This is a genomic window from Mediterranea massiliensis, assembly GCF_900128475.1.
Taxonomy (GTDB): domain Bacteria; phylum Bacteroidota; class Bacteroidia; order Bacteroidales; family Bacteroidaceae; genus Bacteroides; species Bacteroides massiliensis_E.
Map to the genome: position 1 here is coordinate 173,015 of NZ_LT635838.1, position 115,343 is coordinate 288,357.

Genomic DNA, 115,343 nt, shown 5'->3' on the forward strand with positions numbered 1-115,343 from the left:
TCTTCCAGGTTCATAATAAGAGGTATTTAAAGGTTGGACATTGTTTTCAGTTTCTCTTTGATGCGGTGCAGCCGGATGGCTACCTGATTGCGGTTGGTTCCGACTATTTCGGCTATTTCGTCATAGGTCTTTTCGTCCAGCCAGAGGACGATGTACATGCGGTCCAGCTTGTTCAGGCGGCGGATGAGGCTGTACAGGGTGTTCAGCATTTCGGCCTTCGGGTCGTTGTCGGGCAGGACGGTGTCTGCCAGTTGTAGAGGTACGTACTCGTGGTGTTTTCGGCGGCGCAGGTCGCTGATGCAGGTATTCAGGGCGACACGGTAGAGCCAGGTGCTGAAGCTGCTTCGGTTTTCGAATGTGGCGTAGCTTTTCCACAGGTTATACACCGTTTCCTGATAGAGATCGGCAATATCTTCCTTGTCCTGTGCATACATCAGGCACACTTTGTAGATGATGTGCTGGTGTTGCAGCAGCAGTTCGGTGAATTCTTTTTCCTTGTTAGTATCCGTCATATCCTTGTTTTTTGTTTCGTTAGTCGTGCAAGGCTTCGGCTTAGTTACAGGGAGGGTGTTATTTTTTTGTTTAGAAACAATTTTCCGCACATTTGGGAAATATCTGCAGTCTGACAAAAGATTTATCGGAGACCGCCGGACAAGAAAGGTGGGTGAAACATAAGGGCATAAAAAAAGGGCTCCGCTGAGCCCAACCTTTTATTAACCTTAAATCTAATACTATGAAAAACACGCTGCAAAGGTACGGACTTTGCGGAAATCTGCAAATAATCCAAGTTTTAAAATATGTTTTATAACATGTTTTATGGCTTCTATGTGCTTTGTTAACACATTTGCGGCCTTGTGACGCAGGAAGTGTTTATCTCTCCTTGGCCAGCGTGAACACGAATTCCAGCCCTCCGCCGGGATTGTTCTTGGCGGAAATGGTTCCTCCGTGAATCAGGACGGCATTCTTTACGATGGCCAGTCCCAGGCCGGTACCGCCCAGCTTGCGCGAGCGGCCCTTGTCTACGCGGTAGAAGCGTTCGAAGAGGCGGCTCAGGTGTTCGGGCGAGACGCCTACGCCGGTATCGGCAAAGCTGAAGTAGTAGAAGTTCTCGTCTTCGCGGAAACAGCTGATGTGTACGTGGATGTGGGTGCCTGCATAGGCAATGGCGTTGTCCATCAGGTTGCGGAAGATGGAGTAGAGCAGCGAGAAGTTGCCGCGCAGCTGGATGTGGGGCTTCAGGGAGTTGACTACAGTGATGTCTTTCTCCTCCAGCTCCAGCGCTACTTCGTTGACGATGGTACCCACCAGTACGCTGATGTCCACTTTTTCCATGTCGATGAGGTTGGCGGCTTCGTCCATGCGGGTCAGTACCGATATGTCGCGCAGGAGGCGTGTCAGGCGGTTGCTTTGTGCGTAACACCGTTCCAGGAAAGTCTGCATTTTCTCCTGTGGCAGGTCAGGGGTGCTGAGGATGGTCTCCAGATAGCCTTGGATGCTGCTGACAGGCGTCTTCAGTTCGTGAGCGATGTTTTGGGTCAGTTGGCGCTTCAGGCGGTTCTGTTCCTCTTCTTGCGAGATGTCGTTGATGGAAATCTCGAAGCTCAGGTCCTGGAAGATGATGCACTCCACGATGAAGATGCGTCCGTTCTTGTTAATGGTGAGTGACATCCGCTTCTCTTCTTTCCCCAGCGGACCCTTTTGGGCCTTGCCGATGAAGTCGGTGATTTTCTGGAATTCGCAGACGGAGAATATTTCTTCGGTGGTTTCCAGGTTGGAGTCTGATATCAGGTTGCTGTATTGGATGAACAGATTGTTGACCAGGATTTCCTTCTTTTCCTTGGTGAACACGCCCAGTCCTTCGCGCGAAGTCTGGAGGTGGGTGATCAGTTTTTCGCGTTCGATGTAGAGGGCTTCCTTTGTTTCGCGCAGGCGGCGGTATATCTGGATGATGTGTTGCGAGATTTCACCCAGTTCGTTGTGGGGGAAGGCCGACTGGAGGTCGGTCTCGATGGGTTCGTTCTTGTCGGCGCGTTTGGCAAACTGGCGCAGTTTGGCGATGGCGGTCCCCAGGCGTGACGTGAACTGGTAATAGATGAATATCATGGCGAGGGTCACCAGCAGGGTGAACCACAGGTAGTGGCGGTCGGTGGACAGGTGGTTGATGAGGTCAACGCTGTAGGGCACGGCCGAGCGGATGAGGTAGGGGCCGAAGTCGGTGGCCGAGTAAAAATAGGGTATGCCGGTGGTTTCCGACGTGCGGCGCACGTCGTGTCCCTTGCCATGCCGCAGGGCTTGCAGCACTTCGGGACGATTGTGGTGGTTGTCTACCTTCTCGCTGCCTTTCGAGCTGTCGTACAGGACGATGCCTTTGGGGCTGATGACGGTGACGCGCAGGTCCTTGATGCTGGTGTGCGAGATGTAGCCGCCGAGCATGGAAGACCACAGGCTGTCGGGCGTTTCCTGCAAGCGGTAGTGCAGGTCTTCGTTATAGTCCTGCAGCTGCAGGTCGAGTAGCTCTATCTTGTATTCCTTTTCCCGCTGGTATTGGTACGTGATGACGCTGCCCGCAAAGAGGAGGAACAGCAGGATGACCGAAAGGAAAAGTTTCCGGCTGAACGACAGGAAATGCCGGCTTTCATTCGGCTTCGAAGCAGTATCCATATCCCAGACGCGTTACGATACACTTTCCATACTCTCCGATTTTCTTGCGCAGGCGGGTGATGTTCACGTCGATGGTGCGGTCGAGGACATACACTTCGTCGCTCCAAACCTTGTTCAGGATGTCTTCGCGTGAGAAGACCCGGCCTTTGTTCTGGAGGAGCAGGAGCAGGATTTCAAATTCCTTTTTGGTCAGCGGAGCTTCTTCGCCGTTGATGCAGACCTTCTTCTTGACGATGTCCAGCACGAGCGACTTGTAGACCAGCTGTTCGGGCATCCGCTCGGATTCGGGTGTCGCGCTCCGGCGCAGGACAGCCTTGACGCGTGCCGCCACTTCGCGCAGGGAGAAGGGCTTGGAGATGTAGTCGTCGGCGCCCAGATTGAAGCCTGTGACCGTATCGTTTTCCGTATCTTTGGCGGTGATGAAGATGATGGGGATTTGGGCCGTCTTCTTGTCCTGCTTCAGCATGCGGGCCATCTTGAAGCCGGATATCTCGCCCATCATCACGTCCAGCAGGAGCAGGTCGTATCGGCTGATGTCCATCTGCAGGGCTTCTTCGGCCGAGTTGGCTGTATCCACTTCGTAACCTTCGTTTTCGAGGTTGAACTTTAGAATCTCACACAAGTCTTCTTCGTCGTCGACGACCAATATCCGGTAGTTGTTCATTTCTTCTGTCTATTTAGGTAAGGAATGGTTTTACAAAAGTATGCTTTTATTCTTTTGGTGCGGCAAAATTGGAGCATTTTTGTTACGGGAGCATGAAACAAGTGTTACAATGATGTTACACCTCCCGTTTCGTGCGGGTACGTTTGCCGAAGCCGTTGCCGGCAAATCGGACGGACGGGAAAAGGTTTGTCGGAATAATTTGTCGGAAAGAGTGTGCCGATTGCGGGGAAAACCGTATCTTTGTGTGACTGAAGTTTGATTGTTATGAAGAAAAATGTTCGTTTGAATTGGCGGAAGCTGGCTGTTGGCCGGTGGCGGTTGGCGATTCCCTTGGGACTGGTGGTTGTGGCAGTAGTGATGGCTTTGTGGTTCAACGGCCTGCCTTTCCGGCAGACATTCGAGATAACCGATGACCTGGGCGGCAACATTTTTCCTTCGAGCATCTTGTCGGTTGCCACTACGGACGCACAGGTCATTGTTCCTTCCGATTCTGTGTACGTGGGCAATCCAAAGTCGTGCATTGCGGTTCGTCTGCGTTCGGGCCGCAGCTATACGCGTGTCCGGGTCGAGGTGGCCGAGACGCCTTTCTTCTCCCGTTCCGTGTCCGAATTCGTACTGCCCCGGCCGCGGACCGATTACATCATCTATCCCGACATCATCTGGAACTACGAGGCCTTGAAGGCCAACGGCCAGGCCGAGCCTATCAGTGTGGCCGTCACGGTGGAGGTGAACGGCAAGGAGTGGGGGCAGAAGGTGCGGACCTTCTCCGTGCGCAGCATCAATGAGTGTCTGCTGGGCTATGTCACCAACGGGACCAAGTTTCATGATACCAGCCTCTTTTTTGCCGCATACGTCAACGAGGAGAATCCGATGATAGACCGCCTGTTGCACGAGGCGCTCAATACCCGCATCGTCAACCGCTTTCTGGGGTATCAGGGCGGTACGGCCGAGTCGGTGGACAAGCAGGTCTATGCCCTGTGGAACGTGTTGCAGAAGCGCAACTTCCGCTACAGCTCGGTGTCCAACACGAGCCTTTCGAGCAACATCGTCTTCTCCCAGCGGGTACGTACGTTCGACGACGCGCTGGAGTCGTCGCAGATCAATTGTGTGGACGGCAGTGTGCTGTTTGCCTCCCTGATGCGGGCCGTCAACATCGAACCGATTCTGGTGCGCATACCCGGCCACATGTTTGTGGGCTACTATACCGACAGCCAGCACAAGAACATGGACTTTCTGGAGACGACGATGATCGGCGATGTCGATTTGGCCGACTTCTTCCCCGACGAGCAGCTGGACTCTACGATGGTGGGCAAGTCGCAGAACCAGATGTCGCGCATCACTTTCGACAAGTCCAAGGAGTATGCGGGAAAAAAATACCGCCAGCACGAGGAAGGCATCCACTCCGGCAAGCTGAACTACATGTTTCTGGAGATATCGAAAGAGGTGCGCAGGAAGATACAGCCCATCGGCAAATAAGGATGGTTTTTGCGCTCGCCGCTTGCATATCAGCGTCGGGAGTGCTACCTTTGCGAAGTCAAGTCAGAATCAACGATATGGAATCATTCAAGAAATATATCTCTCCGGGGGCATGGTTCTCCATGGAATACCCGGCTGCGTGGAGCGAATTCGAGGACAGCGAAGGTTCGTTTCTGTTCTACAATCCCGACGAGTGGACGGGCAATTTCCGCATTTCGGCCTACCGTGGCAACGCCGGTTACGGACGCGCGTCCGTGCGGCAGGAGTTGAAGGAAAATCCTTCGGCAACGGCTGTGCGGGTAGGGACGCTGGATTGTGCCTACAGTCAGGACGCCTTCGAGGAGAACGGCGAAAGCTATGTTTCGCACATCTGGATTGCGGGCGTGGACGACGTGGCTTTCGAGTGCTCGTTCACCGTGCGCCAGGGAGAGCCTGTGGCCGAAGCCCAGCGGGTGATTGCTTCCCTACAGGTGCGCAAGCCGGGGGTGAAGTATCCCGCCGAGCTCATTCCCGTCCGCCTGTCCGAAATCTATCAGATAGACGAAGCTTATGCATGGGTGGAGAAGATGGTGAAAGACCTGCTGAAGAAAGATTTCCAGGGAGCGGAAGAAGACGTGGAGAGCATGCAGCAGGTGGTGGACCGCGGCGTGATAGGTCCCAAGAAGAAAGACCAGTGGTTGGCGTTGGGCATCACGCTCTGCGTCATCATGGCCAACGAAATGGACGGGCTGGAGTGGCGTACGCTGATCGACGGCAACCGCGAAGCCCTCGTTTTGCTCAATACCGCTACCGGCCAATGGACTGATCCCATGAAGCTGGCATGGAGCAAGGTGAAGGCCGGCGAGAAAGTCAACCTGGCGGAAGCCTATTGCAATGCTTGATTAATTCTTCATTATTAATTCTTCATTCTTCATTTAAATTAATGTCTCCCATCCTGCAAGTAGAAAACCTCACCAAGTCGTTCGGCGACCTGGTTTTGTTTGAAAATATATCCTTCGGCTTGGCCGAAGGCCAACGTGTCGGACTGATTGCCAAGAACGGCAGCGGCAAGTCCACCCTGCTCAACATCCTCTCGGGGAAGGAGGGCTACGACGAGGGAAAGATATCCTTTCGTCGGGACCTTCGTGTGGGCTATCTGGAACAGAGCCCCTCGTACCCCGAAGAGCTGACCGTGCTCGAAGCCTGCTTCCATCACGGCAACACGACCGTAGACCTCATCAAAGAGTATGAACACTGCATGGAGACCGAAGGCCATCCCGGTCTGGACGAGCTGCTCGTGCGCATGGACCACGAAAAGGCGTGGGATTACGAGCAGAAAGCCAAGCAGATACTTTCCCAACTGAAGATACGTGACTTCAACCAGCAGGTGAAGCACCTTTCCGGCGGGCAGCTGAAGCGCGTGGCACTGGCCAACACCCTTATCACCGAGCCCGACCTCCTCATCCTCGACGAGCCTACCAACCACCTGGACCTCGACATGACCGAGTGGCTGGAAGAATACCTGCGCCGCACCAACCTGACGCTGCTCATGGTGACGCATGACCGCTACTTCCTGGACCGTGTCTGCTCCGAAATCATCGAGATAGACAACCGTACGCTCTATTCCTATAAAGGAAACTACAGCTATTACCTGGAGAAGCGGCAGGAGCGCATCGACGCCAAGACGGTGGAGGTGGAGCGGGCCAACAACCTGTACCGCACCGAGCTGGAGTGGATGCGTCGCATGCCCCAGGCCCGCGGTCACAAGGCCCGTTATCGCGAGGATGCCTTCTACGAACTGGAGAAGGTGGCCAAGCAGCGCTTCCACGACACCAACGTGAAGCTCGATGTCAAGGCTTCCTACATCGGCAACAAGATTTTCGAGGCCGACCACCTGTGCAAATCCTTCGGCGACCTGAAGATACTGGACGACTTCTCCTACATCTTCGCCCGCTATGAGAAGATGGGCATCGTGGGTAACAACGGGACGGGCAAGTCGACCTTCATCAAGATACTGATGGGACTGGTGAAGCCCGACAGCGGTACGCTGGACATCGGCGAGACCGTCCGCTTCGGTTACTACTCGCAGGACGGACTTCAGTTCAATGAGCAGATGAAGGTCATCGATGTGGTGCAGGACATTGCCGAGGTCATCGAACTGGGCAACGGCCGTCGGCTCACCGCCTCGCAGTTCCTCCAGCACTTCCTCTTCACGCCCGAGACGCAGCACAGCTATGTCTACAAGCTGAGCGGAGGTGAACGCCGCCGCCTCTACCTCTGTACGGTGCTGATGCGCAATCCCAACTTCCTGGTGCTGGATGAGCCCACCAACGATCTCGACATCGTTACCCTGCAGGTGCTCGAGGAATATCTGCAAGGCTTCAAGGGATGCGTCATCGTCGTCAGCCACGACCGTTACTTCATGGACAAGGTGGTGGACCATCTGCTGGTGTTCAACGGTGGGGGCGACATCCGCGACTTCCCCGGCAACTACACGCAGTACCGTGAATGGAAGGAGGCCAAGGCACGCCACGACAAGGAGCAGCAGGCTGCCGCCAAACCGCAAGCTGCCGCGAAGCCCGCCCGCACCCGGCAGGACGAGAAGCGCCGCATGAGCTTCAAGGAACGCCGCGAGTTCGAGCAGCTGGAGAAGGAGATTGCCGACCTCGAAGCCGAGAAGAAAGCCATCGAGGAAGCCTTGTGCAGCGGCACGCTTTCGGTGGACGAGCTGACGGAGAAGTCCAAACGCCTGCCGCAGCTGACGGACCTGATTGACGAGAAGACGATGCGCTGGCTGGAGTTGAGCGAGATAGAAGGATAGGGAGGGACTTGTAGAGATGAATGCATCTATGACACCGATAAACGATATTTGTAAGGCGGCGGTTTCCAACTACCACAGCCATTCCCTCTATTGCGACGGCCGGGCGGGCATGGAAGACTTCGTCCGCTTTGCCCTGAGCCGGGGCTTTACGTCCTACGGCTTCTCGTCGCACGCCCCGCTGCCTTTCCCCACGGCGTGGACCATGGAGTGGGACCGCATGGACGACTATCTGGCCGAGTTCCGCCGCCTCAAGGAGAAGTATGCCGGACGCATCGAGCTGTACATCGGGCTGGAGATTGACTACCTGAACGAAGAGAGCCATCCCGCCGCCGAGTGTTTCCGCCGCCTGCCGCTGGACTACCGCATCGGTTCCGTCCACCTGCTCTATGATGCCGAGGGACGCGTGGTGGATGCCGACCTTTCCGCCGACAAGTTCCGGCGGATGGTGGACGAGCACTTTCAGGGGGATGTGGAGCGCGTGGTGCGACAGTATTACGAGCGTTCGTGGCGGATGGTGGAGCTGGGTGGTTTCGACATCGTGGGCCATGCCGACAAGGTGCACTACAATGCCAACTGTTACCAACCCGGGCTGGTGGACGAGCCGTGGTACGACCGCCTCGTGCGCGACTATTTCACTGAGATTGCCCGCCGCGGCTATCAGATGGAAATCAATACGAAAGCCTATGGGGAGTTGGGCGTCTTCTATCCCGACGAACGCTACTTCCCGCTGCTGCGCGAGCTGGGCATCCGTGTGCAGGTGAACAGCGACGCCCACTATCCCGAGCGCATCATCAACGGCATGACCGAGGCTTACCGGGCCCTGCGCCGTGCAGGCTTCACGTCCGTTATGCGGCTTCGGGGCGGACAATGGACGGAATCTCCTCTATAAACCTGTTCTTCGGACAGTATCTATACAGAAAACTCCAGTACTTCCGTGCAAGTACTGGAGTATTTCTATGCAAGTACTCGAGTACTTGACTGGAAGTACTGGAGTATTCGTCCGTAAGTACCGGAGCTTTTATTTCAGCAGGAATTCGTCGATGGCCTTCTTGTACGTGGCCTTGTCGGCGGCTCCGTTGATAAGCTGGGGTTGCTCCTTCATGGGGATGAGCACGAAGAGGGGGATGCTGGTGGCGTTGAACAGTGCGGCCAGTTCCTGCTCCTTGTCTACGTTCACCTTGTAGATGGTGATTTTACCGGCATATTCCTTGGCCAGTTCCTTCATGATGGGAGCCACCTTGCGGCAGGGACCGCACCAGTCGGCATAGAGGTCGATGATGGCGGGCTTGTCGCCCTTGTATTTCCATTCCTTGGCATTCCGATAGTCGAACACCTTGTCGATGAACATGGCTTTGTCCATCACAATCACCTCCTGGGCATGCCCGATGAGGGCCGCTGCCGCGAGGGCCAGGGTAAGCAATAACTTCTTCATAACAATGGAGAATTGATAATGGATAATGGATCATTAGTGTCCAATAAAAATGGACGAGTTAAAAAATTAATCAAATAGTCCTTCAAAAAGGGGATAATCGAGTTCTTTGATATCGTTGAAATCAGTCTTATCGAACAGGTCACGTAAGTTCGTTTTGTCCGTTAGAGAGATGCTTAGAATCTGCAAAACTTCATAAGTTGAGCGTTTCAATTGCATATCGTGTTGGACAATAGCTACAAGACAGTATGTGATAATAGCTACACTGATTTGAATGCGGACAGCGTTTTCCGTTGTGCCCCAGAATCTTTTTATTTTAAGGTGCTGCTTTAGCCATTTGAAGAATAGCTCGATCAACCATCTTTTCTTATAGAGATTAGCAACGTCCAATGCAGAAATATGTGTTGCGTTTGTCAGGAAAGTGAACTCACGGTCACCCTCTTCATCGTAGTAACGAATGAATCGGAATGACTCGGTATATTTCTTCTCTGAGAGATATCCGGTCAGTTTCACTTCAGCATCTGTAAGTACATACTTAGGCATCCTACGCTTCCATTTAACCATTGTGTATTTCAAGTTCGTTTTAGCTCTGACAACGAAAAAGGAACCTGTCAGGTGTATCCTATATAGTTCCTTAAAAAAAGTCATAAGCCCTATCGAACATATAATAAGCATTTGGTTCATAATGGATTGAACACATCTCTGTAGAGTCGTGCTTCGATGCTGTGGTTACAGTATAGAAGGCAGGAACTTGTGCTTCAATGTCATATAAGACATGAGCTTTCACTCCTCCTTTCTTTCTTCGGAACTTCGCCCATGGAAATGTGGCTAGACACAACGGAATGGTTGTTGAATCAAAAGCGTACTTATTTCCTGGGATTTCCAAGATATTGGTCCCTCGCTTTTCGCAAGCTTCCTTCATTATATAGAATGCGAAGTCTTCAAAGATTCTGTAGTCACGATTCTGATTAGCATAAGCGAGAGTGGCTTTGGCTATTGGATGGCGTCCCAAACCAAGATGATACTGCTTAGCTCGGTGTGCTTCAAAAGCCACAATTAGGTCGCGAAGACTCTCACGATTGCTCAGTTGTCCGAACATCATAGCAAGCAGCTGATTCCAGCAGGTGAATTGCTTCACGTAGCGATTGCCATCATACTTGCGAACGAAGTTGTTGAACTGGGTTCTGTTCAGAAAAGCGGTAAGTTGAGCGAATACGTATTTATCTTGGTTCATAAGCGGCCTTCAATTTGACCGCTAAGCTACGAATTCAAATCCGTTTCATTCTAAAGGACTGCTTAAAAGACTGTATTTCAATAATTTCAAAGACCGATTAGCTAACTTTTATTGGACAGTAGTGAGGACCCATAAAAAAGTGTGTGCCAAAGATAGGGAAAATATCCCTTTGCTTTGGCACACTTTTACCTATTGAAAACACTTAACAGAGAATTTTCAACACATATAGTGATTTATTCTCCTTCAGGGAGTGTACCATCATTCATGCTCCAGCCCGGATTTTGGTAAATCGTCGATGTGCTATAATCATTCGAGCCGGAAACAGCTGTGGTCATACGGAACTCATAATTGCTGATCGGATACAGATATTTGGCTTCCGTCCAGTTCAAGCCATTGAATCCGATATTGCTTGTGCTCTTGCGGTAAGGCAGGTAATACTTGCCTTCGGCATACTGGTCGTCTTGAGCGGAAATATTGGGTTCATTAGTTGTTCCATAGGGTGCCAAAGTAATCTTAGCGAGCTCGGCTACGGCATCTTCAGCCACAGGATCTGTATACATCTGATACATGCTGTCCCAGAAATTGAAGCCTTGGATATGTACATTCTGTACTTGGTCTAACGCACGCCAGCGCTTCAGGTCGGCAAAGCGGAAGCCTTCGGATGCCAGTTCGATGCGGCGTTCACGACGGATGTTGTACAAGGTTGCGTCTACCTGTACGCCGCGTGAATAACTACCCCAATCCTGTTTCTCGTTCTCCATCACCGTGTTGCTGATAGTCAGCTGGTAATCGGTGGACATGCCGACGCGTTGGCGAAGCTGCCTCCAGTAGCTGTCGCAGTTGCCGCCCAGGTTGCCGTTCAGTTCATAGTAAGCTTCGATATAGTTCAGATAAGCCTCAGCCGCACGGAACGTAGGACATCCGGTGTAGGAAGCCATGGTAGGCTGCATATCTGCCGAAGTGTTCAACCCCTTGCGCAAGCTGTAGCCGGTAGGATTGCCGTTCTCCAACTGTCCCTCAAAAATAGGGGCACGGTAGAAATAGCCGTAACCGTCGCTCTTGACATAATCGACCTGATTGGGTCCATAAGACAGCAAATCGCCGGTCTTCAGGATACACATGTCCATACGCGGGTCGCGGCCGCTAAACAAGTGTTCGTACGTGTCATCTCCCTCATAGCCGGAACCGGTGGCATAAATGGGAAGGCCGTTGGCCATCAGGTAAGAATCGACCATCGAGCGGGTATACCCCGTATTACCGCTACCGTTGCGTTGCAAGTAGTCCACCACATGATGATACACCGTAGCTTCGGAACTTGTGCTGTACCGGCGCCACAACAATACTTCATCCATACCACTCAAATCCACGGAATTGAACATGGCGGCATAATCATCGTACAACTGATGTCCCTGTGCCACAATATCGGCAGCCTCGATAGCCTGCTCCAAGAAATAACGGACTTCTGTCTCATTATTATAACTGTAGTCGCTGAGGTAATCCATGGAAGCGCCCGGCCAGCCCGGTCCGTTGGGCACAAAAGCCGTACCGGCATGATATTTTTCCCACGTACCTTCAAACAGGGCTACACGGCTCTTCAACAAGGCGGCGCAATCGCGTGTCAACCGGTTGCTCATGGGAGGCGTGGCAGACATGTAATTATAGGCCGTATCCAAGTTGGCGATAATGAAACGGGCTACTTCGTTACGCGGACGGCGCTTGGAAGCTTCACGTACCAAATCGTAATCTTCCGTCAAGGTATTGGTCAGGATGGGGAAATCGCCCAAGTTCTGCAACGCGCGGAAGTAAAACCAGGCACGGAAGAAGTATACTTCACCCATGTAATGCTTTATATTGGTGTCATTTCCAGTGATTTCACCGTTCTCATAGCGCTGGGGCACCCGCTCCAGAAAATAATTCGCGGAGCGTATCGCCATGAGATAATCATTCCATAAATTATAATCGCCGACATACGTCATTCCGGTCACAAAAAGTTCGCTCGGGCTATCCGCTGTCTGATTATCCGTTCCATTGTCATTGGCAAACAATCCCAGGTTATAACCAGTCCCGTGGGAAGGAAGAGCCACGTTGCTTTTCCCATTGAAACCGCTAGTAGGCAAATCAAAAACATACAAATTGGCCGCATACGCACCAAGGTCATTTTCCGCATAAAGGTACTCGGTAGTAGCCACATCAGTAATGGGTTCCAAGTCCAAGTAATTGTTGCACGAAATGGTCATCAACCCCGTAGCAACGAACATTGAATATATTATCTTTTTCATAATGATTATAAGCTATCAATTATTGATTTAGAAAGTAACGTTCACACCAAAGGATACCGTGGCCTGCAAGGGGTAAGACTTACCGGAGCTGCTGCCCGTGTATGCCGAATAAGCGGTTTCCGGGTCAAATCCGTTAGGCAAGCTCGAAATAGTCAACACGTTCTCAGCGCTGACATAGAAACGGAGATGCTGCATGCCAATTTTGTCCAATATATGCTTGGGCAACGTATAACCCACCTGGATGTTCTTCAGGCGCATGTAGGCACCGTTCTGCATGTAGCGGCTCTGTGTCCGCTGGTTCTTATTATCACTCATGTAGATGCGTGGGAAGTAAGCATCCGTGTTCGGTCCGAATACCGATGTGGTATTTTCAGGACGGTAGTAATCCAAGTGCGGGGTCAAGCCCGTGGACTGCCATTCACCGCCGTTCAAGCCCCAGAATACCGGACCGTCCAGCCACAGGTCGCGCTTGGCGACGCCCTGCCAGAACATGCTGAAGTCGATGCCTTTCCAGTCGAGTCCCAGGTTCAGACCGAAGCGGAAACGGGGCGTGCTATTACCCAGCTTGACGCGGTCGCCCGGGTCGTCCAACGTTTTGGCACCCTCGTTGACAATGCCGTCATCGTTTTGGTCTACATACATAATGTCGCCTTCTGTCCATCCGGAGCCCCAAGAAGGACGGTTGTCTGCCAACCATGCGTCCATTTCCTCCTGGCTCTTGGCGATGCCGTGGGTCTCATAACCCCAGATATCGTTCAGTTCCTGGCCTTCATAATAAGTATCCAAGGACTTGGATTCATTCGGATAACGTTCTACAAACGAGCGCGAGTCGGAGATATTGAAGCCGACGTTGTAGTTCACGTTGCCCACGCGGTCACGCCAGTTCAGAGCCAATTCCCAACCCTTGGTCTTCAAGTCGGTATTATTGGTAGAAGGCATGCTCGTACCGTAAATGTGGGCGATCTCGGCCGCCGGACCTACCATGTCGAGGGTCTTGCGGATGAAGTAGTCGAAGTTGGCCGTCAGTCGGCTTCTGAACATGGACAAGTCGAAACCCACGTTCAGCGACTGCACTGTCTCCCACGTCAGCGTGGAAGCGATGGTGCCGGGCACAAGTGCAATCGAAGGAAATTCGCCATCCATCAGCCAGGAGCCTCCACTGGTTGCAACTGTCTGCAACAGATACATGGGATAATAGGAAGTAGTATTCTGGTTACCCAGCGTACCCCAAGACAAACGGGGCTTGAACTGGCTCATCAAATCCTCATCCAAGGGGAAGAATTCTTCACGGGCCACATTCCAACCCAGAGAGAAGGAGCCGAACGTTCCCCAACGGTCTTTGCGCAGGAAGCGGGACGAGCCGTCGTAACGCACGTTGGCGGCAATGAAATAACGGTCTTTGTAGTCATAGTTGATACGGCCGAAGAAACCCGCGGTAGCCCATGAATAGGCCGAAGCCTCGTTGATGACGTCTTTGCCGGTAGCGGAGCCTATTTCAGGCACGTTTTCCGTAATCAGGTCCATACGTTCCACATTCAGCACACGGTTGTTGTACTTCTCGGTATTCATACCGACCATCACCTTGAACATGTGGTCGTCGTTGATGGCAAACTCATAATCCGTGTACAAGCTCGTGGTCAGGTGATTGGCACGAGTCCAGCGCTGGAACGCTCCGGTCTGCCCTGCCGTATAATTACCACCGTAAGCCAGCGTCAAAGGTTCGTTATTGACATTGTATTCGTATACTCTATTCAAGTTCTGCTTGCGAAACTCATTGATGGTGCGCAAGCCGACGTTGGCATAAATGTTCCAGCCCTTCATCGGATGGAATACCAACTGGCCTTGCATGTACACGTTGTCATTTTCGGTAATGGAACGGCTTCCATTGGTCAGCTGTGCCAGCTTACCGTTACGCATGTAGTGTCCGTTGGGATCCTGGAAAGGCATCGTAGGCCACATACGCACGATGTCGTGATAGAGCAGACCACCCAGGTCGGAATAGAGCGGGTTGTCCAGGTTGGTATGCACGTACTTCACGTTCACTTCCACATCCAGCCACTTGAAGGGCTGTGCGTTCAGTTTGGCGTTCGTGCTGATGCGTTCGTAAGAATCGTCGCCGAAGCGCAGGTTACCGTCCTGACCCAGGTAATTGGCCGACACGTAGTACTGCATCTTCTCCGAACCTCCGTTGATGTTCAGGTTGTGCTCATGCGCCCAAGACCATTTGTATTGCTTGTCATACCAGTCCACGTTGTCATTGGCTTTCTCGTGGAACTGCCAGTTGCCGTTCGTATTGGCCACGGTAGTCGTTGTAATCTCCCCGTTCATGTACTGCTGGATGCGGTTCATCGTATCGTCGTCGAAGATGACGTTACCGCCACCGTTGACACTACCCTCGTTGAAGTAGTTGGCAAACTGGTAGGAGTTCATCAGGTCGGGCAGTGACATCGGACCGTAGTAACGGGCGTTGCCTGAATAGCTCACACTGGCCTTTCCCGCCTTACCTTTCTTGGTCGTAATCAAGATAACACCGAACGCCGCGCGCGAACCATATATAGAACTTGCAGCCGCGTCTTTCAACACAGAGATGGATTCTATGTCATCAGGGTTCAGGTTATTCATATTACCCTCGATACCGTCAATCAAAACCAGCGTGGAAGCGGTAGAACCGGTGGAGATGGTTCCTGTACCACGGATGTTGACGTCCATGGTCTGTCCCAGCTGACCACCATATCCGCCTACCGAAAGGTTCAGGCCCGGCACGGTACCCTGTAAAGACTGGCCGAGGTTGGTTACAGGACGGGATTCCAGCGACTTCGTATCGACCGTAGCCACGGCTTCCGTCAGGTTGGCCCTGCGCTGCGTACCGAAACCGACTACAACCACCTCGTCAAGCACTTGATTATCCTCTTCCAACGTAACCGAATAAGATGTCTGCGAAGAATTGATTTGAACCTCCTCTGCTTTATATCCTATATAGGAAATTTCCAGAGTTCCATCAGCCGGTACATCTTTCAGATTGAAGTTACCGTCTATGTCGGTAATCACTCCGTTGGACGTACCTTTGACAAGCACGCTGGCACCAATGATGGGCTCACCCTGCTTGTCTGAAACTTTACCTGTAATACTGAGATGCTGGGCGTACGCGAAGAAACAGCTCCAAAGCATCAGAAAAAAAATAAGGCTTTTTTTCATGTTTTTCCTTAATTTTAAAGTTAAACAACGGTTTATTACTCTGCTGCAAATATAGACAATCGGCCACTGAAAGACCCTGCACGAACGTTTCATTCAACATACACGTTTAATACATCCTTAACTTTTCTTGCACTTTTGCAGCATTTTACAAGGTTTCATGTAGTCTTTGTGGCTACAGTCAAGAAAAAAAGAGGCCGAAAGGGAAAGATGCGACACGGTGCTTTCTGAGCTTCTGACACAGTGCTTCGTCAAGGTGTCATGAAGTGCTTTCTGAGGGTGTAACGAAGCACTGTGTGAGGAGGTGACACGGTGCTTCGTCAGAGGGTCAGGAAGCACTGCATGAGAGAGGGACGGAAACAGGCATCAAAGGCCTCCGAAGCTGCCGGGGTGTTCCATGTAAAATAATATAACCTCGGCACGGCAAGAGCGGCACATTTTCTATCAGACAGGCTTCACACAGAGGAAGCGAATGTTTCAAACATAAAGGCCTTGGGTTTCAAACATAAGCTCCCTATGTTTGAAACCTACAGGCGTCGGGGTTCAAACCTCCTTTTCCTTCCACTTCCGACAGGAGAAGAAAGCAAAGCCAATTTGTATAATATCATAACCATGTTTCCCTATAAGAAAATGTAAACGACAGTAAAGGGCCTGAGAAAGACACAGCCTCTTTTTTTGCATTTCATTTCGATAAATAAGTTTTTTTTTATTTCTTTGTATAGCCTAATCAGAAATGAAGCATGAACCTTAAGTATCTATATATACTACTGACCACCTGCCTGTGCCTCTGCGTGCAGCTGCCCTGCCACGCTTTCTTTGAAAAGGACCTCCACCTGCTGACCATGAAAAACGGCCTGTCGGACAACACCATCCAAGCCATCTGCAAAGATCGCAACGGGTTCATCTGGCTCAGCACACGCGATGCCCTGAACCGCTACGACGGCAAGCAAGTGAAAGTCTTCCTCTTCGACAACACCGGTGCCAACCTTTCCGACCTGAAGGAAATATCGGACGGCCTCCTGTGCTTTGAAAGCCGGGGCTACCTCCATGCCTTCGACCTGCGCGGCGAACGCTTCGTGCCCATACGGACGGAAGATGGAAAAGAAATCCAAGCGATTGCCACCGCACCCGTGAACGACTCCATCCTCTGGATGATGAACAACCACGAGCTGATGCTGGCTCAAAAAACAAACCGTCCACAGAATGATACCATCACTTTCCGCATCCTGAAACGCTTTGAGCCCGGCAAGCAGGAGGGCAGCCTGCTGGCCAAGTTGTCACTCTCTCCCGACAAACGCTACCTCTGCATAGCCGATACGTATGGCCGCATCATTAGGGCCGACACGGAACGGATGGACGGCTTCCAGCCCGTAAACGGCACCGGCTTCGGAAGGCCAATCCAAATCAACCATCTCCTCTACGACGAGGATGGGAACATTTGGATGACCACCCTCACCCACGGCCTTGTACGCCACAACACACGGACAGGACGTACCACCCGAATGACCTACCACAACAAGTATACGGCCAACCAGCTGTCGCACACCGATGCGTTCGAAGTGGTACGCCTTGAAAAAAACCGGTACCTGGCCGCCACGTGGAATGGCTATACCCTCATCAGCCTGAACAAGAACAATCCGGACGAAATGACGGGACAGGTATTCAACAACACCACCTCTTACGTGTTCCGCGACATCGAGACACGCATGGTTGCCGCCTACTACGACCCGCAAGGCATCCTGTGGATAGGGACGGACGGAGGAGGAGCCATCTGGTCGGACCTGCGGGAACAGTTCTACAACCGCTATTACCAGGACCGGCACAACGAAATCTGCTCCATGCTGGGCGACGACGAAGGCTACCTGTGGCTCACGACCTTCCATCGGGGCATTCTGCGCAGCCGCACTCCCTTCCATTCGGACGAGCCGTTGGATTTTGCCCCGGCCGGCACTTCCGAAGTACAGCAACGGCACACGGTGCTGAGCAGTACCCGGGACCGGGAAGGAAACCTGTGGTTCGGGAATGCGGACGGCACCCTGACCCGATATGACGCACGAAGAAAGAAATTCCAGATTATAAAACTGACCGACGGCTCCACTCCGGTCGAAGGCGCATCGGTATGGAGCCTGCTGGCCGACAGCCGGGGAACCATCTGGGCAGGGACACAGGCCGGACTTTTCGGCGTCGATCCCGCCACGACAACATCCCGACAAATACACTTTACAGACCCGGAAGGGAAGACGCTTCCCGCTCCCTATATCCGCGCACTGGCCGAAACAGCCGACCACCACCTCTGGCTAGGCACCACTACGGGGCTCTACCGATACGACTGTCAGGAAGAACGGCTGGAAACAGGATATGAAAAAGCAGCCGGCATTTCCGACCCTTCCATCCGCTCCCTCCACGCTGCCGGCAACGGACTGCTGTATGTGGGCTATATGAACAGGCTGGCCGTCCTCTCGCCCGCGGAAAACCGCATCGTGCAAACCTACGGCACCCAGGACGGGCTGTGCAACGACTTCGTGGGCTGCATCACCGAAGACGAAAAGGGAAACATCTGGATCGGATCCAACTCGGGCATCTCGCGTTACGACAGCCGCCAGCACCTGTTCTACAACTACTACGTGTCGGGCAGCAACCGTTCGGCCCTCTACTGGAAGCACACCCTGTTCTGGGGGAACAACAAGAACCTGACTTACTTCAAGCCCGACAAGACAGACCGGTTCGAAGTACCGAAGAAGGTCCTGATAACCGGACTCGAGGTCAACAACAGCCCCGTAGACATCGGCCGGCCGGTCAACGGACAAACCATCCTGCCCTATGGCATCTCCTACCTGTCGGACATCCGGCTGAGCTACAAGAACCGCGACTTTTCCCTCAACTTCAGCGACCTTTCCTACTCGGACGAACAGCAGATGTATGCCTACCGCCTGTACCCCTACCAGCAGGAATGGATCTACACGCAAGGAGAGGAAAAGGTGTCCTACACCAACCTGAAGCACGGCGACTACATTTTCGAAATCAAGAACATCCACCCCAACAAGACCTCGGACCAGATTACCCGCCTGCACATCGCCATCGACCCTCATTGGAGCAACAGTGCCTGGTTCCGCCTGTGCATCTTCCTCGCCGCAGCCCTGGTCCTGTGGTATGTCTGGAGGCGCATCCGCATGAGGGCCAAACGGCTGGAACACGAAATGCAGCTGGAGCATGAAGTGTTCACCGCCAAAGTGGAACGCGACAAGGAAAAGCAACTGCGCCTGGAACGCGAACGCTTCTTCACCGAAATAGCCCACGAACTGCGCACGCCACTGACCCTGATTCTGGCCCCGCTCCAGGAATTGCTCCACACCGACGGCCTGTCACCCCAGGCCCGGCGCCAGCTGCAGACGGCCTTCGACAACAGCCGGTCGCTGCATGCCCAGATGGACCAACTGCTGTTCTTGCAGAAGATAGAGGCCAACATGGTCCGGCTCAAAGTGGCGGAAACAGACATCAACCGGCTGGCCTCAGACGTATGCGAATCTTTCAAGGCCATGGCCGAGAAAGGCCATTACCAGTTCAGCATCCACCTCCTGCCCGAACCGCTCCTGCTGTGGGTCGATGCGGAGAAGATGGCCACTGCCATACGTAACCTGCTGTCAAACGCCTTCAAGTACACCCAGCCACAGGGCACTGTGGAACTGATTTTGGGAAGAACCGTCATCGACGGACATCCCTTCTGCAACATTACCGTCAGCGACACAGGTGCAGGCATCCCGCAGGAAGTGAAGGAGCACCTGTTCGAACCTTTCACCACGGGAGTAAATACTCCCGTCCACTCCACCCAGACGGGCATCGGCATGCGCATCGTGAAAAACATCGCCGACCTGCACCACGGCTACATCCGGACGGCCGACCATCCCGGACACGGCACCATCATCAGCCTCTACATACCCGAAGGAAACGGCCACTTCGACACCGCCAGCGAGAAGGTGACCTTCGTAGGCGTCTCCAAGCCCGCAGCTCCCCACCCCGCCGTGCAACCGCCATCCGAAACGGCCGACGATGCAACCCGCCACCGCCTGCTCATCGTGGAAGACAACGCCGACATCCGGCAATACATAGCCAACCTGTTCGAAGGAGAATGCACGACCTACGAAGCGGCCAACGGCGAGGAAGGCATCAACCGGGCGGAGGAAATACAGCCCGACCTCATCATCTGCGACGTCATGATGCCCGTCAAGGACGGTCTGGAATGCTGCCGCGAACTGAAAGAATCGCCCCGGACGGCTTCCATCCCCATCCTGATGCTCACCGCCAAGTCCGAAGACTCGGACGTCATCCAGGCCCTGGGCATCGGTGCCGACGACTACATGATGAAACCCTTCAACCCCGAAATGCTCCAGACGAGAGTGCGGAGCCTGATACGCCAGCGCGAACGGCTGAAGCGGCTGTATGCCGGCACGTTGCGGCTGAAAACCGAAGAAACCGAAGAGGGGAAGAAGGAAACGGAAGACTACTTCATCCGCCAGGTGATACAGGTAATCGAAGCCAACCTGGCCGACGAGAACTTCAACGTCAAGATGCTGGCCGACCAGCTCCACATGAGCCAGCCGACCCTCTACCGCAAAATCAAACAGCGGAGCGAACTGGCAGCCATCGACATGATCCGCAGCGTACGCATGAGCAAAGCCGCCTCGCTGATTCTGGAAAACCGGTACAGCATGCAGGAGATTGCCGAGATGGTGGGTTACAACGACACACGCACCCTGCGGAAACACTTCGTGGCACAATTCGGCGTGTCGCCCTCCAAGTACAGCGAGCAGAACGCGGAAGAGTGAACGGGGTCAGTTCGCCGCCCCGATGTAGCGGCTGTAGCGGCCGAAGAAACGACGGAAAGCCCCCCAGCGCATCAGCCCCTGTTCGAACAGCAGAATGCCCAGCAAGGCACAGCAGATGCCCAGCGACACGTCGATGAGATAGTGATGGCCGGAATAGACGGCCGTCCACCAGATGCCCACCATGATAAAGGCAAAGACAGCGATGATCCAGCGGCGGCAACGGCCCATGACGGCATAGGCCAAGGCCACGACCATGTAGGCGGCATGCAGGGACGGAACGGCGGCAAAGACATTGGCGTTGCGCCCGTAGATGCCTTCGAAGACCGTAATGCCCAGCAACTCGTCGAAACGTCCCAGGCCGGCCACATTGCCCGGCGTGGAGAGATCCGGCTCAAAGCCATAGTTCATGGCGTACCAGGGCGGAGCGGCCGGATGGATGTAATAGCCGGCAAAGCCTATCAGATTGACCAGCAGGAATACCATCGCAAAACGCAGGTAGAGGCTGCGGCGCCCCTTGAAGTAAAGCCAAAGGCCGAAAGCGATGGGCACCGGCACCCAGCAGAGGTAGAAGATACCGGCCATGAAATCGGCCGCACTGCAATGGTGGAGGGCGAAATATTCGCAGGGTATCAGTGTCTGTCCGCCTGCCTGGATGCCGAACAGCGACTTCTCGGCTTCGTAAAGGCCACGGACGTCAATGGGGTTGACTTCATAATTGGGCCACACGCGCATCCAGTCGTAGGACACGCCGAATATGATAAAGGGCAGCAGGGCCACAGCCAGCTTGCGGGTGGTTCTTCCCGCAAAAAACAGCAGCAGAAACAGCCCCACCAGCAAGAAATGCTCGGGACGGATGCCCACAAACACGCCCGTCAGCACCAGGAACAGGGCTGACACTACAAGAACCGGCAGGGACTCACCTGCCGGCGGCAAAACGTTCTGTTTCATCCGATTATTGCTTCTTCAACAGTTTATGACAATGGTTGATACGGACAAAGGCAGTCCAGTTGGCCAACACGGCTATCACAGCCAACGGAGCAATCAGGATGTACACGCTGTCGAAAGCCGTGCAGTCCTGGAAGACACCGCAGAAGATGGCACCCAGAGCCGTCAGCACGACACGCTCGGGACGCTGCATCAGGCCCACCTTGCAATCCAGGTCCAGACCCTCGGCACGGGCACGCACATAGCTCACCATCAACGAGCCGACCAGAGCGACAGCCGTAATGATGCTCCCCCAGAAATATCCCTGAAAGAGCAGGAAATAGAGAATGCCGAAAAGGGTGAAAAGTTCGCTGTAGCGGTCGAGCACGGAGTCGTAGAGGGCACCGAAAGTGGACGACATGCCTCCCACCCGGGCCACACGCCCGTCCATCATGTCGAACAGGCCGGCAAACAGCACAATGCCGCCCGCCCATCCGGCAAGCGTCAGCGCCAGTTCCTCGCCGGCCCAACCGGCATATACAAACACAACGGCCGCCACGATGTTCAGCACCAGGCCGGTGGTCGTAACGAAGTTCGGGGTAATCCCCACCCGGATCATGCCCTGCACGACGGGATTGATAATCTTGTAAATCAGTTGTTGTAAGTAGTCTCTGTAAGTCATATCTATTCTCTTTTTTTGTTTTTCAACACATATCTCCAGATTTTCCTTATATTATGATTCCGATAAACGAACACACGCTGCATGTGGTAGTTCCAGAACAGAGCCACAACCACCGCAACAATAATTTTTGCCAGGATGAACACGTTGTCCACATAATAGCCCAGCAGGCTGTTGACCCACGTCATGCCTGTCAGCCACTCGGTCAGGGCAAACGTGCCCCACGTGTTCAGCAAGATACTCCCTCCCCAAACGACAATGTATTTCAGCGCCACATGCACCTTCTTGCAATCTTCGGAATGGAATACCCACCGGTAATTGATGGCACAGTTCACCACCCCTCCCATTACCGAGCCCAGAAACGTGGCATACAGATAAAAGACATCGAACAGCTTGAACAACAGGATGGTCACCAGAAAGTCGACGAAACTGGCAAACTGGGCGGAAAGCTGGGCCTTGAAAAACACCCACACCACACGACGCCAGCCGACAAACCAGTCTTTCCCTCTCAATTGGCCAACCATCTTACTGCAATCAAAAGAATGAAACCATAGATGCCGGACAGGATATCGTCCATCATCACTCCGATACCTCCCGGAAGGCTCTCCATCCGGCGAATGCCCAAAGGCTTGAAGATATCGAACAGGCGGAACAGGACAAAGGCCGCCAATCCGTATCCGATGTGTCCGGCCGGAGCGGCCAGCAACGTAATCCAGACACCCACCATCTCGTCGACCACCACCCGAGACGGGTCTTCACCCCATACCGGTTCCAGACGGTCGGCAGCCCACACACCGGCCACCGTAAAGACCAAAATCAACGCGACCGTGACCCACAACAGCGTGAGCCCCGTCAGGAAGAACGACAGGAAAAACCATATCAAGGCTGCCAGCAACGCACCTGCCGTGCCGGGAGCCACCGGTGAAAAGCCCGAACCGAAGCCCGTGCCTATCAACATGGGAAGAAAAGGCGGTCTACTATTCATCATTATTTTTATGTCACACAAAAGAGGGTGTACACTCTTCATCATCGTGTACATCCTCTTTTTTCATGCATTTTTTCTCTTCTCAATCGAGATAACTCGGTTCCTTCTCGCCGATCATCGCCCGGAGCGTCTGCTTCACCATGCGCCATTGCTGGAACAGGTCGTGAACAGGCTCATGCTCGAAGTCGTGCATCGGACTCTTGCAGAAGAACGACAGCCAAGTCTGGATGCCGCACATCCCGGCACGCAGAGCCAGGTCGCTGAACAACACCAGGTCGAGCGCAATGGGCGCGGCCAGGATAGAGTCACGACACAGGAAGTTGACCTTAATCTCCATGGGATAACCCATCCATCCGAAGATGTCGATGTTGTCCCACGCTTCCTTGTTGTCCTTTCGGGGCGGATAGTAGTTGATGCGCACCTTGTGGTAAACATTGCCATACAAGTCGGGGAATTTCTCCGGCTCGAAGATGTTGTCGATAACCGACAGCTTGCTGACCTCCTTCGTCTTGAAGTTCTCGGGCTGGTCGAGCACCTCGCCGTCGCGGTTGCCCAGGATGTTGGTCGAGAACCAGCCGCTCACGCCCAGCATACGTGTCTTGAACATCGGCGCAAGCACGGTCTTCATCAACGTCTGTCCGCTCTTGAAGTCCTTTCCGGCAATGGGCACATTCATCTTTTTGGAGAATTCCCACATGGCCGGCGTATCCACACACAGATTGGGCGCGCCCATCACGAAGGGAGCCCCTTCGGCAATGGCTGCATAGGCATAGCACATACTCGGCGAAACAACTTCCGTATTGTTCTCCTTCATGGCCTTCTCCAGCGCCTCCAATGACATGTGCTCATCGGACAACGGAACAAAAATCTCCGTACTGGCTGCCCACAGGACAACCACACGGTCACAATGGTTAGCCGCCTTGAACTGGCGGATGTCCTCACGCAACTGCTCTACCATGTCCCAGCGGGTAGCCGCATTCTTGACGTGCGTACCATTCAGACGTTTGGCGAAATTGTGGTCGAAGGCGGCAGTCATCGGCTGGATGGCCTGCAACTCGTCCTTCACCAGATTCAGGTCTTTCTCCTTCAACACCTCCGCATACAACGCGGCTTCGTAAGCATTGTCGGGGAAAATGTCCCAACCGCCAAACACTACATCACTCAAATCGGCCAACGGAACAATGTCTTTAATCAAATGCTCCTTACCGTCTTGTGTCTTCATGGTAGCCATTTGCGTAATCGAACCGATGGGCTTAGCCAGTCCCTTGCGGGCAGCCAATACACCGGTTATCATCGTGGTAGCCACCGCACCACCTACTCCTACGACCAGAACTCCCAGATGTCCGGTAGCAGGATTTACGTTTTCTTTCATCTCTATTCTCTTTTTTATATTAAAAAATTGCTCAAAATTAGGGCATTTAATTGATTTATCACTACTTTTTTTATCGCTTTTATTGTTCCATTAGTAAGATTTAAGTTAAAACCGCAGACATGGAATGGTTTAGAGCCCCTGATAATCTGCTTCACATTGTTTCTGATTCCTGCAATCACCCAATCAACAAACAAGATCCGATTATCGGCAAACGTTCAATCTGACCCAGCGACAGACTTCTCCCCACAATTAAACAAAACTGATGCGGAAACGGGTCAGGCCATCGTTATAAGTGCGCAGTGAAAAAGTACATTTATGCCGGCTCAAAACCTCACGAATAAAAATGAGACCGATGCCCTGTCCGTTGGGCTTGGTCGAGAAGAAGGGGCTGAAGAGCTTGGACTCCGTTTCCTTGCTGATGCCCGGCCCGTTGTCTTCCACTTCCAGAGTAGCCGGTGCCAAAGTACGGACTACGACAAGTCCCTGGCCGGCTGGTAATGTCTCGGAAGACGCTATACTCTCAACGGCATTCTTGATGATGTTCACCACAACCTGCTCAAACAAAGCCGGGTCCAAGTTGACCATCCCCACTTCGGGACTGCACTCCACGCGCAAGGTCACCTGATGGTCGTTGCACATCCCTTCCATAAACCGCGCACAGCCTTCGGCCACTTCATTCAGGTTGGCTGGAACTAAAGTCGGCTCAGGAATCTTCACCACGTCGGCAAAACGCGTAATGAAATTGCTCATGGAGTAACAACGCTCGATGCAGACGCGCATCACTTCACAAAAGTCTTCCATGCCCTGTTCTTCGGCCAACGCCTGTTCCACCGTATCGAGGGTCGAGGTAATGCCCGCCGTCGTATTGTTCACCTCATGGGCTATCATACGGATCACCTTCTCGTAGGCCTTCTTCTCGGCCTTCATCACTTCATCGGTCATGCGTTCTATCAAGAAAAAGGGATGGGGGAAACCACTGTCAATGAAATAAGAATGGGTGCATTTGTACACATTCGCGTCGTTCAAACGCACTACCGATGTGTGTTCCAGTTCAATGCCGGCCAGTTCTTGCGCCAATGGGCAGTCCACCTGTTCCAATTTCTTTCCTTCTATTTCAGAAACTTCAATGCCTAACATCCTGACTGCCATCGGATTCAGCTGGGTCACCTTCTCGTCGAAACTGGTAATGACCACTCCCATGGGCGAAGCCTGAATCAGCAAGTCCAGAAAATGGTTCTGTTCGCGCAGACGCAGACGTTCGCTCTTCAGCTGGTCCATCATGCGATTGAAGATCTTGACAATGCGGTCGGAATCATATTGCCCCACCGGGCTAAGGCGGCTGCTGAAATCCTGCTCACGCAACAGCTCCATGCCATTGCCAATGGTATTCATGGGTTTCACCAGTTTGCCATAGAAAAAGACGAGGTATACCAGAATCAATACGATCCCCCCTTCGAGCACATACAGATGGAGCACCCGCATATCGCCCAGCAAGCACGGGATACCAATCCCCAAGCCTACCAGCAACAACACCAATATGATAAAATAGGTCTGTATGCGCACCGATGTCTCTCCAGTTTAAAGGGTTCAGTCGTTTACCGTAATATTATATTTTTCCAGACGCCGATACAAGGCCGCGCGGCTGATGCCCAGCATGGAAGCCACCTGACTGAGATTGCCCTTGCACTGCTCCAAGGTCTGGAGGATGGTGCGGCGCTCTATCTCGTCCAGCGTCATGCCGGCCAGCGAAGCGACCCCTGCCGTCTGCGACGAATCGCCCGTATGCTGATACTGTACCTCGAAATCGGCCGCTTCCAATGTCTTCTTTCCACTGACCAATATGGTTCGCTCCACCAAGTTCTTCAATTCACGGATATTGCCCGGATAAGGCAGACGGGACAGGAAGCTCAAGGCGTCGGATGAAAATTCAACGTGAGGCAGACCGTTGGTTTCTGCCTGACGGTCGGCAAAGTAACGCACCAGCAAGGGAATGTCTTCCCGCCTTTCACGAAGCGGAGGCAATTTCACCGTTATCAGATTGATGCGATAGAACAAGTCCTCACGGAACGTATGTTCGGCTACCATCTTGCGCAAGTCGGCATTCGTAGCCGACACCACCCGTACATCCACCTTGCGGGGACGGCTGTCGCCCAGCACCTCAAACGTCTGGTCCTGCAACACTCGCAACAGCTTCACCTGGCACGAAAGGTCCAAATCGCCAATCTCGTCCAGAAAGATGGTACCGTTGTTTGCCAGTTCGAAGCGCCCCACCCGGTCGGAAGAAGCATCGGTAAAGGCTCCTTTCTTATGACCGAACATTTCGCTTTCGAACAAACTCTGGGAAATGCCGCCCAAGTTAACCTTGACAAAAGGCTGATGTTCGCGACGACTGTTCATGTGAATGGCTTCCGCTATCAGCTCCTTGCCGGTACCGCTTTCACCGGTTATCAGTACGGATGCATTTGTCTTGGCTATGCGCCCTACCGTATCGAGCACATCCATCAAGCCTTTGGATTTGCCGATAATATGACTGCGCTTCAGTTCACCGTTCTGGGCTATATTTTGCGACTCATCCGGATGGGACAGCTGCAAAGCCGTTTCGATGCGCTGGAGCAAAGCCGCATTGTTCCAAGGCTTGGTAATGAAATCAAAAGCCCCGGCCTGCATGCCTTGCACCGCCAACTGAATGCTTCCCCACGCCGTCATCAGAATGACAGGTACATGAGGACGGAATATTTTGACCTGCTTCAACAAGGTCAGCCCCTCTTCCCCCGTGGTGGACAACGTGAAATTCATGTCCATCAATATCAGCGAGGGTTCCTCGGACCGTACAATATCCATGGCTTCCTTCGGACCGGCGGCCGTCTTTACTTCATACTTGGCCCGCTTCAACATAAAGCTGAGCGACGAACGGACGGCACTGTCATCATCTACTATCAGTATCATATTCTTCTGTCTTTGTTCTTTGTATTCATACCACGCAAAGATAGCATAAACCCCATGAAGTACAAAATCAACCACCCGGTTTTCGGTCTTTGCCCTCAAAGCGGCAGCTATCCAAGCCGCAGGAAAACCTTTCAGTCTTTCACCACAGCCTCAAAATCGACTTCCAACGCTTCGTTCCGTTCAAAATCCCACAACGTCAGACTACGCAACTGATAGAAATAATACCAATAAGAATAGAGTTCAGAAATATGTTTCTGACGTGCTTCGTCCTTGGAGTTCTGCGCATCGTTCAAGTCCAGCGTACTGATTTTGCCAATCATGAAAGTCTCTACACTGGTCCGGTAACGTTTCTCCGCAATGCGGTCCGCTTCTTCGGCTATGCCCAATTGCTGGGCCTGGTTATTGAAATTCTCCACCAGCAGGAAAATGTCCTGATTGAAGTCCATCTGCTCCTGACGGATTTTGGAAAGTACCACGTCGCGGTTGCTCTTGGCCACCTTCACCTGTCCGCGCCGCTTGCCCCAATCCAGAATAGGTATCTTCACGCCTACCTGAACAATCTGATTATCGAGCAAATTTTCATAAGAAGCCTTGAAGTCACGGTTCTGACCCGTATAGCCGATGCTGGCGAAAAGGTCGATGCTTCGCAGGTTGCCCTTGGCCGTAGCCACTTCATAATCGGCTTCCAGCTGCCGCCGACGGATGTTCTGGGCGAAAGAGTTACGTTCCAATGCCTTATCCAGCACCTGACGGTAATCCATGTGCAGGTCGGGCACCGACTCCGGCAGTACAGGATTGAGCACATCCTGTTCGGACACGCCGAGGAAAGAACGAAGCTGAAACATTTTCGCATTCAGGTCACTTTCAGCAGCCGTCACATCGGCCTTCCCCTGCAAGGCATTGAGTTTCAACTGGAGCAGGTCGTTTTCAGAGATCTGCCCCATCTTCCGTTTGGCAATCGCCACCTCATACAGGCGGTCGGCATTCTCCTTGTTCTGCCGGGCCGTGGCCAGTGTCTCCTTGGACAACAACAAATTAAAGAAATAAGTAATGGCTGTAATGGTCACATTTTCAGTAGCCGAGATAAATGCGGCTTTCGCTTCCGCATAGCGGACCGGCTCAATGCGGCGGTCCCACTTCAACGTATTCACGCCAAAGATGGGTTGGGTCAACTCCAACCCGACCGGCACCGACATGAACTGATGATATCCACCGGATCCAAGCTGTTTCACATAGTTGAGTGACGAAGTCAGCGACAGCTTGCCGCCCGTCAACCAGATATTCTGGTCAATGGATATTTCTCCCGCCAGGTTCAATGTATTGTTGCGAACAAACGTATACGAGCCATCGGAATTCTGATACGTACTATACGATTTGTTGTAACTGGGCAACGTACCGGTCAGATTAACCTCAGGAAGCAAATTGGCTCTGAAAGTACGATACTCCCAATAAGCCGTCTTCAACTCGTTCAAGGCGACAGCTGCATCCACCGACTGTACACGTGCCAGGGCTATAGCTTCCGCCAAAGTTATGTCGCGATTGCTGACCAACGTATCCGTTTGTGCAAATCCAACATAAGGCAGGCAACAACAAACTGCTATCAAAATATTCTTTTTCATCATTTCACATGTTCTTGGTTACACCCACACTACAGACAAAGACCGTGCCAATGTGCCAGAACATGTTCTCACAGGGGGTAGTGTTCATTTTCGGACACTTCACATGTCCGAAAGCGGACAGTGTCTCCCCTACTTCCCAACTTCTTTCAACCCCATCTTTTCCGCCCGTTGGAGCATAAACCGACGGGCGGCTTCGTATTCATTGGGAATGACGCCGTCCAGAATGGCGTCCTTGATGGCGCTCTTCAAGGCTCCCACCTGCTGGCAGGGGGGAAGGCCGAACGTCTGCATGATTTCTTCCCCGCTGACAGGCGGCTGGAAATTACGGATGCGGTCGCGCTCTTCCAGGTCCTTCAGCTTCTGGCGTACCAACTGGAAATTCTCCAGAAAGCGTTTTTTGCGTTCGGAGTTTTTCGACGTAATGTCCGCTTCACACAGGGTCATCAGGTCATCGATGTCGTCACCGGCTTCGAAAAGGAGACGGCGGACGGCCGAATCGGTCACTTCCTCGTCGGCTATCACAATGGGACGCATGTGGAGGCTCACGAGCTTCTGCACGTATTTCATCTTCTCGTTCATGGGCAGCTTCATCTTGCGGAAGAGGTTGGGTATCATCTTCTCACCGATGAAATTGTGATTGTGGAAAGTCCACCCGGCCTTGGGGTCCCAACGCTTTGTGACGGGTTTGGCAATGTCGTGCAGCAAGGCTGCCCAGCGCAACCACAGGTTGTCGGTCTTTCGGCTGATGTTGTCGAGCACTTCGAGTGTATGGTAAAAGTTGTCCTTGTGTGCCCGTCCGTTGCGGGTTTCCACTCCCTGAAGGGCCACCAGCTCGGGGAAAATCAGTTCGAGCAGCCCGCACCGGTCCAGGTCAATGAAGCCTTTCGAAGGGATGGGCGCCAGCATGATTTTGTTCAGCTCGTCGGCAATGCGTTCTTTCGAGATGATGCCGATGCGTTCCTTGTTGCGGCAGAGCGAATCGAACGTCTCGTCATCGATATAGAAGTTGAGCTGGGTGGCGAAACGGATGCAACGCATCATGCGCAAGGGGTCGTCACTGAAGGTGATATCGGGGTCGAGCGGCGTACGGATGGTGCGTTCCTTCAGGTCGTCCATTCCTCCGAAGGGGTCGACCAGCTCGCCGTAGCGGGCACTGTTGAGGCAGACGGCCAGGGCATTGATGGTGAAATCGCGCCGGTTCTGGTCGTCTTCCAGCGTACCGTCTTCCACGATGGGCTTGCGCGAATCGTGCGTGTACGACTCCTTGCGAGCACCCACAAACTCCACCTCCGTACCCCGATACTTCAGCTGGGCCGTACCGAAGTTCTTGAACACAGACACGTGCGCGCCCTTGCCCAACCGGCGTCCCAACGCCTCGGCCATGGCAATGCCACTGCCCACCACCACGACATCAATATCCTTCGACGGGCGTTGCAGGAAGATGTCGCGCACATAGCCGCCCACGACGTAGCATTCCAGCCCCAGGTCGTCAGCCGTTTCAGAAATCTGTTTGAATATCTTATCGCTGAAGCGTTGCTTCAGTTCGTCAGGAGTCAACTCTATCATCTTCGGTTCGTTTGCATTTTAATGGTTTGCGGAGGCAAAGATAGGAATATTATTTTTATTTTTGCCACCGCAAAGCGGGTCATCACGGCCATGCGGCAAAATTTAGGACAATTACGCTATCAAACTGAATATATGAAGAAAGCAATCATTCTGGCATGCCTCTGCGGCGCATTGGCTGCCTGCGAGAACGTGGAAAAGAAAGCGGCCCTGAAGCTGGACGAAGCCCGTGCCGCCTTCGAAGCCGGCAACTACAACGAAGCCAAAATGCAGATAGACAGCATCAAGCTACTCTACCCCAAGGCCTTCGACACCCGCCGGCAGGGCATCTACCTCATGCAGGAAGTGGAGCTGAAGGAGCAGGAAAAGACCGTGGCCTATCTGGACAGCATGCTGGCCGTCAAGCAGCAGGAGTTCGAAGCCATGAAAGGCAAGTTTGTGCTTGAAAAAGATACCGCCTACCAGCGCATCGGCCACTACCTGGCGCCCTCGCAAGTCATCGAACGGAACCTTCACCGCTCTTTCCTGCGCTTCCAGACGGACGAGACAGGCCTCATGAGCCTCACGTCCATCTATTGCGGTGCCGGCAACATCCACCACACCGCCGTCAAGGTAACGGCCCCCGACGGAAGTTTTGCCGAGACACCCGCCTCACGCGACAGCTATGAGACGACCGACCTGGGCGAGCACATCGAGAAAGCCGACTACAAGATGGGACAGGACGGAGGCCTCATCGGTTTTGTAGCCGCCAACAAGGACCGCAACCTGCGTGTGGTCTATCAGGGAGAACGCTCTTACACCACCCAGATGACGCCTGCCGACCGCCAGGCTGCCGCCAGCGTCTACGAGTTGTCCAAGGTGCTTTCCGCCATCACCGAAATCAAGAAGAACCTGGAAGAAGCCCATCTGAAGATACAGTTCGTACAGAAAAAGATGTCCGAACGGAAGACGGAGGCCGAATAAGCCCCGCCTCCACGAGACCTGCATGCATACCCGCTTGTAGGAAACCAGTCGTTTGCCCTGGGTAAAGCATCCTTTTGTCCAGCTTAAACGGATGGTTTGCCCAGCTTAAACGAACGCTTTGCCCAGCTTAAACTTTTTCGCAAGACAAGCGGTACCCTCATTCCATAAACCCCAATAGATACAATATATAATATGATAAGCATAGACGGACTGGCCGTAGAATTTGGCGGCACCACCCTGTTCAGTGACATATCCTTCGTCATCAACGAGAAAGACCGCATCGCCCTCATGGGCAAGAACGGAGCGGGCAAAAGCACCCTGCTGAAGATTCTGGCCGGCGTGCGCCAGCCTACCCGCGGCAAGGTTTCGGCGCCCAAGGACTGCGTCATTGCCTACCTGCCCCAGCACCTGATGACCGAAGACGGACGTACCGTGTTCGAAGAAGCCGCCCAGGCCTTCGCCCACCTGCACGAAATGGAGGCCGAGATAGACCGCCTGAACAAGGAACTGGAGACACGCACCGACTACGAGAGCGACAGCTACATGGAGCTCATCGAACGGGTGTCGGCCCTGAGCGAGAAGTTCTACGCCATCGATGCCACCAACTACGAGGAAGATGTGGAGAAGACCTTGCTGGGCCTCGGCTTCGAGCGGACGGACTTCAACCGACCGACGAGCGACTTCAGCGGCGGATGGCGCATGCGCATCGAGCTGGCCAAGCTGCTCCTGCAGAAGCCCGACGTGCTACTCCTCGACGAGCCCACCAACCACCTCGACATCGAGTCCATCCAGTGGCTCGAAGACTTCCTCATCAGCAACGGCAAGGCAGTGGTAGTCATCAGCCATGACCGCAAGTTCGTGGACAACATCACCACCCGCACCATCGAGGTAACGATGGGCCGCATCTACGACTACAAGGTGAACTACTCCAAATACCTCGAACTGCGCAAGGAACGCCGCGAACAGCAGCAGAAGGCCTACGACGAACAGCAGAAGTTCATTGCCGAGACGAAGGAGTTCATCGAACGCTTCAAGGGAACCTACTCCAAGACCCTGCAGGTGCAGAGCCGCGTAAAGATGCTGGAGAAGCTGGAGCTGCTCGAAGTGGACGAAGAAGACACCTCGGCCCTGCGCCTCAAATTTCCCCCGTCGCCCCGCTCGGGCACCTACCCCGTCATCATGGAAGGCGTAGGCAAGACGTATGGCGACCACGTGGTATTCAAGAACGCGACGCTCACCATCGAGCGTGGCGACAAGGTGGCCTTCGTGGGCCGCAACGGCGAGGGAAAGTCCACACTGGTGAAGTGCATCATGGGCGAGATTGAGCACGAAGGCACCCTGACGCTGGGGCACAAAGTGCAGATAGGCTACTTCGCCCAGAACCAGGCCTCCCTGCTCGACGAGAACCTGACCGTCTTCCAGACCATCGACGACGTGGCCAAGGGCGAGATACGCAACAAGATACGCGACCTGCTGGGCGCCTTCATGTTCGGCAGCCCCGAAGCCTCGATGAAGAAGGTCAAGGTACTCTCCGGCGGCGAACGCACCCGCCTGGCCATGATCAGGCTGCTGCTCGAACCCGTGAACCTGCTCATTCTGGACGAGCCCACCAACCACCTCGACCTCAAGACCAAGGACATCCTGAAGCAGGCGCTGATGGACTTCGACGGCACGCTGATTGTCGTCAGCCACGACCGCGACTTCCTCGACGGCCTGGTGAGCAAAGTCTATGAGTTCGGCCACCAGCGCGTCCGCGAACACCTCTGTGGTGTCTACGAATTCCTGGAGAAGAAAAAAATGGAGTCGCTCAGCGAACTGGAAAAGAAATAATTCCTATCTTTGCGCAACTACACGCCGAACGCTATGATGATACGGAAACCCTATACGACCGCACTGCTGCTCCTGCTCAGCATTCTGATGCTGGCCGTGCCCGTCGTGCCCCATCATCATCATGGCAGCGAGGCCATCTGCCTGAAGAACGACCTGCACACCGGCTGTAGTGAGGCCACCCACTCTCATCACCATCCGGCAGGCCACCCCAACTGCTGCCACGACAAGGGCTGCCTCACCCATCAGTTCGTCCAGCGTACACCGCGGGTGGAGCGTCAGACTCCCCAGCCGCGCCCTGTCCTGCTGCCGGCCGACTTCAGCACCTTCCTCAAGGCACTGAGTCCTTACAGCGAACAACCATCCGTCACTTTATACTCACCCTACGTCGAGTCCCTGCACAGCATCCGCGTTGTCTGTGCCTCAGGGCTGCGGGCTCCCCCTTCTGTTCTTGCCTGACGTTCGCAGTGTGCTTCTGCACATTGCAACCCGGTTGCACCCCGATGTCACTACCTTTGCAGCCGGAAAGCATATTCTTTCAATACAGCAAGAACTTAATCCACATCTATCAATGAAAAAACTGATATTATTGGGAGTCCTCGTCGCATGGTCATTGGGCTCCTGCAACAGTCGGTCCGACCACGGACACGATGAACACGACCATGTCACCGAAGCCCATAACCACGAACAGCATGCGCTGGAAGAAGAAGGCCACAGTCACGACCACGAAGGCGATGCACACGCCGAAGCCACCCACGCCGAAGGCACCTCGGACGAAATTGTCATGCCGCCCGCCAAGGCACAGGCCGCAGGCGTAGAAACCGGTGTGGTGGAAGCCGGGAGCTTCACCCAAGTCATCAAGACCAGCGGGCAGGTACTGGCTGCCCAAGGCGACGAGCGGGTAGCCGTAGCCCCGGTAGCGGGTGTCGTATCGTTCAAGGGAAAGGTGACCGAAGGCATGAGCGTCCGCGAAGGCATGGCCCTCGTCCTGCTCTCGTCGGGCAACATCGCCGAAGGCGACCCCGTCCAGAAAGCCCGCGTGGCCTACGAGGTGTCGAAGAAGGAATACGAACGTATGCAGGCACTTGTGGAAAGCCGCATCGTTTCCGAGAAAGAGTTTGCACAGGCCAAGCAGGCGTATGAGAATGCCCGCATCAGCTATGAAGCCGTGGCCAAAAATCACTCCGACCGCGGACAGGCCGTCACCGCTCCCATCAGCGGCTACGTGAAAAGCCTGCTGGTCAAGGAAGGCGACTACGTCACCGTGGGCCAGCCGCTGGTGAGCATCACGCAGAACCGCCGCCTCTTCCTCCGTGCCGACGTGTCGGAGAAGTATTATTCCGCCCTGCCAAGCATCACTTCGGCCAACTTCTGCACCCCCTACAACGACAAGGTATATACATTAAAGGACCTCAACGGCCGCCTGCTGTCCTATGGAAAAGCCTCGGGTGAAGGCAGCTATTACCTCCCCGTGACTTTTGAATTCGACAACCGCGGCGACATCGTACCCGGTTCCTTCGTCGAAATCTACCTGCTGTCCCAGCCCATGGAGGGCGTCATCAGCGTACCCCGCTCGGCACTGACCGAGGAACAGGGCAGCTTCTACGTCTACCTGCAGCTGGACGAGGAGTGCTACCGCAGGCAGCTCGTTACGCTGGGCGTCGACAACGGTGAACGTGTACAGATACTCAGCGGCCTGAAGCCCGGCGACCGCCTCGTCGTCCGTGGAGCCTACCAGGTGAAACTGGCCGGAGCGACAAACGCGATACCGGCACACAGCCATGAACACTAAAATTAAACGAAGAATGAAGAATGGAAGCTATGCTTCCCAATGAAGAATTTTCCATATACAAGATTCTTCGTTCTTCATTCTTAATTCTTCATTCAACAAGTTATGCTCAACAAAATCATACATTTCTCCCTGCAGAACCGCATCCTGGTGCTGGTCGCCTCGGTGCTGTTGCTCATCGGCGGTACCTATACCGCCCTGCATACGGAAGTGGACGTGTTCCCCGACCTGACGGCTCCTACCGTGGTCGTCATGACCGAAGCCAACGGCATGGCTGCCGAAGAGGTGGAACAGCTTGTCACCTTCCCCATCGAAACTGCCGTCAACGGTGCCACACACGTGCGCCGCGTACGTTCCTCGTCCACTCACAGTTTTTCCGTAGTCTGGGTCGAATTCGACTGGGACACGGACATCTACCTGGCCCGTCAGATTGTCAGTGAGAAGCTCTCGCTCGTGGCCGAAGAATTGCCGCCCAGTGTGGGCAAGCCGACGCTGGGCCCCCAGTCGTCCATCCTCGGCGAGATGCTGATTGTAGGTCTTACGGCCGATTCCACCTCCATGCTCGACCTGCGCACGCTGGCCGACTGGACCATCCGTCCGCGCCTCTTGTCGACCGGAGGCGTCGCACAAGTAGCCGTATTGGGCGGTGACATCAAGGAATACCAAATACAGCTCGATCCCGAACGGATGCGTCACTACGGCGTAACGCTCGGCCAGGTGCTCGACGCTACCCGCGGCATGAACCTGAACGCCAACGGAGGCGTCATCTACGAATATGGCAACGAATACATCGTGCGCGGACTGACCGCCACAACGAATACGGAGTTGCTGGGCAAGACCGTAGTCAAATCAGCGACGAGTGATGAGCTACAAGCTACAAGCGGTAGCGATAACAACTCGTCATTCGTAGCCCGTAGCTCGTCACTTCCAGTCCTACTGGAAGACGTGGCCGACGTACGCATCGGTGCGCAGACACCCAAGCTGGGCCTGGCCTCGGAGCGCGGCAAACCGGCCGTACTGCTCACCGTGACCAAGCAACCCGCCACCAGCACCCTGGACCTGACGGCCAAGCTGGAAGCCTCGCTGAAAGACTTGCAGAAGAACCTGCCGCCCGACGTACATGTCTCCACCGACATCTTCCGCCAGAGCCGCTTCATCGAAAGCTCCATCGGCAACGTGAAAAAGTCGCTCGTCGAAGGAGGTATCTTCGTGGTCATCGTGCTGATCCTCTTCCTGGCCAACGTCCGCACCACCGTCATTTCGCTCGTCACCCTGCCCCTGTCACTGGTTGTCTCGCTGCTCGTGCTCCACTACATGGGCCTCACCATCAACACCATGAGCTTGGGCGGTATGGCCATCGCCATCGGTTCGCTGGTCGATGATGCCATCGTCGACGTGGAGAACGTCTACCGCCGTCTGCACGAGAACCGCCTTCTGCCACCCGGACAGCAGCAATCCGTGCTGCAGGTTGTGTTCAACGCCTCGCGCGAGGTGCGCATGCCCATCCTCAACTCCACGCTCATCATCGTCGTCAGCTTCGTGCCCCTGTTCTTCCTGAGCGGCATGGAGGGACGCATGCTTGTTCCGCTGGGTGTCGCCTTCATCACCGCCCTGGCCGCCTCTACGGTGGTGGCGCTGACGCTGACACCCGTGCTCTGCTCGTACCTGCTGGGCCACAACCTTTCTTCCGATAAGAAAAACGGCAATGGAGACTCCGCCGTGGCCCGTACGCTAAAGAACGCCTACGGCGCAGTGCTCGAAAAAGCCTTGCAGCACAAGCGTGCCGTATTGGGTTGTACCATCGCCCTCTTCGCCGTCGCACTGGGTCTGTTCTTCACCCTGGGCCGCTCGTTCCTGCCCCCGTTCAACGAAGGGTCGTTCACCATCAACGTCTCCTCGCTGCCGGGCATCTCGCTGGAAGAGAGCGACGCCATCGGCCGCCGTGCCGAGGAGCTGCTGCTCACCGTGCCCGAAATCCAGACTGTAGCGCGCAAGACCGGCCGCGCCGAACTGGACGAACACGCGCTGGGCGTCAACACTTCGGAAATCGAGGCTCCCTTTGAACTGAAAGACCGGCCGCGCAGTGAAGTTGTGGCCGAAGTCCGCCAGAAACTCAGTACCCTTGTGGGAGCCAATGTCGAGATAGGCCAGCCCATCAGCCACCGCATCGACGCCATGCTCAGCGGCACGAAGGCCAACATTGCCATCAAGCTCTTCGGTGACGACCTGAACCGCATGTTTGCCCTGGGCAACGAGATAAAGTCCAACATACAGGACGTACCGGGCATCGCAGACCTCACCGTGGAGCAGCAGATCGAACGGCCGCAGCTCACCATCACGCCCCGCCGCGAGATGCTGGCCCGCTACGGCATCACCCTGCCCCAGTTTGCCGAGTATGTCAACGCTTGCCTGGCAGGCGAAGCCGTATCGCAAGTCTACGAGCAGGGCAAGTCGTTCAACCTCACGGTCCGCATGCGCGACGACCTGCGCGACCAGGCCTCCAAAATAGGCGACCTGATGATTGACACGGGCGACGGCCGTCAGATACCGCTCAACTACGTAGCCGACATCCGCTCCACCCAGGGCCCCAACAGCATCAGCCGCGAGAACGTGAAGCGCAAGATTGTCATCTCGGCCAATGTGGCCGACCGCGACCTGCGTTCCGTAGTCAACGACATCCAGGCCCGCATCGATACGCAGATCAAGCTGCCCGAAGGCTACCACGTGGAGTACGGCGGTCAGTTCGAAAGCGAGCAGGCAGCCAGCCGCACGCTGCTGCTGACGTCACTGATGTCCATCGTCGTCATCTTCCTGCTGCTCTTCCACGAGTTCCGCAGCGTCAAGGAAAGTGCCGTCATCCTCATCAACCTGCCGCTGGCCCTCATCGGAGGCGTCTTTGCCCTGCTGCTGACCACCGGCGAAGTGAGCATCCCGGCCATCATCGGCTTCATTTCGCTGTTCGGCATCGCCACCCGCAACGGCATGCTGCTCATCAGCCACTACAACCACCTGCAAAGCGAAGAAGGATATACGGTTCACGACAGCGTTATCCGAGGTTCGCTGGACCGCCTCAACCCCATTCTGATGACGGCCCTCAGCAGTGCCCTGGCCCTCATTCCGCTGGCACTGGGCGGTGACCTGCCCGGCAACGAGATACAGAGCCCCATGGCAAAAGTGATTCTCGGCGGCCTGCTGACTTCGACTTTCCTCAACGGATTCATCATCCCCATTGTTTATCTGCTCATACACACCAAGAAAAAATGAAAAGAATAGGTATACTCTGTGCATGCCTTGCCCTGGCGGCAGGGATGCACGCCCAGAACAGCATCGACGCCATCCTCCGGCAGGTTGAAGCCAACAACAGGCAGTTGCAGGCCAACGCCCAGACCGTCCGGGCCCAGAAGCTGGAGAACCGCGCCTCGAACAACCTGGCCGACCCCACCCTGTCCTATGCCCACCTGTGGGACTCGGACGACAAGAACATCACCGTGGGCGAACTGGTCATTGCCCAGAGCTTCGACTTTCCCTCCCTCTACGTCAGCCGCGCCCGCCTGAACCGCCTGAAGGGACAATCACTCGATGCCCAATCCGATGCCCTGCGCCAACAGATTCTGCTGCAGGCACAGGAAGCCTGCCTCGACATCATCCACCTCAGCCGCCGGCAGCAGCTGCTGGACGAGCGGCTGAAGAATGCCGAAGAGCTGGCCGCCTTCTATCAGCGCCGCCTGGAGACAGGCGACGCCAGTTCGCTGGAAACCAACAAAATCAACCTGGAACTGCTGAACGTCCGCACCGAAGCCCGCCTGAACCGCACGGCTCTGGACAGCAAGCTGAAGGAGCTGACCGCCCTGAACGGCAACCAGTCACTCGTCCCCGGCCGCCCCATGCCCGACGGCCCTGCTGCCGCCACGGCCCAGAACCTAGGATTGACGGACTATCCGTCCGTACCGCTGCCTGCCGACTTCGGTCCCTTGTGCGAAGAGCTGCTGGCCTCCGACCCTACCCTGCTTTCGCTCCAGAGCGAAAGTCTGGCCGCGCAAAAGCAACTCTCCGTCAGCCGTCAGGGCTGGTTGCCCGGACTGGAAGTGGGCTACCGCCGCAACACCGAAAGCCGCCATCCGCTGAACGGCATCGTGGTAGGTTTCTCGTTCCCCATCTTCCAGAACCAGGGCAAGGTGAAGGCCGCCCGTTCGCAGGCCCTCAGCATCGACTATCAGAAGGAGAACGCCCGCCTCAGTGCCAGCACGGCCCTGTGGCAGCTCTACGACGAGGCCTGCAACCTCCATGCTTCCATGCAGGAGTATGCCGAGACCTTCGGCCGCCAACAGGACCTCAAACTACTGCGTCAGGCACTCGAAGGCGGTCAGATCAGCATGATTGAGTATTTCGTGGAAGTCTCCGCCCTCTACCAGAGCCAGGCCAACCTGCTCCAGCTGGAGAACCAGTACCAGAAGGTGATGGCAAGAATATATAAGAACAAACTATAAAATTCTTATTTCTTCCGGCAGGTACCCGCTACGGATGCGCCACTCCTGCGGATAGAGGTTGTTGGCCCGGTTGCCCACGTTCTTCACAAAGCCCAGTGAAAAGTCCCGATAAGTAAGCAATACAAAACCGCGAGAGGCCGCTCCTGAAAGGGTGACGGCCTCTTTACGTAGATAAGCAATGGCCGTAGGATAATCCACTTCCTCGCAGGCGAAAGCCTCCCGCCGGAGCAGACTGCTCATGGCCAGCGCATGGGCGGGGATACAGTCTTTCCCCTTGGCCTCGGCCAGCGTCACACCCGCCTGCACGACACGGACATGCTGCTTCAGCGACGACAGCACAGGGAGCCATGCCGTGGGGAAAGCCGCCAGCGTTTGCCCGTCAGGCACCATGGTATATCGCTCGGCCCCGCGCAGCCAGCCCTGCACCGTGGCCTGCTGTTCCTTGCCAAAAGACGAGGGAGAGGCAGCTTTACCGCCATTCCCTTTCTTCCCTTTCAACTTGTCCGCGTTCATCCGCCCCATCTGCGTCATCCGCGTGCCATCGTTCTCGTCTTCTTCCCCCGCCTTCCGTAGCACGGCCAGGAAGAAACCCTCGCCCTGCGTCTTGTGGGGCAGGAAGCGATAGACGGGAAAGTCCTCGCCTGCCAGCAGATTGCCGGTAATGCCCCATTCGGCCGGCACGTCGAGCGGCAGCACTTCCGCCCCCAGCCCGTCGCGAATCCAGCGCACGTTCTCCTCGTTCTCCTTCGTATTGTATGTACAGGTGCTGTACACCAGCAGCCCGCCCGGCTTCAGGCAGGGCCAGATGTCCTGCAGGATGCGGCGCTGGCGCTGCCAGCAGAGGTCCACATTCTCCGGACTCCACTCCCCGATGGCCGTCTCGTCCTTGCGGAACATGCCTTCGCCCGAACAGGGCACGTCGGTCAGGATGCAGTCGAACAGATGTTCCAGCGGGGTAAACTCCGCAGGGTCGCTGTTGGTCACCACCACGTCGGGATGTCCCCACTTGGTGAGGTTCTCCGCCAATATCTGCACCCGGTTGCGCATCACCTCGTTGGCCACCAGCAGGCTGCCCTCGGGCAACAGGCTGCGCAGGTGGGTGGACTTGCCTCCCGGAGCGGCGCAGAGGTCGAGCACCGCCAGCGGCCTGTCGGGGAAACAGGCCTTCACCGCCTGCTCCACAAACATGGACGAAGCCTCCTGCACGTAGTAGCACCCGGCATGGAACAGCGGGTCGAAGGTGAACGTCAGCCGCCGGTCCAGGTAGCAGGCATCCGTTGCCCAGGGAACTTCCTTCAATGGAGAACGGACAATGGACAGGGGAGAACGACCGCACTTTTGCGGGTTCAGGCGGATGCTGACGGGCTGCCCGCCTTCCAGCAGGGCAGCAGACAGGCGTTTGTATTCTTCTTCGCCCAGCAGGGCGCGGGTATAGTCGACAAATGAATCGGGTAGCTGCATGATGTCTTTTTCTTGTTCGCCACAAAAGTAAAGATTTTGCAGGAAAGAAGCAAACAGAAAACAAGCCATGCAGCCCGAAGGCTGCATGGCTTTACAAACAAAACAAACAATCGCTTATTGCTATAATAAGCGGTCACCTTTTACGGGCTTCGCCAAGCCCAGTCAGGCATGTATTCGCCTCCCGGCGAATTTCCTTCAGGCTCCGTCCGTGGTCGTCGGAGCCCCGGCAGCCTCAGATGCCCAAGGCCGCACGTATTTTTTCGTAGGCCGCGTCTTTCAGCAGCACCGTTTTCTTTCCGTCCAGCAGGTAGAGCGACGGCATCGCTTTCAGGTCGTATAGTGCTCCGGTCTTCACCGCCTCGCGGTCGGTACCCACCGTCCAACCTTCGGGCATGTCGGGCAAGGCTTTTCGCCATGCGGCATCATTGCCTTCGGTATAGACGGCCAGGACACTCAACTTGCCGGCCCGTACGGCTTCGGCCAGTGCCGTATCGGCAGCCATTTGTAGCAATACCTCATGACACGACTCGCACTCCGGGTCGTAGAACATCAGCAGCAGACGATCGTTCTTCACCGGTGTGGTGGCCAGTGTGCGGCGTGTACCGTCGGGCTGGTAATAGGTAAAGTCCGTAGCCTTATCCCCTACGTTATTGCGCCTTACCAGCTCCAGCTTGAAGCGGTAAGCGGAACGCATCGCATCCGTCTGTGGCAACTTGCCGAGTAACGCCTCCAGATACATTCCGTAGAGCCCTTCGTTGTAGAAAGGCGAGTTGGGATTAAAGAGATAATCGTCCGCCGTTTGGGTCAAAACCTGCCGTGCATGTTCTTTCCCGACAAACCCTGCGCACCAGTTTTTCAGACTCTCGCGTGCCAGTTCCTCCGAAGTCGTTCCGTCCTGCAGCAGGGCGATGAAGTTCACAAAACCCTGCTCCGTTACGTCGCGGTTGTCCACCAAAGTGGTGTCGGCAAAGTCGAAACGCTCCCAATAGTGGGTGAGGAGGTAGGACTTGCGGGCTTCGGGTTCCGTCAGGGCAGTGGGGATGGTGGGGAAGGGGAACTGTGCCTGTTGCTGTACGACGGTAGAGTCCGTATGGGTACGTTCTTTTGCTTCTGCCGTATCCGGCTTGGTATGACAAGAAGTAAGGAGTAATATGAGTCCAATATATATATAATATCTAATCATAATCGTAAAAACTAATTTTTCGGGAATGCATATCCGTCGGGTACGTCGCGAACACAACGAATACGGAAGGTTTTTGATGTCAAATTACTATAATTAGGATTTTCAGAACCATATTCGCCACCCCCAGGACAATAAATCAATGAAGAACGGGCAAAACCAAATCGCACATTCAAATTACTGAATTGCGTACAACATGCCGCAATAAAAGATCCCGAATCATTAGAATAACATTCATCCAATAATCCGGCTGCGTTCATTGCAGAAAGTTCCACCAGGTTAGGAACACGCCAATCGCTATATCCACCCTCTGAATACTTCTCATCCTTACATGGATTTAGCATTGTTCCATCAAAAGTATATACTTTTTGTTGTCCATTTTCATTTACTGTAACTGTACCCTCATAACCTATTATATCACCTAATCGATAAGTTCCTCCTAAATATTTATTTGCAACAAAAATACCTTGAGAAAATGAATTTGCAGGATTATCTTCATTATGTACGCCTAAAGATCCATCTACACGTTGACGATATAGATTAGCTACTAGGCGATCCTTAAATTCAATAGATTGTAGAGAGGTATTTTCATGATAAATAAATGATGGATCCGACTCTACAAATGGAGTACTGATATCGTAATCATTACTTGTAGAAGGAAGAGAACGGATACATCGTATGGGTTTGGCAGCCCAATTTCCTGTATAATTATATCCATCAACACCATATGAACCTCTTTCTACAGCCCAATATACCCGCTTGTCAACTTGATTACTACTTGTGAAATAAAGTGAACCATCCCAAATATAACTTGTTGCATATCCTTTATGTACCATTGTAGATTTATCGCCCATATATAATTGGGCAGCATTAGAAAGGGCATTAGAACCAATGCCAATGCGAATATACTCATTTATTGATGGCAAATACCAACGAACTTCGTTTTCGTCAATAACTCCATTACCATTTAAATCTCTGTTACGTGATAAACAGGCAAAGTAAGCACCACCTATACCAGTATCTCCATCTGATTCCTCACGAGTACCATTATAAACACTAACCGGAAGTTTATGATTTATGCGATCAGAACCTATTGATCCAAGCCATCCATTATACTTTGGAACAATAAATGTTTCCCAGTTTTGTGGCAGACCACCTAGTAATTGTATTTGATTACTTCGACCATTTGTGTCACTTAGTCCTGTCGTTACTGAACCGCCAAAACGAATATGAGGTGTTTCATTATACGTTTCTATACCAAAACCATTCATTTGCAATGTTCTAGAATTATAAAATGTCTGCATAGAAAGTTGCGAGATATACGAATAAATTGTACTGAAAGAACTATTACCATCTTTAGACACATTCGAACTCATAGCGATAATCATCTCCCTAGGCATTTTATTGGTAAATACTGACCAATTAGTAACACGTTCCCCTGTAAGTGGATGACGTAAATAATAATACTCATTTACAAATGCAGTAAAACGTGCTACATATTCATTTTCAGTGTTTGTAGTGACAGTTATACCTTGACCCGAATTAAATATATCATTTGGCTGACTGTCACTGGGATAACCTTCACCTCTGTCTGCTGTGGATACAGATTCCTTTTTATAAATCTTCTTAACAACATTTCCCATAGCCACAATCACATCATACACATCCATAAGATATCTTGCTTTATCTGCGACTACTTCTCCACCATAAAAATACTTATTAGTCAAATTATCCAAATTCTCTCTACTCCATTTAGAAACTCCTGGATATTTTGCTATTTCAGTATTCGATTGCGGCCAAAATTCAATCCACTTGTAGTCAAAGCCCTTTAAGTTATCAGTTGTATTGCCAGGACCATTCAAAACCGCATTCTTTTTACTTAGTACATCAACACTAGCCTTCATCGCATCAGCGTAAATCTGATACGGTTTCAGAGTTCCACGTTTATTCTGAACTGTATACGGTTTATCTGACGTTTCAGTTGTATTAGTATAATCCATTGCCTCAGATTGGATAACCAAAATCAAATTATTTGCAATAGCTTTATTGATATCATCATCTAATTGAGTATTATTATATTCACCAAGACTATTTCCATTAACCTGAAATGACTGTATAGCCTTAGCAATTTGTGAAAGATTATACTCTAAATATATTTGTTCGTAATGAGCATCCAACTCATACGAATAAGTTGATGCATCATAAGTAAATATCTGTCCTTCTGCTCCTTGCTGATATTCGTCTGTTTCTTTTTTTGCTTCTGCAATAATTTTATCCACACCTTTTACTGTAATAGTATAAGTATAGCTACTATTACGCTCAACAGAGAAGTTTCCCATGGATCCATCAGGTCCATTGCTAAAATCACCTAGATGTATGGTATAACTTACATTCCCCGTATAAGTATTTCCGTCACTGCCAATTCCACTATAAGTACCACTGATTACCACGAAAGTACTGTTCTGTGGTGCATTAATCCAAGTTTTTTCCTCTGCTGTAGAACCTGGAGAACCCGTCCATTTATCACGATCAGCATATTTCATATTACTCTTATCGGTATTCAAAACTTTCGTTTCCTGAATGTTTTCCGGCATATAAAACGAAAATGAATAAAAACCTTCACTCACAGACGGTACATTGGATGAAGCATAATGAATATACTTAATACCTGATTCATCTTCAGAAAAAATATTTTCAGTAAGTTGTTTCTCCTTATGTGTCAGATAACTTTTTATTGGAATGTTATATACACGATAGGAAGACGGTATAAAAGTAGCATCAATATCATTACCATACTCATCCTTAGGTTTTTCAACTATTTTAAACCTAATCTTTGCCATAGCACGATCCATCTTAACAATCACATTATTCTCAGTGCCATTAGAAGTTACAGAACCATCAGCTCTAAATTCTATATTCTCATTATACCCTGACATTAACATTAATGAAGACGAAACAATCTGAATGGGCTGCATATCGCTATTTTCATAAAGAGCACTCCGCAGATTAATGATTTGATCTTTGATCTCTTCAAACGATAAACTACCTCCTACTACATCTTCCTGTTTAGCTGTCAGTTCCCAAAAGCCGCCATCCCCGGCCGCTGCACTGGTATTGGCAACAGCTATCAGTTTCTTTTTACCAGTCGTGGTTTTAAAACTAACATTGTATAAAACCCCGCCATCAACAGTTTTATCTTTTACAAAAGTAACTTTATAACTTTCATCCGTTGCACGTGAAGAAACGTAGTGTTCATACGTTCCGTCCTCATGGAAAACAAAGATTGCCAAATTGGTTATATCAGACAAAGAATTATCAGCCCTTGTGTCTATCGTCACATCCGCAGCCGGCGTTCCCGACAAAGTTAGGGTTACAGTGACCGGCAGCCCTTCCACCACTTCACCGTTGTTCTTCACCAGTTCATCGTCTTTACATCCGGACAAGGCAAAACCGACAAAGCCCATCCACAACAGACAAGTATATATCGTATGTAATATTTTCTTCATATTCGTTATAGTTTTATTCAAAAGCGGGAACTTCCATCTCATGTTCAGTCCATGAGTTAATTTGGCAATATGTATCCAACTCTATTTCTTTCATTCGCATATAAAGTTTATACCATGTATTCCTCTCTATCTTAGGCAAGTAAATGGTCTGTTCGTAATCAGAACCATTAAAATTATATTTCACTGTAAGATTATATCTCATTCCTGGATTCACTATTTCGGTCACAAACTGTTCATCTCCATACGTGTTTTCCAACAAATAAGGATTATCAAAATCTATTTTTGTAAACGAAGACTTTACACTTTCTATGTCCGTTGGCAATTCTGTCGTATAAGAAGTTGCAATCGTAACGCCCCCACTATTACCACTCAACAAATCACGATTTTTTGTATAGTCAATAATATCATTATCTACAGGAGTAAACAAGTACCCTTTATCAGGAACATTATTCAAAGTAAAACTCTTGATAATCAGTTTACTGGAAGAGGTTCGCTTAGTACAGTAGAGTTCCAACTTTGCTACACACCTTGTAGCATTAATCGAAGCGTCAAATATAATTTTGTTGCCTTCAACAGACGGAAATGTAGTTGTACCCTCACCTGTCATCGGCACTTTGTTATCACCCTTATATTCAGTCAGGACGAACATTTTTCCTTTAAGCTCATCTAACGTTTTTACATCAGAAAAATCTACTGGAGTAGTACTACCTTTACCATCATCCGTATAAGGCTGGTTTAAGAGTAGATAAATCTTAAACGATTGATTAACATCTATATTCTCTGCTTCTATTTCAGTCTGCAAAGTAGTCTTAATATCTATTCCATCAGTTCCTACAGGAGTCCATACATTCTGACTGCTTACAACGTATGTGATTAAATTCTCATTATTATCAAAAATCCATAGCTGTATGATATCAGGCTCAGAGTTATCAGGTAGCAATTCATCCGCTCTCGTCGTAATATCCAGATTCAGCGTGATGGTCCGCTCCTGTGCAGAAGGTTCTTCCGCATAGGGAGACGCATCGCTGCATCCTGCCAGGATGAGCAGCAGAAGCCAGCAGCCGAAGGATATTACTTGTTTCAACATATTCAGTCTGTCAGTTTACAAATCCACATTCTGTACCCGTTTGCTCCATCCCAACACACCGATGGACACGTTGGCATAAGCCCAGGTGCCACCGGAGAGAAAGAAGGAGAGGTCGTAATCGTAGCCGCGGTCCAGAAACTCCTGACGGGAGTAGCGGTGCAGCTCGTCGTAATTGCTGAGCCGGCCGAGCAGGTCGGGAAGGTTGACCTCGATGACGCGCTTGCCGGTTTCCTTGTGTTCCACAACCAGCACTTCGTCGTCGGCCAGATTGTCGTGCGCGAAGATGCGCGAGGTCATGAAGTCGGCATGTCCCATGTTTCCTATGGCCGAAGCACGGCTGCTGACATCAGGGTCTTGGGTATTCCACGTAACATAGGGTGTACACAGGGCCTTGATGCCGGGGTCTTCGGAGTTGTCATGGTTCAGCCGGATGCTGCCGCCGGTAATATACAGGTTGTAGTCTTCGATGTCCATCGCTTCGGGACGGTCGATGTCGCGCAGGGTGACACTGATGTTTTTGGTGTTTCTCACCAGCGAGAGGATGTGGTAAACGTACTGCCCCTGCTTCACCTCGACCGCTTGGTCGGAAATGGAGTGCCAGAGGGTGTCCAGCGGCTGGCCTTGATGGTTGACAAGCCCCACACCGTCGTACAGCCGGGTATGGTCCAGCGTAATCTTGAGGTCCTCCATGCGGCTGTCCGCATCCAGCTCGGTACGCTGGAAGCTGCCCCGCAGCTGTTCGTCGCTTTTACGCTGATGTGCCAGTGCCACGAAGCGGTACTTGCCGTCGGGTAGGTCCAGATACATGTTGTAGCCATGCTCCTTCAGGGGCTGTATTTCGTTGTCGTTGGCCTCGGTGCGGCTGTCGATGTAGTTGCCCTCTTCGTCGAAGATGTAGAGGGTGACTTCGCCCACATGGTCGGCAAACATGTCGGAACGGTGGAGGTTGTAGTCGTAGACGAAGTTGACATACACGCCCCGTTCGCATCCGTCACGGTCGTCGAAAATGAAGTCGGTACACGACGTGGCGAACAAGCCCAGCAGACAGCTTGCCAGCCAGCCTGCCTTCAGCATATATTTGGCACAATGGTTCATAAATGGTTCTTTTAATTATATCGATTGATTGAGAGACGGCGGGGTGTGTCCATTCACCACAGATTTCCCGGATTGACACAGATTTCTCGTGAACTTCGGATGGTCCGATAGCATCCGTCCGCGACAATCCGCGCAATCTGTGGTGAACGTTTGGCTTTACACAGCCCCACACACTCTGATTACAGATCTACGCCCTGTGAACGCTTGGCCCAGGAGAGGACGTTGATTTCGGCACGAATATAGCCCTCGGCCTTATCATCGGGACCACCAGGTTTTACGATTTCGGGTTCACCCGGACCGCTGATGCTGTTAATGTTCACTTCATACCAGTTGTTACGCACTACGCCATAACGGCCCAAATGCTGTATTCCGTAGGCTTCGCCAGAAGTCCAAGGAGTTTCATCATCGTTGAAATGACGGATAGCGGTAGCGTAATAATAGCTTGTACCTTCTTTGTAGTAACGGATAGTACCTACCTGACTCTTAATCGCATTCCATATGTCAACCAAATGACTGGTATAATCAGAACCCCTGTATTCAAGCAATTCAGAATAGTGCTTATTAGTCTCATCATAAATACCGGCCGAAGCATCCGATTTTATAACCAAATCTGTAGGAACAAGATCTGTTTCAAGAACCAAATTTGCCTTTTCTATAACAAACGAAATGAAATCCTTAACTGTTCCCATCCCATCAGCACTCGGGATATTAGACTCCTCAGGATATTTTACCGGACTTGCGCCACATATAAAGAAATTCCGTTTTTTAAGCTCTGTTTGGTTACCAAATTTAGTCAGATAATCAGTCTTCAAAAGTACAGAAGTCGTCTGGTCTTGTTCCTGATCGCTTGCCTCCATTGTATTCTCCAAGCAATAAAGAGCATAATCAGTAGTTGTAGTCTTGTTATCTGCCGTCTGTTCATTCCAACCTGCAGGAGGGATAGATGCAGAATAAGTGGTAAAATCATTAGAAGTGGCTTCAGTATAGTTATCATCTTCCGCCCAATAAATACGATAATAATTCGTAGAACCATTTCCCGGAATCACAGTATTTCCGGCAAAACGGCTGACTTTGGCTTTATTTTCTTCGGAAAGTCCCTCCAGATTCAACCAGCCTTCCTTATTAAAACCTGATACATTACGAACCAATGCTGTCGATTTATTGGTAACATTCAGTAACCACCCCTTCAATTGTACAACATCACCATAATAAACACTGCCAGAAGTTCCTTTTACATTCTTCTTATATTCAGTATATTTTCCATCAGAACCTTTGCTGCCATTCGTAAATCCACTAAGAGTAACTTTAGCCACTACACGTTCTACATAGATACGTGCAGCTTCATTATTGAGAGCGTCATTCTGTGTGGGATAAACTTCTACCGGAACCAAAGTCTTGGCCACAACCTCAGTAACCTTATCCTTCAAATTAGAGCCGGGTTTATTGGACAACGGAGCATTGCACATTGTAAAATCATTATTATCGCCCGTATAAGTGGTGAGATTCTGATCTGTTAAAGCCGTGGTAAAAGCAGACAACGTGGATTCCGCAGTAAGTGGTGTATCATTTAATTTCAAACTATGATCAGTTTCATTCACCTCTACCACAGAAGGTGTATTCAGTATGACCAAAGCATACAGCTGCTCTTCTTTATCCACTTTCGGTGCCTTAGAAACCGTAACGACCTTTTCGGTAACCTGCTGTCCGTTGCCGCCCTGGACTGTCAATCCATTCAAAGAATAAGCACTGACGAATGTGGCGTTCACATCCGGACTTGTGTTCACTTTGTCAGCCTTGAAAAAGGCAATCACACCGTCATTAATTATATATTCATTGGCGGTACCATCTTCGAGGTCTGCACTGCCGTCTTCAGCCCTCGTCATACTTCCGGTAGTAGTAGGCGTATGAATCGCTACCCTTACATACCCCTCCGTTGCATCCGGAGCGTTTCCTCCCATGTCACCTGCGTCTCCCAGGTCGTCGCTACACGCGGCAAACATGCCTGCCGCCAATAGCATTGCAAAAAACTTCACTTTCTTCATAACTGTAATATATAAAAAATTAATAATAATGTCCTGATTGTACGACGTCACAGCCGGTCTAACTCAATGCCGGACAAGTTGCTCACGGCTTCCTCCAGCCCGGCATCGGCGGCCCGGCGCAGGCATTCCACCGCTTCGTCGTAACGTCCCTGCATACGCAAGCACACTCCCCGGGCATTGTCGGCCTGCGGACTGCTGCCTGCCTTGTCCAGATAGGGGCGGGCCTGCTCCGTCAGTCCCTGTTCCAGCAGGGCACAGGCAGCGTTGAGGTTGGCCACCTCGCTGTCGGGGTACATGCGCACCGCCACATCGAACACCTGCTTGAAGTCATCGCTACCCGGCTCGTAGGTCTGCGCCACGGCAAACATCTCGTCGAGGCTGAGGTTTTGCGGACGGGTGCGAATCACCTTTTTCGCTTCGTCCACACTGAAGCTGCGCACGGTGTAGTCGATGCGGTAATCGGTGCGGCGCAGGCCGGGATAGCATTCGGCCAGCAGGGTGGCATAGTCCTCCGGATAGCGGCTGCGGATGACGCGCTCCTTGGCATCGGGCTCGCGGTCGCTGTCTATCAGGGCCAGGATGCTGTCGCGGCCGGAGAGCGTGCTGCCTGCCACGTAGCGGCGAAGACCTTCCCAGTTTTCGGGAACAAAGCGGGTGACGAACATCGTGTCCACAAAGCCGTAGCGCGTCTGTACGTATGCCTTCAACGCCTCGGTGCGGCCTTCGGCCAGGCGGGTGTTGTTGCGGTAGGTACCTTCGGGCGAAGCATACCCACGGAGGGCGATGCGCGTGATGTGGAAATCGCGGTCGTGCAGGACGGTATCGATGGAGGCATGTATGCGTGCCAGTTCGTCGGGGTTGCGTCGGTAGGCGGGGTTGATGTCCGTGCGGTTCACCACGAAGTCCAGATAGGCTTCGCCGCTCAGCGCGCGCCGCTTCTCCACTTCCACCTCCGGGGCTATATAGGCCAGCTGCGGACGGAAAGCCACGTCGGCCCGGTGCACGGCTACCTGGCTGCCCGGCTGCACTTCGCCACACCCGCAGAGGTCTTCGGTGATGCCCAGCAGGGCGTGGTCCATCCAGTCCTCGTAGAGCAGGGCGGTGCGATAGTCCACCGTCTGTGTACGTTCGCGGTCGCGACGGACGACGTGCCACGGGGTAACGGCGTAGGTCTGCCGCCCGTTGCGTTCATAGTAGAGCTGACGCCTGCGGCCCATCACTTCCACAGCAGGCAGTTCCAGTCGCCTGTCGCCGGACTCGAGCTGCGGAATCAGCACGACGGAACGGTTGGAAGCCACCTCCATGTCCGTGAGGTCGAGCTGCATCCGGACAATGACGCTGTCGCGCTGGCGGTTCACATCCGCCGAACGTACAGCCGCCCCGCTCTGAAGCGTCTGCTGGGCACCGAGCGGCAGTGCGGCGAAAAGGCTTCCCATACAAAAGCTATATGTCAAGACAATCCGTTTCATAGTTGTGATACCTATTTTAGAATACATAAATCAGGTTGAGGGCAGCCTTGGTAGGGCCCAGGTAATGGTGCGGCTCGTCGTCCTCCAGTTGCTCGCCGCAACGCGGACAGAGGTATTTGTCGGCACGGGAGTAAACGTATCCCAGGCCGATGACACCTTCGAGGCTCCAGCGGCGCGACAGCATCCAGTGGTAACCGTAAGCCAGACCCGCACCTACCATCCAGCCTTCGAAGCGGTGGCCGTCCAGCTGTCCGAAGTCGGTACCGAAGAGTTTGAAGTCCATGTCGATATTGCTCAGATTGTATACGCCACCCAGCAGATGTGCGCCGAAGAAGTGGCCGTTGAAGCGTTCGCACAGCCAGTAGCGGAGTTCGGGCTGCACCAGCCAGTGCTTCCACTTCTTGTTGTCGTGGAAGGTCCATCCGTTGAAACTTCCGGACACATCGACAGTCCACCGGGGCGACAAGCCCGCTTCCACCCCGAGGCTGACAGAAGCTGTGGCATCGGAAAGCAGGTTGGTCTTGACCGCCCAATTCTGCGCGGACAAGGAAAGGCTGGCAAACAGCATCAGCAGGATTAAACATCGTTTCATAGTTTCCATATATGAGAGTGCCTATTTTTCGTTACAAATCAAAGGTTTGGTATTCCCGTTACTTTGCAGGTAACGGAAGATGCAAATTTTTGTCAGGCAAAGGACGGGATTTTTTCTATAAAAAACAAATAGATGTAATAAATTAACACTGATTTTGTAAGATATATTATACTTCCTTTTCAACCTGTGGAAAGAGGGAGGGATGACATAAGGAATGTAGACGGATTTGTGTTTCCCAAAGCAGGCCGCAAATAGGGCTGGAGAGCCCTTCGGACGCTACGATTTTACGTAAAGCTTTGCATTGCCGCACGCAAAGCTTTGCATCGGCCATCGTAAAGCTTTGCATCGGCCATCGCAAAGCTTTGCATCTTCGTGTGCAAAACGATACGGTGAAAAAGCCTGCCGGGCAAGAGGACAACCTCTTCCCGTTACCTGCAAAGTAACGGAAAATTCACCGCTTACCTTAAAAAAACGTGTGACAGGATTTCACGGTTCATACGCCCGATGCGTTCGTCGGTATGGGGCTTGAAATAGGTTTCGGTAACTTTGACAGACGAATGTCCCATTGCATTACAGATAAGCTCCGGCTGATAGTTACAATAATTGGCAATGGTGGCCCAACTGTGGCGGGCACAATAGCTGCTGAGCGAAACCCCTACCCCGGCCCAGGCGCCCAACCGCTTCAGGCTGGCATTGAAACCGCGCAGCGCATTCTGATACTGCCGGTAGGCGGCAACACCCACCTTATTTATATAGGGGAACAGGTAAGGGGAACGGTCGTCGGTATTCTTCAGGCAATCGATGAGATGCATGGCACGAGGCTCGACCGTAACCGTGAGCCACGCACCCGTCTTGCGACGACGGTACACCAGGACATTCCCCTGAAGGTCGCACTTCCGCAAATAGGCAATGTCCACAAAGGGGATGCCGCGCAGCATGAACAACAGCAGGAACAGCTGGCGGGCCTTCTCCACACCCGATGCTGCCGGCCGGGGGGAGACATCCAACCGACGCCATACCTGCTCGTCGACCGCACGCTTCACCGTGACCCGGGTACCTGTATATACCCCCTTGAACAAACGGGGACGATAAGGGACATAACCCTGATCGACCGCCCGCCAATACACCGCACGCAACATGCGCATGTAGGTGGAGATGCTGTTCCACTGTAACTGGCGCCCCAGCAGATAGTTCTGGAACTCCTTCAACCAACGGGCGTCCATACCGGAAAAGGACAACGGACGGCCTTCCGTAAAATGGAGAACCCGGTTCAAGGTGCTGCGATAGACATGCGCCGTGCCCATACGCCCTTCGTTCTCCATCTGGAGGACAAGCGAAGCCATATAGGCTGTCAAACTTTCTCTTTCATTTTTCATAAATCATCGTTTTTTGGAAAATCAACGGACAAAATAAGAAAAAGAACCAAGAAAATCTTCTATTTTTGCAAATAAGTATCAAAATGACACCGCTTATGAAATACCCCATCGGAATCCAGAGCTTCGACCGTATCATCGAGGACGGATATGTCTATGTCGACAAGACGGAACTGATTTACAACCTGACGCACGAGAGCAGCATCTATTTCCTGAGCCGCCCCCGCCGCTTCGGCAAGAGTCTGCTCGTGTCCACGCTGAAGAACTATTACCTGGGCCGCAGGGAGCTGTTCCGCGGGCTGGCCATGGAACGGCTGGAGACGGAATGGGCCGTGCATCCCGTGTTTCATGTGGATTTCAATGGGGCTGTGTTCAGCAATGCCGGGCAGCTGGAAGCAATGCTGCGCGACTATGTGGAAGGGTGGGAAAGGATGTACGGCCTGGTACCTGACAAAGAGTTGGGATTGGGGCTCCGTTTCCGCCATGTGCTCCGTGCCGCCCACGAACAGACGGGACGCCGGGCCGTGGTGCTCATCGACGAATACGACAAGCCGATACTGGACGTGCTCGACGTGGACGCCTCGCTCGAAGACCGGCACCGCAACGTGCTCAAGGCCTTCTACTCCGTGTTCAAGGCGGCGGACGAACACCTGCAGTTCGTGCTGCTGACGGGCGTGACGAAGTTCTCGCAGGTGAGCGTGTTCAGCGGCTTCAACCAGCCGAAGGATATCAGCATGGACGGACGCTACGAGGCGCTGTGCGGCATCACGCAGGACGAGATAGACCGCTACTTCCCGCAACCCATTGCCGACATGGCCGCGGACTACCGCTGCACGCCCGGGGAGATGAAGCAGCGGCTGAAGCAGCAGTATGACGGCTACCACTTCAGCAAACGGCTGACGGATGTGTACAACCCCTTCAGCCTGCTCAACGCGCTGGACAGTCGCAGTGTGGACGACTACTGGTTCCGCTCGGGCACACCCACATACCTCATCCGCCTGCTCGCCCACTTCAACGAGAACATCAACGAGCTGACGGGCAAGTATTACCGCCCCGAGGAGTTCGTGGACTACAAGGCCGACGTGGAACGTCCGCTGCCTATGATTTTCCAGAGCGGATACCTGACCATCAAGAACTATGATTTTCAATTCAACACCTTCCTGCTGGACTTCCCCAACAACGAAGTGAAGAACGGCTTCCTGACGATGCTGGCCACGTCGTATCTGAAACCTCAGGAGGAAATGGGCACGTGGATACGCAGCGTGGTCATGACCCTCCAGGAGGGCAACACCGACCGACTCCGCACCCTGTTCACCTCGTTCCTGGCCAGTATCCCCTACACCATGCGACGCAAGGAGGGCGAGGCCGAGCGCGAACGCTACTTCCAGTACACGTTCTACCTCATCATGCGCCTGGTGAGCGTCTACACCGTCTACGTGGAGAAGGCGCAGAGCCAGGGCCGCGTGGACTGCGTGGTGGAAACGCCGCAGTACGTCTACATCTTCGAGTTCAAGCTGGACGGTACGGCTGCCGAGGCCCTGCAACAGATCGAAGACCGCGGCTATGCCCGCGAGTATGCCGCCGACACCCGGCAGCTCTACCGCGTGGGCGTGGGCTTCTCGTCGGAGACCGGCACCGTCAGCGACTGGGAATGCCGGTAACATTCATTTTTCCCCCAAATACATGTCATCCCGGACCAAGCGGAGATTCCGAAAATGCGCCATGCACACAGACTCCGCTTATTGTCCAGGATGACCGACCACTCATTCCATATCATCAGGATGTCGCAGCCTCTACCCGCATGAAACGACAGGCTGCCAACCGGATCAATAGCTGATCTTCACCCCCGCAAAGTAGGAACGGGGCAGACCGGGACCGTAAATGTAGCCCGAATCGCGCAGCATGCCCTGGTCGAAGTCTTTCTGGTAGGCATTGAAGAGGTTCTGCACACCGGCGTTCACCTGGAGAGTGATGTTTCTGTAAAGGGCGAAGTCGTAGGCGGCCTTGAGGTTCATCTCCCAGAAGCGGGGCGTGGTCTCGGCACGGTCCTTCTCAATATACCCCTTGCGGTGTTCCACCAGCATGCTGCCCGTATAGGTGCCCGAGAGGGCGATGCTCAGAGGCTTCACGGGGCTGTAGGTGAGCGTCATGTAGCCGTAGGTGTCGGGCGTGCGGAAGACGCGCTTCTCCAGAGGTACCGACTCGTCGTCGCTCCACTGACGGGCCTCCTTGTACTCGGCCTTCTGCAGGGTGACGCCTGCCTGAAGCTGGAGGCTGCTGAGCCAGGCCAGCTTGCCTTCGAGCGTCACGCCATAGACGCGGGCACCCTTCTCGTTGTAGCGTTCGTTCTTCAGGATGCCGTTCTCGGTACCAATCTGGCGCAGGGCAAAGGCATCGGACAGGTTGGTGTAGAAGCCTTCGACCAGCAGATTGCCCTGCAGGGCTCCCCAGCGGTGGTACAGGTCGGCCGAGAGGCTGAAGCTGCGCGACTTCTCCTCACGCAGGTCCTTGGCCAGCTGGATCATGGACACATTGCCGCCCACGTTCTCCACATGCAGGTCTTCGTCGAAAGCCTGGGGCGCACGGAAGCCCACGGAGTAGGCGGCACGCAGGTTGATGTCCTTCGTGGGATTGTAGCGCAGGTTGACGCGCGGACTGAAGATGACGTGATTGATCAGGTTGTGCTTGTCCAGACGGCCGCCCACGAGGAAGCTCCAATGCTCGTTCTTCCACTCGTTCTGCAAGAAGGCGCCGGCGATTCGCACCGTCTGGTCGAGGTAGCGGTTGTAGCCCCACATTTGGTCGTGCATGGCGTCCTGGTTGTACTCCACGCCGCCCGTCAGGTCGGCAGGCAGGAAGAGGCAACGGTCGAAGTGGTAGACATACTGCGTGCCCACCACCCACGTCAGGTCCTTGGTGGAGCCATAGGCGTCGAGCGAGTGGTCGCCGCCGTAATAGCTGTCGCGGTCGATGTTCTGCACGGAGGCGTAGACATTGACCTTATGCTTCTCGTTGGGCGAGAAATAGTCGAACTTCACGCTTCCGCTGTTGATGCTGTGCTGGGTCTGCTCGGTGATGTCGGTCTCGTGGGGCGGACGGTCGAGCAGGTTGCCCCCGCGGCGGAACTCCTGCAGGTGGTGGTATTCAAAGGTCAACTTCGAGTAGGTGCTTGTCTTGAGGAAGGAGCGGAAGCCCACAGTCTGGTTGCGTAGCTTGGGCAGCTCGGTGAAGCCGTCGCCGTCGTAGTCGAAGCCGCTGCGCTCGCGGTTCTGCCCGAAGACGTAGATGCCCGCCTTGTGGTTGTCGGTCACGAGGGAGGCGTTCATCGTGGTATTGTTGTCGAAGGTCGAGAGGCCGCCCACGCCCATGAGGGTGTGTCCCAGCTGGGCGGAGTTGCGCAAGGGTTCCTTGGTGATGATGTTGATGGTACCCGCAATGGCCGACGCGCCGAAGAGGGCCGAGCCGCCTCCGCGCATCACCTCCACGCGTTCGATCATGTTGGCCGGAATCTGCTCCAGCCCGTACACACCCGCCAGGGCGCTGAACACGGGGCGCGAGTCAATCAGGATCTGGGTATAGGGACCGTCGAGGCCGTTGATGCGCACCTGCTGGAAGCCGCAGTTCTGACAGTTGTTCTCCACCCGCACGCCCGGCTGGAAGTTCAGTCCCTGGGCCAGCGTGGTGGAGTTGGTCTGCTCGAAGAGTTTGAAATCCATGACGTTGACCAGCGTGGGAGCCATGCGGCGGGTGGTCTCACTGCGGTTGGCGGTAACCACCACGCCGTCCAGCGCCACGAGGTCCTCCTCCAGTTCGAAGTTCTCTTCCAGCGTGACACCCTTCTTCAGGACCACTTCGCGCGTCACGGTCTTGTAGCCCACGGCGCTGACCTGCAGCGTGAAGCGGCCCTCGGGCAGGTTCTTCAGGAAATAATGGCCCGTGGCGTCGGTCAGGGTACCGATGGTGGTACCTTTCAGCGAAACGGTCATATAGGAAAGGTGTTCCTGGGAATGTTTCTCCAGAACATGTCCCACAATGTTGGCATCCGATTTTTTCAGCTCTTCGGCAAAGAGGGTGGCGGGCAGCAGTGCGTACAGCACGGCCACCACAAGAAACAGATATTTTTTCATGCGTCTTCTTTTTAAATTATTGAATAAAGGAAAGGGAAGAGGTGCCTGAACGGGGACTCACCACAGATTACACAAATTGGCACAAATCTTTCATCGGACAATCTGTATGATAGAAATCAGTGCCTATCTGTGTAATCTGTGGTAAACGATGATACACCTTACGTCAGGCGAAGAAGACACAGGCGGGAGGAGCGCGCAGACGGATGCCGTCCTCCAGCCGCGGCAGGCAGAGGCGCGTGCAGCGCACCACCGCCAGCAAGCCCAGCAGGGCACAGAAACAGGGGACGGCAGCAAGCAGCACAGGCACGGAAGAGGCCTCGTAATGGTCAAGGAAAAGAATGGTCTCGGCCTGGCCCGACGTGTGCTGGTGACCGGCTTTGAAAGGATGCGAGTGCACCATGATGACACCGTTCACCACATGCGAGTGGGTGAACAGCGTCACTCCTCCCCAATACGACAGAAACAGCAGGGGAAGGAAATACTTCAGGATGTGGCGCAACTTCTCCAAAGAACGTCTGTTTATGGTTGGTTTGAGGGCGCAAAGATAAGGGTATTCAGACGAATACACAAACTTTCAAAGTACCTATTTATAGGCATAAGAGGCATTACAGATAATTTAATGCCCTATATGTTCTTCGAACTTCATCAACAAATTTTTTGTATGAATCCAAACGCATCAAGGATTCAATACTGATTTTATCCCCCATTATTTCATATAAGTCAGCTATCGAAAGCTTATGTCTACGATTAGGCAAATCTGAAGTTGCAATTCTAATAGCCTCTTCAATGCATGCCTTCGGATCTGCAATTATTTCTGGATTTCTATCAATTTTTAATTCATGATCCGATTTCCTTGTCCCAATCTCATTTTTTAACAATTCCTTATCGGCTAGCATCCAAGCCTCAATCATCCTGACCGGTATAACGGGGGTCAGCAACTTACAATAATCTTCATCTGCCTGTTGATTCAAAAGCTGTCTGGCAGGTTCTATTTTATCTTGAATTCGTTCTTCATACGTTTCTCTATCAGCATCCGTATGTATAGCCAACGTCATTATTCCACGTTTCAGTCCCTCTCCAGAACATTTAACTACATATTCAGGGAATGATAAACCACTCTTACCAACACTTATTGACTGAACAAATATATCAATATCCACAACACATTCTGTCAATGCTATTTCTTCAAAGGTCCTAACTATCAGACTTTTTAAAAAACGCTCATCAGTAGTTCCTTCAGTTGCCAAACCAATAAATATTTGTTTAGTCATGCCTTTTCTCCCACCATAATAGATTCATTATCATTCATTCGCATATATTCCATCAAAGAATGTAAAGTCAATTTCCTCTCCTGTCCCGAAAACTGGATTGACGTCTGAAGCGCATCTTCTTGTTCCAACGGTGTAATCTTAGTGACCAAAATTTTCTTACGAACCCCTTCTATCGTTATAACTCTATTCACCATTTCAGCATATGCAATTGTAATACATTTATCAGGCATCATATTATAAATTTCTTTTACAAAAACTGTAGAATGTGTATTTACTATAACCTGTCTTAAAGGTGAATCCGGAAAAGCAAAATCAACGGCCAAGTCACGCAACAAAAGGGTTGTTGCCTTTATCCGAAAAGGGTTGATTCCATTCTCAGGCTCCTCAAAACAAAGCAAACCTTTATGATGATTATCATATAACAATACACATAATGCCAAAATGCGTAACGTTCCCTCAGACAAAACTCTAGATGTATATTTTTTCCCATCAACATCCTGAAGTATAATAATGAACTGTTTATTCTCCACATCATCCAATACATCAACTTCCACAAAGTTAGGCAAAAACATATGCAATTTTCTTGAAATTTCTTTCAAGCTATAAGAGTTTTGCTGTTTAATACGAAATAAAGCTGCAGCCATATTTCTTCCTTCGCTATCAATAATATCTTCACCTGTAATTTTACTAGTAGGCAAACGTAACACTTCAGGATTCAGTTGCAGAAAACGCCAACTCCGCATTTCTTCCTTTGCGGCCAATATATGCTTAAAATCAACCGAATCAAAACCACTTATAATAGTTCTTGTCACATTATTCAACGGATAAAATCGCTTTTTTCCCTGAGATCCATCTTGTGGCACAATAACGGTAGGGATTCCATTGTGTTCTTCTGTAGACATATAGGGAACTTGACGTCTACCGGCCTTCACTTGAGGACGCCAAACAGCCGCAGTATCAGGCGGTAATATTTTAACCCATTTATCCGTATCATGCTTAATCGTATCAAGCTTCTCATAAACGACCTTGATATCTTCCATATCCGCATTATTTTTAAAACGCTGAAGTTTTAATTCATAATGCAAACGTGTATATTTCAATTTTTCCGTAGCACCCCATGTATCCGTTATACTAGGATTGACCAGCATTTCTACAACAAAAGACATCTCAGAAGCTATTGAATGGTCGTCATACCTTGTAAATAATTCCAAGAGATCTCCCCGTTGTTCTCTAAAGCTTTTTTGTATCTTATCTGAATCAGCCAACGACGACAGCAATCTTAAAGCATCAAAAAGATTACTTTTACCTGCCGCATTAGAACCCGCTATCACTGTCAAAGGAGTAAAATCCATTTCAAAATTCTGAAAAGACTTGAAGCCATCAATCTTTATATACGTAATCATATCTTATGTTTTTTATTTTTTCAATCCCAACCCACTATCTATATGACAAATCAAGTTTTTCAGCGAAGATAAGGATAAATCTCATATAAAAGAAATATTACTAACCTTTTTGCAAGTACAATAAAGGCCGCAAACGTTAAAAGATACTTGCAGCCTCCAAATATATTGGATAGCCAGACTATTGCAAAGCTATCGCATATTCACCGCCGACCTCGGTGGGAAAGTCCACTTCGTAGTAGCTGAATATGGCATTGGACTGCTTCCCGGCGCTGCGGGCCACCTCGCGACCGTCCTTGCTGACCACAATCGGCCAAGCGGTACGCAGCTTGCAATCCTTTCCGGAAAGCGAACGAATGACGGCACCGGTCAGAATACCGGCCTTCCACTGCATGCCCACTTCAAAGTTGCCGCGTGCCTTCAGTCCCGACACGCTGCCTTCGGGCCAGGCATCGGGTAAGGCAGGCAGCAGGTGGAGAAAGCCTGCATGACTCTGGAGCAGCATCTCGGCCACACCGGCCGTAAAGCCGAAATTGCCGTCGATCTGGAAAGGCGGATGCGCATCGAGCATGCTCTTGAAAAGTCCGCCTCCCTTGCGCCCGCTGCCGAAGCCGATGGGATTGAACAGGTTGGAGATGATCTTATAGGCATGGTTACCGTCGAGTATACGGGCCCACATGTTGATTTTCCAACCCATGGACCAGCCGGTAGCCTCGTCGCCGCGGTTCAGCAGGGTCTGCCGCACGGCATTGAACAGTTCGGGCGTGTCGGTCGTAATCTGGTTGCCAGGGTGGAAGCCGTACAGATGGGACAGGTGGCGATGATGGGGATCGTCCTCCTTGAAGTCGTACATCCACTCCTGCAGCTTGCCCCCCTCGCCTATCTGATAGGGAAGGAGCTTGTCCAGCTTCGTCTGCAATTCCTTTTGCAGGTCGGGGTCGACACCCAGCAGACGGGCAGCTGCCAGCGTGCGGGTGAAGTTCTCGCGGATGATGGCCATGTCCATCGTGGGCCCCATGCTGAGGGCTACCCGTTCACCCTTGGGCGAGATGAACCAGTTCTCGGGTGAGAGTCCGGCGGGAGTCACCAGATGACCCTGACCGTCGTCCGTCAGCCAGTCGGCAAAGAACTCGGCGGCACCCTTCATCAGCGGATAGGCTTTGTCCCTCAGGAAGGCTTCGTCCTGCGTGAACTGGTAGTGCTCCCACAGGTGGCTCGTGAGCCAGCCCTGCACCATCGGCCAGAAGGAGGCACTGGGCACGTTGTCGTTGGGTACGGATTCGCGCCACAGGGACGTGTTATGGTGGGCCACCCATCCGCGGGCGCCATACATGTGCTCTGCCGTCTCGCGGCCCGAAACAGCCAGTTCCTCAATCATACGGAACAGCGGTTCGTGACACTCGGACAGGTTGGTCGGCTCGGCCGGCCAATAGTTCATTTCGGTATTGATGTTGACGGTATAGCCGCTGTTCCAGGCCGGGATGGTGTCCTGGTTCCAGATGCCCTGCAGGTTGAGGGGCTGGCCGCCGGGACGCGAACCGGAAATCATGAGGTAGCGCCCGTACTGGAAAAGGGTGGCTGCCAGGTCGGGGTCGCTCCGGTCGGCAAAGCGGTCGATGCGCTGGTCCGTCGGCAAAGCCAGCTGTTCGGGCGAGGACGGCAGCTTCAGACTGACGCGGCTGAAAAGGGCGTTGAAGTCGGCTGTATGCCGTTCCTTCAGCTGGTCGTAAGTGTAGGCTGAAGCCTTCGCCAAAATGGAAGCGGCCTTTGCCGAAGGGTCTATACCCTCGCGGCTGGGGCTCTTGTCGGATCCGTTGTAGCTGGTGGCCATGCTCAGGAGGAAGCAGGCTTCGTCCGTACCGCTCACACGGATACCCTTGTCGGTGACTTCGACCTTGCCACCCGGACATACGGGCAGCAGCTGGGCCTCGAAGAACATGCCCTTGCCCTCTATCTCATCACCGTAGAGCACGCGCTTGTTGAACTTGCGGCGGCCCTGCCCGTCATACAGCTCGGGGTGTTTGTACTGGTCTCCCCAGCTCTCCAGCTGCTCGAAGGTGCGCCGCTCCACATAGCCCGGCGCCTGACCCTTCATCACCAGCTTACCGTCGTGCACCGAACACCGTGCTGTGGGATGAACGGACGAGAGGCCGAGCGTGACGTCGAGTCCGTCCTTGCCATCGGTCTTCAGGTGGATGACAAGGACGTCGTCGGGATGAGAAGCAAAGACTTCGCGCTCCACGGTCGTGCCGTCCGAAGTATAGTGCGTGCGGTTCACGGCTTCCGCGAGGTTCAGCTCACGGGAGTAGGCCGATACCTGCCCGGCACGGTTGTCCGTAATATAAAGGTCGCCGAAAGGCTGGTAACACTGGTGCAGACGTCCCAGCCAGTGCTTGCAGATGAGGTCTGAAGCCTGACCGTACTCACCGGCCTTCATCAAGGCCATGACACGTTCCTTCATTTCGGGTGTCACCCGTATATCCTTGAAGGTCGTAGAGGGTTCGCCGCTGTAAAGTGTGTTCTCATTGAGCTGCAGATGCTCCCCGGCTGTCCCGCCGAAGACCATGGCCCCCAACCTGCCGTTGCCGACGGGCAGGGCCTCGTTCCAGTTGTCTGCCGGTGCATCGTACCACAACTTGACGGTTTCCCTCTCCTTCTCTACGCTGCCCGCGCAGGCCGCCAGGCAGAGCAGGAACAGTAAATACCAGTGTTTCATAAGTTTTTGGACTTTAAGAATTTATACATGTAGGTATGGCAAAGTTATAAAAACAGTCCGACAATCCAACACCTCTCCCGGACGGGAACATGATTTTGAAACAAAAACGCAAGAAAATGGTACGGCTTTATAATCCGACACTCGCAGGGAAGCGACCCGAAGCATCATTCAGCGCGATATACCAAGAGCTGAAAGCCAAACAAAATGAAAGCAAAAGCGCCGTCCGGCTGACAACGCCGTTCCATCGGGAAGCCACAACCAACGGAAAAGCACGAACCATTATCGATAATTATGCAGAAAAAAGGCAGAAATAGAACTACATATACACTTTTCCACACCAATCCGGGCGTTTGCCGACAGAAAACAAACGACTTGCCGACAGAAAACAATGCTTCCAACCACACAAAACATACGATTTGCCGAGGGAAAACATACGACTTGCCGGGGGAAAAGCGACGCTTTCCCCTCGATAAAGCACGGAAAGGGCCCCGTAAGGGAATGCCTACGTTCTCTTTCTACTGTAAACATTTCGATACGCCACTGGCTGTCAGCCGAATACAGAAAATCGTTCGCACGGATGGAAACGGACCGCCCTCCGGCCGGAAAGAAGCGATTCTCAGCCAACAGAAAATACAAAGTGTCAAAACGTCAAACCGGGGAAAAGGGCGGACCGTAGGCAAGAAAACGGAAGCAAAGCAGAAATATCTGAAAAAAAAGTCGTCTCTTTGCAACTTTGTAGGACGGATGTCCCGTCTAACACACAAAGAAACCAAGAAACTAAAAACCGGAACCATATGAAACGTATCCTTATCCTACTCGGCCTGATGGCCGCCACCAGCCTGGGCATGCAGGCCGAAAACAGAACCGTGACCGACACCGTGGACGGCAAGAAGCGCGTCATCGAACTGCAAGACACCGTAATAAACGGACAACAGACCACCGACACCCTCAGCATCACCACCTACGAAGGTACCGATGCCGACGAGGCCGGCCATGACGATACCTACGGCCACCGCCACAACGGCGGCGGCCTGCAATGGGTGGGCTTCAACTTCGGCGACGACGCGCCGGAAACCGTCATCGCTCTGACAGCCATCATCTTCACACTGGGCCTGCCCGCACTGCTCATCTTCATCATCTTCTACTTCCGCTACAAGAACCGCAAGGCCAAGTATCGCCTGGCCGAACAGGCACTGGCTGCCGGACAGCAGCTGCCGCCCGAGTTCTTCAAGGAAGGCGAAGGAAAAGACCTGCGCAGCCGGGGCATCAAGAACATTTTCCTGGGCATCGGACTCTTCATCTTCCTGTGGGCCATCACGGGCGTGTTCGGCCTGGGCTGCATCGGCCTGCTTATCATGTTCACAGGCTTCGGGCAGGTAGCCATCTACTACACCCAGCCGGGACAGGGCGACGGCAAGCCCTTCATCCGCATGGAGCGTGACGAAAAGAAGGGCTACCGCTACATGAAGGTGGGCGGCATCGAGCTCCGCGACCAGACCGAGAAGACCGAGAAAAAAGACACCCCCGCCGCCGAAGACACAAACGAACCGAAAGAATGAGCCAACTCAACGACATATCGCTGATTGCGCAGGTCGTGGTGTTTCACAACACCCGCGCCTTCGACCAGCTGGTCAGGAAATACCAGTCGCCCGTGAGGCGCTTCTTCCTGAACCTGACCTGCGGCGACAGCGAGCTGAGCGACGATCTGGCGCAGGACACCTTCATCCGTGCCTACACCAGCCTGGCCTCCTTCAAGAACCTGTCCAGCTTCTCCACCTGGCTCTACCGCATTGCGTATAATCAATATTATGACTATCTTCGCAGCCGCAAGGAGACGGACGACCTGGACACGGCACGGGTGGACGCCCAATGCAGCGTGCGCCAGCCGGACACGGGCCTGCAGTCGGACCTGCACCGCGCACTGGCCACGCTGAGAGACATCGAGCGCACCTGCATCACCCTCTTCTACCTGGAGGACCAGAGCATCGACAAGATAGCAAGCATTACCGGATGCCCCACGGGAACCGTAAAAAGCCACCTTTCGAGGGCCAAGGAAAAGATGGCAACATACTTAAAACAGAATGGTTATGACGGAAAATGATGACAAGTTACTGGAGAGCTTCTTCGCCGGAAAGCGGCAGGAAGTGGCCGACAACGGCTTCACACACAGCGTAATGCGCAGCCTGCCCCGCCGGAGCAACCGCCTGGCGCGCCTGTGGACGGCCGGAGGATTTGCGCTGGCCGCCGTGCTGTTTGTGGCGCTGGACGGACTGGAGCTGTTGTGGAACAGCCTGCGCGAGGCCTTCACCTCGACCCTGGCCGACGGCATGACGCAAGTGGACCCGCGCTCGATGGCCATAGCCGTAGTGGTGCTGCTCTACCTGATGTACCGGAAAATAGCCTCTTTGGCCTGAAAAGATTATTTTTCACGGCCGGAGAACCATTTTGTCGACGATATGTTATATCTTTGCCGTTTGTAAAAACTGAAATGGTGAAGAGAGTTTTGAAACATATCGTCCCCGTCCTGACCGTGCTCCTCCTGCTCCTTGCCGGCCGGGCCTCTGCCCAGACCACCCGCAGCGACAGCACCGTCATGCAGCGCCTGAAGGGCATGGGAATCCCCGTGACCTACAACAACCGGGTGGAACTGCTGATGAACGGACACGACAAGTTCGTCGACCTGTTCGAAGCCATCCGCGGCGCACGCCACCACATCCACCTGGAATACTTCAACTTCCGCAACGACTCCATCGCCAACGCCCTGTTCGACCTGCTGGCCCAAAAGGCTGCCGAAGGGGTGAAGGTGCGGGCCCTGTTCGATGCGTTCGGCAACTGGTCGAACAACCGGCCGCTCAAGAAGAAACACCTGGAGGACATCCGCCGGCGCGGCATCGAAATCGTGAAGTTCGACCCCATCACCTTCCCCTGGTTCAACCACGCCGCCCACCGCGACCACCGCAAGATCGTGGTCATCGACGGGAAAATAGGCTACACGGGCGGCATGAACATCGCCGACTACTACATCAAGGGCCTGCCCAAGATAGGCGAATGGCACGACATACACGTACGCATCGACGGCGACGCCGTCCGCTACCTGCAAGGCATCTTCCTGACCATGTGGAACCGCGAGACAGGACAGCACGTCGGCGGGCCGGAATACTTCCCCGACACACCCCAGCTGCCGGACAGCATCGCCGAAGAAATCATGATTGTGGACCGCACGCCGCGCGAGACGCCGCGCTCCATCAGCCGTGCCTATGCCGCTTCCATCCGCTCGGCCGACAGCCTGATACGCATCGTAAACCCCTACTTCGTACCGACCAAGTCCATCCAGGAAGCCCTCAAACACGCGCTGAAGAAGGGTACGGAGGTGGAAATCATGGTGCCGTCGGTGTCCGACGTGCCCTTCACGCCCGAAGCGGCCTTCTACATCCTGCACAAGCTGATGAAACGGGGGGCCAAGGTGTACCTGTTCAACGGCGGCTTCCACCACTCCAAGGTGATGATGGTAGACGGCAGCTTCTGCACCGTGGGCACGGCCAACCTGAACAGCCGCAGCCTGCGCTACGACTACGAGACCAACGCCTTTATCTTCGACCCCGAAACGACGGCCGAACTGACCGGCATGTTCGAGCACGACAAGGGGCGCAGCACGCTGCTGACACCCGAAGTATGGAAGGAACGCTCGGCGTGGAAGAAGTTCGTCGGCTGGTTTGCCCACCTGCTCACGCCGTTCCTCTGAAAATTACTTCCGGCCGTTTCGCCATTCTTTGCCTAAAAAGGTTACCTTTGCATTCAAAATACGAATCTCTGCAATGAAACAATACTTAGACCTGCTCAACCGCATCCTGACCGAAGGCGTCGAGAAAAGCGACCGCACCGGTACGGGCACCATCAGCGTGTTCGGCCACCAGATGCGCTTCAACCTGGACGACGGCTTCCCCTGCCTCACCACCAAGAAGCTGCACCTGAAGTCCATCATCTACGAACTGCTCTGGTTCCTCAAGGGCGACACCAACGTGAAGTACCTGCAGGAACACGGTGTACGCATCTGGAACGAATGGGCCGACCCTGACGGCAACCTGGGACACATCTACGGCTACCAGTGGCGCTCGTGGCCCGACTACCAGGGAGGCTTCATCGACCAAATCAGCGAGGCGGTGGAGACCATCAGGCACAATCCCGACTCGCGCCGCATCATCGTGAGCGCCTGGAACGTGGGCGACCTGAACAACATGAACCTGCCGCCCTGCCACGCCTTCTTCCAGTTCTACGTGGCCAACGGACGGCTGAGCCTGCAACTGTACCAGCGCAGTGCGGACACCTTCCTGGGCGTGCCGTTCAACATCGCCTCGTATGCCCTGCTGCTGCAGATGATGGCGCAGGTGACGGGCCTGAAGGCAGGCGACTTCATCCACACGCTGGGCGACGCCCACATCTACCTGAACCACCTGGAGCAGGTGAAACTGCAACTGACGCGCGAACCGCGCCAACTGCCGCAGATGAAAATCAACCCGGACGTGAAGAGTATCTTCGACTTCCGGTACGAGGACTTCGAGCTGGTGAACTACAATCCGCATCCGCACATCGCAGGAAAAGTATCCGTCTAACCCCGAAAACAAGAAAAAAGACATGATCAGCATCATCGCCGCCGTAGACCGCCGCATGGCCATCGGCTACCGGGACAAACTGCTCTTCTGGCTGCCCAACGACCTGAAACGCTTCAAGGCACTGACCACAGGCCACACCATCGTCATGGGCCGGAAGACCTTCGAGTCGCTGCCCAAAGGTGCGCTGCCCAACCGCCGGAACATCGTGCTCTCGTCCAACGCCAACGCTGCCTGCCCCGGCGCGGAGGTGTTCACCAGCCTGGAGGAGGCCCTCCGGCATTGCAGCAGAGACGAAGAGGTCTACATCATCGGCGGCGAGAGTGTCTACCGCCAGGCCCTGCCGCTGGCCGACCGCCTCTGCCTGACGGAGATAGACGCCGAGGCTCCGCAGGCCGACGCCTACTTCCCGCAGGTGCTGCCCGAAGTATGGCACGAAAAAAACAGGGACGTTCATCCTGCCGATGAAAAACATCCCTGTTCCTATGCCTTTGTAGACTACGTCCGCCGCTAAAGGCGGACGGAAGCATTGTCCTTACTCCTTATCCTCTTCCGGTTCCTCTTCTTCAATCAGGATAGGCATCTGGCGATTGATAACCTCGTGGAAGGAAATCAACGTCTCCGTCCGGGCCATGCCCAGCGGCTGGAGCTTCTCCTGGATGATGGTCTGCAGATGCCGGTTGTTGCGTGCATACAGCTTGATGAACATGTCGTACTTGCCGGTCGTGATGTGGCATTCCACGATCTCCGGTATGTTCTCCAGCGCCTTGATGACGGTGTCCGACGACGAAGGATCCTTCAAGTAGATACCGATGTACGCACACGTCTCATAGCCTATCTTTTCAGGGTCGATGATGTATTCCGACCCCTTCAGTATGCCCAGATTGGTCAGTTTCTGAATGCGTTGGTGGATGGCCGCTCCCGACACGTTGCAGGCACGGGCCACTTCCAGGAAAGGTATGCGAGCATTGTCGGCTATCAGCTTCAATATCTGCTCGTCTAAAGTATCCAATTGATGATGTCCCATTTTTAACTTCTCAAATAATATTGACTATAATTCTCAGGCTGCAAAGTTAGCATTTTTTTCAGCATAAAAAATACAGATTGTTACTTTTCTTGTATATATATGATAAAAGACGTACCTTTGTGTGACACATAAAAAAAGAAAACGATGAAAAAATATGCATGCATTCTCCTCCAGCTGCTGATGACGGTCACACTGGCAGCCCAAGACTTTTCCCAGTATTTCACGGACCGGACGCTCCGTGTGGACTACTTTTTCACCGGTAATGCCGACCGCCAGGAGATCTGGGTGGACGAGTTGTCGGTATTGCCCGGCTGGAGCGGACGCAAGCACAACCTGGACCGGCTTCCCCTCGGCGGTTACGGACAAATCACGATGCGCGATGCCGAAAGCGGAACGGTCATATACCGTACGTCCTTCTCCACGCTCTTTCAGGAGTGGCTGGAAACCGACGAAGCCCGAAACGTGCAGAAAGGTTTCGAAAACACCTTCCTGCTGCCCTATCCCAAGCGGCCCGTCGAAGTGGAAGTGACCCTCCTCGACAAACGCCTGCAGCCGGAAGCCAGCCTGAAGCATACCGTCGACCCCGCTGACATCCTGATTCATCCGAAAGGATTCGAGGGCGTGACGCCCCACAAATACCTGCTGCAAAGCGGAAGCACCGAACGCTGCATCGACGTAGCCATCCTGGCGGAAGGATATACGGAGGCCGAAATGGATACGTTCTACCGCGACGCGGCCATTGCCTGTGAGAGTCTGTTTGCCCACGAACCGTTCCGGTCGCTGAAGGACCGCTTCAACATCGTGGCCGTTGCCAGCCCCTCAAAGGACAGCGGCGTCAGCATTCCCCGCCTGCACCGATGGAAACGGACGGCCTTCAGTTCGCACTTCAGCACTTTCTACTCCGACCGCTACCTCACCACCTCGCGCGTGAAATCCATCCACGACGCGCTGGCCGGCATCCCATACGAGCACATCATCATCCTGGCCAACACCGACGAATATGGAGGCGGAGGCATCTACAACGCCTATACGCTGACCACGGCCCACCATCCGATGTTCCGCCCCGTAGTGGTACATGAGTTCGGGCACAGCTTTGCCGGACTGGCCGACGAATATTTCTACGACAACGACGTGATGACCGACACCTATCCGCTGGACGTGGAACCGTGGGAGCCCAACATCACGACTCGCGTGGACTTCGCCTCGAAATGGGAAGACATGCTGCCGCAAGGCGCCCCCGTCCCCACCCCAACGACCGAAAGTGAACGCTATCCGGTCGGTGTCTACGAGGGAGGCGGATATTCATCCAAAGGCATCTACCGCCCTGCCGACAACTGCCGCATGCGAACCAACGAATACCCGACGTTCTGCCCCGTGTGCCAACGGGCCATCCGGCAGCTGATCGAATTCTACACGGAATAAATCCTCCATGTAAAACCCATAAACAAACGGATATCATGATTACCCTGCAACGCATCACCACGGCCGACGGGGAGCTTTATGCTTTTCTGGAAGGGCTGATGACCCGTTCATTCCCGTCCGACGAGTACAGAGACCTTGATGAACTGAGGGACTTCACGGACCACCGTCCGCATTTCTACAACAATGTCGTGCTGAACGACGGCACGCCCATCGGACTGCTCAGCTACTGGGATTTCGACGATTTCTACTACGCCGAGCACTTTGCCATAGATCCGACCCAAAGAAACGGGGGATACGGCAAGGCCGTCTTGCAACACCTCTGCCAGCTATTGGACAAGCCCATCGTGCTGGAGGTGGAAGAACCGGACGAAGAAATGGCCCGACGACGCATCGGATTCTACCAGCGGAACGGCTTCGTGCTTTGGGACAACGAATACCGCCAACCGCCCTACAAACCCGGAGATCCCTGCCTGCCCATGCGGCTGATGGTCTACGGACCGCTGGACAGCCGGAAGGACTACAACCGCGTAGTGCGGAGAATCTACCGCGACGTCTACAAGACCGAATGATAACGCTGGAATTCCAATGCCGGCCTTCTTGTCTCCTGACACGGTGCTTCATGAGGGTCTGACACAGTGCTTCATGAAGGTGTAAGAAAGCACTTCGTGAGCCCCTCAGAAAGCACTTCGTCAGAGGGTCAGGAAGCGCTTCGTCAGAACCCCATCATCCAATCGTGAAAGCGACACAAAAAAAAGGCGCATCCCGCAAAGGATGCGCCTTTCTCATTTGTATGTCTCAACCATTACTGACGCGGCTGCGCAGAATAGTTAATTTTCAATGCATAAGCTTGACGGAGAGCTTCCTTGAGTTCAGTAACGATACCCATCTTGGTGTCTTGGTCAATCTTCAAAGAAACAGTCATATTCGGCTGATCCTCTTCTTTCATACTGGCACGTTCACCGTTGATGTAGTCATATACCTCAGAAACTTCAGCAAAGTTGTCATTCAATTGGATACGGCTTTCTTCACCCAGCTTCGCACGAAACTCTTTCGTCGGTTTTCCTACATAAATAAACGTTACCAACGATTTCTTCTCAAGTTTCTCCAATTCAGTAGCTTGCGGAGCTCTAAACTCAACCTTCAAAGTAACCTCACGCATGGTTGTTACAATCATGAAGAAGAACAACAATGTGAAAATAAGGTCAGGCAGTGAAGAAGTGTTCAAGGCGGGCATGCCGCGCTTACCTGTTTTATTAAATTTTCCCATTACTTCTTTTCTCCATACTTTTTAGGTTCCGCCTCAGAAATCACCTGAGGATAAATCTCACGTATCGCTTCCTGCTGCTCCTCGTTCAAGTCAGCGAAATTCTTCTGCCACTTGGATTGTGCCAGTTCGTTACGCAGCTCATTGTAAGCAGCAACCAACTCATTTTGCACAGCAATGTATGCCTTGTAGGACGTACCACGGTCGCAACGCAAAGAAATAACATGGAACTTCGTTACCATCTGAGTTCCAAAGAACGGAACATCGACAGCCACTTTTTCCGGCAACTTTTCGTCGTTGTACGGATTGGCAATGAATTCCTTTGCCTTGTCGCGCAGCTGTTCTACGCTGACATAGTCGCTTCCACACATCAACTGGTCGTTGAAGTTCACGGAGACCTGCAGGATGTTGCGCTCCTTGATATCCTTGTCTTCCTTTTTCTGGTCTGGCCGTGGAGGTTCCGGCAAACGTCTTGCCAAACCTTGGTCGGTATCCATAGAAGTGGTAAGCAAGAAGAACAGCAACAAGATGAAAGCCATATCCGCCGTAGAACTTGAGTTGACTTCGGGAACGGTTCTTTTCTTTCTAGCCATATTAATTCCTCTTACTTGATTTATTTAAACTTTTTGGCAGCGCCAAATCCTATCATTAATAGAATCATCACACCTACTTCTATGTAAAGTGTATATATAAACATATCGGTCAATTTCAACCAGAAAGGAACGTTCTCTGTACCTTCATATCCCGGTATGGCCAAAGGTGTTGCATCACCCGCAGCCCATGTTACAACCAATACAACAACGAGCAAGGCAATACCAACCAATGATTTAAGAGCAGTCTTAGGAGAATCTGCGAACATGGAGCCAAATTGATAAACGACACCAACAACAATAGCTATAACTCCCAACACAAACAAAATATAATTCCAATACAGGATAGCGTCCGTGTAAAGCGGCTCTGACAGCGAAGGGTCAGCCACCACACGCTGATCCATTGGGGTTTCTCCACCGAAGAAGAACAAGCCCAGGATGATCAGTGTAATGAGGAGCATTACAGACAGGATAAATCCTGAAACCCTTTGTATTTTAAATTTCTTCATCTTGCAATAAGATTATTATTTTTTGTACTTCAGTTCATATTTCACAACCATATCCAACAGCGTTACAGAAGAATCTTCCATATCACTGGTCAGAGCTTCAATCTTAGACAGGATGTAGTTGTAGAATACCTGCAGAATCAAGGCTGCGATCAAACCGAAGATAGTCGTAATCAAGGCCACTTTCATACCACCTGCAACGACCGTCGGAGAGATATCACCTACCTGCTGGATCTTATCGAATGCCTGCACCATACCGATCACAGTACCCAAGAATCCCAAAGACGGGCTCATTGCGATGAACAGCGTAATCCAAGAGCAACCTTTTTCCAAGTAGCCAGCCTGTACACCACCGTAAGAAACTACTGATTTCTCAACAACGTCCAAGCCTTGATCCAATCTCATCAGACCCTGGTAGTAGATAGAAGCGATAGGACCGCGGGTGTTACGTGCAATATCCTTAGCACCTTCTACATCACCTTTTTCCATAGCTGCTTCAATAGCGGCCATGAACTTCTTCGTGTTGATTTCGGCCAAGCTCAGATAAATGATACGCTCGATGCAGAAAGCCAAACCGATAACCAATGCAATAGAAATAAAACTCATGAAGAATGCAGAACCTTCGATATATTTGATCTTCAGTTCCTTGTGAATACCACCTTCTTCTACTACTACAGGAGCAGCAGCCTCGTCAGCAGCAGCTTCTACTGCGGGAGCAGCCTGTTCTGTTTGTTCCGCTGCAGGAGCATCCTGAGCTTTAGCAAGTTGAGTTGAGCCAAATGTTAAGACTCCCATCACAGCAACAATTGCAAATAACTTTTTCATTGTGTGTCTAATTTTTAAGATTAATTAATTAAATTACTTGTTATTATGTTTATTTATTATTCGCTTTTTATCGTCTGTTGCGGAGAGAGGGGGATTCGAACCCCCGATACCCTTTAGGGGTATACACGCTTTCCAGGCGTGCCTCTTCAACCACTCGAGCATCTCTCCTTTTCCTATGCTTTTCTTAAAAACGGCTGCAAATTACAAAAAAATTGCGAACCTCCAGCGTTTTCAGCTACAAATGTATTCTTTTTTTTGTTCTCGCATCGCATTCTGTCCCTATAATCTTTAAGAAAAACCCAAAATTAATAAACTTTAAAGTCTTTACGACCTTATTTGAGCATTCCAAACACTTTTAAAGCGTTCTCGGACGTCCGTTTGGCAACGTCTTCGGGAGTGCGTCCGCACACCTCTGCCAGCTTGGCCAGGACATATTGGACATAGGCACTCTCGTTGCGCCGCCCCCGATAAGGGACAGGGGTCAGATAAGGGGAGTCGGTTTCCAGCAGAATCCTGTCCAGCGGCACGGCCGAAAAGACTTCGGGCAGACGGGACTTCTTGAAGGTCAACACTCCATTCACCCCCAAATAAAAGCCGGGGAATTCCAGTACCTTCGCCGCCTCGTCCGCACTGCCGGTAAAGCTATGGAACACCCCTCTCAGAGTGGTGGAACGATAATCTTCCATAATCCGATAAATAGGTTCGAAAGCCTCCCGGCAATGAATGACAACCGGCAAATCATACTCCAGCGCCCAGTCGAACTGACGGCGAAGCACCGTTTCCTGTTCGGCACGGAAGGTGGTGTCCCAATACAAGTCCATACCGATTTCACCGATGGCCAAATAGCGGCGGCCAGAAGCCAGTTCGGCTGCCACGACATCCAGTTCCCTTTCATAATCCTCGTGCACGGAGGTGGGATGCAATCCGATCATCGGGAAACAATAGCCTTCATAGCGTTCGCACACGTCGAGCATCGGACGGATGGTCATACTGTCGATGTTCGGCATCAGGATATGGGTTACCCCCGCCTCGCGGGCACGTTCGATAACCTGGGGCAAATCATCAGCAAACTCTTCCAGAAAGAGATGGGAATGTGTATCGATCATATTCATGGTTCAACTCCTGACTTTATCTTTTCACTGGTACGATAGTAATAGACCAGTCCATAGGCCCGACAAAGCTCCAGCCGCTTGTCAACGGGTTCCACCTGACTGAACTTCTCTTCCACCTGGTTCCACAGGTCCAGAATCAACGCATCGGCTTCGCGACGCATGGAGGCAACTGCCGCCTGGCTACGGGCTGTGGCCGTTTGAAGGCTGCGCTGCTTCTCATAGCTTTCGGCGAAGATATCATAATGCACCTTCACCTTGGCAATGGTCGGATTATAAATGGGAATGCCGCCCTGCGAGGTACGCCGGTTCTCACCGGCAATAACTTTCCGCCCCCACTCCAGCAAAGCCTGCTCGCTCGAAAGGTCGGGCAAAGACGGACAGGCATCCAAACCATAGTAAGCCTTGTGAGCCGCCCGGATTTCCGAACGGATGACGGCCAGATTGAACACCTGGATGAAATGGGACAGGTACAGACGGGCCATCTTGACATTCGCCTGATGTATACGGCCGGCCTTGGCCTGACGATTGTAACATTCCATATAAAAGATGTGTGCTGCTTCGAAACGCGGCAGAAAGTTACGAGCCATCCCCACCGTCCGAAAGCTGAACGGAAGGCCATAGGGATTGTCGTAACCATCGGCCTTCTCGATCGCTGTTTTCAGCGCCCGGATGCGTGCCTGATCGGTATTGGGTAATCTTCTATATGGCATAATTCCAATCTACTATTATTATAGAGTTTTAGGATTCGCGATGCATCAAGGATTCCATCAGTGCCTGCAATTCTTGCTTGCGGTTTGTCGGGACACTGACCTGCGCCAGGCTCTCCTCAGCCCGACGGGTATACTCCTCAATCTTCCGTTCGCACAGGGCTTTCACCCCGATGGCATCGTACAGAGCCGTGACCGCAGCGATCTTTTCGGCAGGGTCAAACTGTCCGGCCTTCACCCACCGCTCCAACTCGGCGCGTTGGGCGTCCGAAGCCTGGCGGTAGGCCTGAATCAGCAGATAGGTTTTCTTGTTGCACAAGATGTCGCCTCCAATGTTTTTGCCGAAGACTTTCACGTCGCCATACACGTCCAGCAAGTCGTCCTTCAGCTGGAAAGCCACTCCCAGATTCATGCCGAAGTCGTACAGGCGGGCGGCGTCTTCTTCGGAAGCTCCGCCCAGCATAGCGCCCAGCTTCAATGCGGCGGCCAGCAGCACGGAGGTCTTCAGCCGGATCATTTCCAGATACTCTTCCTCGGTCACGTCGTCGCGCGTCTCGAACTCCATGTCGAACTGCTGCCCTTCGCAGATTTCCAAAGCCGTCAGGCTGAACAGATCCATGACCGGCTTCAACAAGCCGGCGGGACATCCTTCGGCCATGAACTGATAGGCCAGCACCAGCATGGCGTCGCCCGAGAGAATGGCCGTATTCTCATTCCACACCTTGTGGACGGTCGGCTTACCCCGGCGACGGTCAGCCTGGTCCATCAGGTCGTCATGCAACAACGTATAGTTGTGATAGACTTCGATGCCGGTAGCCTGGTTGAAGATGCTCTCCACATCTTCCTTATAGAGGTTATAGGCCATCATCATCAGGACGGGGCGGATGCGCTTGCCTCCCAACGAAAGCACATAGGATACAGGTTCGTACAATCCGGCCGGACGGCGGGTGAACTGAAGTTCGGCAATATGCCTGTTGATCTTTTCAAGAAGTTCGGAAGACTTGAACATAACGGACGAAAAAAGGAATGTGTAGGAACGAAAAGAGGCTGCACACAGGCAACCTCTTTCCTTTCTTTATCTATTTGACAATAAATTACTGCAAACGGAACATTACAGGCACGGTGTATTTTACACGTACGGCCTTACCACGCTGCATACCCGGTTTCCACTTCGGCATGGAGTTGATCACGCGAAGGGCTTCCTTGTCCAGGTAGGGGTCTACACCACGGATAACCTTGGCATCTACGATACTACCGTCGGCATTGACAACGAATTGTACAGTCACACGACCCTGCGTACCGTTCTCCTGTGCGATGGTAGGATACTTGATGTTCTTGCTCAGGTATTGCATCAGACCTGCCATACCACCGTTGGGGAATTCAGGCATCTGCTCTACAACCTCGAAGATTTCCTGCTCTACCACTTCTTCCTCTTCTACCGTAGGAGGCACGTAGGCGATTTCTACAGCCTGACCGGTTTCCTCGGACGAAGCGATTTCGGTAGATTCAACCTCCATATCATCATCCACAATTGTCAAAGACTCAACAACCGCAGGTGCTTCGGGAGGAGGCGGAGGAGTAGCTTGCTCCGGTTGTTCCGTAATAGGAATTTCGATTTCCTCTTCAAATACAAGGTCGGCTACACCCTGGCTCGTATCAATCTTCACATCACGTTTCGTCCATTCGAAGGCGATGAACATGAAAGCGAGCACAATTACATAACCGACGAGCAGCCAAGTAGATCTCTTGTTCTCCAAGTCTGCTTTAGGCGATTTTTTAACTTCCATAATCTATAATAAATTTTAGTGTTTCTCATTTGGGGCAAATATAGCACTTTTCCCACGATTGTGCGCGGGTGCGTGTCTTTTTTTACACAATCGCCCCTGCATTTTCGTTTTTTTAATTGTTCAAAAGGCTACTTTCGCTTTTGTGCTACAAATGTAACGAGATATTTTAAAAATAGCCTTATCTTTGGCATGTTTTTTTGAACAAAAAATGAAATGTTCCGTTTCTCCAGCAGAGATGTTGCATTTCGATAAAGGAACCACCTTATTAATATATAGAAAACGATGAGAAAGATAATCATTGCCATCGACGGATTCTCTTCGTGCGGCAAGAGCACTATGGCCAAAGACCTGGCACGCGAAATCGGGTACATCTACATCGACAGCGGAGCCATGTACCGGGCCGTCACCCTGTATTGCATCGAGAACGGACTGCTGCACGACGGCCGCATCGACGCGGACAAGCTCAGCCATGAGATAGACAACATCCATATCTCCTTCCGACCCAACGCCGCTACCGGCCGGCCGGACACCTACCTGAACGGCGTGAACGTGGAAGAACGGATACGCACCATGGAAGTATCCTCCCTGGTGAGCCCCGTAGCCGCCCTCGACTTCGTGCGCGAAGCCATGGTGGAGCAGCAGCAGGAGATGGGGCAGGCCAAGGGCATCGTCATGGACGGACGCGACATCGGCACCACCGTCTTCCCCCATGCCGAACTGAAGATATTCGTCACTGCCTCGCCCGAAATACGCGCCCAACGCCGCTACGACGAACTCAAGGCCAAGGGACAGGCCGTGGACTTCGACGAGATTCTGGCGAACGTGAAGCAGCGCGACTACATCGACCAGCACCGCGACGTGAGCCCCCTGCGCAAGGCCGACGACGCCCTGCTGCTGGACAACAGCCACCTGACCATCGAGCAGCAGAAAGCCTGGCTGACCGAACAGTTCGAACGCGTGGCCGGCAAATGAACCTCCCCCCTCCCCGACTGGCAAAGCATTGCTTTCCAGTCGGGAAAGCAATGTTTTCCAACCCATAAAACACCGTTTTATCACATGGCTAAAGTAGAAATAGACGAAGGATCGGGCTTCTGCTTCGGAGTGGTCAACGCCATCAGCAAAGCCGAAGAGGAACTGGCCAAAGGCGGCACACTGTACTGCCTGGGCGACATTGTGCACAACAGCCGCGAAGTGGAGCGTCTGAAGGCCATGGGGCTCGTCACCATCAACCACGACGAGTTCAACCGCCTGCACGACGCCAAGGTACTGCTGCGCGCCCACGGCGAACCGCCCGAGACCTACGAGACAGCCCGCCGCAACCACATCGAAATCATCGACGCCACCTGCCCTGTCGTCCTCCGCCTGCAGAAGCGAATCAAGCAGGAATACACCCGGCAGGACGACGAAGACACACAGATTGTCATCTACGGCAAAAACGGACACGCCGAAGTGCTGGGCCTCGTCGGCCAGACCGAAGGCAAAGCCATCGTCATCGAGAAGCTGGACGAAGCCCGCTCGCTCGACCTGACCCGTAGCATCCGCCTCTACTCGCAGACCACCAAGTCGCTGGACGAATTCCGCCGCATCGTGGAGTACATCCAGGAGCACATCTCGCCCCAGGCCACCTTCGAATACTACGACACCATCTGCCGGCAGGTGGCCAACCGCATCCCCAACATCCGCAAGTTTGCCGCCTCGCACGATCTGATATTCTTCGTCAGCGGCAAGAAGAGCTCCAACGGCAAGATGCTGTTCAGTGAATGTCAGAAGGTGAACCCCAACTCGCACCTGATAGACAGCCCCGAGGAAATAGACAGCTCGCTGCTGGCCAAAGCCTCCTCCATCGGCATCTGCGGTGCCACCTCCACCCCCAAGTGGCTGATGGAACAAATTTCGTCGGCCATCCAAGAGAAGCTCCAAAGTCCAGCAAATTAACGAAAATTATTATAGTCGCCCTCAGCTTTTTCGTATCTTTGCGGGCAAATTACTAACTAAAAGAAGATTGTCATGGGAACAATTAAGTGCATCGGTATTCTGACCTCCGGAGGAGACGCTCCGGGAATGAACGCTGCCATCCGTGCGGTGACACGTGCAGCCATTTACAACGGCCTTCAAGTAAAAGGTATCTACAGAGGATACAAAGGCCTGGTAACCGGTGAAATCAAAGAGTTCAAAAGCCAGAACGTAAGCAACATCATTCAAATGGGAGGTACCATCCTGAAGACAGCACGCTGCAAGGAATTCATGACTCCCGAAGGCCGCCAGCTGGCCTACGACAACATGAAGAAGGAAGGTATCGACGCCCTGGTCATCATTGGCGGCGACGGTTCGCTGACGGGTGCCCGCATCTTTGCGCAGGAGTTCGACGTGCCCTGCATCGGCCTGCCCGGCACCATCGACAACGACCTTTTCGGCACCGACACAACCATCGGATATGACACGGCCCTGAACACCATTCTCGACGCCGTCGACAAAATCCGCGATACGGCTACGTCGCACGAACGCCTCTTCTTTGTCGAGGTTATGGGACGTGACGCCGGCTTCCTGGCCCTGAACGGTGCCATCGCATCGGGTGCCGAAGCAGCCATCATCCCCGAATTCAGTACGGAAGTAGACCAGCTGGAAGAATTCATCAAGAACGGCTTCCGCAAGTCGAAGAACAGTAGTATCGTCATCGTAGCCGAAAGCGAACTGACGGGCGGTGCCATGCACTATGCCGAACGTGTGAAGAATGAATATCCGCAATACGACGTACGCGTCACCATCCTCGGCCACCTACAACGCGGCGGAAGCCCCACGGCCCACGACCGTATCCTGGCCAGCCGACTGGGTGCCGCTGCCATCGACGCCATCATGGAAGGACAACGCAACGTCATGATCGGCATCGAGCACGATGAAGTGGTTTACGTTCCCTTCACCAAGGCCATCAAGAACGACAAACCCATCAAGAAAGAACTGGTCAACGTATTGCGCGAACTGTCCATCTAAGGGAAAAACGAAACTCAATATGCAGAAAGGGGGGTGCATTGCTGATGCACCCCCTTTCGTTTTTATAACTTTACAACCATTGCTTCACCCGTTCCTCGGTCAGCCTCCACAACTCATCGGCCTGCTTGTGGTGCAGGTATTTATCGGACAACCGCTTCGGATGGCAGCTGACGTTCAGCGTTCCTGTCCGCTTGCCCGCCTCCTTGTCCAGCAACAGACTGACAGCCGTAGCAGCTCCCTGCCGTGGCGTGCGGATGAAGGGACGGAACAAGATGTCTGTCAACGGGTCGAACCACATGTGCATCGTGATGATGTTGGTCGAAACGATGCCCGGATCGGCTGCATTGACCACAATCCCCCGCTCCTTCACCCGACGGGCAAGTTCTATCGTGAACAGCGTCAAGGCGAGCTTGGTATTGCTATAAATGGGAATACGCCAGAAGGCTCCTTTCTTACCTTGAAGGAAGAAATCGGGAAAATCGAGCCGCCCGATGGCATAGGTGCACGACACCATGTTCACCACACGGCTTCCCTCACCCATCAGCGGAAGCAACTTACGTGTCAGCAGATAAGGACCTACATAGTTGACGCTGACCGTGCGCTCCAGACCGTCTTCGGTGATATGCCGCCCCGTTTCCATCGTCCCGGCATTGTTCATCAGCAACGCCAAAGGGGTACCCTCCTGCAACAGACGGTCGGCAAAAGCAGCTACCGAAGCCAGCGAAGCCAGGTCAATGCCCCGCACCTCAATTTCTGCATTCCCAGTGTCCTCAGCCAGCATCCGGCGCTTGGCTTCCGCCTTTGCCGAATCGTAGCAGGCCATGATGACACGATAGCCCGCCCGGGCCACCGCACGGGTGATTTCCGTTCCCATGCCTCCGTCGGCCCCCGTAATGACTGCCAGTTTCTTTTCCATATTCATCACCCCCTGCTTTCTATCCGTTCAATTTCCTTCTTCAGACAAGGTGGCAATTCCTCCTTCAGCCGCTGATGGCAGGCCATGTCGATGGAATACATGCGGGCAATACAATAGTTGCTGTGCTTGCACGAGCAGCGGGCATTTTCTTCGGCACGCATACGGTTGACAAAGCCCGGCTCGTTGAGCAGGGCACGCCCCATCTGAACGGCTTCAAAACCATGGTCGAGCACCTCGTCAATCTTCTGCCGCGCTACCAGGCCGCCCACATAGACCAGCGGCATGTCCAGAGCTTCGCGGAACTTCAAGGCATCCTCCAGGAAATAGGCTTCCTTGAACGGCACGGTGGGTATCATCCACTTGCCGACCATACGCACCCCGTACTTCAGCCACCAGCAGGTCATGTAGTAGGTCATGGTGCGGATAGGCATCTCTCCACGCATCACGTACATGGGCGCCTTGCTGACAAAACCGCCGCTCAGCACCAGCGCATGGGCACCAGACTGCTGCAGGCGGCGAGCCACCTGCAACGATTCGTCCAGCTCCATGCCGCCGCGGAAACCGTCGCGCATGTTCATCTTCACCAAGACGGCCATGTCGCTGCCGGCCGCCTTCATCACCTCGTCCATCACCCTATCCATGAAGCGCATGCGGTTTTCCAGCGAACCGCCGAACTCGTCCCGGCGGTGGTTGGTCGAAGGCGAAAGGAACTGGCTGATGAGGTAACCATGCCCGGCATGTATCTCGACGGCATCGAAGCCCGATTCACGGGCCAGGTTCACCGCACGTCCATAGGCACGGGCCATCTCCGGCAGCTCGTCGGCACGCAGGCCGCGCACGAAGGTCGGCGAATAGAGATTGAAACCGCTGCTGGCCCCTACGGGCGTACAGCCGCAGATGCTCTTGTGCGACATGTTGCCACAATGCCCCAACTGGATGCTGGCGGCCGCCCCTTCGGCATGCACGGCATCAGTCAGCCGGCGAAGGCCGGGTACAATCTCGGGCCGCATCCACAACTGGCGGTCAAAGGAAAGGCCGCTGCGGGTGACGGCCGCATAGGCCACCGTCGTCATACCCACACCGCCTGCGGCCACGGAGCGGTGATAGTCGAGCAGCTGTTCCGAAGGCTTGTTGCCCGGACACATGCTCTCGAAGGCCGCCGAACGGATAGTACGGTTGCGCAGCGTCAGCGGTCCTATGGTTACTGGAGTAAACAGTTTCGAATTCATTTATCTCAATTTATTAAAACGCTCAATAGATAAAGGGGATGATTCTCTTTCTGCGGCCCACCGCCTCGTCGCCAAACTCCTGCCGGTAGCGTTTGTGGATGGCATCGGCACGAGGCACCAGATTGGCCGCCGTCCACCAGACAAAGACCCATGCGGCAGGCGAAGCGGTCAGTACGGCAAATCCCGTCCATTCCACCAGCTCGCCGAAGTAATTGCCCGAGGTGACATAACGGTACATGCCACGTGCCGGCAGATAGTGTTTCGTGTCGCCCGGCTTGCGCAGATGGCGGATCACATGGTCGGAATGCAGGTTGATGCCCATCCCTACGAAGAACAGCAGGATGCCCAAGACCGACTGCGGGCGAAGCAGGAAACTCCATCCCCCGTCATACAGTCCCTCGGGCGGATACACGAACAGGCCGGTAGCAATCAGCCAGGCATTCAGCACATTGAACACAATGCCCATCCCCATGATGCTCACCGGCATGCGACTCTTTCCCTTCATCAGCAGGGGGAAGACGAACGAGCGCTGGAAGTAGTGCAACAGAAACAACAGGGCCATCGCCGACTGGGGAGCTACCATGCCCGCTCCGCTATGCAGCCAGCAGACCAGCATCCCGACAAAGGCCGGTGCCTCCATCAGCACCCACGCCAGCTTGTTGTTGAGCGACAGTCCCCACGACGCCGTGCGGAACATGCCATAACCCGCCTTGACAAAATAGAGCGACACAAAGACTATGACAGCCACTCCGCTCATCGCCCACAGAAAACTATGAAATTGGTACAGAGACATAAACCTTTCGTTTTTAACGAGGCAAAGATAGAGAAAAACTCTGAAAGGCCACAGCGTTTTCTGCAACAAAACACACACAAGTTCCGTCAGAATGCCTACCTTTGCCCTCATGAAACAGGAAAAAGAGACAAACAGCCCCAGCCTGCACCTCCAGCAACAGCAGTTGCTGCTACGCATGGAGTACGAATACGAGAAGGAAGAGTTCCGCCGGCAGACGGAAACCATGGGTGTGGCACGCAAGGTGAAGCGCGGCATGTGCTGGTTTCCCGTCACCACCGGGCGCAGTTACTACAACTCGCTGAACCAGCTGGTGCTGGAGGTGACCCGTACCGAAGATACCGACATCGAACACAACTTCGAGTACGGACGGCCCGTCTGCTTTTTCCGACAGACGGCAGACGGCAGCCTCAGCTACTACAACTTCCAGGGTACCGTCAGCTATGCCGACGAGACCCGTATGGTGGTAGTGATGCCCGGCGCCGGTGCCATCCTCGACGTACAGGCAGCCGACCGGCTGGGCGTGCAGCTCTACTTCGACGAAACCAGCTACCGCACGATGTTCGAAGCGCTGGCCGACGTGCTCCGCGCCAAGGGCAACCGGCTGGCCGAACTGCGCGACACGCTGCTGGGCACCCTGAAGCCCGGCTTCCGCGAACTCTACCCCGTCCGCTTCCCCTGGCTGAACTCCACGCAGGAGTCGGCCGTCAACAAGGTGCTCTGTACCCGTGACGTAGCCATTGTCCACGGCCCTCCCGGCACGGGCAAAACCACCACACTGGTCGAAGCCATCTACGAAACGCTACACCGCGAGCCGCAGGTGCTGGTATGCGCGCAGAGCAACACGGCCGTCGACTGGATTTCGGAGAAGCTCGTGGACCGCGGCGTCAGCGTGCTGCGCATCGGCAACCCAACGCGTGTCAACGACAAAATGCTGTCCTTCACCTACGAACGCCGCTTCGAGTCACATCCCGCCTACCCCGAACTGTGGAGCATCCGCAAGGAACTGCGCCAACTGCACGGCAAGGCCCGTCGCGGCACTTACGAGGAACGCGAAGGCGTGCGCAGCCGCATGTCCCGCCTGCGCGACCGTGCCACAGCCCTGGAAGTACAGATCAACGCCGACCTCTTCGACTCGGCCCACGTCATCGCCTCCACCCTCGTCAGCAGCAACCACCGTGTGCTGGCCGGCCGACGCTTCGGCACCCTCTTTATAGACGAGGCGGCACAGGCCCTCGAAGCTGCCTGCTGGATAGCCATCCGCAAGGCCGACCGCGTGGTGCTGGCAGGCGACCACCAGCAACTGCCGCCCACCATCAAGTGCTACGATGCGGCACGTAGCGGACTGGAGCGTACACTGATGGAGACCGTCGTGACCCGCAAGCCCGAGACCGTCTCGCTGCTCACCACCCAATACCGCATGAACGAAGCCATCATGCGCTTCTCGTCCGACTGGTTCTACGGCGGGCAGCTGCAGGCCGCCCCCGAAGTGCGCCATCGCGGCATCCTCGACTGGGACACTCCCATCTCGTGGATTGACACGTCGGAAATGGATTTCAAGGAAGAGTTCGTGGGCGAGAGTTTCGGCCGCATCAACCGCCAGGAGGCCGACCTGCTGCTCAGCGAGCTGGAGAAATACATTGCCCGCATCGGCGGACAGCGCATTCTGGACGAGCGCATCGACTTCGGCCTCATCTCGCCCTACAAGGCACAGGTGCAATACCTGCGCGGCAAGCTCCGCGGCAGTGCCGCCCTGCGTCCCTACCGCCACCTAATGACGGTCAACACGGTCGACGGTTTCCAAGGTCAGGAGCGCGATGTCATCTTCATCAGCCTCGTCCGCGCCAACGACGAAGGCCAGATAGGTTTCCTCGGCGACCTGCGCCGCATGAACGTAGCCATGACCCGTGCCCGCATGAAGCTCGTCATTCTGGGCGATGCTGCCACGCTGGGACGGCATGCCTTCTATCGGAAGCTGCTGGAGCACATCCGCGAACTGGCCTCCCCCTCTGCATGATGTTGGATTGTCGCCCCGCAAAAGGTAGGATGTTTTGCCCCAAAACAAGTCCAAATATCCAGCAAAACAATTAAAAAAGGGAGCGCACCGCCGTGCCAAGCACGTCGATACGCTCCCTTATAACTTCTTCAATCAGACAGATTGATTAGTTGTTCTCGGGACGGAGCTTGCGGACAGTAACGGCTGTCTGCCACATTTCGCTGTCGCGCAAAGCCCTCAATTCGGCATTCAGTTTCTCACGATAATCGGGCTGAGAGTTGCTGTCGATAGAAATCTGTGCTTCGTTACCGCTCTTCACACTCTCATACAGCTTCTGCATAACGGGCTTGATGGCGTCGTGAAACGGGCCCATCCAGTCGAGGGCACCACGCTGGGCGGTAGTAGAGCAGTTGGCATACATCCAGTCCATACCGTTCTTGGCAAAGAGAGGCATCAGCGACTGAGTCAACTCCTCAACGGTTTCATTGAAAGCCTCGGAAGGCGTGTGGCCGTTCTCACGGAGCACTTCGTACTGAGCCAGCAACAGACCCTGGATAGCACCCATCAGCGAACCGCGCTCGCCGGTCAGGTCGGAATAAACCTCGCGCTTGAAAGTCGTTTCGAACAGGTAACCGGAACCGATACCGATACCGATGGCCAGCGTGCGGTCTTTGGCACGACCCGTTGCATCCTGGTAAACGGCATACGAGCTGTTCAGTCCGCGGCCCTCGAGAAACATCGTACGCAGCGACGTACCCGAACCCTTGGGAGCTACCATGATGACATCTATATCAGCAGGAGGGATGATGTGAGTGCGTTCCTTATACGTAATAGCGAAACCATGAGAGAAGTACAGAGCCTTGCCCGGAGTCAGGTACTGCTTGATCTTGGGCCATACGGCAATCTGGGCAGCATCGGACAGCAACATGCAGACGATGGTACCCTTCTGTGCAGCCTCTTCGAGCGAGAAGAGTGTTTCGCCCGGCTTCCAACCGTCGGCCACAGCCTTTTCGTAAGTTTTGCCCTGACGCTGGCCAACGATAACGTTGAAGCCGTTGTCGCGCAGGTTGCAAGCCTGGCCGGGACCCTGTACGCCGTAACCCAGAACGGCAATTACTTCATCTTTCAAGATTTCACGTGCTTTTTCAAGAGGAAACTCTTCGCGGGTCATCACATTCTCGATGACACCGCCAAAATTCATTTGTGCCATTTTGTTTTAGTTTTTTTATTTGTGGCTTTCGCCTGGTTAATATATTGTTCGTTATTCAAAAATCACTTTGGCCCGGCAGACCGTCTCGCTGCCGTTCTTTTTCACCTCTACGCCGTAGACGCCATTCCCGTCGTCATCGAGGAAGAAGGAAAGCTCGTCACCGAAATAGCTCTCGGCCACGTAGGCCATCTCGAAACGGCGGATGCGCTGCGTCCGATACTTCTCCAGCGGGAAGAGGTCGAGGATGTGTTCAATGTAGCGGATGCTGTTCACATGGCCGTTGATGTCGATGTCGCTGTACTTGGCCGTAAGCGAAGCGACCGGCTCGGTAGCCTGCACCTTGATGCGCGAAGGCTTCTCGATGGGACAAGGCTCGTCGCACACGTAGTTTACGATATCGCCATCGTTGATGGCCAGCAGGTCGATGGGCTTGCGTGTCTGCATGCTGATCATCGCCCACACGGAACGTGCATAACCTATCTTGCGCCCGTCCTTGTCGAGGATGGCAAAGTTACGGTCGGTAAAGAGACGGTAGACGTTCTCCACCCATGTCTGTACAGAGAAGGTCTCGTACTGCAAGGGCATCTCGTCCATGTCGATAGCCAGACGGGACAATACCCACGTATAGTTTTCCTCGTTCAGCTCGGCCATGCCGAAACCACGTTCGGTGGCGTGAAAGCCCGCGCAGTTGAGCAGGTGGTTGCCCAGCACCCCCAGCGTCAGCCGTCCGGTAAAGTCTACATGGAAAGGCTCGGCCACGAAGTTATAGGTCCCGATTTTATTGTTTTCAGTCATTGTCTTTTTCCTTTTTACTTTTCAGATATTTTGCCTTGCGTTCAGCCAGGTACTCGTTGACACGCTCGAAGCAGCTGGTAGTGATAGCCACCCGGCCCGAGCGGACAAACTGAAGCACACAGCCGAAGGCTTGAAGCTCCTGATAAAGGTGGGTGATGTCGTCGCTCACGCCGTTCATCTCGACAATGGAAAAGACGGGATTCACCTCGACGATGCGGGCGTGGTTCTTGCGGATCACCTTCGACACCTCAGGCGTCTGCTCCAGCGCTGGAGTCGTTATCTTATAGAGGGCAATCTCATGTTGGTAAATCTCGTCGTCGGTGAAGTAGTGGGCCTGCAATACATCAATCTTCTTGGTAATCTGTTTCACCACTTTCTCGATGGTGTCCTTGTCCGTCCAGGCAGTGATGGTATACTTGTGTACGCCCTGGATGGAAGAGGCAGACACGTTCAGACTCTCGATGTTGATCTGCCGGCGGGTAAACACGGCCGTCACCTGATTGAGCAGGCCGGCAATGTTCTCCGAGTGGACGATAATGGTATATAATGTCTTGTCAGTCATAATCCGATTTCATTTAGCATTCCAAAAGCATCTGGTTCACCGAACCGCCCGGAGGCGTCATCGGCATCACATTTCCTTCTTCCTCCACACAGGCCTCGAGCAGGAAGGGACCGTCCGTGGCCAGCATCTCGCGAATGGCATCGGCCAGCTCCGCACGTTCCATGACGCGGCGCGAGGGAATACCGTAGGCGGAGGCTATCTGCATGTAGTCGGGGTTCAGCATGGGTGTGAACGAATAGCGGCGGTTGAAGAACATGGCCTGCCATTGTCGGACGTTGCCCAGGTAGTTGTTGTTGAGCAATATCATCTTGACGGGCGCCTTCTGCTCCATCACCGTGCCCAGTTCCTGCAGGTTCATCTGCAGGCCGCCGTCGCCCATGAAGACGCAGACGGTGCGGTCGGGACGGCCAAAGGTGGCTCCGATGGCAGCAGGCAGGCCGAAGCCCATCGTACCCAGTCCGCCGGAAGTAACGATGCTGCGCTCGCGGGTGTACTTGAAGTAGCGGGCAGAGAGCATCTGGTTCTGTCCGACATCGGTCACCAGGATGGCATCGTTGCCGGTGGCTTCGCTCACAGCACGGGCCACCTCGCCCATGCTCAGTTCGCGGCCGCTGCGATACAGCTCGGGACGGATCACTTTCTCTTCCTCCACTTCCTCGTAGGTGCGGAAGCTGTCGAGCCATTCCTTATGGGCAGCAGGCTTCAGCAACTCGGTCACGGCAGGGAGCGTCTGCTTGCAGTCGCCCAGCACGGCAACGTCGGTCTTGATGTTCTTGTCTATCTCAGCGGGGTCGATGTCGAAATGAATAATCTTGGCCTGCGGGGCGTAAGTAGCTACATTGCCCGTCACACGGTCGTCAAAGCGCATACCCACGGCTATCAACACGTCGCACTTGTTGGTATTGATGTTCGGCCCCAGATTGCCGTGCATGCCCAGCATTCCCTTGTTCAGCGGATGGTCGGTGGGAAGTGCCGAAAGTCCCAGCAGGGTACGTCCGGCAGGCAGTTCGGCCTTCTCGATGAAGGCACGGAGCTCGGCCTGGGCATTGCCCAGTTCGACACCCTGCCCCACAAGTACCAGCGGGCGTTCGGCGGCATTGATAAGGTCGGCCGCTTCGCGGATGGCTTCCTCATCCATGTCGGGTACGGGCTGGTAGCTGCGGATGAAGTCGACCGTCACCGGCGCATACTCCATCTTGTCCACCTGCGCGTTCTTGGCGAAGTCGAGTACCACCGGTCCCGGACGTCCGCTGCGGGCGATGTAGAAGGCCCGTGCTACAGCCCAGGGAACATCCTCGGCCCTACGAATCTGATAACTCCACTTGGTGATGGGCTGTGTGATGCCCACGAGGTCCACTTCCTGAAAGGCATCCGTACCGAGGAATCCTGTGCCCACCTGTCCGGCAATGACAACGATGGGGGTACTATCTATCATGGCATCGGCAATGCCGGTAATGGTATTGGTGGCACCCGGCCCGCTCGTCACGAGGCAGACACCCACCTGTCCCGACACACGGGCAAAGCCCTGTGCGGCATGGGCAGCTCCCTGTTCGTGGCGTACCAGGATGTGGTTCAACGTCTGCCGATGGTCGTATAAGGCATCGAACACCGGCATGATGCTGCCCCCCGGATAACCGAATATCGTCTTTACCCCTTCGTGTTCCAAAGAACGCATCAGGGCTTCTGCGCCTGTAATTGTATCTTTCATTTCTTTCATGGATAATGGAGAATTGAAAATGGAAAATTGCCTGCGAAATCGCAAGGCTATTAATTCTCCATTTTCCATTCTCAATTTTCAATTATATAATTCTCACCGCTCCCTTGTCTGCCGAGCTCACCAGGCTGGCGTATGCCTTCAGCGCCTTGGACACCTCGCGGTTGCGGGTGACAGGCGTCATGGGGCGGGCTGCCAGTTCGGCATCGGTCAGCCGGACGTTGATGGTGCGGTTCGGGATATCTATCTCAATGATGTCGCCGTCCACCAGCTTGCCGATGTTACCACCTGCTGCCGCTTCGGGCGAGATGTGGCCGATGCTCAGGCCCGACGTGCCGCCGCTGAAGCGTCCATCAGTGATGAGGGCACACTCCTTGCCCAGGTGGCGCGACTTGATATAAGAGGTGGGATAGAGCATCTCCTGCATACCGGGACCACCCTTGGGGCCTTCGTGGGTGATGACCACCACATCGCCGCTCTGCACCTTGCCGCCCAGAATACCTTCGCAGGCAGCTTCCTGTGAGTCGAATACTTTGGCAGGGCCTGTGAACTTCCAGATGCTTTCGTCCACACCGGCGGTCTTCACTACGCAACCGTCCTGGGCAATGTTACCCTTCAGCACGGCCAGTCCGCCGTCCTTGCTGTAGGCATGCTCCAGGTCGCGGATGCAACCTTCGGCACGGTCGGTGTCATATTCCTTATAATAGTTGTCCTGCGAACCCAGCGTCAGGTTGAACTTGCCGCCAGGGGCGCTGGCGTATTTCTTCAGCGCCTTCTTGCAGACATTGGGGCTGGTAATGCAATACTGGTCTATCTCTTCGGCGAGTGTCATGCCGTCCACGCGCTTCACGCTGGTATCCACCAGACCACCCTTGGCCAGCTCGGCCATGATGGACACGATGCCGCCCGCCCGGTTCACGTCCTGTACATGGTACTTCTGCGTGTTGGGCGCCACCTTGCAGAGGCAGGGCGTCTTGCGCGACAGCATGTCGATGTCTTCCATCTTGAAGTCGGCTCCCGCCTCGTGGGCCACGGCCAGCAGGTGGAGCACCGTGTTGGTCGAACCGCCCATGGCGATGTCCAGCGTCATGGCGTTGAGGAAAGCCTCGCGGGTGGCGATGCTGCGGGGCAACACGCTCTCGTCGCCGTCCTCATAGTATTTGTAGGCATTCTCCACAATCAGCTTGGCGGCATCCTTGAAGAGCTTCTTTCGGTTCTCGTGTGTAGCCACGATGGTGCCGTTGCCCGGCAGGGCCAAGCCGATGGCCTCGTTCAGACAGTTCATGGAGTTGGCGGTGAACATGCCCGAACAGCATCCGCACGTGGGGCAGGCATGCTGCTCAATCTTGGCCACGTCGTCGTCGCTCACCGTCGTGTCGGCCGATTTGATCATGGCGTCTATCAGGTCGAGGTGCTGCCCCTTCCATTCGCCCGCCTCCATCGGTCCGCCCGAAACGAAGACGGTGGGGATGTTCAGGCGCATGGCGGCCATGAGCATGCCCGGCGTTATCTTGTCGCAGTTGCTGATGCACACCATGGCGTCGGCCTTGTGGGCGTTGACCATATACTCCACGCTGTCGGCAATGATGTCGCGCGAAGGCAGGGAGTAGAGCATGCCGTCGTGTCCCATGGCGATGCCGTCGTCGATGGCGATGGTGTTGAACTCGGCGGCAAAGCAGCCCAGCTTTTCAATCTCTTCCTTGACATACTGGCCGATTTCGTGCAGGTGGACGTGTCCCGGCACAAACTGCGTGAACGAGTTGACGATAGCGATGATGGGCTTTCCCATCTGCTCGCGCTTCATGCCGTTGGCCACCCACAACGCACGTGCCCCGGCCATGCGGCGGCCCTGCGTACTGAACGAACTGCATAACTGGTGTTTCATCTTTGTTGTTCTCCTTTCAATGAAAAAGCCCTTCTCGTTGGTGAGAAAGGCTTTACTAATTATCTTCTGACGTATGGATACATACACGAACCTTTCTCACGCTCTTGATTTCAAGACCACGACGCGAATAATATGCAGGACTGCCAGGTTAATGGATGTATGTAGCATCATAAGTTTCTTCTTTTTATAATATTGACAAATAGATTATCTTTATCGTTTAACGTGATGCAAAGGTAAGGGCTTTTTTATAATATCCAAACAGTTTGAAGAAAAAAATCATATTTTTCTGTAGAATCGTAAGAAAAGCAAGAAAAAAAGTCTCCTTTTATCATCAGAAAATGCTTCAAGGCAACTCTATACCTATCTTTTTTTAGAGAGAGTGAACCATCTTTCTCCCTACCTGACGGCACAACATCCTCCACTCTCCCGCGAGTCATTATTTTTGTTTATCCGCAATAAACCGTCAGTTTAACAGCAATAAACTGATAGTTTAAACGGATTAAACTGACAGTTTAAAGCGACTAAACTAAAAGTTTAAAACGACTAAACTGGAATAAACAAAAAGAGGACCGGCTACCTGCGTCCGATCCTCTTCTGCCTAACAAAAAACCTTTGAAATTTACCAGCCGGCGTGTTCCTTCTTATGTTCGTAAGAGTCGGCCTGGCGTACACGGTCACCATTATAGTTCCATACGATTTCGTCGGTATATTCCTTGCCATCGGAGGTGATGACGGCCTTGAGCACGTTGCACCCTTCGGCCAGGGTCACCTTGTCGAAAACGTAGTGGACATCGGTATAGCCCTTGCGGATGCCTTCCAGCTCCTGGCCGTTCAGATAAACGCGGGGCGTGCCGAGGTTAGAGTAAACAGTCACGGAAGTCTCCTTGCGCTCGCGCTCCGTGTTGCGGCGCTGCGTCAGGTAGAGTACAGGTTCTTTGCTCCAGTTGGCCTTGTACCAGTAGAAAGAGTCCTTGCGCGTCTTGCGGTCGAAGGTAATAAGGCCCTTCATGTTGCGCGCATCCACACCGCCACGCTTCCATAGGGGCACGGCGAAGTCGAACATGTTCCACAGGTAGGATGCCAGGATATAGGGATGCTGGGCAATGATACTCCACTGGTACTCGTGTGTCTTGGTCTGGAAAGTCTCGGGATAGAAGTCGCTGCCCCAGTTCAGGGCGTCACCCAGTATCTCCGTCTGATGCTCGATGTTGGCGTCCGCGCCATATTCGGTCAGCATCAGCCGTTGCCAGGGATATTCCTTCTCCATCTTCTCGACCCAGGGCTTGATGTCCTGTATCTTCTTCTCGTACCAGCCGAAGTAGCGGTTCATGCCCTGTATATCAGTATTCTCGTTGACAGGATGCTCCACATGGCCGTAGCCATTGACGGCCACCGTATAGCGGTCGGGGTCCTCGAGCTTGCAGAGGTCGTGGACAGACTGCGTGAGCGCCGCCGTATAACCGTGCGGATGATAGACTTCGTTATGGATGCCCCACACGTAGATGGAGGGGTGGTTGAAGCTCTGGCGTATCAGCTCGCGCATCTGCTGGTGGACGTTGTCCCACTCCTGCCCCGTGACGCGGTTCACGAAAGGAATCTCGGCCCAGATGACGAGGCCCAGCGTGTCGCAACGCGAGTAGATGTAGTCCGACTGCTGGTAGTGGGCGAAGCGCACGGTCGTGGCTCCCACCTCCATAATCTGCGCCAGGTCGAAGTCGTGCTCCTTGTTGGTCAGCGCACTGCCCAGTCCCCACCAGTCCTGATGACGGGTAACGCCGTACATGGGGTACTTCTTGCCGTTCAGAAAAAAGCCCTTGCCGGCTATGGCTTCGTACTTGCGCAAGCCCAGGGGCTGCACCACCTCGTCGATGACCTGCCCATCCTGCTTCAGGCGCGACACTACCTTATAGAGATAAGGGTCCTCGCGTCCCTGCCACAGGTGGGGATTGCTGATCTTGAAATGGGAGACATAGCTCTGCACACCCTGAGGTGTCAGGTCGAAAGACTGGCGATGCGTCTTGACCAGCTTACCTTCGCGGGTATAGATAGTATTCTCCAACTCCAAAGGAACCGGCGCCAACGTGGCATTGTCCAGCTTCACCTTGACAGACACCTCGGCCGACTTCTTCGACACATTCTTCTGCGTGATATATACACCCGGCGATGCGCAGTCGTTCACCACGATGTTGCAGGGCTCGGTCACCACCAGCCATACAGGGCGGTAGATGCCGCCATAGACACCGAACAGGCCATGGTTGACCGGTATCACGTCGGGCCGCGCCGTATTGTCGGCCTTCACCACGATTTCATTCTCCTCACCATACTTGACCTGTGCGTCGATTTCGCAGACGAAAGCCGAATAGGCCCCCTTATGCGTCCCCACCAGATAGCCGTTAACATAGACCTCGGCACAAGAGCCCACGCCTTCGAAGCGCAGGAAGATGCGCTTGCCTTCCAGTGACTTGGGGAAGACATGCTGTTTCCGATAATAGGCCACGCCGGCATAGAAGCTGTTAGTCTTCTTCTGCATGTCGTCCGCATTCCAGGTGTGGGGCACGGTCACCTTCTCCCAGTCGGCATTCCACTTGGCCGCCACCTGCATGGCATCCGCCGCAAACGGCCCTTTCTTGAATTCCCATCCGTCGTTGAACGACGTCACATCGCGGGCTTCCGCCTTCGGTGCAAAGCCCAGCAAGCATATCAGCCATACGACTGACAGCAATATAGTCTTCTTTATTATCTGTGTTTTCATGGTCTTCTATTTAACTTAATCAGCACTTTCTGCTAAACGACAAATCTGACATCCTGCCATCAGGAAAGCACCTACGCCATAGACTTCAGTCATATCGCGGGTCACCTTACGCGGGTCGGCACCGATAGGTTGAACATATCCCAACTTACCGTCGGCATCGACAGCATCAACCAATGCCTTCCAGCCCTTTGCTACAACTGGCAGGAATGTAGCTTTATCGAGTAATCCCTCGTTAACTCCATAAGCCAAAGCATAGACGATGAAACCTGTAGCACTTGTCTCGGGCGAAGGATAAGATTCAGGATCGAGCAGGCTGGCATGCCAATATCCGTCCGGACTTTGCAAGCCGGCTACACGAGTGGCCAGTGTGACAAACAGGTCTTGGTAGAATTTGCGCGAAGGTTCGTCACCAGGAAGCGCCTGAAGAATCTCGGCCAATCCTCCCAAGACCCAACCGTTACCCCGTCCCCAAAACACCTTTTTACCATTGGCTTCCCGCTTGTCAAAATAACGGCGGTCACGGTAGAACATTTGTTCCTCTTTGTCATACAAGTAATCGTAGGTAGCCTTATATTCCCTATTCAAAAAGTTCAGATACTTCTTGTCAAGCGTTTGTGCATAGAGCTTGGCATAGACGGGAGGTGCCATAAACAGTGCGTCGCACCAAGACCAGCGGCTCAACGTTTCCATACGACTATAATCCAACTCCAAACTTGTTTCAGGCAGATTGTCCACCACCCAATTGGCACGCGCCATCACAGGAGCTATCATCTTTATCTCACCATACTTCCGATACAAGTCAATAAACGATTGCCCTACAGCTATGAAATCTGCATGATACATCCACTTACCTACTTGAAAATGATTCTTCCGACCAATACGGAGTAACCATTGATAGTAAGAACTGTCACCGCCTTCCTTTTCCGTCAGTTCGGCCCAGTCTATCATCCCCATATAAAGTGCTGCGTGGGTCCAGTCCAGATCATCGTGTTCGGCCTCTTTATTAGGATTGGCTATTTGCCAATCAGCTACCCGTTTCATCCAAGATTTCACTTCAGCTTTGTCAAATTTAGGCTGAGCTACCATCTGTGAAACTGTAACTAGCCACAAGATTACACATAAACTTATACTTTTCATCATACTAAATGTTTTTCTTTAGATATCAACTATATATAAATCAGGTTAGAAGTTCTCTTTTTCTTAAAATAAAAACGGACTCAATATATTACAATCAAGTCAAAGCATCCCGATATTTGTCCGTTTCTGACGTTTTTTCTTTTGTTTCAAGTTTAATGACAAACGGTTCACCCGGATCTTTATCCGGCATATCCACATTGTATTCGTTACGAGCAGTTTCGGTGATTTTCACATCCTTCCCTCCATTTACAGTCACTGCCTTAACAATTTCAGTACCAACAGGAGTCTTTACAACCAAATGCTTGGAATAAGGAGGATTGAACACAACCATATATACATCCTTGCCCTTGCGGGTGTAGTATCCCCACGCCTGCTTCTCCCAGCCGGAATAGTCGCAACCATAGATACACTCGCCATACTTCTTCATCCAGCGGCCGATGCTTTCTGCCAGCTGCTTCTCTTCGGGACGGAAATCACCGTCAGGCTGGGGACCGAAGTTCACCACCATGTTACCTCCCATCGAAACGGCATGGACAATGCGCTCCAACACCTCCAACGGAGTCTTTACATAACTTAACGACCAGTCTTTGTGATATCCCCACTGATTTTCGGGTACGGTCATACAAGCTTCCCAGTCCCAACGGGTCACCTTCAAGTCCTTCACAGGATCGGGCAAACGACGTTCATACCCCGACTCATAATCCCCCATCAGATGTCCGTTACTATCGAAATGACGTTTACCATAATCATCAGCACGTAAACGACTGTTGATAGTAACGCCCGGAACCAGTTCCTTCAACATCTTCTCGACATGAGCTGTCCACCAGCCGTTTTTCTTAATGCTGGCATCCCACGTTCCATCAAACCAAAAGTCTTTGACGGTGGGATAGCGGGTAGCCAGTTCCTTCAGCTGGTTGTCCGTGAACTCCAGGAAACGGCTGAACGCCTCCTCATCCTCCTTCGACTTGATGTCATAGCGATAGTCAGGATGGCTCCAATCCATCACCGAGAAATAGAAATGCACGTCGATGCCTTCATCGTTATAAGCCTTCACCAGTTCGCCCAAAATATCTTTCTTATAAGGCGTATTGGCAACCGTATATTTCGTATATTTACTGGGCCAAAGACAAAATCCTTCGTGATGCTTGGTAGTAATCTTTACATACTTCACTCCCATTTGTTTGGCCATCTTCGCCCAAGCCCTGGCATCAAAGTTTTGTGGATTCCATTGGTCCATCAGCTTCATCCATTCCTCTGAAGGTACCTTTGCCCATGCCTTCAACCATTCAGCTGCACCATTATATACTTTTCCATTCCATTCTCCACCAGGAATAGCATAAAGCCCCCAATGTATAAAAGCACCCAACCTATTGTCACGGAACTTCCGCATAGCAGCATCGCTACGCTTTCCTAAACGATCGGCTCCATACTTTAACTGGATTTCCTGATCGGCAGGCAATAGTGTCGTCCGATCCTGTGCATGGACACTTCCGACGCAATAAAAGTAACTACAAAATAAAATTGCCCAAAGCTTATTCATAATATGCGATAAAAGTTTCTGGATGCAAAAAAAGCCAATTTCAGCCGTGAAGGCTTACTCTATTCGCCATTTGTTTTATCCAAATCGCTTATTCGCTTTATTTTTTATGTTTTGTGGCAAACGAAGTAGGTGTCTCCCCAAACACCTTCTTAAATGAATTGGTAAAATAAGCCTGACTCTCAATGCCAACTTGCATCATTACCTCACGCATCGTCAGATTTTCCTCTATTATCAAACGAGCAGCCTTACGCAAACGGCAATTCAGCACAAATTCAACAACCGATTTACCTGTCAAACCTTTTACTTTGGAGTACAGCTTACTCCGGCTCATTCCCAACTCTTCAGCAATCTGATTGACATCCATCTGAGGTTGATCCATGTTGGTTTCTACAAAATCAACAAACTGTTTTAAGAAACGATTATCCTGTTCGTTGGTAACCAATTCGCTGGTATCTGCATAATAATTCTTCGCATAATGTTCCTTCAATTGTTGCCTGTTACGAAATATGTTCAGCAATGATAGTTTCAGATAAGTCAGATCAATCGGTTTCTCAAAATAAAGATCAGCTCCAGAGTCCACTCCTTCGATTTTACTTTCAAGGCTCGTCTTAGCGGTTAGTAAAACGACAGGAATATGCGATGTATTCAAATCCTTCTTAATATCATTACACAATGAAACGCCATCTTTATTAGGCATCATGATATCACTAATGACTAAGTCGAATTCCAATTCCTCCATCTGCCTCAAAGCTTCCAATCCATCTCCGGCCTGTACTACCAGAAAATCATCGGCCAACGCTTCGGCAATCAATGCACGCAAATCCGCATTGTCTTCTACTAACAAGATTTTTTTCTTATTCTCGTTCTGCAATCGTTCCTCCACATTTTCTACAACATCTGTATTTTCTTGAGAGGCAACAACTTTTGCGTCAGAAACTTCCACTTGTTGTTTCTTAAAGTCAGAATCGCGAAAAAGCGTTGTATCCAAAGGCAGGCGGACTACCATATCTGTCCCCTTATCCCTCTCACTATAAATTGTAATGGAACCTTTTTGCAGTAATACCAGACTCTTAACCAATGCCAGGCCTATACCCGTACCTAGATGTGAATCCGCATTAACGGTATTCACTTTATAGAAACGCTCAAAAACGCTACTGATTGATTCAGCTGAAATACCAACACCCGTATCGCTTACCACTAAGCTAAAAGCATTATCTCCACAACTTCCTACCGTAAAACTATTCTTGTGTTCTGAAACAAAGGGTTCACCGGGTCCTCTGATTTCCAAACAAATAGAGCCTTTCTCGCGTGTATATTTAAATGCATTATTCAACAAATTCATAACAATCTTTTCCACAACATTCTTATCCGCATAAACAGAAGCTGGCAAATCTTTGTCAAAAATCATCCGAAAATCGATATTCCGCTGTTTCGCATAGTCTGCAAAGTCATTGCCAATTTCCTGCACCATCCGATTGATATCCAACTGCTCCAGTTCTAATTTCATCATACCATTCTCAACAGTCCTGAAATCCATCAGTTCATTCACCAGATTCAACAGCCGCTGTACATTACCATTCAAAATACGATAATAATATTCCTTCAGTCCCTCACGTCTTAACTTATCCAACGCAGCCAGAATCAATGAAAGAGGAGTCCGGAAATCATGCGAGATGTTAGTAAAGAAACGCAGTTGTGCCTGATGTATCTGTTCCTTCTTATCACGTTCTACACTTTCCTGATAGAGTAACATTTTAAATTTCTTTTTCTCAGAAAAATGTCGGTAGACTGCATAAACTACTCCTGCAATTATTAACAAATAGAGCAAATAAGCAGGCCAACTGAACCAAGGAGCCGTTTTTCTGACAACTTTAACAACAGTAGGATATTCACTCCAAACCCCATCATTGTTGGCTGCATAAACCTCAAAATAATATGTACCTGCCGGCACCTTCGAATACATGGCTGTTCGATTCTGGGCATTGACCGTTATCCACGTATCATTATATCCTCGCAACCGATATTTAAAACGATTCTTTTCCGGAATATGATAACTGTCTGAAGCAAACTGAAAGCCAAAGTTTGTCTGATCATAATCCAGTACAACTTCACGAACTGAATCATTGAGCCTATATTCCGGACGTACAGACTCATGATCTATGAAGAAATCAGAAATTACCGCTTTCGGTTTATAAGAATTATAAGAAATCTTTCTAGGATCTACGGATGTAAATCCATCTGTTCCACCAAAATACAATGTGCCGTCCGCCCCTTTCATGGAGGCCAACGGATAATACACCTGTCCCTGTGTGTTTTCTCCTTTATCAAACCGTGCCAAATGATTTTGTGCTATATTATAACAATACAGACCGTTGCCTGTCCCCATCCATACATTTCCTGCATCATAGCACAACGTATAAATGGAATAAATATTTTGCTGCAATATATTCTTCATGCTCATAAACTGCAAGGAGCTTGTATCAAATTTCACAAGTCCATTACCAATAGTACCAATCCAGATATTACCGGAATCATCCAAACAGAAAGTAAACAACCCCAAATAAGTAGAATCATTAGGCATCATTTTCTCCACTTTCTTCGTATGAACATCCATACAATATAATGCTTCATTACTGATAGCCCACAACTTATTTTCGCCCTGTCGCTGAATATCAAATAAATAATTGGTATTATCGTCCAATTCATAATGCACAAAGGAACGAGTCTGAAAAGAAAAATAAGAAACAACCGGTTTCGGATGTTGATAAGCTATCCACAACCCGGAATCCGCCTCCTGTACCACTTTTTTCATATCATTTACCAGCAACGACTGCTTGTCATTCTTGTCATGTCGATAATGCGTCATATTTCTCCGCCTGATATCATACATATCCAGCCCTTCTCTAAAAGTTGCAATCCACAACCTCCGATCATTATCCAACACCAATGATTTCACATTACTCAAAGGTGTCTTTCCTTTATCAACAAAAGGCACAATCTGTCCTGTTGATACATCCATCATATTAAGGCCTCCGCCTTCCGTACCAATCCAAAGGCTGTTACCATCTTCAGCAAATGCACTTACCGGAGCGTAATTCAATCCTCCTGTCTTGGGTGTCCATGATCTGAACGCATTGCTTTCATTTACATTCACGCAACACAACTTACCCGAATACATTCCAATCCATACATTCGACTGCCTGTCACCATATATATCCCAAACTGAATTATTAGGCAGACTGAACGGATCAGAACGGGAATGTTTGTAATGAGATAATTTTCCATCCTCTGTATCAAGTATATAAACTCCGTCCATGGTTCCCATCCATACCTGCCCTTCATTATCTACATAAAAAGAACGGAGAGAAGACCCGTCATATTCCGAAAGAGGTTTAAAGCGTTTCTTTACTCGGAATGTTGTCAAATCGATCTGATACAGCCCCTCTTTATTTACAAACACCCACAAGCTTCCTTTGCAAGCTTGTGCAAAACGTATATTTCCCTCTGTATCAGGAAGTACATAACAAAGTTCGAACTGTCCCTCTGTATAGTTAAAGCGATAAATTCGCTGTTGGACAAAGCTATACAGATCCTGATGATAGGCACAAAAAGCGACATTACTATAATCTATTTTTTTCCCGTCATATAATGGAGCCGAGAGTTCACCTGTATTCACATCCAACTGATGCCATAAAGTCTGTACTCTCACCCACAAGCGATCCATGTTATCTACCATTACCGTAGACACAGGATCGTATATCCACTCAAAACGGTCTGTAACCGATTCGTAACGATAGATTCCATTGTTCGTATTCACATACAGACAACCCGACGAATCGGATGCCATATTCTTGAAAAGCCATTTCTGAGTCGGTTGCAGCTTTGCAAAATATGGATAATATTTTTTATAGTGATAGCCATCAAAACGATAAAGTTCATAATCCATCATTACCCAGATAAAACCGGTCTGATCCTGCTCGATCTCTTTCACGCCATCATAATAAAAACCACCTTCAGGAGACATCGTCCTGAACCGATAGTTAGCATTTGCCGAAAAAGTATCCAAGACACAGACCAACAAACCAAGGAATAAAAGAATTTTCGTTTTCATAAAAATATCACTATTGCTATAAATCCATATGTAATCTCACTCTATCCTAATAAAGGAAGCCGTACAAAAACGACATACCCACCATTCTTGTACGGCTTCCATCTTTCTGACTTCAGCCTGTCAGATTCCTGTATCGACCGGATTTTCATCCGGAAAAAGAGGACTATAAAGAACTGTACGCTTCAACACTTGAAGCTTGCCATTCTTCACGAACTCCTCTCCACGTTCGGACAAATGCTGCACCATGGCAGCACGAAGTTCTTCTAACCGCTCGTGGTACTTTTTATCATTTACCACGTTCTTCATTTCGTGAGGATCACTCTCCAAGTCGAACAATTCTTCTGCCCCAGTATGGAAACGCCATACGTACTTGATCTTCCCGTCGGTCAAAGCACACCAATAGTTGTCGGGACTATAACAAGTGGCATGCTCCAAATCGATATATTTACGCCAACTTCTTCCGCTTCCATCCATCAGACGAACCAATGATTGTCCGTCCATATCGGCAGGGATCTGTCCACCAGCCATTTCAAGGAAAGTAGGGAGCACGTCACGAAGTTCTACCGGTGCATCTACCTTTCCACCTTTCGGAAAACCACAAGACGAAGGCCATTTCACGATATAGGGTACGTGTACCGATCCTTCATAGGGATAGGTCTTACGCCAATGATAGTGATCGCCCAGCATATCACCGTGATCGGAGATGTAACATATCAAAGCATTATCGTACATGCCCTCCTCTTTCAATGCCTGCACAATTTTGCCAATCTCTTCATCAATAAAAGTCACATTTGCATAATAATAGCGACGAGAATTCTTGGCGTATTCATCCCCGAAATTTCCATAAGCCGCATCCGAAGGCGCATCTGAAACATTCTTCAAGACAGCATAATCCTTGTCCTTGCACCATTCCCCTACACAAGGAGCCGGTACATCCTTGTCCTTATACATATCAGCAAAACGTTGGGGCGGATCATAAGGGCTGTGTGGACGGGCAAAAGAAACCTTCAGGAACAAAGGTTGTCCGCTTCCATGTTTATAGTTGTGTATCATTTCCTGCGCCATCTCGCCAGTCCATGCCGTAGGATGCAATTCTTCAGGAAGTCGATACGTAGCTGCTCCATGATCGTTCCAACCTATATGAGTGGAATCTGGATTCAGTCCGGGTGCCTGCATCTGGAACCACAGACGATAATCACTGATAAAGTCATCGGTCTCCACCCGACCGCTTTCATCAACCAACGTACCATGGAAACCATGCAAGGCTTTCTGCGGGAACCAATGCATCTTGCCAATACCGAATGTATAATAATCCAAATCACGCAACATCTGCGGCATCTCATAACGATATCGACTTCCTACCCTACCATATCCCAGCATGCCATGATGCCAAGGCGACAATCCAGTCAGCAGACCCGAACGGGCTGGCGTACTACTCGGTGTAGACGAATAGCCATTCAGAAAAAGAGTTCCGTCATCGGCCAAAGTGTCCAGGTTGGGAGTGATTACAGAAGAATTGCCCATGCAATGCATCGCATCTCCCCGATGCTGATCGGATACAATGAGGATAATATGTGGCTTCTGTTGTGCCGCCAGGTAAGCCGGTACCAGGCTAGCACCAGCGGCTACCGCACAGGCTGTACCAAACCATTTATTCTTCTCCATAGACTTAATATTTTAAAGTAAACGATTGGGTAGCCCCTGCAAAAATAGGATTGTCTGATGGACGGAAATCAATGGTCTGCTCTCCACCTTTCGAACCGGAAATATGTACTTTGATCTGGATAGGCTGTCCAGTCTGACCGGGATCGGCGACATGAACCACCGGACGCCGGCTGTCTACCTTCTTTACCATCAAAGCACAAGGTTTATCTACACGAACGGATAACTTACCATATTTAAATTCCTCCGGACGATAGAATACCATCTGCCAAACATCCAATTTCTTATGACGGACAACCTGTATATCAGCCGTATTACTCAAAATCTCGATAACATTGTTTTTACAATATTTCTCCATCTCGGAAGCTGTACGCTTGCCAGGCACTACCACATAGGCATAAGTAGCATTTTCAGGCTGGCGGCCATGATCGAGACTTACTGTAAATACCTTCTCCTCCACCGGTTCCTTACGGTTCACGCTGTTGTTGATGTCATACCAAGTACCACTCTGCCGCTGTACGCCAGCTACTACACGACCTCCTTGAGGGAACAGATAACCAATGCCGTCGTGCAAAACCCAATCGGCATTCTCATAAACGGTTTCTTGGGCAGGAAGTACTTCCTGCTTACCATCAACAGAAACCACTGCTTCATCAGAAGCAGCCAGACACTGATTAACCGACGTATAGACAGCCTCGGAAGAAGTTGAATGAATATCCGAGCCTAAACAAACCACTTCGTCATCAAAAAAGAACCAAGCTTTATGAGCTCCGGTATTGATATCTTTGTATGTATCCATATACGCATAGGTCGTAACGCCATAAAGACTGTCAGACACGCCACCTGCAAAAGTGGAAGTACCCATACACTGCCAATCGCTTGCTGCTAAGGGAATTTCCTTGAGCTGAGGAGCTGTCACACCAGGAATACGGGTCCAGTTCCAGACAGGGAAGATATTGAAATATTCACCTCCACGGGTCGTAATATTCGTACATCCGTCCGACAGGAAATAGGTTTTCAAATTTTCTCCATTACCATACTCACAGCGGGCTGTACGGGCCGATACCAAACGTACGTCAAATGCATACTGCGGACGGACATGCAAAGTATAGTCACCGCGGAAATAATGGGTATGCTTCGGCTGCAGACCATCACCCGGTGCTTTCGTTCCTTCCATACGTGCCACAATATCACGGAACTCGTCGGCATGTTCCTTGTCCAATTCCACCATACGCTTGGCAAACAGAATAGTACGTGATTTGTCCAGAATATCCGGACGGCTGATACTGCGTCCCAGTACGTCATACGACATATACTTGCCACGCATGACTGCATAATACGTTTCACGCATAAACTTGCTGATCAGCTCCAATTTATCCTGTGGCATGGCAAACCGAGTACCTCGAGTATACATGGCAACCTGCGTCACCCCTTTCAGGATCTCGTCACCGTATCCGCCAATGTATAACTGCTGTCCGTGCTGGAAGTTGCTGTTGTCATGCTGAAATCCTTCTTTCGTAGTATAAACGACCGGATTGTACACATTCTCCAACGCATAGGCTAAATCCTCTGCATTCCGTTGCAAACAGGAACGATAAATCCAATGCAGGGCAATATCCGTACGATTGGCACCGGTCCATTTGGACGGATCACCACCATCTTCCCGTACACGGTCCAATATTTTCTTTTCCAAATCAGCCGGCAATTGTTTTTTACCGGTACGCATCTGGATAAGCAATACGCCTAACTTCTGAGGTTCGGAAATCTGATTATACCACCAATTATGACACCACGGATTACGCTCATGCCAGAACTCCAATCCTTTCACAATCTTATCATACAAAGCTTCCTCGCCAAAATGTTTGTTCTTCGGATTGGTATAAGCAAACACAAAATCGCTGATACGCTCTACATGAACCAATGGAGGCCAATTGGTACGCTGTATACTGGCATAATCTACATCGGTAAACGAACCGTCCTGTTCATTATACTTAGCCAATGCCTCGTCAATGGCGGGATTGGCCACAAAGTCCTGACGGATCTTTTGCATCAACGTTTCAAACTCGTCACCCGACTGTAAACCATTTTGTGCCTGAGCCGGAATCCCTAAGCCAATCACCATCCCAAGGACAACCAGCCATAGTCTTAAATTTATTCTCATATCACTCTAAAATATTTCTCTGTTCAAAAATACTAATATTCTATCTAAAGTCAAAAATCCATCGAACAGAAAATAAATACAGATGCCTATTTAAGATCTCTAAAGTTCAACTTTAGCTCGCTAACTATCTACTTTACGAAGCTAACTATGGACTTTAGACAAGCTAAACATAAATATTCTTCTGCCGATGGAACAGTTTTTTCGTTCAAAAAGTTTCACGCTTTCACAGCGTTCCATAAAACATTTATTTATAGGAGGATAAGGTGAAAGCAATACCCCAAAAAGGAAGGCTTCACTGCTTTCACATGCCTTCACAACAATGTTTCACAGAAAGCAAAGAACAAAAAATAAAAATGGGGCCATACTATCAAATACATCATAGTACAACCCCATTCATTTCGCTTTTTCTATAGAGATTTGGATTACATCATATTATTATTCCCATCCAGGATTTTGTCCTAAAGCAGGATTAGCAGCAATTGCCGATGAAGGTATCGGACGCAGATAATCCTTAGCAGGGTCAAACGAACGACGTTCTACTGCATAATTCGTTCCACCGTAGGCGTCTATATATTGTTTACCATCTTCTGCTACAAACACATAAACAGGATTTTTTCCAGCGTTAGAAGAACCAGCCTTGGTAATATTACCATCATAACGAGGATCACTGAATGCAGAGTCTTCCAGACGCATACCCAACACACGTTCCTTCAGTTTATCACCCCATGCCCAACGCATCAGGTCTTGATAGCGCAGATACTCAAAGCTAAGCTCCACACGGCGTTCACGACGAATTTCAATCAGCAAAGCATCCAAACCATACTTAGCATATTTGGGGTCCATTTCCGGATTGACAGTCAAATGCGGCATGTCAACACGGTCACGCAACACGTTGATAGTTTCATCCAAGACATCCTGCGTACATTGTCCCAGTTCTGCCTTTGCCTCCGCATAATTCAACAGTACTTCAGCATAACGGAACAACGGATAATCATGAGTTTCTTCATTAAATCCTTTCTTATCCTGCTCACGTATATAGTACTTGATAGCATGATATCCGGTCAGCGTGGGCCAGTTGGTCATATTACCCAAACGGGGGAAAGTAAACTTACCCAGATTGCCATCTTCGAACAAAGCCTTAGCCGCATCGTTACCCGGAGCCAAGAATGTTTGAGACAAACGCGGGTCACGGTTGGCAAATTCCTGCTCCGGCGTATCATTGCTGTAATCATGGCTCAACGCAACCGGACGGGCTACCCCATCAGCATCCAGGCAAAGATAATCATCAACAAAATCTTTTGTTCCACCATTACGCAAGTTAACAGTATAGCCACACATACGATGACGTTTCAGACCAGCTGCATACTTACGATAAAAAATCACCTCTTTATTAGAAGACAAATCATCCGTAGTAAACAAAGTTGTGTAGTCCTTATTGGGATTACCCGTATCATAGATTTCATATCCCATTTTCATCAACTGCTCACAGGCTTCCACACAAGCATTCAGAAATTCTGCTTCGTCACCCAACTTATGGTACTTACGATATGTACCTTCATACAAACCGATACGTGCCTTCAGCGCCAAAGCAGCTCCTCTGGTCAGACGGTTAGCTCCCCACTCTTCAGCAGGCAAATAGGTACATGCATCATTAATATCCTTCAAAACCTGAGCCATTACTTCCTTACGCGGAGTACGTTCCCCGTAAAGTTCAGGCGAGTTTGTTTCCAACGGAATTGTTACCAAAGGTACATCTCCATAATTCTGTACCATATACAAATAGAACCAAGCACGGAAGAACAACGCTTCACCTACATAAGGAAGTTTAGCACTTTCATCCGTCTGTACCCGATCATAATTAGCCATAAAGACATTGATACGGCGCAACAAGTTCCAAGTCCAACTAGCATAGCTGGGATTACCGCTCGGCTGATTCTCAATACCGGCAGCTACAGCAGACGCCCATGTTTGTGAACCGTCCATGGTCGCAAAATTGTCTGACATAGCCTCCATGGAATAAGGACCAGTCACTTTCACCGAATATGCATCGCTATGGAAACCTATCATGAAACGATAAGTACCATTACTGGCAGCTTCATTATAAATGCCGTTACAATAAGTTTCCAAGTCTGATGTTGTATTCCAGAAAGCATTATCATTCAAGTCATTCGTAGGAGTACGATCCAAAAAAGAATCATTACAAGCCGTCATAGACAGGGCGACCGCTCCCATTATCATATATTTACAAATGCGTTTCATGTTTTTTCGTTGTTAGAAAGTTAGATTAATACCCAAAGAATAGGTTCTCATAAAAGGATAAAGCATCACACCATTTCCACCTGCTGCTTCCGGATCATACGGGCCTTTAATCTTGGTGAATTCAAACAGGTTTTCACCGCTTACGTAGATAGAAGCGTTGGACAGGTTGATTTTGCTAATCCACTGTTTCGGAAGATTCCATCCTAATGTAATATTCTTCATACGACAATAAGAGGCATTCTGCAAATAACGATCTGTATAAACGCCACGGTTACGAGAATCTGTTGCACGAGCTATAGGTAAATAAGCGCCCGGATTCTCAGGAGTCCATGAATCATATACATGCCAGGTCTGTGCATTATAATATTGTGTAGCTGCAGGCCAGAAAGCCTCATCACCAGGCCAGAAATCACGTTTGCCTACACCTTGCATAAACAAGTTCAAGTAGTAGTTCTTATAAGTGAAGTTGGCTGTGATACCATATTGATAACGAGGAGTCGTATTACCAATCACTTCCTTATCACCATGATCGTCCAACGTTCCGATACCATCATCTATCACACCATCACCATTCAGGTCTTTTACTTTAATATCACCTGCACCCCACTGCACATTAGCTATATCCTTCTGACTATACCAATTAGCAGCCTCTTCATCACTTTGGAACAATCCTTCTACACGATAACCCCAAATATCACCCACTTTCTTTCCTTCATAATATGTACTGATATCGCCGGTCGGGTTATTATATTTTGTAATTTCAGCCTGAGAATCAGAAAGAACGAAGCCTAAATCATAAGAGAAATTTTCACCAATCTTATCGCGCCAGCTAATGGTAAATTCCCATCCACGTGTTTTCAATTCAGCACTATTCTCAGGAGGAGCAGTCGTACCCAGTAATGCCGGATAAGAAGTCTTGATTAACATATCAGCAGTTGTACGGATATAGTAATCAAAACTCATATCCAAACGTTGCTGCAAGAATGTCATATCAATACCGAAGTTCATCGTAGAAACTTTTTCCCAAGTCAAATCGGCACTTACCAAGTTACCCGGATTGATGGTCGTGGCATACGTATCGCCAAACAACCAATATGTAGATGTACTATTGCTCATAAACGGAATATACGGATAATATTTGGTATTACCACTCCAGTCACTGGATGAAATCATCTGGTTGCCCAATATACCATAAGATGCACGAAGTTTCAAGTTGTCCAACCAGTCACGAGTACCCTGCATAAACGATTCTTCACTAATACGCCAAGCAGCAGAGAATGAAGGCAGGAACACGAAACGATTGTCAGACGGGAAACGAGAAGTTCCATCGTAACGTCCGTTGAACTCGAACAAATAACGATCATTATAAATATAGTTCAAACGGAAGAAACCACCACGCAGAGCCCATTCATATCCATTTTGAGAAACCTCATGATTACCAGAACCCAAACTCAAAGAAGGAAGCTCGTCGTTCAAGATATCATAACGCTTTCCGCTGAATGTAGAATACTTGGTCAATTCCTGATTGAAACCAACCATCGCTTTCAAATAATGCTTTTCTGCAAATGTATGTTCATAATCCGTATAAGCATTGAATGAATAATAGCTGGTATTATAATTCGTCATCTGATAATAATTGGTCGATGTACGTCCATATGTCTCATTAAACGAACCATCAAAGAATTTAATCGGTTTGGAATGAGCGGAAGCTTTCTTATAATTCAAATTGTAATTGAAATCTACATGCGCTTTCCATCCCTTCAGAATATCAAAATCAGCAGTTGCAGTCAACCACACATCGTGTTGGTCATATTTATTACGTCCACCATCCTTTAACAAAGCGTACGCATTATTTTCGCTATACATGCCGTCAAATTTATCCAATTCCGGATAACGGGGATCTTTCTGCCAAGCATCGATAAAGTCTGTAGGCAACGTATAGATTACTCGTTTCCAAACATCCTTACCGTCGTAGGTAAACGGCTTATCTTGCGTGCTATAATTATACAAAGCCTTGAAACCTAACTTCATCCATTTGGTAGTCTGATTCTCTACATTGATACGGGTATTCAACTGCTTATAATTATCATCACCCACTTTATACAATCCCTCTTGATTCAGATAACCAACAGAAGTATAGAAACGTGTTTTCTCGCTACCGCCCGTAATATTGATATTATGACGTTGGGTAGGAGTCACATCCTTAATCATCTTTTCCTTAAAATCGGAATAACCATAATAATAAAGTTGTCCGTCAATCACTTCATATTCAGGATTATTCTTCGGATCAGCCTCATAAGCTTTCATCTTGGCTATTACATCATCACGATACTTCGTTGCTACATTACCATTTATACATGCCTGATTCATCCATTCAGCAAACTGCGACTGACTGGTAAGAAACTCCGGCATAATAGAAGGCTTAGCAAACGAGAAGTTACCTGAATAGCTAACACTGGTCTTTTCAGCCTTGCTGGGGTTCTTGGTTGTAACCAATACAACACCAAAAGCAGCACGTACACCGTAAATAGCCGATGCAGCAGCATCCTTCAACACCGTTACATTCTCGATATCGTTGGGGTTCACCAAGTCAAGACTCATCTCGACACCATCGACCAAAACCAGCGGACTACCACCATTGATAGAAGTAGTACCACGGACATTGATGCTGGCCGACTGGCCCGGCTCACCACTGGAGTTCGTAATCTGAAGATTAGGAATGGTACCTTGCAAGGCACTGGTGGTACTCGTAATAGGACGTGACTCCAATACTTTCGAATCAACCTTTCCGATAGAACCTGTCAAGTTTACCTTCTTCTGCGAACCATAACCTACTACTACCACTTCTTCAAGTGCTTTGGCATCTTCGCTCATCTGTACATTAAACTCAGTCTTACCAGCAACCTTGATTTCCTGAGTTACATAACCTATAAAAGAAATCTGCAATACTGCATCTTCCGGAACATCTGACAGAACGAATTTTCCGTCCACATCGGTTATCACACCATTGGTTGTTCCCTTCACCAAGACATTGGCACCAATCACCGGTCCAAAGTTGTCTGTTACTACACCCTTCACAGTCTTGCCGTTCTGTGCAATCACTTGCACAATGTCAGCATCCGAAAGAGTTCCGTTCAAAGGACTTGCCATCACGCCCGCACCGGAAAGAGTGCACAAGGCGCAAAACAAAATGCGCTTTGAAAAATCAGAAGATGTTTTTCCTCTTTTCATAAATAGACAATTTTTAAGTTTGATAATTAGATTAAGATAACTATTTTTGTTTTAACTTTTTCCATCTATTCATATCCCTAGGAACCGTGTTTCCATGGTCTTAAGTTTAATTTAACATCGCAAATCTAAAAAGAAGCTAACAAAGGGGTTTACTCTTTTTGCTTTTTCTTTTACTCTTTTTCAACAATATACATAAACTATTATAAATCAATAAAATACAATAAATAAAACATAAAGGAAGTAATAAGAGATAAACAAATAAGGTAAAATAAGACTGCGATTTCAGCTACAAAAAAGAGAAGAGGGACAAATAAAAACCAATAGAAAAGCAGCCTTGAAAACAAACATCAGGAAGGAGTTTCTGAAAGAACAAGGAAGTATAATATTATGATAAGAAAAAAAGAAAGCACTTCGTGAAATCATGACGAAGTGCTTCGTGAGGGTTTGACACAGTGCTTTATGAAGGTGTCACACAGTGCTTCGTGAAGACCTGACGAAGCACTGCATGAAAGGGCCAGAAAGCACTGTATGAGAAAGGCTGAAAGCCGATATACAATCTTGATCAGCGTACGGCTATCTCTGCAAAGCCCATCGGCTCATCTTCCGTGACCATACGGACAGCTTTCAGATACAGATAGCGTGCCTTGACGGGCGTGAAGTAGACAGACTGCATCACAGGATTGTTACGGATATTGGAAAACTCACCTGCTTTGACCATCGTAACATTCTTTCTATCGGCATCGGCTACAGACAATTCATAATGTGAAACCAAGCCTTTGTTCGGTTCACCCTGGTCGGGCAAGAAGTGGAAGGAAGAAACAAAACGTTCACTCCCCAAGTCTATAGTCAGCAAATCACCGTCGACAAAACAAGTGGTTTTCTCGTTACGGTCGGAAGCAAAGGCCGCCTCTTCCAGCTTCACACCGGAAAGGGTGAAAGGAAGGCTTTGCATCTGAGTGGTCGGTATTGCTTCAAAAAGTTGGTCGGCATTCTCACCGGCATCATACACTCCAATATTGTTGATGCACAGCGGCCCACGCGCATCGGTAATGCGGATGCGGATGCCGTCGGAAACAACGGAAGAGAAACGCAACAGGCGCTTGTAACCAATGGTTGTGGTCTCTTCGTTCAGGACAACTGGCTGCCAGTCACCCGAAGCGTCACGATATTCCACAGTAAAAGCCTTCACACGCTGGCCTAAGGAGATATATTCCTGCAACAGCATACGGTTCATCCTCGTCGGTGAGGAGAAAGAGAACGTGATGTCGGCCGTCGTCACACTGTCGGCCGTAGCCCAATAGGTGTCGTAATCGTCGTCCGTCAAGGCTGAAGCCACATAATCGCCACCGCGCTCATCGCTTACCTGAGGAACAATTCCAGCTACCAGGTTTGTTTCCAGTTCCTTCTGTATCATCTGATGGAAACGAACGGCATTGGCCGAGTCAACCGGATGAATCAGGCCGTTCCTGTCTACCGGAAAATTAAGCAGCAAGGTACCGTTATGGCCTACACTGCGATAATAAAGGTCGACCAGCTGTTGGGGCGTCTTCACCAAGCTATCCTGTTCCGGATGGTAAAACCAGCCCGGCCGAATGGATACATCACACTCAGCAGCCACCCACTGGTTGCCATCAGCATGACCATACTGCAGTTCGTAACTTTTGTCATAACCAGGATAAACTTCCCCTCTACGAAGGAAAGACCAGTTGGTAGCTCCGGCAAATCCACGTTCATTACCTACCCAACGGCATCCGGGTCCACCGTCCGAAAAGATAACAGCCTGCGGCTGGATACTGTCCAGCATCTCGTAAATGCGAGGATAGTTATAATAGTTACGCCGATCGATGGTCCGGGTTTCTTTGGCTCCCCCATACCATCCATCACCACCATTGGCACCATCGAACCACACTTCGAATACTTCGCCGTAATTGGTCAGCAAGTCGCGCAGCTGGGCATAGAAATAATCCAAATATTCCGGTGTCCCGTAATTAGCCTGATGACGGTCCCACGGCGAAAGATAGACTGCAAACTTCAATCCATACTTCTTGCAGGCTTCCGACAATTCACGCACGACATCGCCCTTGCCTTCCTTATAGGGACTATTGGCTATACTGTAATCTGTACCAGCAAAAGGCCACAAACAGAAACCGTCGTGATGCTTGGCCGTCAGAATCACTCCCTTCATTCCAGCAGCCACCAATGTACGGGCCCACTGTTCACAATCAAGACGGGCTGGATTGAACATTTCCGCAGGTGTATCGCCATATCCCCATTCACGGTCGTTAAACGTATTTAGTCCGAAATGAATGAAAGCATAAGTTTCCATCTTCTGCCATTCCACCTGCTTGGCTTCCGGAACAGGAAACAAAGGCGCAGGAGACTCCACATGGATTGACGAACACGAATGCATGCCCAAGGCCAATGCTGAGACCAGGCATAAAGCTGACAGACAGGTATTTTTCTTCATATGTAGATTTGTTTAAATGAGTTATCGGTTTGCATGGTTCAGAGATACACCGTCCGTCGCTCGGCAATGGATAGTTTAGACCAGGGAGTGACAGAAGTCCACAACGCCAGATCAGTAATGTCTACCGGATAAGATTCAGCACCGCTAAGATCTGCCTCCAACGCTTTCAACATCACATAATCCATGCCGTGATGATGGGTATCCACCCGAAGGGCTTCCTGCCCCCACCGCTTCCAATAGCTGTGTTCGTAACGGTGGATGTAAGGCTCGTCCGACTCCCAAGTCTCATCAGGGCTGCATCCCTCGATATAAATCTGCCGACGGTCACCCTGCCAGATTCCCTTTGTGCCCTGTATCTCGAAATCGAGGCTGCGCGGACGGGGCAAGGTCGTGTCATGTGTCAACGTGACCAATACTCCCTTTTCGGTTTCCAACTGGGTTACCACTACATCGCCTAACGTAATCTTCACCTCGGAAGGGCCACCCAAATCACGGATGCGCTGTCGTAAGCCAGCGGGTTTGGAAGCAAAAGAAGTGAGGCACTTGAAACGATCGGTGCGCCCGATACCCGCTATCAGACACAATGGTGCCAAGCCATGCGTAGGATACAGGTCACCGTTCTCTTCCTGATAGAAACGACTGCGCCACACACTTTCCGTCTTGCTCCGGTTGCCCAGCGTACCGTCGTCGTCCAGCAGCAGCCGGCGCAAGTCGTGACGATAACCGCCACGCATATACACCACTTCCCCTAACGTACCGGCCTGCACCATATTATATATAGCAAGATTCTCCCGCATGAAAAGAGTGTTCTCCAGCGGATAGACCTTACGGCCCATACGAGCCGCCAGTTCTATCAGCGGACGATATTCGTCCACATAAAGTCCCCCCTTGATTTCCAGCGCCACATCGGCCCCCTGCTCCACGCAACGCATGGCATGCTGCACATGGCATTGCCACGGCGAAGCCACGAATACCAGACGGGGAGTCTGTTCGGCCAGCATGTTCAGATAATCGGTGTCACTACGGTTGTAGCAAACCACATCGGGCATGCCGACATCCTCTACTCCTGGATCGGCAACGGCCACGACACGGAAACCGGGAATATGGCATATCAGCCGAAGCAACTGCATGCCCCGATAGCCTACACCTATGAATGCAGTCTTTATCATACGCTGTTTTACTTTCCATCACACCTTCCACTACAGGGAAAGGTGTGTCAAAGATACGAAGTTTTGCAACATAAGCCAAAAGTTTCGTATCTTTGCCCACTAAACTGAAGATTATTCACCAAAAACAATTAATAGAAATGGAAAACAAGTACATCACCGTAGCCTACAAATTGTACTCCATCGAAGACGGAGAACGCGAATTTACCGAAGAAGCTACCGTAGAACATCCCTTCCAGTTCATCTCAGGACTGGGACTGACACTGGATGCCTTCGAGGAACAAATCAAAGGCCTGAACGCCGGCGACAAGTTCGATTTTACCATTGCCTGCACCGACGCATACGGCGAATATGATGAAGACCACGTGATTGACCTGCCGAAAGATATATTCCTGATTGACGGCAAGTTTGACAACGAACATATCAAGGCGGGGGCTATCGTGCCGCTGATGACAGCCGAAGGCCAACACATCAACGGAAGTGTGGTAGAAGTGAAAGATGACGTAGTAGTGATGGATATGAACCATCCCCTGGCCGGATGCGACCTGAACTTTGTCGGTGAAGTTGTGACCAGCCGTGAAGCCAGCAACGAAGAACTGGCCGAAATGGCCCGCATGATGAGCGGAGGTTGCGGCGGCGGATGCGGCAGCTGTGGTGGCGGATGCGGCGACCACGACTGTGGCGACGATTGCGGATGCGAAGGCGGATGCTGCCACTAAAACAATGAAAAACTAAAAATGAAGAATGAAGAATTTTCGTATATGCCTTGTCTGATAATATAGGAAAATCCTTCATTCTTCATTTTTTAGCTTTAGTTCTTCATCTACTTGCTTGTCATAATGTCCAGCACCAGCTTGTCCGTTTCGTTCATTCCCTGCGATCCTATCTTGGTCAGGTTACGGATGCTTTGGTCGACATCGGCATCTATGATGCCTTCTACCGAAGTGACACAGCGGTTTTCCATCGCCATAATGGCAGAAAGAACGGCTGTAGACACACCGGTCGTCACTTTTAAGGCACAACTGGGCTTGGCACCGTCGCAAATCATTCCTGTCAGATTAGCTATCATATTCTGTACGGCATAAGTTATCTGCTCATAAGTACCGCCCATCAGCCACGTAATGCCACAACTGGACCCCGTAGCAGCCACCACACAACCACACAGCGCAGACAGACGCCCCAAGCTCTCTTTAATATAAATGACTGTCAGATGGCTCAACATCAGGGCACGAATCAGTTCTTCTTCCGACTTCCCGTTTTCTTCGGCATATACCAACACAGGAAGTGTAGCCGAAATACCTTGGTTTCCACTGCCCGAATTGCTCATAACCGGTATCATGGCGCCAGCCATACGGGCATCACAAGCCCCCGAAGTATAGGAAAGGATATGCGAAAAGACACTGTCGCCCATCACTTTATGCTCGTACGTACCGCGAAGCATCTTACCCAATCCGTGACCATAGTTTCCCTGAAAGGAACGCTCGGCCGCCGCTTTGTTCAGACGGGCAGTATCCAAGATAAATCGGATTTCGTCCAACGGTGCTGTCATGGCAAAGTCGTACACTTTGCGCAGGTTCAAATCGAGGACGGCCTCTTCTTCCTCCTCTCCGGAAGCGGCCTGCTTGTCGAGCAGCACTTCACCGTTACGGGCCACATACACAAACGAAGTATGCCCGCCCGCAATAATAGCCGTCGCCCAATTCTCTCCGGCCTCACAACGCACTTCAATATACAGTTTCTCCGTAATGTCCGGCTTCAAGGCTATAGAGATACGCTTCTCATCAATGAAATGCTTGCCGGCTTCCACTGCCTCGGATGTACTGTCCTTCAGAACTTCCAACTGGTATTCCGATTTTCCGATCAAGGCCCCCAATGCGATAGCAATGGGCAACCC

At 51.8% G+C, this 115,343-nt stretch carries 83 protein-coding genes, 1 tRNA gene and 2 pseudogenes (2 of these 86 running past the window's edge); 26 read left to right on the plus strand and 60 right to left on the minus strand.

What is annotated here, in order from left to right:
- The 4 genes from BQ7483_RS10785 to BQ7483_RS10805 all read right to left on the minus strand — a co-directional run.
- Positions 1-14, minus strand: the beginning of a protein-coding gene (locus BQ7483_RS10785; protein WP_072545887.1) for a hypothetical protein. It extends 559 nt beyond the left edge of the window; the window shows 14 of its 573 coding nt (coding positions 1-14); it begins with the start codon at positions 12-14; its stop codon lies beyond the left edge, outside the window.
- Between the two features lie 12 nt (positions 15-26).
- Positions 27-512 (minus strand): RNA polymerase sigma factor, encoded by a 486-nt coding sequence (locus tag BQ7483_RS10790; RefSeq protein WP_072545888.1) that lies wholly within the window; start codon positions 510-512, stop codon positions 27-29.
- A gap of 358 nt (positions 513-870) precedes the next feature.
- On the minus strand, positions 871-2,661 hold the full coding sequence (locus BQ7483_RS10800) for a sensor histidine kinase (protein WP_022019769.1): 1,791 nt from the start codon (positions 2,659-2,661) through the stop codon (positions 871-873).
- The gene (locus BQ7483_RS10805) at positions 2,636-3,325 is read right to left on the minus strand and encodes a response regulator transcription factor (RefSeq protein WP_022019768.1); all 690 of its coding nucleotides are present in this window, start codon (positions 3,323-3,325) and stop codon (positions 2,636-2,638) included. The genes BQ7483_RS10800 and BQ7483_RS10805 overlap by 26 nt, the downstream gene beginning before the upstream one ends.
- Positions 3,326-3,682: 357 nt before the next feature.
- On the opposite strand from BQ7483_RS10805, the gene BQ7483_RS10810 reads away from it, so the two are divergent.
- The 4 genes from BQ7483_RS10810 to BQ7483_RS10825 all read left to right on the plus strand — a co-directional run bounded on the left by BQ7483_RS10810 (position 3,683) and on the right by BQ7483_RS10825 (position 8,490).
- Positions 3,683-4,801, plus strand: coding sequence for a hypothetical protein (locus BQ7483_RS10810; RefSeq protein WP_407657218.1), 1,119 nt, complete (start codon positions 3,683-3,685; stop codon positions 4,799-4,801).
- A 77-nt stretch (positions 4,802-4,878) separates the two neighbouring features.
- On the plus strand, positions 4,879-5,682 hold the full coding sequence (locus BQ7483_RS10815) for a DUF3805 domain-containing protein (protein WP_022019766.1): 804 nt from the start codon (positions 4,879-4,881) through the stop codon (positions 5,680-5,682).
- 41 nt (positions 5,683-5,723) lie between these two features.
- On the plus strand, positions 5,724-7,601 hold the full coding sequence (locus BQ7483_RS10820) for an ABC-F family ATP-binding cassette domain-containing protein (protein WP_072545890.1): 1,878 nt from the start codon (positions 5,724-5,726) through the stop codon (positions 7,599-7,601).
- 28 nt (positions 7,602-7,629) lie between these two features.
- Entirely contained in the window at positions 7,630-8,490 is an 861-nt protein-coding gene (locus BQ7483_RS10825) for a histidinol-phosphatase (RefSeq protein ID WP_072545891.1), read from the plus strand.
- Between the two features lie 129 nt (positions 8,491-8,619).
- Here BQ7483_RS10825 and BQ7483_RS10830 read toward each other — a convergent pair whose 3' ends face one another.
- From BQ7483_RS10830 to BQ7483_RS10845, 4 genes and pseudogenes are all read right to left on the minus strand, one after another.
- Complete coding sequence (locus BQ7483_RS10830) at positions 8,620-9,033, minus strand: thioredoxin family protein (protein WP_022019763.1); 414 nt, start codon at positions 9,031-9,033, stop codon at positions 8,620-8,622.
- Between the two features lie 66 nt (positions 9,034-9,099).
- Positions 9,100-10,264: pseudogene (locus BQ7483_RS18260) on the minus strand (IS4 family transposase).
- A gap of 233 nt (positions 10,265-10,497) precedes the next feature.
- The gene (locus BQ7483_RS10840) at positions 10,498-12,543 is read right to left on the minus strand and encodes a RagB/SusD family nutrient uptake outer membrane protein (RefSeq protein WP_072545892.1); all 2,046 of its coding nucleotides are present in this window, start codon (positions 12,541-12,543) and stop codon (positions 10,498-10,500) included.
- Positions 12,544-12,570: 27 nt separating this feature from the next.
- Positions 12,571-15,738: a SusC/RagA family TonB-linked outer membrane protein gene (locus BQ7483_RS10845; RefSeq protein WP_072545893.1), complete on the minus strand. Its 3,168-nt coding sequence runs from the start codon at positions 15,736-15,738 to the stop codon at positions 12,571-12,573.
- Positions 15,739-16,475: 737 nt separating this feature from the next.
- On the opposite strand from BQ7483_RS10845, the gene BQ7483_RS10850 reads away from it, so the two are divergent.
- Positions 16,476-20,558 carry a hybrid sensor histidine kinase/response regulator transcription factor gene (locus BQ7483_RS10850; protein ID WP_072545894.1) on the plus strand — a complete coding sequence of 1,361 codons (4,083 nt, stop codon included), beginning with the start codon at positions 16,476-16,478 and terminating at the stop codon, positions 20,556-20,558.
- 6 nt (positions 20,559-20,564) lie between these two features.
- Here the strand turns inward: BQ7483_RS10850 and BQ7483_RS10855 are convergent, their stop codons facing one another.
- From BQ7483_RS10855 to BQ7483_RS10895, 9 genes are all read right to left on the minus strand, one after another.
- Positions 20,565-21,506, minus strand: coding sequence for a phosphoinositol dihydroceramide synthase (locus BQ7483_RS10855; protein ID WP_072545895.1), 942 nt, complete (start codon positions 21,504-21,506; stop codon positions 20,565-20,567).
- A 4-nt stretch (positions 21,507-21,510) separates the two neighbouring features.
- Positions 21,511-22,164, minus strand: a complete 654-nt coding sequence (locus BQ7483_RS10860; protein WP_022019787.1) for a CDP-alcohol phosphatidyltransferase family protein — start codon at positions 22,162-22,164, stop codon at positions 21,511-21,513.
- A gap of 2 nt (positions 22,165-22,166) precedes the next feature.
- Positions 22,167-22,685 (minus strand): GtrA family protein, encoded by a 519-nt coding sequence (locus BQ7483_RS10865; protein WP_072545896.1) that lies wholly within the window; start codon positions 22,683-22,685, stop codon positions 22,167-22,169.
- Positions 22,670-23,146 (minus strand): phosphatidylglycerophosphatase A family protein, encoded by a 477-nt coding sequence (locus BQ7483_RS10870; protein ID WP_083535736.1) that lies wholly within the window; start codon positions 23,144-23,146, stop codon positions 22,670-22,672. The genes BQ7483_RS10865 and BQ7483_RS10870 overlap by 16 nt, the downstream gene beginning before the upstream one ends.
- Before the next feature lie 82 nt (positions 23,147-23,228).
- Positions 23,229-24,518 carry an inositol-3-phosphate synthase gene (locus BQ7483_RS10875; RefSeq protein ID WP_072545897.1) on the minus strand — a complete coding sequence of 430 codons (1,290 nt, stop codon included), beginning with the start codon at positions 24,516-24,518 and terminating at the stop codon, positions 23,229-23,231.
- 249 nt (positions 24,519-24,767) lie between these two features.
- Positions 24,768-26,081: a sensor histidine kinase gene (locus tag BQ7483_RS10880; RefSeq protein ID WP_072545898.1), complete on the minus strand. Its 1,314-nt coding sequence runs from the start codon at positions 26,079-26,081 to the stop codon at positions 24,768-24,770.
- A 24-nt stretch (positions 26,082-26,105) separates the two neighbouring features.
- Positions 26,106-27,464 carry a sigma-54-dependent transcriptional regulator gene (locus BQ7483_RS10885; RefSeq protein ID WP_022019792.1) on the minus strand — a complete coding sequence of 453 codons (1,359 nt, stop codon included), beginning with the start codon at positions 27,462-27,464 and terminating at the stop codon, positions 26,106-26,108.
- 131 nt (positions 27,465-27,595) lie between these two features.
- The gene (locus BQ7483_RS10890; RefSeq protein ID WP_072546229.1) at positions 27,596-29,083 is read right to left on the minus strand and encodes a TolC family protein; all 1,488 of its coding nucleotides are present in this window, start codon (positions 29,081-29,083) and stop codon (positions 27,596-27,598) included.
- Positions 29,084-29,212: 129 nt separating this feature from the next.
- Entirely contained in the window at positions 29,213-30,649 is a 1,437-nt protein-coding gene (locus BQ7483_RS10895; protein ID WP_072545899.1) for a CCA tRNA nucleotidyltransferase, read from the minus strand.
- Positions 30,650-30,781: 132 nt separating this feature from the next.
- Here BQ7483_RS10895 and BQ7483_RS10900 point away from each other — a divergent pair, with 132 nt between their 5' ends.
- The 6 genes from BQ7483_RS10900 to BQ7483_RS10925 all read left to right on the plus strand — a co-directional run bounded on the left by BQ7483_RS10900 (position 30,782) and on the right by BQ7483_RS10925 (position 39,712).
- Positions 30,782-31,609, plus strand: a complete 828-nt coding sequence (locus BQ7483_RS10900) for an outer membrane protein assembly factor BamD (RefSeq protein ID WP_072545900.1) — start codon at positions 30,782-30,784, stop codon at positions 31,607-31,609.
- A 192-nt stretch (positions 31,610-31,801) separates the two neighbouring features.
- The gene (locus BQ7483_RS10905) at positions 31,802-33,439 is read left to right on the plus strand and encodes an ABC-F family ATP-binding cassette domain-containing protein (protein ID WP_072545901.1); all 1,638 of its coding nucleotides are present in this window, start codon (positions 31,802-31,804) and stop codon (positions 33,437-33,439) included.
- Positions 33,440-33,472: 33 nt separating this feature from the next.
- Entirely contained in the window at positions 33,473-33,895 is a 423-nt protein-coding gene (locus BQ7483_RS10910) for a DUF6769 family protein (RefSeq protein ID WP_139247636.1), read from the plus strand.
- 112 nt (positions 33,896-34,007) lie between these two features.
- Entirely contained in the window at positions 34,008-35,228 is a 1,221-nt protein-coding gene (locus BQ7483_RS10915) for an efflux RND transporter periplasmic adaptor subunit (protein ID WP_022019798.1), read from the plus strand.
- A 102-nt stretch (positions 35,229-35,330) separates the two neighbouring features.
- Positions 35,331-38,489 (plus strand): efflux RND transporter permease subunit, encoded by a 3,159-nt coding sequence (locus tag BQ7483_RS10920; RefSeq protein WP_072545902.1) that lies wholly within the window; start codon positions 35,331-35,333, stop codon positions 38,487-38,489.
- Positions 38,486-39,712 (plus strand): TolC family protein, encoded by a 1,227-nt coding sequence (locus BQ7483_RS10925; protein WP_072545903.1) that lies wholly within the window; start codon positions 38,486-38,488, stop codon positions 39,710-39,712. The genes BQ7483_RS10920 and BQ7483_RS10925 overlap by 4 nt, the downstream gene beginning before the upstream one ends.
- Here BQ7483_RS10925 and BQ7483_RS10930 read toward each other — a convergent pair.
- The 9 genes from BQ7483_RS10930 to BQ7483_RS10970 all read right to left on the minus strand — a co-directional run bounded on the left by BQ7483_RS10930 (position 39,707) and on the right by BQ7483_RS10970 (position 53,520).
- Positions 39,707-41,173 (minus strand): methyltransferase RsmF C-terminal domain-like protein, encoded by a 1,467-nt coding sequence (locus tag BQ7483_RS10930; RefSeq protein ID WP_072546231.1) that lies wholly within the window; start codon positions 41,171-41,173, stop codon positions 39,707-39,709. The genes BQ7483_RS10925 and BQ7483_RS10930 overlap by 6 nt on opposite strands.
- Before the next feature lie 232 nt (positions 41,174-41,405).
- Positions 41,406-42,356 carry a DUF5106 domain-containing protein gene (locus tag BQ7483_RS10935; RefSeq protein WP_072545904.1) on the minus strand — a complete coding sequence of 317 codons (951 nt, stop codon included), beginning with the start codon at positions 42,354-42,356 and terminating at the stop codon, positions 41,406-41,408.
- 11 nt (positions 42,357-42,367) lie between these two features.
- Positions 42,368-45,859 carry a fimbrial protein gene (locus tag BQ7483_RS10940; RefSeq protein WP_162274253.1) on the minus strand — a complete coding sequence of 1,164 codons (3,492 nt, stop codon included), beginning with the start codon at positions 45,857-45,859 and terminating at the stop codon, positions 42,368-42,370.
- A 13-nt stretch (positions 45,860-45,872) separates the two neighbouring features.
- Positions 45,873-46,946, minus strand: a complete 1,074-nt coding sequence (locus tag BQ7483_RS10945; protein ID WP_072545906.1) for a DUF4906 domain-containing protein — start codon at positions 46,944-46,946, stop codon at positions 45,873-45,875.
- Positions 46,947-46,961: 15 nt separating this feature from the next.
- The gene (locus tag BQ7483_RS10950; RefSeq protein WP_072545907.1) at positions 46,962-48,041 is read right to left on the minus strand and encodes a FimB/Mfa2 family fimbrial subunit; all 1,080 of its coding nucleotides are present in this window, start codon (positions 48,039-48,041) and stop codon (positions 46,962-46,964) included.
- A gap of 179 nt (positions 48,042-48,220) precedes the next feature.
- Entirely contained in the window at positions 48,221-50,083 is a 1,863-nt protein-coding gene (locus BQ7483_RS10955; RefSeq protein WP_139247637.1) for an Mfa1 family fimbria major subunit, read from the minus strand.
- A gap of 47 nt (positions 50,084-50,130) precedes the next feature.
- Positions 50,131-51,519: a DUF3868 domain-containing protein gene (locus tag BQ7483_RS10960; RefSeq protein ID WP_235847348.1), complete on the minus strand. Its 1,389-nt coding sequence runs from the start codon at positions 51,517-51,519 to the stop codon at positions 50,131-50,133.
- 49 nt (positions 51,520-51,568) lie between these two features.
- Positions 51,569-52,144, minus strand: a complete 576-nt coding sequence (locus BQ7483_RS10965) for a DUF3575 domain-containing protein (protein WP_072545910.1) — start codon at positions 52,142-52,144, stop codon at positions 51,569-51,571.
- A 458-nt stretch (positions 52,145-52,602) separates the two neighbouring features.
- Positions 52,603-53,520, minus strand: coding sequence for a tyrosine-type recombinase/integrase (locus tag BQ7483_RS10970; RefSeq protein WP_072545911.1), 918 nt, complete (start codon positions 53,518-53,520; stop codon positions 52,603-52,605).
- A 95-nt stretch (positions 53,521-53,615) separates the two neighbouring features.
- On the opposite strand from BQ7483_RS10970, the gene BQ7483_RS10975 reads away from it, so the two are divergent.
- The gene (locus BQ7483_RS10975; protein ID WP_072545912.1) at positions 53,616-55,178 is read left to right on the plus strand and encodes an ATP-binding protein; all 1,563 of its coding nucleotides are present in this window, start codon (positions 53,616-53,618) and stop codon (positions 55,176-55,178) included.
- 165 nt (positions 55,179-55,343) lie between these two features.
- Here the strand turns inward: BQ7483_RS10975 and BQ7483_RS10980 are convergent, their stop codons facing one another.
- The 5 genes from BQ7483_RS10980 to BQ7483_RS11000 form a co-directional block, all read right to left on the minus strand.
- Positions 55,344-57,644, minus strand: coding sequence for a TonB-dependent receptor (locus tag BQ7483_RS10980; RefSeq protein ID WP_072545913.1), 2,301 nt, complete (start codon positions 57,642-57,644; stop codon positions 55,344-55,346).
- Between the two features lie 163 nt (positions 57,645-57,807).
- Positions 57,808-58,152, minus strand: coding sequence for a hypothetical protein (locus BQ7483_RS10985; protein WP_072545914.1), 345 nt, complete (start codon positions 58,150-58,152; stop codon positions 57,808-57,810).
- A gap of 97 nt (positions 58,153-58,249) precedes the next feature.
- The gene (locus BQ7483_RS10990) at positions 58,250-58,915 is read right to left on the minus strand and encodes a DUF4276 family protein (protein ID WP_072545915.1); all 666 of its coding nucleotides are present in this window, start codon (positions 58,913-58,915) and stop codon (positions 58,250-58,252) included.
- Positions 58,912-60,318: an AAA family ATPase gene (locus BQ7483_RS10995; RefSeq protein WP_072545916.1), complete on the minus strand. Its 1,407-nt coding sequence runs from the start codon at positions 60,316-60,318 to the stop codon at positions 58,912-58,914. Before BQ7483_RS10995 ends, BQ7483_RS10990 begins: the two co-directional genes overlap by 4 nt.
- Positions 60,319-60,496: 178 nt before the next feature.
- Positions 60,497-63,031, minus strand: a complete 2,535-nt coding sequence (locus tag BQ7483_RS11000) for a glycoside hydrolase family 95 protein (RefSeq protein ID WP_072545917.1) — start codon at positions 63,029-63,031, stop codon at positions 60,497-60,499.
- Between the two features lie 89 nt (positions 63,032-63,120).
- Between BQ7483_RS11000 and BQ7483_RS11005 the strand changes: the two genes are divergently transcribed.
- The 7 genes and pseudogenes from BQ7483_RS11005 (at position 63,121) to BQ7483_RS11040 (ending at position 68,152) form a co-directional block, all read left to right on the plus strand.
- On the plus strand, positions 63,121-63,345 hold the full coding sequence (locus tag BQ7483_RS11005; protein ID WP_072545918.1) for a hypothetical protein: 225 nt from the start codon (positions 63,121-63,123) through the stop codon (positions 63,343-63,345).
- Positions 63,346-63,825: 480 nt separating this feature from the next.
- Positions 63,826-64,449: pseudogene (locus BQ7483_RS11015) on the plus strand (DUF6249 domain-containing protein); the annotation flags it as partial.
- Positions 64,450-64,586: 137 nt separating this feature from the next.
- Positions 64,587-65,132, plus strand: coding sequence for an RNA polymerase sigma factor (locus tag BQ7483_RS11020; protein ID WP_022021540.1), 546 nt, complete (start codon positions 64,587-64,589; stop codon positions 65,130-65,132).
- Positions 65,119-65,445 (plus strand): DUF5056 domain-containing protein, encoded by a 327-nt coding sequence (locus tag BQ7483_RS11025; protein WP_072545921.1) that lies wholly within the window; start codon positions 65,119-65,121, stop codon positions 65,443-65,445. Before BQ7483_RS11020 ends, BQ7483_RS11025 begins: the two co-directional genes overlap by 14 nt.
- 179 nt (positions 65,446-65,624) lie before the next feature.
- Positions 65,625-66,773, plus strand: coding sequence for a cardiolipin synthase (gene cls, locus BQ7483_RS11030; protein WP_072546232.1), 1,149 nt, complete (start codon positions 65,625-65,627; stop codon positions 66,771-66,773).
- Between the two features lie 73 nt (positions 66,774-66,846).
- Complete coding sequence (locus BQ7483_RS11035) at positions 66,847-67,641, plus strand: thymidylate synthase (RefSeq protein WP_072545922.1); 795 nt, start codon at positions 66,847-66,849, stop codon at positions 67,639-67,641.
- A gap of 22 nt (positions 67,642-67,663) precedes the next feature.
- Complete coding sequence (locus BQ7483_RS11040) at positions 67,664-68,152, plus strand: dihydrofolate reductase (RefSeq protein ID WP_072545923.1); 489 nt, start codon at positions 67,664-67,666, stop codon at positions 68,150-68,152.
- Between the two features lie 21 nt (positions 68,153-68,173).
- Here BQ7483_RS11040 and BQ7483_RS11045 read toward each other — a convergent pair whose 3' ends face one another.
- Positions 68,174-68,665 (minus strand): Lrp/AsnC family transcriptional regulator, encoded by a 492-nt coding sequence (locus BQ7483_RS11045; RefSeq protein ID WP_072545924.1) that lies wholly within the window; start codon positions 68,663-68,665, stop codon positions 68,174-68,176.
- 144 nt (positions 68,666-68,809) lie between these two features.
- Here BQ7483_RS11045 and BQ7483_RS11050 point away from each other — a divergent pair, with 144 nt between their 5' ends.
- Both BQ7483_RS11050 and BQ7483_RS11055 read left to right on the plus strand, forming a co-directional pair.
- Positions 68,810-70,087 (plus strand): IgA Peptidase M64, encoded by a 1,278-nt coding sequence (locus BQ7483_RS11050; protein ID WP_072545925.1) that lies wholly within the window; start codon positions 68,810-68,812, stop codon positions 70,085-70,087.
- A gap of 35 nt (positions 70,088-70,122) precedes the next feature.
- Positions 70,123-70,656 carry a GNAT family N-acetyltransferase gene (locus BQ7483_RS11055; protein ID WP_022021547.1) on the plus strand — a complete coding sequence of 178 codons (534 nt, stop codon included), beginning with the start codon at positions 70,123-70,125 and terminating at the stop codon, positions 70,654-70,656.
- A 233-nt stretch (positions 70,657-70,889) separates the two neighbouring features.
- Here the strand turns inward: BQ7483_RS11055 and BQ7483_RS11060 are convergent, their stop codons facing one another.
- The 9 genes from BQ7483_RS11060 to BQ7483_RS11100 all read right to left on the minus strand — a co-directional run bounded on the left by BQ7483_RS11060 (position 70,890) and on the right by BQ7483_RS11100 (position 76,878).
- Positions 70,890-71,354, minus strand: a complete 465-nt coding sequence (locus BQ7483_RS11060) for an ExbD/TolR family protein (protein ID WP_072545926.1) — start codon at positions 71,352-71,354, stop codon at positions 70,890-70,892.
- Entirely contained in the window at positions 71,354-71,944 is a 591-nt protein-coding gene (locus BQ7483_RS11065) for a biopolymer transporter ExbD (protein ID WP_072545927.1), read from the minus strand. The genes BQ7483_RS11060 and BQ7483_RS11065 overlap by 1 nt, the downstream gene beginning before the upstream one ends.
- 20 nt (positions 71,945-71,964) lie before the next feature.
- Positions 71,965-72,450 (minus strand): hypothetical protein, encoded by a 486-nt coding sequence (locus BQ7483_RS11070; protein ID WP_072545928.1) that lies wholly within the window; start codon positions 72,448-72,450, stop codon positions 71,965-71,967.
- A gap of 15 nt (positions 72,451-72,465) precedes the next feature.
- Entirely contained in the window at positions 72,466-73,272 is an 807-nt protein-coding gene (locus BQ7483_RS11075; RefSeq protein ID WP_072545929.1) for a MotA/TolQ/ExbB proton channel family protein, read from the minus strand.
- A gap of 80 nt (positions 73,273-73,352) precedes the next feature.
- Positions 73,353-73,440 (minus strand) — tRNA-Ser (locus BQ7483_RS11080).
- 164 nt (positions 73,441-73,604) lie between these two features.
- A complete protein-coding gene (locus BQ7483_RS11085; protein ID WP_072545930.1) occupies positions 73,605-74,384 on the minus strand; it encodes a TatD family hydrolase in 780 nt (259 codons plus the stop codon).
- Positions 74,381-75,094 (minus strand): hypothetical protein, encoded by a 714-nt coding sequence (locus tag BQ7483_RS11090; protein WP_072545931.1) that lies wholly within the window; start codon positions 75,092-75,094, stop codon positions 74,381-74,383. The genes BQ7483_RS11085 and BQ7483_RS11090 overlap by 4 nt, the downstream gene beginning before the upstream one ends.
- Before the next feature lie 28 nt (positions 75,095-75,122).
- A complete protein-coding gene (locus BQ7483_RS11095; protein ID WP_072545932.1) occupies positions 75,123-76,100 on the minus strand; it encodes a polyprenyl synthetase family protein in 978 nt (325 codons plus the stop codon).
- An 85-nt stretch (positions 76,101-76,185) separates the two neighbouring features.
- Complete coding sequence (locus tag BQ7483_RS11100) at positions 76,186-76,878, minus strand: energy transducer TonB (RefSeq protein ID WP_072545933.1); 693 nt, start codon at positions 76,876-76,878, stop codon at positions 76,186-76,188.
- A 282-nt stretch (positions 76,879-77,160) separates the two neighbouring features.
- Between BQ7483_RS11100 and cmk the strand changes: the two genes are divergently transcribed.
- The 3 genes from cmk to pfkA all read left to right on the plus strand — a co-directional run bounded on the left by cmk (position 77,161) and on the right by pfkA (position 79,866).
- Positions 77,161-77,850 carry a (d)CMP kinase gene (gene cmk / locus BQ7483_RS11105; RefSeq protein WP_072545934.1) on the plus strand — a complete coding sequence of 230 codons (690 nt, stop codon included), beginning with the start codon at positions 77,161-77,163 and terminating at the stop codon, positions 77,848-77,850.
- Positions 77,851-77,934: 84 nt separating this feature from the next.
- A complete protein-coding gene (locus BQ7483_RS11110; RefSeq protein ID WP_022021272.1) occupies positions 77,935-78,813 on the plus strand; it encodes a 4-hydroxy-3-methylbut-2-enyl diphosphate reductase in 879 nt (292 codons plus the stop codon).
- Positions 78,814-78,885: 72 nt separating this feature from the next.
- Entirely contained in the window at positions 78,886-79,866 is a 981-nt protein-coding gene (gene pfkA, locus BQ7483_RS11115) for a 6-phosphofructokinase (protein ID WP_072545935.1), read from the plus strand.
- Positions 79,867-79,936: 70 nt separating this feature from the next.
- Here the strand turns inward: pfkA and BQ7483_RS11120 are convergent, their stop codons facing one another.
- Genes BQ7483_RS11120 through BQ7483_RS11130 form a run of 3 tightly spaced genes read right to left on the minus strand, consistent with a single transcriptional unit; the run spans position 79,937 to position 82,804 of the window.
- Positions 79,937-80,782 (minus strand): SDR family oxidoreductase, encoded by an 846-nt coding sequence (locus BQ7483_RS11120; protein WP_072546233.1) that lies wholly within the window; start codon positions 80,780-80,782, stop codon positions 79,937-79,939.
- 5 nt (positions 80,783-80,787) lie between these two features.
- On the minus strand, positions 80,788-82,011 hold the full coding sequence (locus tag BQ7483_RS11125) for an NADH:flavin oxidoreductase (protein ID WP_072545936.1): 1,224 nt from the start codon (positions 82,009-82,011) through the stop codon (positions 80,788-80,790).
- A gap of 22 nt (positions 82,012-82,033) precedes the next feature.
- Positions 82,034-82,804 carry a DUF1295 domain-containing protein gene (locus tag BQ7483_RS11130; RefSeq protein WP_072545937.1) on the minus strand — a complete coding sequence of 257 codons (771 nt, stop codon included), beginning with the start codon at positions 82,802-82,804 and terminating at the stop codon, positions 82,034-82,036.
- Between the two features lie 91 nt (positions 82,805-82,895).
- Between BQ7483_RS11130 and BQ7483_RS11135 the strand changes: the two genes are divergently transcribed.
- A complete protein-coding gene (locus BQ7483_RS11135) occupies positions 82,896-84,818 on the plus strand; it encodes an AAA domain-containing protein (RefSeq protein ID WP_072545938.1) in 1,923 nt (640 codons plus the stop codon).
- 145 nt (positions 84,819-84,963) lie between these two features.
- On the opposite strand, the gene ilvC is transcribed toward BQ7483_RS11135, so the two are convergent.
- The 15 genes from ilvC to BQ7483_RS11210 all read right to left on the minus strand — a co-directional run bounded on the left by ilvC (position 84,964) and on the right by BQ7483_RS11210 (position 113,452).
- Positions 84,964-86,007: a ketol-acid reductoisomerase gene (gene ilvC / locus BQ7483_RS11140; protein WP_072545939.1), complete on the minus strand. Its 1,044-nt coding sequence runs from the start codon at positions 86,005-86,007 to the stop codon at positions 84,964-84,966.
- A gap of 51 nt (positions 86,008-86,058) precedes the next feature.
- Positions 86,059-86,802: an acyl-[acyl-carrier-protein] thioesterase gene (locus BQ7483_RS11145; protein ID WP_072545940.1), complete on the minus strand. Its 744-nt coding sequence runs from the start codon at positions 86,800-86,802 to the stop codon at positions 86,059-86,061.
- Positions 86,795-87,364, minus strand: coding sequence for an acetolactate synthase small subunit (gene ilvN / locus BQ7483_RS11150; RefSeq protein ID WP_022021280.1), 570 nt, complete (start codon positions 87,362-87,364; stop codon positions 86,795-86,797). The genes BQ7483_RS11145 and ilvN overlap by 8 nt, the downstream gene beginning before the upstream one ends.
- A 13-nt stretch (positions 87,365-87,377) precedes the next feature.
- Positions 87,378-89,072, minus strand: a complete 1,695-nt coding sequence (ilvB, locus tag BQ7483_RS11155) for a biosynthetic-type acetolactate synthase large subunit (protein ID WP_072545941.1) — start codon at positions 89,070-89,072, stop codon at positions 87,378-87,380.
- Positions 89,073-89,163: 91 nt separating this feature from the next.
- The gene (gene ilvD, locus BQ7483_RS11160; RefSeq protein ID WP_072545942.1) at positions 89,164-90,963 is read right to left on the minus strand and encodes a dihydroxy-acid dehydratase; all 1,800 of its coding nucleotides are present in this window, start codon (positions 90,961-90,963) and stop codon (positions 89,164-89,166) included.
- Positions 90,964-91,582: 619 nt separating this feature from the next.
- On the minus strand, positions 91,583-93,715 hold the full coding sequence (locus tag BQ7483_RS11165) for a glycoside hydrolase family 2 protein (protein ID WP_083535716.1): 2,133 nt from the start codon (positions 93,713-93,715) through the stop codon (positions 91,583-91,585).
- 15 nt (positions 93,716-93,730) lie between these two features.
- On the minus strand, positions 93,731-94,852 hold the full coding sequence (locus tag BQ7483_RS11170; RefSeq protein WP_072546235.1) for a glycoside hydrolase family 88/105 protein: 1,122 nt from the start codon (positions 94,850-94,852) through the stop codon (positions 93,731-93,733).
- A 94-nt stretch (positions 94,853-94,946) separates the two neighbouring features.
- A complete protein-coding gene (locus BQ7483_RS11175; RefSeq protein ID WP_407657214.1) occupies positions 94,947-96,392 on the minus strand; it encodes an alpha-L-fucosidase in 1,446 nt (481 codons plus the stop codon).
- 97 nt (positions 96,393-96,489) lie between these two features.
- Entirely contained in the window at positions 96,490-100,503 is a 4,014-nt protein-coding gene (locus tag BQ7483_RS11180) for a hybrid sensor histidine kinase/response regulator transcription factor (RefSeq protein ID WP_072545944.1), read from the minus strand.
- 120 nt (positions 100,504-100,623) lie between these two features.
- Positions 100,624-102,168 (minus strand): arylsulfatase, encoded by a 1,545-nt coding sequence (locus tag BQ7483_RS11185; RefSeq protein ID WP_072545945.1) that lies wholly within the window; start codon positions 102,166-102,168, stop codon positions 100,624-100,626.
- 4 nt (positions 102,169-102,172) lie between these two features.
- Positions 102,173-104,326, minus strand: coding sequence for a polysaccharide lyase 8 family protein (locus tag BQ7483_RS11190; protein ID WP_072545946.1), 2,154 nt, complete (start codon positions 104,324-104,326; stop codon positions 102,173-102,175).
- A gap of 435 nt (positions 104,327-104,761) precedes the next feature.
- Positions 104,762-106,585 carry a RagB/SusD family nutrient uptake outer membrane protein gene (locus tag BQ7483_RS11195; protein ID WP_072545947.1) on the minus strand — a complete coding sequence of 608 codons (1,824 nt, stop codon included), beginning with the start codon at positions 106,583-106,585 and terminating at the stop codon, positions 104,762-104,764.
- A gap of 12 nt (positions 106,586-106,597) precedes the next feature.
- Entirely contained in the window at positions 106,598-109,816 is a 3,219-nt protein-coding gene (locus BQ7483_RS11200; protein ID WP_083535717.1) for a SusC/RagA family TonB-linked outer membrane protein, read from the minus strand.
- Positions 109,817-110,378: 562 nt separating this feature from the next.
- Positions 110,379-112,283, minus strand: a complete 1,905-nt coding sequence (locus BQ7483_RS11205; RefSeq protein WP_072545948.1) for an alpha-L-fucosidase — start codon at positions 112,281-112,283, stop codon at positions 110,379-110,381.
- A gap of 38 nt (positions 112,284-112,321) precedes the next feature.
- Positions 112,322-113,452 (minus strand): Gfo/Idh/MocA family protein, encoded by a 1,131-nt coding sequence (locus tag BQ7483_RS11210; protein WP_072545949.1) that lies wholly within the window; start codon positions 113,450-113,452, stop codon positions 112,322-112,324.
- Between the two features lie 137 nt (positions 113,453-113,589).
- Here BQ7483_RS11210 and BQ7483_RS11215 point away from each other — a divergent pair, with 137 nt between their 5' ends.
- Positions 113,590-114,168: an FKBP-type peptidyl-prolyl cis-trans isomerase gene (locus BQ7483_RS11215; protein WP_072545950.1), complete on the plus strand. Its 579-nt coding sequence runs from the start codon at positions 113,590-113,592 to the stop codon at positions 114,166-114,168.
- A gap of 104 nt (positions 114,169-114,272) precedes the next feature.
- On the opposite strand, the gene BQ7483_RS11220 is transcribed toward BQ7483_RS11215, so the two are convergent.
- A protein-coding gene (locus BQ7483_RS11220; RefSeq protein ID WP_072545951.1) for an L-cysteine desulfidase family protein crosses the window boundary here: on the minus strand, positions 114,273-115,343 show its 3' portion. It continues 213 nt past the right edge of the window; the window shows 1,071 of its 1,284 coding nt (coding positions 214-1,284); its start codon lies off the right edge, out of view; its stop codon occupies positions 114,273-114,275.

What these genes read in the sequence shown, in the direction of transcription:
- BQ7483_RS10790 (WP_072545888.1), bottom strand. Translation starts at nt 512, where the DNA reads ATGACGGATACTAACAAGGAAAAAGAATTCACCGAACTGCTGCTGCAA.
- BQ7483_RS10800 (WP_022019769.1), bottom strand. Translation starts at nt 2,661, where the DNA reads ATGGATACTGCTTCGAAGCCGAATGAAAGCCGGCATTTCCTGTCGTTC.
- BQ7483_RS10805 (WP_022019768.1), bottom strand. Translation starts at nt 3,325, where the DNA reads ATGAACAACTACCGGATATTGGTCGTCGACGACGAAGAAGACTTGTGT.
- BQ7483_RS10810 (WP_407657218.1), top strand. Translation starts at nt 3,683, where the DNA reads ATGGCTTTGTGGTTCAACGGCCTGCCTTTCCGGCAGACATTCGAGATA.
- BQ7483_RS10815 (WP_022019766.1), top strand. Translation starts at nt 4,879, where the DNA reads ATGGAATCATTCAAGAAATATATCTCTCCGGGGGCATGGTTCTCCATG.
- BQ7483_RS10820 (WP_072545890.1), top strand. Translation starts at nt 5,724, where the DNA reads ATGTCTCCCATCCTGCAAGTAGAAAACCTCACCAAGTCGTTCGGCGAC.
- BQ7483_RS10825 (WP_072545891.1), top strand. Translation starts at nt 7,630, where the DNA reads ATGACACCGATAAACGATATTTGTAAGGCGGCGGTTTCCAACTACCAC.
- BQ7483_RS10830 (WP_022019763.1), bottom strand. Translation starts at nt 9,033, where the DNA reads ATGAAGAAGTTATTGCTTACCCTGGCCCTCGCGGCAGCGGCCCTCATC.
- BQ7483_RS10840 (WP_072545892.1), bottom strand. Translation starts at nt 12,543, where the DNA reads ATGAAAAAGATAATATATTCAATGTTCGTTGCTACGGGGTTGATGACC.
- BQ7483_RS10845 (WP_072545893.1), bottom strand. Translation starts at nt 15,738, where the DNA reads ATGAAAAAAAGCCTTATTTTTTTTCTGATGCTTTGGAGCTGTTTCTTC.
- BQ7483_RS10850 (WP_072545894.1), top strand. Translation starts at nt 16,476, where the DNA reads ATGAACCTTAAGTATCTATATATACTACTGACCACCTGCCTGTGCCTC.
- BQ7483_RS10855 (WP_072545895.1), bottom strand. Translation starts at nt 21,506, where the DNA reads ATGAAACAGAACGTTTTGCCGCCGGCAGGTGAGTCCCTGCCGGTTCTT.
- BQ7483_RS10860 (WP_022019787.1), bottom strand. Translation starts at nt 22,164, where the DNA reads ATGACTTACAGAGACTACTTACAACAACTGATTTACAAGATTATCAAT.
- BQ7483_RS10865 (WP_072545896.1), bottom strand. Translation starts at nt 22,685, where the DNA reads ATGGTTGGCCAATTGAGAGGGAAAGACTGGTTTGTCGGCTGGCGTCGT.
- BQ7483_RS10870 (WP_083535736.1), bottom strand. Translation starts at nt 23,146, where the DNA reads ATGAATAGTAGACCGCCTTTTCTTCCCATGTTGATAGGCACGGGCTTC.
- BQ7483_RS10875 (WP_072545897.1), bottom strand. Translation starts at nt 24,518, where the DNA reads ATGAAAGAAAACGTAAATCCTGCTACCGGACATCTGGGAGTTCTGGTC.
- BQ7483_RS10885 (WP_022019792.1), bottom strand. Translation starts at nt 27,464, where the DNA reads ATGATACTGATAGTAGATGATGACAGTGCCGTCCGTTCGTCGCTCAGC.
- BQ7483_RS10890 (WP_072546229.1), bottom strand. Translation starts at nt 29,083, where the DNA reads ATGAAAAAGAATATTTTGATAGCAGTTTGTTGTTGCCTGCCTTATGTT.
- BQ7483_RS10895 (WP_072545899.1), bottom strand. Translation starts at nt 30,649, where the DNA reads ATGATAGAGTTGACTCCTGACGAACTGAAGCAACGCTTCAGCGATAAG.
- BQ7483_RS10900 (WP_072545900.1), top strand. Translation starts at nt 30,782, where the DNA reads ATGAAGAAAGCAATCATTCTGGCATGCCTCTGCGGCGCATTGGCTGCC.
- BQ7483_RS10905 (WP_072545901.1), top strand. Translation starts at nt 31,802, where the DNA reads ATGATAAGCATAGACGGACTGGCCGTAGAATTTGGCGGCACCACCCTG.
- BQ7483_RS10910 (WP_139247636.1), top strand. Translation starts at nt 33,473, where the DNA reads ATGATGATACGGAAACCCTATACGACCGCACTGCTGCTCCTGCTCAGC.
- BQ7483_RS10915 (WP_022019798.1), top strand. Translation starts at nt 34,008, where the DNA reads ATGAAAAAACTGATATTATTGGGAGTCCTCGTCGCATGGTCATTGGGC.
- BQ7483_RS10920 (WP_072545902.1), top strand. Translation starts at nt 35,331, where the DNA reads ATGCTCAACAAAATCATACATTTCTCCCTGCAGAACCGCATCCTGGTG.
- BQ7483_RS10925 (WP_072545903.1), top strand. Translation starts at nt 38,486, where the DNA reads ATGAAAAGAATAGGTATACTCTGTGCATGCCTTGCCCTGGCGGCAGGG.
- BQ7483_RS10930 (WP_072546231.1), bottom strand. Translation starts at nt 41,173, where the DNA reads ATGCAGCTACCCGATTCATTTGTCGACTATACCCGCGCCCTGCTGGGC.
- BQ7483_RS10935 (WP_072545904.1), bottom strand. Translation starts at nt 42,356, where the DNA reads ATGATTAGATATTATATATATATTGGACTCATATTACTCCTTACTTCT.
- BQ7483_RS10940 (WP_162274253.1), bottom strand. Translation starts at nt 45,859, where the DNA reads ATGAAGAAAATATTACATACGATATATACTTGTCTGTTGTGGATGGGC.
- BQ7483_RS10945 (WP_072545906.1), bottom strand. Translation starts at nt 46,946, where the DNA reads ATGTTGAAACAAGTAATATCCTTCGGCTGCTGGCTTCTGCTGCTCATC.
- BQ7483_RS10950 (WP_072545907.1), bottom strand. Translation starts at nt 48,041, where the DNA reads ATGAACCATTGTGCCAAATATATGCTGAAGGCAGGCTGGCTGGCAAGC.
- BQ7483_RS10955 (WP_139247637.1), bottom strand. Translation starts at nt 50,083, where the DNA reads ATGAAGAAAGTGAAGTTTTTTGCAATGCTATTGGCGGCAGGCATGTTT.
- BQ7483_RS10960 (WP_235847348.1), bottom strand. Translation starts at nt 51,519, where the DNA reads ATGGGAAGCCTTTTCGCCGCACTGCCGCTCGGTGCCCAGCAGACGCTT.
- BQ7483_RS10965 (WP_072545910.1), bottom strand. Translation starts at nt 52,144, where the DNA reads ATGAAACGATGTTTAATCCTGCTGATGCTGTTTGCCAGCCTTTCCTTG.
- BQ7483_RS10970 (WP_072545911.1), bottom strand. Translation starts at nt 53,520, where the DNA reads ATGAAAAATGAAAGAGAAAGTTTGACAGCCTATATGGCTTCGCTTGTC.
- BQ7483_RS10975 (WP_072545912.1), top strand. Translation starts at nt 53,616, where the DNA reads ATGAAATACCCCATCGGAATCCAGAGCTTCGACCGTATCATCGAGGAC.
- BQ7483_RS10980 (WP_072545913.1), bottom strand. Translation starts at nt 57,644, where the DNA reads ATGAAAAAATATCTGTTTCTTGTGGTGGCCGTGCTGTACGCACTGCTG.
- BQ7483_RS10990 (WP_072545915.1), bottom strand. Translation starts at nt 58,915, where the DNA reads ATGACTAAACAAATATTTATTGGTTTGGCAACTGAAGGAACTACTGAT.
- BQ7483_RS10995 (WP_072545916.1), bottom strand. Translation starts at nt 60,318, where the DNA reads ATGATTACGTATATAAAGATTGATGGCTTCAAGTCTTTTCAGAATTTT.
- BQ7483_RS11000 (WP_072545917.1), bottom strand. Translation starts at nt 63,031, where the DNA reads ATGAAACACTGGTATTTACTGTTCCTGCTCTGCCTGGCGGCCTGCGCG.
- BQ7483_RS11005 (WP_072545918.1), top strand. Translation starts at nt 63,121, where the DNA reads ATGATTTTGAAACAAAAACGCAAGAAAATGGTACGGCTTTATAATCCG.
- BQ7483_RS11020 (WP_022021540.1), top strand. Translation starts at nt 64,587, where the DNA reads ATGAGCCAACTCAACGACATATCGCTGATTGCGCAGGTCGTGGTGTTT.
- BQ7483_RS11025 (WP_072545921.1), top strand. Translation starts at nt 65,119, where the DNA reads ATGACGGAAAATGATGACAAGTTACTGGAGAGCTTCTTCGCCGGAAAG.
- cls (WP_072546232.1), top strand. Translation starts at nt 65,625, where the DNA reads ATGCAGCGCCTGAAGGGCATGGGAATCCCCGTGACCTACAACAACCGG.
- BQ7483_RS11035 (WP_072545922.1), top strand. Translation starts at nt 66,847, where the DNA reads ATGAAACAATACTTAGACCTGCTCAACCGCATCCTGACCGAAGGCGTC.
- BQ7483_RS11040 (WP_072545923.1), top strand. Translation starts at nt 67,664, where the DNA reads ATGATCAGCATCATCGCCGCCGTAGACCGCCGCATGGCCATCGGCTAC.
- BQ7483_RS11045 (WP_072545924.1), bottom strand. Translation starts at nt 68,665, where the DNA reads ATGGGACATCATCAATTGGATACTTTAGACGAGCAGATATTGAAGCTG.
- BQ7483_RS11050 (WP_072545925.1), top strand. Translation starts at nt 68,810, where the DNA reads ATGAAAAAATATGCATGCATTCTCCTCCAGCTGCTGATGACGGTCACA.
- BQ7483_RS11055 (WP_022021547.1), top strand. Translation starts at nt 70,123, where the DNA reads ATGATTACCCTGCAACGCATCACCACGGCCGACGGGGAGCTTTATGCT.
- BQ7483_RS11060 (WP_072545926.1), bottom strand. Translation starts at nt 71,354, where the DNA reads ATGGGAAAATTTAATAAAACAGGTAAGCGCGGCATGCCCGCCTTGAAC.
- BQ7483_RS11065 (WP_072545927.1), bottom strand. Translation starts at nt 71,944, where the DNA reads ATGGCTAGAAAGAAAAGAACCGTTCCCGAAGTCAACTCAAGTTCTACG.
- BQ7483_RS11070 (WP_072545928.1), bottom strand. Translation starts at nt 72,450, where the DNA reads ATGAAGAAATTTAAAATACAAAGGGTTTCAGGATTTATCCTGTCTGTA.
- BQ7483_RS11075 (WP_072545929.1), bottom strand. Translation starts at nt 73,272, where the DNA reads ATGAAAAAGTTATTTGCAATTGTTGCTGTGATGGGAGTCTTAACATTT.
- BQ7483_RS11085 (WP_072545930.1), bottom strand. Translation starts at nt 74,384, where the DNA reads ATGAATATGATCGATACACATTCCCATCTCTTTCTGGAAGAGTTTGCT.
- BQ7483_RS11090 (WP_072545931.1), bottom strand. Translation starts at nt 75,094, where the DNA reads ATGCCATATAGAAGATTACCCAATACCGATCAGGCACGCATCCGGGCG.
- BQ7483_RS11095 (WP_072545932.1), bottom strand. Translation starts at nt 76,100, where the DNA reads ATGTTCAAGTCTTCCGAACTTCTTGAAAAGATCAACAGGCATATTGCC.
- BQ7483_RS11100 (WP_072545933.1), bottom strand. Translation starts at nt 76,878, where the DNA reads ATGGAAGTTAAAAAATCGCCTAAAGCAGACTTGGAGAACAAGAGATCT.
- cmk (WP_072545934.1), top strand. Translation starts at nt 77,161, where the DNA reads ATGAGAAAGATAATCATTGCCATCGACGGATTCTCTTCGTGCGGCAAG.
- BQ7483_RS11110 (WP_022021272.1), top strand. Translation starts at nt 77,935, where the DNA reads ATGGCTAAAGTAGAAATAGACGAAGGATCGGGCTTCTGCTTCGGAGTG.
- pfkA (WP_072545935.1), top strand. Translation starts at nt 78,886, where the DNA reads ATGGGAACAATTAAGTGCATCGGTATTCTGACCTCCGGAGGAGACGCT.
- BQ7483_RS11120 (WP_072546233.1), bottom strand. Translation starts at nt 80,782, where the DNA reads ATGGAAAAGAAACTGGCAGTCATTACGGGGGCCGACGGAGGCATGGGA.
- BQ7483_RS11125 (WP_072545936.1), bottom strand. Translation starts at nt 82,011, where the DNA reads ATGAATTCGAAACTGTTTACTCCAGTAACCATAGGACCGCTGACGCTG.
- BQ7483_RS11130 (WP_072545937.1), bottom strand. Translation starts at nt 82,804, where the DNA reads ATGTCTCTGTACCAATTTCATAGTTTTCTGTGGGCGATGAGCGGAGTG.
- BQ7483_RS11135 (WP_072545938.1), top strand. Translation starts at nt 82,896, where the DNA reads ATGCCTACCTTTGCCCTCATGAAACAGGAAAAAGAGACAAACAGCCCC.
- ilvC (WP_072545939.1), bottom strand. Translation starts at nt 86,007, where the DNA reads ATGGCACAAATGAATTTTGGCGGTGTCATCGAGAATGTGATGACCCGC.
- BQ7483_RS11145 (WP_072545940.1), bottom strand. Translation starts at nt 86,802, where the DNA reads ATGACTGAAAACAATAAAATCGGGACCTATAACTTCGTGGCCGAGCCT.
- ilvN (WP_022021280.1), bottom strand. Translation starts at nt 87,364, where the DNA reads ATGACTGACAAGACATTATATACCATTATCGTCCACTCGGAGAACATT.
- ilvB (WP_072545941.1), bottom strand. Translation starts at nt 89,072, where the DNA reads ATGAAAGATACAATTACAGGCGCAGAAGCCCTGATGCGTTCTTTGGAA.
- ilvD (WP_072545942.1), bottom strand. Translation starts at nt 90,963, where the DNA reads ATGAAACACCAGTTATGCAGTTCGTTCAGTACGCAGGGCCGCCGCATG.
- BQ7483_RS11165 (WP_083535716.1), bottom strand. Translation starts at nt 93,715, where the DNA reads ATGAAAACACAGATAATAAAGAAGACTATATTGCTGTCAGTCGTATGG.
- BQ7483_RS11170 (WP_072546235.1), bottom strand. Translation starts at nt 94,852, where the DNA reads ATGAAAAGTATAAGTTTATGTGTAATCTTGTGGCTAGTTACAGTTTCA.
- BQ7483_RS11175 (WP_407657214.1), bottom strand. Translation starts at nt 96,392, where the DNA reads ATGAATAAGCTTTGGGCAATTTTATTTTGTAGTTACTTTTATTGCGTC.
- BQ7483_RS11180 (WP_072545944.1), bottom strand. Translation starts at nt 100,503, where the DNA reads ATGAAAACGAAAATTCTTTTATTCCTTGGTTTGTTGGTCTGTGTCTTG.
- BQ7483_RS11185 (WP_072545945.1), bottom strand. Translation starts at nt 102,168, where the DNA reads ATGGAGAAGAATAAATGGTTTGGTACAGCCTGTGCGGTAGCCGCTGGT.
- BQ7483_RS11190 (WP_072545946.1), bottom strand. Translation starts at nt 104,326, where the DNA reads ATGAGAATAAATTTAAGACTATGGCTGGTTGTCCTTGGGATGGTGATT.
- BQ7483_RS11195 (WP_072545947.1), bottom strand. Translation starts at nt 106,585, where the DNA reads ATGAAACGCATTTGTAAATATATGATAATGGGAGCGGTCGCCCTGTCT.
- BQ7483_RS11200 (WP_083535717.1), bottom strand. Translation starts at nt 109,816, where the DNA reads ATGAAAAGAGGAAAAACATCTTCTGATTTTTCAAAGCGCATTTTGTTT.
- BQ7483_RS11205 (WP_072545948.1), bottom strand. Translation starts at nt 112,283, where the DNA reads ATGAAGAAAAATACCTGTCTGTCAGCTTTATGCCTGGTCTCAGCATTG.
- BQ7483_RS11210 (WP_072545949.1), bottom strand. Translation starts at nt 113,452, where the DNA reads ATGATAAAGACTGCATTCATAGGTGTAGGCTATCGGGGCATGCAGTTG.
- BQ7483_RS11215 (WP_072545950.1), top strand. Translation starts at nt 113,590, where the DNA reads ATGGAAAACAAGTACATCACCGTAGCCTACAAATTGTACTCCATCGAA.